At 42.2% G+C, this 82479-nt stretch carries 54 protein-coding genes, 2 tRNA genes and 1 pseudogene (1 of these 57 cut by a window edge); 26 read left to right on the plus strand and 31 right to left on the minus strand.

Annotated features, from left to right (window positions below):
- From Xvie_RS12020 to ppsR, 6 genes are all read right to left on the minus strand, one after another.
- Positions 1–610 carry the 5' portion of a FecCD family ABC transporter permease gene (locus Xvie_RS12020; RefSeq protein WP_086109551.1) on the minus strand. 392 nt of this gene lie to the left of the window's left edge, so only the first 610 of its 1002 coding nucleotides appear in the window; the start codon lies at positions 608–610; the stop codon falls past the left edge of the window.
- Positions 607–1425, minus strand: a complete 819-nt coding sequence (locus Xvie_RS12025) for a heme/hemin ABC transporter substrate-binding protein (RefSeq protein ID WP_086109552.1) — start codon at positions 1423–1425, stop codon at positions 607–609. Before Xvie_RS12025 ends, Xvie_RS12020 begins: the two co-directional genes overlap by 4 nt.
- The gene (locus Xvie_RS12030) at positions 1422–2495 is read right to left on the minus strand and encodes a hemin-degrading factor (protein WP_086109553.1); all 1074 of its coding nucleotides are present in this window, start codon (positions 2493–2495) and stop codon (positions 1422–1424) included. Before Xvie_RS12030 ends, Xvie_RS12025 begins: the two co-directional genes overlap by 4 nt.
- 91 nt (positions 2496–2586) lie before the next feature.
- Positions 2587–4638, minus strand: coding sequence for a TonB-dependent hemoglobin/transferrin/lactoferrin family receptor (locus Xvie_RS12035; RefSeq protein WP_086109554.1), 2052 nt, complete (start codon positions 4636–4638; stop codon positions 2587–2589).
- A gap of 490 nt (positions 4639–5128) precedes the next feature.
- The gene (locus Xvie_RS12040; protein WP_086109555.1) at positions 5129–6175 is read right to left on the minus strand and encodes a 3-deoxy-7-phosphoheptulonate synthase; all 1047 of its coding nucleotides are present in this window, start codon (positions 6173–6175) and stop codon (positions 5129–5131) included.
- Positions 6176–6329: 154 nt separating this feature from the next.
- Positions 6330–7193 (minus strand): posphoenolpyruvate synthetase regulatory kinase/phosphorylase PpsR, encoded by an 864-nt coding sequence (gene ppsR / locus Xvie_RS12045; RefSeq protein ID WP_167376271.1) that lies wholly within the window; start codon positions 7191–7193, stop codon positions 6330–6332.
- A 313-nt stretch (positions 7194–7506) separates the two neighbouring features.
- Between ppsR and ppsA the strand changes: the two genes are divergently transcribed.
- Entirely contained in the window at positions 7507–9885 is a 2379-nt protein-coding gene (gene ppsA, locus Xvie_RS12050; protein WP_086109556.1) for a phosphoenolpyruvate synthase, read from the plus strand.
- Positions 9886–10372: 487 nt separating this feature from the next.
- On the opposite strand, the gene ydiK is transcribed toward ppsA, so the two are convergent.
- On the minus strand, positions 10373–11455 hold the full coding sequence (ydiK, locus tag Xvie_RS12055; RefSeq protein WP_086109557.1) for an AI-2E family transporter YdiK: 1083 nt from the start codon (positions 11453–11455) through the stop codon (positions 10373–10375).
- A 216-nt stretch (positions 11456–11671) separates the two neighbouring features.
- Between ydiK and ydiJ the strand changes: the two genes are divergently transcribed.
- The 3 genes from ydiJ (at position 11672) to Xvie_RS12070 (ending at position 16554) form a co-directional block, all read left to right on the plus strand.
- Positions 11672–14743 (plus strand): D-2-hydroxyglutarate dehydrogenase YdiJ, encoded by a 3072-nt coding sequence (ydiJ, locus tag Xvie_RS12060; protein WP_086109558.1) that lies wholly within the window; start codon positions 11672–11674, stop codon positions 14741–14743.
- Positions 14740–15153: a hotdog fold thioesterase gene (locus Xvie_RS12065; protein ID WP_086109559.1), complete on the plus strand. Its 414-nt coding sequence runs from the start codon at positions 14740–14742 to the stop codon at positions 15151–15153. The genes ydiJ and Xvie_RS12065 overlap by 4 nt, the downstream gene beginning before the upstream one ends.
- Positions 15154–15486: 333 nt before the next feature.
- Complete coding sequence (locus tag Xvie_RS12070) at positions 15487–16554, plus strand: L,D-transpeptidase family protein (RefSeq protein ID WP_086109560.1); 1068 nt, start codon at positions 15487–15489, stop codon at positions 16552–16554.
- A 91-nt stretch (positions 16555–16645) separates the two neighbouring features.
- Here Xvie_RS12070 and Xvie_RS12075 read toward each other — a convergent pair whose 3' ends face one another.
- The 5 genes from Xvie_RS12075 to Xvie_RS12095 all read right to left on the minus strand — a co-directional run bounded on the left by Xvie_RS12075 (position 16646) and on the right by Xvie_RS12095 (position 21239).
- Positions 16646–16882, minus strand: a complete 237-nt coding sequence (locus Xvie_RS12075; RefSeq protein ID WP_086109561.1) for a major outer membrane lipoprotein — start codon at positions 16880–16882, stop codon at positions 16646–16648.
- A gap of 695 nt (positions 16883–17577) precedes the next feature.
- Positions 17578–18987 (minus strand): pyruvate kinase PykF, encoded by a 1410-nt coding sequence (pykF, locus tag Xvie_RS12080; protein WP_086109562.1) that lies wholly within the window; start codon positions 18985–18987, stop codon positions 17578–17580.
- A 521-nt stretch (positions 18988–19508) separates the two neighbouring features.
- Positions 19509–19585, minus strand: a tRNA-Val gene (locus Xvie_RS12085).
- Positions 19586–19618: 33 nt separating this feature from the next.
- Positions 19619–19695 (minus strand) — tRNA-Val (locus Xvie_RS12090).
- Positions 19696–19865: 170 nt separating this feature from the next.
- The gene (locus Xvie_RS12095) at positions 19866–21239 is read right to left on the minus strand and encodes an MATE family efflux transporter (RefSeq protein ID WP_086109563.1); all 1374 of its coding nucleotides are present in this window, start codon (positions 21237–21239) and stop codon (positions 19866–19868) included.
- Positions 21240–21549: 310 nt separating this feature from the next.
- Between Xvie_RS12095 and Xvie_RS12100 the strand changes: the two genes are divergently transcribed.
- Positions 21550–22194 carry a riboflavin synthase subunit alpha gene (locus Xvie_RS12100; protein WP_086109564.1) on the plus strand — a complete coding sequence of 215 codons (645 nt, stop codon included), beginning with the start codon at positions 21550–21552 and terminating at the stop codon, positions 22192–22194.
- A gap of 109 nt (positions 22195–22303) precedes the next feature.
- Here the strand turns inward: Xvie_RS12100 and cfa are convergent, their stop codons facing one another.
- Entirely contained in the window at positions 22304–23455 is a 1152-nt protein-coding gene (gene cfa / locus Xvie_RS12105) for a cyclopropane fatty acyl phospholipid synthase (RefSeq protein ID WP_086109565.1), read from the minus strand.
- Between the two features lie 279 nt (positions 23456–23734).
- The gene (punC, locus tag Xvie_RS12110) at positions 23735–24952 is read right to left on the minus strand and encodes a purine nucleoside transporter PunC (RefSeq protein WP_086109603.1); all 1218 of its coding nucleotides are present in this window, start codon (positions 24950–24952) and stop codon (positions 23735–23737) included.
- Between the two features lie 123 nt (positions 24953–25075).
- On the opposite strand from punC, the gene punR reads away from it, so the two are divergent.
- Positions 25076–25984 carry a DNA-binding transcriptional activator PunR gene (gene punR / locus Xvie_RS12115; RefSeq protein WP_086109566.1) on the plus strand — a complete coding sequence of 303 codons (909 nt, stop codon included), beginning with the start codon at positions 25076–25078 and terminating at the stop codon, positions 25982–25984.
- Positions 25985–25987: 3 nt separating this feature from the next.
- On the opposite strand, the gene purR is transcribed toward punR, so the two are convergent.
- Together purR and sodB are read right to left on the minus strand one after the other, a co-directional pair.
- Positions 25988–27013: an HTH-type transcriptional repressor PurR gene (gene purR / locus Xvie_RS12120; protein WP_086109567.1), complete on the minus strand. Its 1026-nt coding sequence runs from the start codon at positions 27011–27013 to the stop codon at positions 25988–25990.
- Between the two features lie 562 nt (positions 27014–27575).
- Complete coding sequence (sodB, locus tag Xvie_RS12125; RefSeq protein WP_086109568.1) at positions 27576–28154, minus strand: superoxide dismutase [Fe]; 579 nt, start codon at positions 28152–28154, stop codon at positions 27576–27578.
- Between the two features lie 363 nt (positions 28155–28517).
- Between sodB and Xvie_RS12130 the strand changes: the two genes are divergently transcribed.
- A complete protein-coding gene (locus Xvie_RS12130) occupies positions 28518–28907 on the plus strand; it encodes a Grx4 family monothiol glutaredoxin (protein ID WP_167376272.1) in 390 nt (129 codons plus the stop codon).
- A 94-nt stretch (positions 28908–29001) separates the two neighbouring features.
- Here Xvie_RS12130 and rnt read toward each other — a convergent pair whose 3' ends face one another.
- Together rnt and gloA are read right to left on the minus strand one after the other, a co-directional pair.
- Complete coding sequence (rnt, locus tag Xvie_RS12135) at positions 29002–29652, minus strand: ribonuclease T (protein WP_086109569.1); 651 nt, start codon at positions 29650–29652, stop codon at positions 29002–29004.
- A 177-nt stretch (positions 29653–29829) separates the two neighbouring features.
- Positions 29830–30237, minus strand: a complete 408-nt coding sequence (gloA, locus tag Xvie_RS12140; protein WP_244175599.1) for a lactoylglutathione lyase — start codon at positions 30235–30237, stop codon at positions 29830–29832.
- A 243-nt stretch (positions 30238–30480) separates the two neighbouring features.
- Between gloA and Xvie_RS12145 the strand changes: the two genes are divergently transcribed.
- Both Xvie_RS12145 and slyA read left to right on the plus strand, forming a co-directional pair.
- Positions 30481–30720: a DUF1289 domain-containing protein gene (locus Xvie_RS12145; protein ID WP_086109571.1), complete on the plus strand. Its 240-nt coding sequence runs from the start codon at positions 30481–30483 to the stop codon at positions 30718–30720.
- A gap of 678 nt (positions 30721–31398) precedes the next feature.
- The gene (gene slyA, locus Xvie_RS12150) at positions 31399–31836 is read left to right on the plus strand and encodes a transcriptional regulator SlyA (protein ID WP_086109572.1); all 438 of its coding nucleotides are present in this window, start codon (positions 31399–31401) and stop codon (positions 31834–31836) included.
- Between the two features lie 82 nt (positions 31837–31918).
- On the opposite strand, the gene Xvie_RS12155 is transcribed toward slyA, so the two are convergent.
- Positions 31919–32392: an outer membrane lipoprotein gene (locus Xvie_RS12155; RefSeq protein WP_086109573.1), complete on the minus strand. Its 474-nt coding sequence runs from the start codon at positions 32390–32392 to the stop codon at positions 31919–31921.
- A 316-nt stretch (positions 32393–32708) separates the two neighbouring features.
- Here Xvie_RS12155 and anmK point away from each other — a divergent pair, with 316 nt between their 5' ends.
- The 4 genes from anmK (at position 32709) to pdxY (ending at position 37116) form a co-directional block, all read left to right on the plus strand.
- Positions 32709–33818, plus strand: coding sequence for an anhydro-N-acetylmuramic acid kinase (gene anmK / locus Xvie_RS12160; RefSeq protein WP_086109574.1), 1110 nt, complete (start codon positions 32709–32711; stop codon positions 33816–33818).
- Positions 33819–33922: 104 nt separating this feature from the next.
- Entirely contained in the window at positions 33923–34576 is a 654-nt protein-coding gene (gene pdxH, locus Xvie_RS12165) for a pyridoxamine 5'-phosphate oxidase (protein ID WP_086109575.1), read from the plus strand.
- Between the two features lie 285 nt (positions 34577–34861).
- The gene (gene tyrS, locus Xvie_RS12170) at positions 34862–36133 is read left to right on the plus strand and encodes a tyrosine--tRNA ligase (RefSeq protein ID WP_086109576.1); all 1272 of its coding nucleotides are present in this window, start codon (positions 34862–34864) and stop codon (positions 36131–36133) included.
- 104 nt (positions 36134–36237) lie between these two features.
- Entirely contained in the window at positions 36238–37116 is an 879-nt protein-coding gene (gene pdxY, locus Xvie_RS12175; RefSeq protein ID WP_086109577.1) for a pyridoxal kinase PdxY, read from the plus strand.
- Between the two features lie 139 nt (positions 37117–37255).
- Here pdxY and fabI read toward each other — a convergent pair whose 3' ends face one another.
- The 7 genes from fabI to pspF all read right to left on the minus strand — a co-directional run bounded on the left by fabI (position 37256) and on the right by pspF (position 44926).
- Positions 37256–38044, minus strand: coding sequence for an enoyl-ACP reductase FabI (gene fabI, locus Xvie_RS12180; RefSeq protein ID WP_086109578.1), 789 nt, complete (start codon positions 38042–38044; stop codon positions 37256–37258).
- Positions 38045–38250: 206 nt separating this feature from the next.
- A complete protein-coding gene (sapF, locus tag Xvie_RS12185) occupies positions 38251–39060 on the minus strand; it encodes a putrescine export ABC transporter ATP-binding protein SapF (protein ID WP_086109579.1) in 810 nt (269 codons plus the stop codon).
- Positions 39061–40053 (minus strand): putrescine export ABC transporter ATP-binding protein SapD, encoded by a 993-nt coding sequence (sapD, locus tag Xvie_RS12190; protein ID WP_086109580.1) that lies wholly within the window; start codon positions 40051–40053, stop codon positions 39061–39063.
- Positions 40053–40940, minus strand: a complete 888-nt coding sequence (gene sapC, locus Xvie_RS12195; protein ID WP_086109581.1) for a putrescine export ABC transporter permease SapC — start codon at positions 40938–40940, stop codon at positions 40053–40055. The genes sapD and sapC overlap by 1 nt, the downstream gene beginning before the upstream one ends.
- On the minus strand, positions 40927–41892 hold the full coding sequence (gene sapB / locus Xvie_RS12200; RefSeq protein ID WP_086109582.1) for a putrescine export ABC transporter permease SapB: 966 nt from the start codon (positions 41890–41892) through the stop codon (positions 40927–40929). Before sapB ends, sapC begins: the two co-directional genes overlap by 14 nt.
- On the minus strand, positions 41889–43604 hold the full coding sequence (gene sapA / locus Xvie_RS12205; protein ID WP_086109583.1) for an ABC transporter substrate-binding protein SapA: 1716 nt from the start codon (positions 43602–43604) through the stop codon (positions 41889–41891). Before sapA ends, sapB begins: the two co-directional genes overlap by 4 nt.
- Positions 43605–43876: 272 nt before the next feature.
- Positions 43877–44926, minus strand: a complete 1050-nt coding sequence (gene pspF / locus Xvie_RS12210; protein ID WP_086109584.1) for a phage shock protein operon transcriptional activator — start codon at positions 44924–44926, stop codon at positions 43877–43879.
- 214 nt (positions 44927–45140) lie between these two features.
- Here pspF and pspA point away from each other — a divergent pair, with 214 nt between their 5' ends.
- The 8 genes and pseudogenes from pspA to Xvie_RS12255 form a co-directional block, all read left to right on the plus strand.
- Positions 45141–45812 carry a phage shock protein PspA gene (gene pspA, locus Xvie_RS12215; RefSeq protein WP_086109585.1) on the plus strand — a complete coding sequence of 224 codons (672 nt, stop codon included), beginning with the start codon at positions 45141–45143 and terminating at the stop codon, positions 45810–45812.
- A 32-nt stretch (positions 45813–45844) separates the two neighbouring features.
- Positions 45845–46072 (plus strand): envelope stress response membrane protein PspB, encoded by a 228-nt coding sequence (gene pspB, locus Xvie_RS12220; RefSeq protein ID WP_086109586.1) that lies wholly within the window; start codon positions 45845–45847, stop codon positions 46070–46072.
- Positions 46072–46434 (plus strand): envelope stress response membrane protein PspC, encoded by a 363-nt coding sequence (pspC, locus tag Xvie_RS12225; protein WP_086109587.1) that lies wholly within the window; start codon positions 46072–46074, stop codon positions 46432–46434. The genes pspB and pspC overlap by 1 nt, the downstream gene beginning before the upstream one ends.
- A 113-nt stretch (positions 46435–46547) precedes the next feature.
- Positions 46548–47945, plus strand: coding sequence for a YcjX family GTP-binding protein (locus Xvie_RS12230; RefSeq protein ID WP_086109588.1), 1398 nt, complete (start codon positions 46548–46550; stop codon positions 47943–47945).
- Positions 47942–49030, plus strand: coding sequence for a YcjF family protein (locus Xvie_RS12235; RefSeq protein WP_086109589.1), 1089 nt, complete (start codon positions 47942–47944; stop codon positions 49028–49030). The genes Xvie_RS12230 and Xvie_RS12235 overlap by 4 nt, the downstream gene beginning before the upstream one ends.
- Positions 49031–49158: 128 nt before the next feature.
- Complete coding sequence (gene tyrR, locus Xvie_RS12240) at positions 49159–50760, plus strand: transcriptional regulator TyrR (RefSeq protein WP_086109590.1); 1602 nt, start codon at positions 49159–49161, stop codon at positions 50758–50760.
- A 513-nt stretch (positions 50761–51273) separates the two neighbouring features.
- Positions 51274–52875 (plus strand): hypothetical protein, encoded by a 1602-nt coding sequence (locus tag Xvie_RS23205; protein WP_244175601.1) that lies wholly within the window; start codon positions 51274–51276, stop codon positions 52873–52875.
- 107 nt (positions 52876–52982) lie between these two features.
- Positions 52983–53102, plus strand: a pseudogene (locus Xvie_RS12255) (IS1-like element transposase); the annotation flags it as partial.
- 243 nt (positions 53103–53345) lie between these two features.
- Here the strand turns inward: Xvie_RS12255 and tpx are convergent.
- Positions 53346–53849, minus strand: coding sequence for a thiol peroxidase (gene tpx / locus Xvie_RS12260; protein WP_086109591.1), 504 nt, complete (start codon positions 53847–53849; stop codon positions 53346–53348).
- Positions 53850–54016: 167 nt separating this feature from the next.
- Between tpx and Xvie_RS12265 the strand changes: the two genes are divergently transcribed.
- On the plus strand, positions 54017–55645 hold the full coding sequence (locus tag Xvie_RS12265) for a peptide ABC transporter substrate-binding protein (RefSeq protein ID WP_086109592.1): 1629 nt from the start codon (positions 54017–54019) through the stop codon (positions 55643–55645).
- A gap of 36 nt (positions 55646–55681) precedes the next feature.
- Entirely contained in the window at positions 55682–56665 is a 984-nt protein-coding gene (zntB, locus tag Xvie_RS12270; RefSeq protein ID WP_086109593.1) for a zinc transporter ZntB, read from the plus strand.
- A gap of 485 nt (positions 56666–57150) precedes the next feature.
- Here the strand turns inward: zntB and ttcA are convergent, their stop codons facing one another.
- The 3 genes from ttcA to Xvie_RS12285 all read right to left on the minus strand — a co-directional run bounded on the left by ttcA (position 57151) and on the right by Xvie_RS12285 (position 79181).
- The gene (ttcA, locus tag Xvie_RS12275) at positions 57151–58044 is read right to left on the minus strand and encodes a tRNA 2-thiocytidine(32) synthetase TtcA (RefSeq protein WP_086109594.1); all 894 of its coding nucleotides are present in this window, start codon (positions 58042–58044) and stop codon (positions 57151–57153) included.
- A gap of 134 nt (positions 58045–58178) precedes the next feature.
- The gene (locus Xvie_RS12280; RefSeq protein ID WP_086109595.1) at positions 58179–66857 is read right to left on the minus strand and encodes a non-ribosomal peptide synthetase; all 8679 of its coding nucleotides are present in this window, start codon (positions 66855–66857) and stop codon (positions 58179–58181) included.
- Positions 66858–66860: 3 nt separating this feature from the next.
- Entirely contained in the window at positions 66861–79181 is a 12321-nt protein-coding gene (locus tag Xvie_RS12285; protein WP_167376273.1) for a non-ribosomal peptide synthetase, read from the minus strand.
- 1030 nt (positions 79182–80211) lie between these two features.
- Here Xvie_RS12285 and Xvie_RS12290 point away from each other — a divergent pair.
- The 3 genes from Xvie_RS12290 (at position 80212) to Xvie_RS12300 (ending at position 82131) form a co-directional block, all read left to right on the plus strand.
- Positions 80212–80544, plus strand: a complete 333-nt coding sequence (locus Xvie_RS12290; RefSeq protein WP_086109607.1) for a DMT family transporter — start codon at positions 80212–80214, stop codon at positions 80542–80544.
- A gap of 279 nt (positions 80545–80823) precedes the next feature.
- Positions 80824–81114: a putative hemolysin gene (locus tag Xvie_RS12295; protein WP_086109597.1), complete on the plus strand. Its 291-nt coding sequence runs from the start codon at positions 80824–80826 to the stop codon at positions 81112–81114.
- Positions 81115–81483: 369 nt separating this feature from the next.
- Positions 81484–82131 carry a tyrosine-type DNA invertase gene (locus Xvie_RS12300; RefSeq protein WP_086109598.1) on the plus strand — a complete coding sequence of 216 codons (648 nt, stop codon included), beginning with the start codon at positions 81484–81486 and terminating at the stop codon, positions 82129–82131.
- Between the two features lie 163 nt (positions 82132–82294).
- Here Xvie_RS12300 and Xvie_RS22290 read toward each other — a convergent pair.
- A partial coding sequence (locus tag Xvie_RS22290; protein ID WP_208612569.1) for a hypothetical protein occupies positions 82295–82479 on the minus strand: 185 nt, incomplete at its 5' end.

Here is an 82479-nt window from a genome sequence, read left to right on the forward strand (position 1 = left end):
CAGGGACAATGATTGAGGCGGCAATAGTCAAAGTTGGCCATTCTATTTGACTGAGTGAACCCATCATCCAAATCGAAAACTGGCGTAACTGTTGGTCGTTACTGATATAACTCAATACGCCAATAAATGACATACATAGCGCATTGATAGCGATACCGGCAAGCAGTAGCTTTGACAGATTGCCGTGATTATATTTGTTAAGGATGAATATCAGGGATGATACCAATAAACTGCCGACAAAAGCTGCAATAATATGTCCGTATAACGCAATGCTGACAGGTAGGGTGAAAGGCAGAACAATAACCATTGCGACGGTAAGCGCAGCGCCACTGCTGATCCCTAATAATCCGGGATCAGCCAGAGGATTGCGGAATAATCCTTGCATCACGGCACCAGAGATAGCCAGTGCGCCTCCAACAAGGATCGCCAGTAAAATACGTGGTAACCGAATATTCAACCAAATCTGCCACTGTGGGTCATCCAAAGAGGATTCCCACAGTGTTTTAAAGGAAAGTGGCAATGCCCCCATATTTGCTGAGCCAATTGCTAGAAAAAACAACAAGAAACCTAGCATTATCAAACCGAAGCTGGGGGATTGAGAACGACTCATTGCACTTTCTCCGCCGCATCACGGACTTGTTTCATAACAGCAGGTGTTTGCAGACTAAATCCAAGTAAACCCATTTCATCAACAACAACGACCTGTTTTTTCTTTCCTGCTGGCGTGAAGCTCAATCCAGGAAGTTTCCAGACTTTATCCATGCCACCCAAAGTTTTTAGTCCTTCGGTGCTGACCAGTAGTAAGTCCGGTTTGCTGGCAATAACACCTTCTTGGGATAAAGGACGGTAACCTTTGAAGCCCTGCATTGCATTTTTTGCACCAATGGAACGGATAATTTGATCTGCTGCTGTTTGCTGTCCAGCTGCCATTGGCATGATGCCTCCGTGGCTCATGACAAAAACAACTTTAGTAGGAATATCTGACGTGGTGATTTCAGTCAGTTGTTGCCGATATTGGGCAATCAATGCTTCGCCACGTTTTTCCTGATTGACCGCCTTGGCGACGGTCATAATTTTTTCAGGAACGGCTTCTAACGAGGTTTCGCTGGTCACTTTAACGACTTTTACACCGGAATCTTCGACTTGCTTGAGAGCCAGAGAAGGTTGAGCCGATTCACTTGCGATCACCAGTGATGGGCGCATGGATAAAATCCCCTCTGAATTCAGAACCCTCATATACCCGATATCGGGGAGAGAGAGTAATGCTTTGGGATTTTGGCTGGTACTGTCCCTTGCGACAACATGCTGTCCTTCGCCAAGTGCAAAAACAATTTCAGACACATCACCACCAATTGTAACAATCCGTTCGGCAGAGAACACATTGAAAGAGATGGCAAGCATAAATGTTAGAAGCCATTTTTTCATGCTATACAAGTTTCCTGTTCTGGTTGTAGTTTAGGCAAGGCGGCAATTTGTTCACGCCATTGAGTTTGTTCAGGGGTGCCTTCAGTACGTTGGCCGAACAATTGTGCAATTTGATTGCCATTGGCGTCAAACAACTCAAGGCTGGTAACGAAGCCACAGTCTGTTGGTTTGCAGGTTACCCAGCTTTCTGCGATGGCACTTTCAATCAGGTGCAGAGTGAAATTGTGGTTGAAAATGTTGAGCCATTTCTGGGCAGAGTTTTCTTCCTGATAAGGCATAAGGCGTTCCAATTTACCCGTGAAAATCTGAACACAGCCATGGTTTCCGACAAAAACCATAATTTCGTTTTGATCTTTATGAGCAGTCTCAACAAGTTGGGTCAGTGCCGAATTATCCACGCGATAAGCTAAATCATCTTTAACTGCATTGAAGATTTGCTGACGGTTAAGATTGTGGCGTTTCATCATGATGAAGAACTGGTGAACATCAGTCATTGCACGCCACTCTTCATCTAGCTGCGCTTTCAATTGTTCGGTAACTTCTGCATGCTCAGGCATTTCTTCCAGCTGAATTTCCAGCGTTGGGTTTTCACTGGTCTGATATTTTTCGATCAGGGCATCCCATGCAGCCATGTCGGTATTGCTGGTGGTATAAACTTTATGTAACGCATCGCCTTGGCGATCAAAGAATTGAATGCTGTGACGCATACCATTCTTGGCTGGTTCAACCAAAGAAAAAATGCTGTTCCAGTGATCGAAGAACAAGCGCAAATCAAGCTCGCGTGGATTGAGGATCAAACCTACATGCGGGCTGAATTTAGTATTTTCGTAGCGTCCAACATGTTCATGGACGGCGAAGTCATTGCGGGTAATCGCCTTGGTTTCACCAACTATTGCCAGCTCCTGAAGCAGGGTAGGAGCATTAATGCTCAAACGTTTTGCATCAATACCGACACGGCTATGCAATAACTCTCCTTCGCTGACGTTAAGGTAAGCAGCCAGGTCGCGTGCGTATTTAGCTTTGTTTTCTGCTTTGGCTTGTTGGTAACGTTCATAAAGTGACTGATTCACTGTTGCTAACTCCTTAAAAAACGGCATTTAAAAATAACTTTATCTTAAAAATAACGTTGTCTTAGAACCAAAATAATGGTCTGTTTGTTATTTACCACTGGTAACTGACGAACAATTTAGCATTACGGCCACTCTGTGGCGCTCCTTGCGATGAATAATAGGCTTTATCAAAAGCGTTACCCAGTACAACGGAGGTAGTTAACCCTTTTAATGTTCCATCACCATGGTAGCTGACGTAGAAATCATTGACGCTATAACCCGCGTATTGAGTGATCTTTTGACCACGTTCGTTTCTGTCACCATTTACCCCTCTGAGTTTGGTATGTTGAGTAAATTTGCCAATCCATCCGATAGAAAAACCTGTCGCGGACAATGGAATGTCCAAAGTACTGGTTAGGGTGTCAGGGCTGAGGGCTTCTATAGATGCTCCAGTTTCTTTGTTTTTGCCAGTTGTATGGTTGTAAGCGAGATCCCAGGAGAACCAATCTGAGTCATACGTCATGGAAACATCCCAACCCCAAATTTTGGCTTTTGGAATATTGAAAGATGTCGTAAATCTCATATCAGGCGTTACAGTAGAAGATATGTAGTCTTTCGCTTTAGTATCAAAATAGCTGGCTTTAAATTTCAGATCATCATTGCTGGCAAACAGTTCATCAAAACGTAGTCCGAAACCATATTCCTGGGTTTCATTGCTTTCAGGGCGCAAGTTTGGATTTGGTTTCCAATAGTTTGTAAGTCCGGGACCTCCACTTTTTGAAGGCATATAAAAATGTTTCGAATCGTTATACATTTCTCCCATGGTCGGAGAGCGGAATGCCTGTGAATAGGAGGCAAATAGCATTGACCAATCTGTAGGGGTAATACTAATAGCACCTTTTGATGACCATTTATCGGCACTGATATCGTCATATTTGTTATTTGATGCTTTGTAATTGTCGTAACGTGTACCCGCTATAAACGAGACAGGCAAATCACGCAGAGTCATTTCGTCTTGTACCCAACCAGATGCAAAACGGATATCTGCGTTAGGAAATCCTTCTATAACACTGCTACTTGGCTTTTGTTTTTGTTTATAGACTTCACCACCATAGGTGAATTGATGTGCCGCAAAGGCAGAGGTTCCCAGATGAGAGCGGTTTTCAAGTTTTACACCATAAGTTTCCTGTTTACGGCCTTCAAAACCTTTGTCTTTACTTTTGTTATTAATATTTATATCAGAATAATAGATATCCGCTCTGGCGTTTAACCAGCTGTATTTTTCAGGGTTTAATTGATAAGACAATTGAGCATCACGCTGTGCTGTGGTGCGATCTATCCGTTGATTTCCAATGCTATTTGGAGATTGGGGGTTTTTAGGCTCATGTGCTTCATTACGGTAATAACGCAAATTGCCGCTAAGCTTTTGGCTGTCATTGATCTGCCAGGAGCCTTTTGCCAAAAGATTACCAATGGTTTCGTCATTCTGGTCTTTTACGCCATTTCCATAACGGAGATTACCCACATCACGGGTACCAAATGCAACTAAGCCATCAAACTGCTCTGTTTTACCAAATGCAGTTCCTCCAAAGCCCAAACTATGGTCACCGCTTCCTGCACGGCTAAAGACGCGAAATCCGCTATTTTTACCTTCTTCCAATAAATCAGCAGCATCTACTGTTTGATAAGCAATAACACCACCCAGAGCTCCACTGCCATATAATAACGCTGATGGACCACGAACAACTTCAACCTGCTTGATCAGCGCAGGATCGAGGAATATGCCATTGATGTGTCCTGTATCGGTACCTTGTCGAATGCCATCAACGAGAGTTAAAACACCTTTTTGGGAATATCCTCGCATACTGATGTCTTGTCCATTGGCACGATCAGTGCCAGCGATATTGATGCCTGGGATGTTACGCAGTAAATCATTCGCATTGCCTGCAACTTGATTGCTGGCTGAATTTCCTTCAATAACTGTAACCATCATGGGGGCTTCAAAGTTGTTACGCTGGTTGCCAGTGGCATAGACAGTTAAAGTATCCTTGGATGATTTGTTTTTCTCGGCATGTACTGTTGCTGCATTCGCAGAAGATAAACTTGCGAAGATGACGACACTCAATGTAGACAGTTTCAGGCTTGGTGGTTTAATTAGAGTCATGCAGGTCAATCTCCATGCTGAAATAGTGTGTTTTTATGAATACAAATCACTGAACACAATTAACTGAAAACCTAGCTGATATTTAGTAGGTGAGCTTGTTAGATTTCTTTTTGCCTCAGAATAAATTTGCTGGATTTGGCCGGATGTAACCGAAAAATTTGCTGTGATAGCAAATTTCTATAGCATACGGTTTTCCCAAGAGCTGTTGACCATCGATGCAATTGATCTTTACAGAATCATTGGATAGATCAGGAAGAATCTGCTGCTGCAGGAGACTAGTGTAGCAACGTTGATGATGTGCTAATTTTTCCATAACCAATCTTGAACAATAATTATTCTAATATTGAGAATAATTATCGTTTCAATGGTGGTTAACTTCAAGCTCTTTTTTTTATACCTGAATTTGAGTAGTAATTTTTTGATTTTAAATGATTTGTTTTTATAGATGACTGGCTCCGTCGCGTAGTAGGAGCCAGAATAACGAGAGGATTCAGGAACGATTTCTCATGGCTTCATCAAGGATACTGATAAACTTCTCTGTATCCTGCCAGCTAAGGCATGGATCAGTAATAGATTGCCCGTATGTCAAAGGTTCTCCCTTAATGACTTTTTGTGCCCCCTCGACTAAAAAGCTTTCGGCCATAACACCAGCAATAGCTGTTGAGCCAGATTGAATTTGCTCACCAATATTTCTGGCTATATCCAGCTGACGACGATGAATTTTCTGGCAATTAGCGTGGCTGCAATCCACAATCAAACGTTCAGGTAAGTGCAATTCACGTAGTTTATGGCAGGTCGTTGCAATATCTTCGGCACTGTAATTTGGTTTTTTCCCACCACGCATAATAATGTGCCCATAAGGGTTTCCGTTGGTTTGATAAATAGTCATCTGACCGTTTTTATCAGGGGACAAAAACATATGCTTAGCTCGTGCTGCGCGTATTGCATCAATGGCGATAAGCGTATTGCCATCCGTTCCATTTTTAAAACCAACTGGGCATGACAAGGCAGAAGCCATTTCTCGGTGAATTTGGCTCTCTGTCGTTCTGGCACCGATAGCTCCCCAACTAATTAAATCGGCAATGTATTGACCAGTGACCATATCCAGAAATTCTGTCGCAGTCGGGACGCCTAATTCATTAATATCAATTAATAGCTTGCGGGCAAGGGAGAGCCCTTTATTGACTTGACAAGAACCGTCCAATATAGGATCTGAAATCAAGCCTTTCCAGCCAACGACTGTTCTCGGTTTTTCGAAATAAGCTCGCATCACAATTTCTAGATTATGCTGATATTGTTCGCGCAGAGTGCGTAAACGGGAGGCATAATCAAGAGCTGCATCAACATCATGAATGGAACAGGGGCCAATAATGACCAATAAACGTTGATCATCTCCTGTCAGAATGGATTCAATACGCTTTCGTGACAATGTCACATTTTGCAAGGTTTTGTCTGATATAGGATATAGCTCTGCAAGCGTTTTAGGTGTTATCAGGCTATCAATACGGTGGGTTCTTAATTCATCTGTTTTGTACATATACTTTCTCGAATTCTACTTCATATTGAGACAGTGTCTGGAATAACCGGGGAATCACAATAACTCAACTTCCAACAAATTCAACAGACAATCATGATATTTGCACGAGAAAGTGCCGTGAATAAATATTGTCAAACATGCTTGTATTTTGAAATCAGAACATACGACGCTTCAGTCCCATACTGTCAATAATTTTGGTGGAAATTTCTTCGACAGAATAATTGGTGGTATTCAGGTAATTAATTTTATTTTTCCGGAATAAAGCTTCAACTTCAGCAATTTCGATCCGACATTGTCGTAATGAAGCATAACGGCTATTTTCACGTCGTTCTTCCCGAATAGCAGCGAGTCTTTCTGGACTAATCGTCAGGCCAAATAATTTATGTTGAAAAGGCTTTAAGGCTGCGGGTAATTGCAAATTATCCATATCATCTGCAGTAAAAGGATAGTTTGCTGCCTGAATACCGAATTGCATTGCAAGGTAGAGGCTGGTTGGTGTTTTTCCACAACGGGATACGCCGAGAATAATCACTTGAGCCTGCTCAAGGTTACGCAATGAAATACCATCATCATGAGCGAGGGCGTAATCAATGGCAGCAATGCGCGCATCATATTGCCCCAGGTTTTTTTTAGATAAGCCGTGAGTCCGATGCAATTCAGGCTTTGGTTCCAAGCCGATTTCTTTTTGTAATGGAGCAACCAATGTTTGAACAATATCCTGACAGAAGCCATCGCTACAGGTGATAATATTTTTGACTTCATTTGAAATGATGGAGTAAAAAACTAAAGGCCTGACTTGGGTCTGTTGATATATCATGTTTATTTGATCTCTGACTTCCTCGGCTCTGGCTTTGTTTGTCACGAAGGGTAAGGTATAGGAAGTAATCTCAATGGGAAATTGAGACAACACTGCGTGGCCTAATACTTCTGCTGTGATTGCTGTTCCATCCGAAATAAAAAATACGCTGCGTTCCAGTATTTTGTTATCAGATGCTTGGGAGGTATGAATTTTTATCATTATCATCGCTCTTCTTTTATTGTTATACCCTTCGTATTTCAAATAGCTGCTTTGTTGGCTGAATAGTTCTTATGTGAATAGTTTTTATTAAAAATAGTTCCTTATGGAAATAGTTTTTATTGATAATAGTTATTATCAGGCGGTATCTATACGCTCCATTTTTCAGATTATACCCGCAAAAAAATAATATTGTTGGGTTGATCGATTCACCTTTCTATATCTGACAAGACAATGTGCTAGGCTATTTTCTGCTGTAAAGAGCAGCTTTAATTTTCCGATTTGTACTTCCGAATGTAAAAAAGGATAGTTTCTAATGTCCAATAGCAGCCTCATCCCAAGCAATGTGCTCTGGTATAACCAATTAGGCATGAATGACGTTAATCGGGTCGGTGGTAAAAACGCCTCTCTTGGCGAGATGATTACTAATCTGGCTGAACTTGGCGTGTCTGTTCCCAATGGTTTTGCTACAACTGCACAGGCATTTAATGATTTTCTGGAACAAAGTGGTGTTAATCAGCGCATTTATCAATTGTTGGATGAAACCAGTGTTGATGATGTCAATCAATTGGCTAAAGCTGGCGCGCAGATTCGCCAGTGGGTGATTGATACGCCATTTACCGCTCAACTTGAAAAAGATATTCGTGATGCCTATCTGCAATTGTCTGAAGGTGAGCCTGACGCTTCTTTCGCTGTACGCTCTTCCGCAACAGCAGAAGATATGCCGGATGCTTCTTTTGCTGGACAGCAAGAAACTTTCTTGAATGTGCAAGGCATTGATGCGGTTATGGTTGCTATCAAGCATGTCTTTGCATCACTTTTTAATGATCGTGCTATTTCTTATCGTGTCCATCAGGGTTATGACCACCGGGGCGTTGCGCTTTCTGCTGGGGTACAGCGCATGGTGCGTTCTGATTTGGCCTCATCTGGGGTGATGTTCACGATTGATACAGAATCAGGCTTTGATCAAGTTGTATTCATTACATCAGCTTATGGTTTGGGGGAGATGGTCGTGCAGGGAGCGGTGAACCCTGATGAGTTTTATGTCCATAAACCTACACTGAGCAATAACCGTCCTGCAATAGTGCGCCGCAATATCGGTTCTAAAAAAATACGCATGGTTTATGCAGATAGTAAAGAGCATGGGAAGCAGGTGCGTACGGAAGATGTATCAAAAGAATTGCGTAATCGTTTCTCTTTGGTTGACAGTGAAGTGGAAGAACTGGCCAGACAGGCCTTATTGATTGAGAAACATTATGGTCGCCCGATGGATATCGAGTGGGCGAAAGATGGACACAATGGAAAGCTATATATTGTGCAGGCTCGTCCTGAAACTGTCCGTTCAAATCAGCAGGTAATGGAACGCTACCAACTTAATGAGCAGGGCAGTGTTTTGGTGGAGGGTCGCGCGATTGGACACCGTATTGGTGTTGGAGCAGTCAAAGTTATCCATAATCTTAGTGAAATGGATCGCATTCAAGCGGGTGATGTGTTGGTAACTGACATGACTGATCCAGATTGGGAACCGATCATGAAAAAAGCAGCGGCCATTGTCACCAATCGTGGTGGGCGTACTTGCCATGCAGCCATTATTGCTCGTGAATTGGGTATCCCTGCTGTTGTTGGTTGTGGTGATGCTACTGAGCGCCTAAAAGAAGGTCAGCAAGTAACAGTTTCGTGCTCGGAAGGTGATACTGGTTATGTTTATCAGAATAAATTGGATTTCAGTATTCAGAGTTCTGAAATTGATAAACTGCCAGAACTGGATGTGAAGATCATGATGAATGTGGGTAATCCTGATCGCGCATTTGACTTTGCTTGCTTGCCAAATGAAGGGGTTGGCTTGGCGCGATTGGAGTTTATCATTAACCGAATGATCGGCGTGCATCCTCGTGCTCTACTCGAATTCTCCGAACAATCTCTTGAGTTGCAAGAACAAATTAAATTGCTGATGGTTGGTTATGATGATCCTGTGGAGTTTTATGTAGGGAGATTGACCGAAGGGATTGCAACACTAGCAGCAGCATTCTGGCCTAAACGAGTGATCGTCCGTTTATCAGATTTCAAATCCAATGAATATGCGAATTTAGTGGGTGGAGATATGTATGAGCCGCATGAAGAAAACCCGATGTTGGGTTTCCGTGGTGCAGGGCGATATGTCTCTGACAGCTTCCGTCAATGTTTTGCTTTGGAGTGTGAGGCAGTTAAGCGAGTACGCAATGTGATGGGACTGACTAACGTTGAAGTGATGATTCCATTTGTACGTACAGTGGCTCAGGCTGAAGCTGTAATATCAGAGCTGGCATCTCAAGGCTTGAAGCGCGGTGAAGATGGCTTGAAAGTCATCATGATGTGTGAAATTCCGTCGAATGCGTTATTGGCAGATCAATTCCTTGAACATTTTGATGGTTTCTCAATTGGCTCAAATGATATGACGCAATTGGCCTTGGGGTTAGATCGCGATTCTGGAGTGGTATCCGAATTGTTCGACGAGCGTAATGATGCAGTGAAACAATTACTTTCTATGGCAATTCAAGCTGCTAAACGTCAGGGAAAATATGTCGGCATTTGTGGACAAGGCCCTTCGGATCACGAAGACTTTGCAGAATGGTTGATGAAAGAAGGAATTGATAGTTTATCGTTGAATCCTGATACAGTCGTTAAAACGTGGGTTTCTTTGGCTGAAAATAAATAATCGAATTAATTCAGGACTGAATTAAAAGGCCTGTTAGAAAACTTGCAGGCTTTTATATTCTATGTAATATGATATTTTTTAGTATGGATGATTAATTACAGAGAAAATAAAATACATAAAAAAAAGCCTATCATGGGCTGACAGGCAAAGACTACACACAGCAATATATATTACTTCATTGTACCCAGGCTATGGCGTTATAGCCTGGGTTGGCAATACTCTGGGAAACGTTTGTTTCGATAAAATGGATATTAATTTAATAAGTGAGTTTATTCATTAGGAATCCTCTTAATAAATAAAAATTAGAAAAGAAAATTTAGAAAATAACTTCTTTGCAACAATTTTTCCGATGGGTGGTTGTTTTTTTGAAAAATGAATTTGTATTTATGATGGAATTCGCGTGGTATATTCACAGGAATTATAATTGCGCGAAAATATCATTTCCGCGCCGTTATTTAATTATTTTTTGTGCTTTTTCCCGGAATGTTTATTCTGAATCTGCCATCTTGATTTCGGGCTTAGGAACTTCATTCATCCATGCTAATAGTAAGCTGTAAGAAACAGCTAGTACAACAGGTCCAATAAATAACCCAATAACACCCAGTGAAAGTATTCCGCCGATCACACCGGTAAGAATTAATACCATAGGTAAATCAGCGCCAAGACGAATTAAGAAGGGGCGCAGAACACCATCCATTGTGGTTAATATCAAGCTCCAGATAACTAAAATGGTTCCTAAGGTTGTTTCTCCTGTCCAATAAAGCCATGCGATAGATGGAATGAGAATAAGTAAAGGACCAAGCTGGGCAACACAGCATACAAACATCAGTACTGTTAATATCATTGAATAAGGAATGCCGGCAATGATCAGCCCAATTCCGCCTGCGATTGCTTGAACCAACGCTGTTACAACTACACCAAGGGCTACGGCCCGGATGGATTGAGCGGCCAGCAACACTACGGCATCACCTCGTTTATCTGCCAGTCGAATGGCAAAATGGCGAATGCTCAGCATAACCTGCTCACCTTTCCAATAAAGCAATACACTGAATATTACCATGAGTGCCAGATGGAAAAGGAAGCGCCCTGCGTTGGCTGCTTGGGTAAAAAACCATGTTGCTGTTTTACCGATATAAGGGGGAATTTTGTTGAGAAGCATGTCACTGCCATCAGCAATCAAATCCTGCCATTTTAGATATAAATCGTCACCAATGACGGGTATCCTATTAAGCCATTCCAGTTGTGGAAGTTGGAAAGAGGAAGGGGATTTTGCCCATGCAATCAATGGCGCACTGTTTTCTACTAAGCTATTAATAAGTAATGCAATCGGGATGACAAATAATAAGATCAGTAGTAACGTCATGATAGAAACAGCAATCCAGCGTTTTCCCCATAATCGTTGCTGTAATTTCTCCAATAATGGCCAAGTTGCGATAACTACCATTCCTGCCCAAATAAACCCCAAAATAAAGGGGCTTAAGACCCAAAAGCTGGTGGTGATGAGCAATAAAATGAAAAATAGTGCAAATAACAGCTTGGGTAGATCTTGATATGATTGAGATTTTTCCATGAAATTATTTCTCGTGGTAATTGAAAATGCTATTGGTAGTTACAATGGTAATTAAATATAACGCTATTTCACTGATTGCTCAAAATTGATAAATATTGTGATATGTTTGAAAGCTTGTTTGCTCAGAAGCCAGAAAATTATCTGAGTTACGCTATCCAAGATAGTATTATAGATAAAGCAATGTGGATACTTATTAGAATAAGGGGCAATTAGCCAATGATCCCACGTATATCACAAGCCCCCGATGTCAGTGAACTGACACAGGACTATTTGACTGCACTAAAAAAAGCTGGCTTTACTGGGGATACAACCAGTCGCTATGCAGATAGACTCACTATGGCGACAGATAACAGTATTTATCAACTGTTGCCACAAGCCGTTGTATTTCCCCGCTCCAGTGCCGATGTTGTACTGTTGGCAAGGGTGGCAGGAGAGGAGTGTTTTAAGACTCTGACATTTACCCCACGCGGTGGGGGTACGGGTACGAATGGGCAATCACTTAACAATGGTATTGTGGTGGATATGTCCCGCTATATGAATCGTATTCTGGAAATTAACCCAGAACGAGGATGGGTAAGAGTAGAAGCCGGTGTTATCAAAGATCAGCTTAATCAATATCTAAAACCTTTCGGTTATTTTTTTTCTCCGGAACTTTCAACCAGTAATCGCGCCACATTGGGCGGTATGATCAATACAGATGCTTCCGGTCAGGGATCACTGGTTTATGGTAAAACCTCGGATCATGTACTTGGTGTACGTGCTGTTTTATTAGGGGGGGAAATGTTGGATACCCGTCCTATGGGCACAGCACTGGCGGAATCGATTGCTCAAGAAGAGAGTGTTATTGGTCGTGTTTATAAAACAGTATTGGAACGTTGTCGTGAACAGCGGGCATTGATCATTGAGAAATTTCCTAAACTCAATAGATTTCTGACAGGATACGATTTGCGCCATGTATTCAGCGACGATATGCAATCTTTTGATCTCACTCGGATTTTGACGGGCTCTGAAGGTACTCTGGCTTTCATTACGGAGGCGACACTGGATATCACGCCGTTACCTAAAGTCAGACGATTAGTGAATATCAAATATGACTCCTTTGATTCTGCCCTGCGTAACGCTCCTTTTATGGTGGAGGCCAAAGCACTCTCAGTCGAAACGGTAGACTCTAAGGTACTAAATTTAGCGCGTGAAGATATCATCTGGCATTCAGTGAAAGAATTGATTGCTGATGTACCTGATAAGGATATGCAAGGGCTGAATATTGTCGAGTTCAGTGGCAATGATGAACAAGAAATTAATCAGCAGCTGCAAGGGCTTTGCTTGCGTCTTGATGAATTGATGGATCAAAATCAGGCAGGCATTATTGGCTATCAGACGTGCAATGACTTGATAGATATTGAGCGCATTTATGCCATGCGGAAAAAGTCCGTCGGATTATTGGGCAATAGTAAAGGTGCAGCTAAACCAATTCCATTTGTCGAAGATACTTGTGTTCCTCCTCAGTATCTTGCTGATTATATCGTTGAATTTCGCCAGCTCTTAGATAGCCACAAACTGAATTACGGTATGTTTGGGCATGTAGATGCAGGTGTTTTGCATGTGCGCCCTGCATTGGATATGTGTGATCCTCAACAAGAAATCTTGATGAAACAGATTTCTGATGAAATTGTTCATTTAACAGGCAAGTATGGTGGTTTGTTATGGGGAGAACATGGAAAAGGTTTTCGAGCAGAATATAGTCCTGCCTTTTTTGGCGAGGTTTTGTATGACGAATTGCGTCGGATAAAAGCGGCATTTGATCCATTTAATCGATTAAATCCGGGGAAAATTTGTCCTCCAATTGGAGTCGATGCTCCAATGATGAAAGTTGATGCCGCTAAACGTGGAACTTATGATCGTACTATTCCTGTCAATGTAAGAACGGCATTCCGTGGAGCGATGGAATGTAATGGTAATGGATTATGCTTTAATTTTGATGCTAGAAGCCCAATGTGCCCATCAATGAAAATCAGTCAGCATCGGATACACTCTCCCAAAGGGAGGGCGACTTTGGTTAGAGAATGGTTACGGCTTTTGACAGAGCAGGGGATTGAACCTAAGTTATTAGAACAGGGGTTGGATCAGGCGCGTCCCAGTTTGCGTGGATTGATTGAAAAGACTCGCAATAGCTGGCAGGCGTGGCGAGGTGAATATGATTTTTCACATGAAGTCAAAGAGGCAATGTCAGGTTGCTTAGCCTGTAAAGCGTGTTCAACACAATGTCCCATCAAGATTGATGTGCCTTCATTCCGTTCACGATTTTTAGATTTGTATCACAGTCGTTATCTGCGTCCATTGCGTGATCATATTGTTGCCAGTGTTGAATACAGTACGCCATTAATGGCGAAAGCGCCGCGAGTATTTAATTTTTTCCTGCAACAACCATGGGTACAAAAAATAAGCCGGCATACCATTGGTATGGCTGATCTACCGTTACTCTCCTACCCGACATTGCAACAGCAACTTGCTGGACATTATGCAGCAAGGACAACGCTGGAACAGTTGGAAGATTTATCTCCCTTTCAGCGTGATCAACATGTGCTTATTGTCCAAGATCCTTTCACAAGTTACTACGATGCAAAAGTAATCACTAATTTGGTGCAATTGACAGAAAAATTGGGGTATAAACCTGTCTTACTACCATTTTCACCCAATGGAAAAGCACAGCATGTCAAAGGGTTCCTGAATCGCTTTGCTAAAACTGCGAGGAAAACCGCTGATTTTCTTAATCGGATTGCGCGTCTGAATATTCCCATGATAGGTGTCGATCCTGCCCTGATACTGTGCTACCGGGATGAATACAACGATATTCTCGGCGAACAGAGGGGAAATTTTAAAGTTCAATTGGTGCATGAATGGCTGACTGACATCCTACCGGAAAAAATGTCACAAGAGAAAAGCGATATTTCAATGTCCGGGCAGGACTGGTATTTACTGGGGCACTGTACAGAAGTGACGGCATTACCTAATAGTGGTAAACAATGGAGTGATATCTTTCGCCATTTTGGTCATCAATTGAATAATATCAGCGTCGGATGTTGTGGTATGGCAGGCACATATGGTCATGAAAAGAAAAATCTGGAGAGATCCATTGGCATTTACAAACTTTCATGGGCCCCAGCACTGAAAAATCTATCTTTAGAACATTGCTTAAGTACAGGATACTCATGCCGCAGTCAGGTCAAACGTATAGAAGGAAAGGGACTAAAACATCCATTACAAGCCTTATTGGAGATAATGCCGTGATTTGGAAACGTAATATAGATGTGAATACACTTAATCAATTTAATGATGAGAGCATAGTAAGACATATAGGGATCGAATTTACTCAAATTGGCGATGATTTTGTTGAAGGAACAATGCCAGTTGATAAACGAACTAAACAGCCATTCGGACTCCTGCATGGCGGAGCATCAGTGGTATTGGCTGAAACACTCGGTTCGTTTGCAGGTTATCTCTGTTCGGAAGGTGAACAAAAAGTAGTGGGTGTGGAAATTAATGCGAATCACCTTAAATCTGTTCGTGAAGGTATGGTTAAAGGGGTTTGCAAACCCATCCACCTTGGTCGTTCACACCAGGTTTGGCAGATTGATATCTATAACGATCATAAACAACTATGTTGCACTTCCCGTCTGACAACGGCAGTTCTACCTTAGCGTTATCATATTTTTCTATTATGGTTTTGTTCCTGCCAGTATTAGGCTGGCGGGAATAATAGGGCAATATTTCAGACACAAAAAAGCAGAAGCGGATCATCATACGGTTAAATGCCATCAAAACACTTTGGGGTTATAAATTTATTGCTGAATGACATTTTGAAGCCTATTAAGTAGAAAACGTCAGAAAGTTTAGAAGATGTTGGAAATAGGTAGTTAAAATTGAATCTCATTAGGATTCCTCTTTGATTGCTGTAAATAAGATAGAACTGCCTTACAAAATAGGCTATTAATTAATCACAAACATTCAAGTATTATTTTCAGGAAGCACGTATGAAGCGACTTGTGACTTTTATCAACATGTTTTTGATTGGCATGTTGTCGTTAAGTGGATTGACTAATATCGCCCATGCCCTCGAGTATCCACTGCCTCCTGCTAATAGCCGTCTGATTGGCGAAAATTCCACTTATATTGTACCTGATGATGGTCTTTCGTTGGAATCCATTGCAGCTAAATACCAAATAGGTTTATTGGCGATGTTGGAAGCTAACCCTGGCATTGATCCCTATTTACCTACATCTGGTACCAAGTTAATTATTCCATCACAGATGCTGCTTCCGGATACTCCTCGCCAAGGAATTATTATTAATCTGGCTGAACTCAGGCTTTATTATTTTCCTAAGAACGAAAATTATGTCATTGTGTACCCTATTGGAATAGGTCAGCTTGGGCGTGATACGCCAATCATGACAACGTCAGTTAGTCAGTTGATCAAGAATCCAACATGGACACCAACTGCTAATATTCGCAAGGACTATGCCAGTAGGGGAATTCTTTTGCCTACTGTGGTACCAGCAGGCTTGGATAACCCAATGGGAGATTTTGCTTTACGTTTGTCCGCTGGGCGCGGTGAATATCTTATTCATGGTACTAATGCCAATTTCGGTATTGGTATGCGTGTGAGTTCAGGATGTATTCGTTTGCGACCTGATGATATTGAGTATTTGTTTCGAACTGTCCCACGAGGGACGCGAGTCCAGGTCATTAATGAACCTGTGAAATATGCAATAGAGCCAGATGGTAAGCGCTACGTGGAAGTTCATCAGCCACTTTCCAATAAAGAGTCTGATGATCCACAAATGATGCCGATTCCACGCTCTGAAGGCATAATGAAATTTATTGATAATCGTGGAACAGATGAGGTCCTTGTCGATCAAGCCATTATTCGCCGATCGGGAATGCCGGTGCAGGTGAATACAGGACTGACTGCAAATAGCCAAGAGAAAAAGAAGCTTTCAAGGCCAAACAAAGGCACAGAAGAAACGGTTGTCTCTGAAATTAGACCAGTTAAGATACAGTCGTTACACCAACCAGGGCCGATCTACCAACCTGAATCCTAAAAATCCTAAAAAATTGTGGAGATTATAGAGGAAGGTTGAAATAGAAATGGCGTACCATAGTAGTACGCCATTTTTTCTATCTACCACAAGATTATTTCTTGTATGAGCGAACTTGGTTATTAAGACGCTGATTTGCTCGAGCGGCTTCATCTTTGGCTGATTGTGCTTCAGAACGAATAGAACTGATGTCACTACTCAACCGGTCAACTTTAGAACCGAGAGTGTGAACCTGTGAGGCGAGTTGTTCAACTTTAGTTGCGTTTGAGCAACCCGCTAACAGAGTAGAAGCCAGAATTACTGCACCAAATACAACTTTAGTACGATTCATCACATTACCCTCTAGATTAAGTTAATCTCCAAATAGCCATCTAAGTATTACACAAACTATTTTAGAAAGAGAATAAATTTTTGCTATAAAAAATTCTATCGTCTTTTATCTTAAAATAAGCTAATAAATTTTGGATAACAAAATAAAACGGTGTTCTAATGGTTGATTTAACCAGAGCTGTCCCAATTGTTGCATGATATGTATTCCATTTTTACTTTTCCATAATAAACAATAGCACAGTTTATCTATTTAATTTTTTTAATGGTAAAAGGATGGTTGAATCAATATTGTTAAATTAACATGAATTATTGTTATATAAAGAATCTCTTGTTATAAATACAAATGAGCGAAAATAGTAAAGTATTCCTATATTGAGATTGAGTAATATCATAAAGAACCATAGAACAAGTTATTCCTAGTTATTGGGTTGTCATTCTAAAAATGATGGTTTCATTTTATAGAGATAAATATGTTGAATGTAACTATGCACAACTGATTTCAAGATGTAGTGTATCTAACAAAAACAGCTAGTTGAAGGAAAGGATTTAAGTCGAAAAGTTCACAATAACACGGATGATGGCAGATTATAGGATTATAAGGAGCCCACATTTGTGTAATACAAAATGTGGGCTTTTTTTATGATTACCAGTACCGTCAAAAATTCTGACGGTGTTGCTGCTTATAATTTTGGGGTCTTAAAGCACATGGACAGAGGAAGTATTTGTAGTGCCACTTGGTACCAATGCGCCGGATACCATAACAACAATATCCCCTTCGTGTGCCATACCACTTGCCAATGCAGCTTCTTTACCAATACGGTAAAAATCATCGGTAGAAGCGATTTCTTTGACAACCTGAGTGGAGACACCTTTGACCAAAAGCAATTGACGTGCGGTGATTTCATTAGTTGTCAAAGCAAGGATTGGAGCGTTGGGGAAATACTTGCGGATAGATCTTGCAGATTTACCACCATAAGTTGCCACGACGAGCAGTGGAGCTTCCAGTTTTTCTGCAATTTCAACAGCACCACGGCAGACCGCTTCAGTAACGCGTAGTTTCTGAGCCTTAGTATTTTCAATTCGGCTGCCCATGACGCGATCTGTACGTTCACAGATTGTTGCCATGATGGAAACGGCTTCGACAGGATATTTCCCTTTAGCACTTTCACCAGAAAGCATCACTGCATCTGTACCGTCTAAAATAGCGTTGGCAACGTCACCGGCTTCGGCGCGGGTAGGACGTGGGTTTTTGATCATTGAATCCAGCATTTGAGTTGCAGTGATAACAACTTTACGAGCTGTATTACATTTTTCGATCATCATTTTTTGCGCGAAGATAACTTCTTCTACTGGGATTTCAACACCCAGATCACCACGGGCAACCATGATACCGTCAGATGCCTCGAGAATTTCATCAAAGTTACTCAGGCCTTCCTGATTTTCGATTTTGGAGATGATTTGGATATGTTCACCGCCATGAGCTTTCAGGTGCTCACGGATTTCCAGTACATCGGAGCGTTTACGGATGAACGAAGCCGCGATGAAATCTACACCTTGCTCACAACCGAAGATTAAATCTTGTTTATCTTTTTCTGCCAGTGCTGGTAAGTTGATAGAAACATTTGGCAAGTTAACACCTTTGTTTTCACCCAAGTCACCATTGTTCAAGACTTCACAGATGACTTCAGTCGCGGTGATTTCTTTAACGATCATGGCAATCAAACCATCATCAACCAATACGGTATTGCCTGGTTTCAGATCTTTAGACAATCCGGCATAAGTTACAGCAACGCGATTTTGATTACCGATAACGGACTTATCAGTTGTAAAGGTGAAAGACTGGCCTGCAGTGAGGGAGACATCATTGCCATTCTCCAGTTTCATAGTACGGATTTCAGGGCCTTTAGTATCCAGTAAGATGGCTGCTTTTTTACCAGTTTTCGCCACGACTGCGCGAATATTTTTAATGCGCTGACCATGCTCTTCGTAGTCACCGTGAGAAAAATTCAGGCGCATCACATTCATGCCCGCATTAAGCAACTCGGTCAATTTCTCTTCGGATTCTGTTTTTGGTCCGATAGTACAAACAATTTTGGTTTTTTTCATGACAATCTATCTACTGGTTTTAATGGGTTAAAAGAGTGAATCGCCAACTACTGGAATTTATGTTGACATCATCTGATGTTATAAATTGCGCAACATAATAGAATATGGATGGCAATAGAAAATGGATAGCAGAAAGCATTAAATGGTTTTTCAGCGTGAAGTCAGGCATGCGTAGACATGTAGATTTAGTTTGACTAATCATCTGTAATTTTTTCTGGATTCGGTAAATTAAATTGCTGAAACCATTCAACTTATGACATAAGCGTATTATAGAGACTAATTTCTGTGAAATGAATCAAAAAATGGTTCTTGAAAAGATTTACATACAGGGAGGGCGAAATAATCTGGCTTCATGTTAAAGAAATCAACGAGTTGTTGCGCAAACGGGGTGCAATTGAATTTTTAGCATGCAGATAGACAGGGCGACAATTAGTTTACAAATGCAGAGTTTATTCGAATGGAACAGGATAAGAAACTTAGGGAGAAAATATAATATCAATGTAGGGGTAATGGATTATATTTGGTGCGTCCGAGTGGACTCGAACCACCGACCCCCACCATGTCAAGGTGGTGCTCTAACCAACTGAGCTACGGACGCACATAAAATAATTTTCTCTATTAACCATAAATTTGGTGCGTCCGAGTGGACTCGAACCACCGACCCCCACCATGTCAAGGTGGTGCTCTAACCAACTGAGCTACGGACGCAATCTAAATTTCTGTGGCTAACAACGAGGACGAATATTAACGGGCACTGAGCTTTCTGGCAAGGGGAAAAATGCAAATTCTTATTCAATTGCTCGCAATTACATCTTTCAGTGTGAATTTACAGCTTTTTCCCCTTGTGTTGATAACTTAATGTACTGAAATATACTAAATTAACGAGTTGAACGTTTCAGAACATAATGAGCGGGTTGTTTGTGTGTCCATAGAATACGGTAACCCATCATGAATGCCGAAGCAGTTAAACCGATAATGAATCCAATCCAGAAACCTTGTGGCCCCATTGGTTCAGTTACATAATCAGTCAATGCCAGAATATAGCCACTGGGCAGCCCTAAGAGCCAATAAGCAATAAAAGTAATAAAGAAAATAGAGCGCGTATCTTTGTATCCACGCAATACCCCCGCTCCAATGACCTGAACCGCATCAGAAAGCTGGTAAATAGCGGCAAATAACATCAAGTGAGAAGCGAGAGAAACAACGTCGATGTCATCGTTGTACATGAATGCAATGCGTTCGCGAAACAATATTGTGAAGGTCGCAGTTATACAGGCAATAATTAAGCCAACAATAAGGCTAGTATAAGCGGATATTTTGGCACCTTCAGTTGATTGTTGACCCAAGTTATAGCCGACACGAATGGTTGCAGCGATTCCGAATGACAGCGGGAACATAAACATCATGGAGCTGAAATTGAGTGATATCTGGTGTCCTGCAACGGAGTTTACACCAAGTGGAGAAACCAATAATGAGACAACAGCAAACAGCGTAACCTCAAAGAACATTGCCAAGGCAATTGGTAAGCCAAGCAGTGCAATACGTTTTTGCATATGCCATTTAGGGCCTGAAAAATTATTGAATGTTTGAATATCCTTTTGGGAAGGAGAGTGTTTCACATATACAAAAAGCAATAGGAACATAACCCAGTAAACCGTTGCGGTTGCGACACCACAGCCTACACCACCCAATTCAGGCGCACCAAATTTACCGTAAATGAAAATATAGTTAACGGGAATATTGACCAGTAACCCGGCAATGCCGATTATCATTGCTGGTTTGGTTTTTGATAATCCTTCGCACTGACCGCGCAAGACTTGATAGAACAAATAACCTGGCGCCCCCCACATAATGGCGTGGATAAAGTTTGTGGCTTTTTTTGCCAATTCAGGATTAACGTTATGCTGTGCTTCTATAATAAATTGGCTGTTATACAATACCGCGATGACTAATATAGAGAGGAAGGTTGCAAGCCAGAACCCTTGTTGGATTTGACCAGCAATATTTTTTCTCTGACCAGATCCGTTCATATGTGCCACGATGGGTGTCAAGGCGAGCAATAAGCCTTGACCAAACAGAATTGTTGGCAACCAGATTGATGTACCAACGGCAACAGCCGACATATCAATAGCACTGGCTTTACCAGCCATGACTGTATCGACGAAACCCATCGCAGTTTGTGAAAACTGCGCAATAATGACGGGGATCCCTAGAGCGAGCAAACTACGCGCTTCATTTAAATATTTCTGCACGTACTACACCTTTTTTTGATTAAAAATTAACGAGAAAAACAAGGAATATTCTTGCGAGCAAACGATGTTAATGGAAAATGTATCGCTTATAAGCTTCTATATAATATAGAACTCGTTTTATTAATCCAATCACTGCACGATATTTATACTCAATAAATTAGGCAATAAGATTGAAACAACACTAAACTTAGCCGGAATAGTGCCTTAAGCAGAATGATGTTTAAACGGAGTGGCACTTAAAGGGAATAGTGTTTAAAAGCGATGAGTGGGTTAAACTAATCCACTAGATGAAATTATTAAAGAGGTTCCCATGTTTACAGGTATCGTTCAGGGAAAAGCACCGATAGTTGCCATTGATGAAAAAATGCATTTTCGGACTCATGTTGTTAAATTTCCGGCTGAATTATTACCCGGGATTGAAACAGGAGCTTCTGTTTCCCACAATGGTTGTTGTCTGACTGTTACTAAGATTAATGGTGATTTCATCAGCTTCGATTTAATGAAAGAAACATTGCGTCTGACCAATCTCGGCGAACTTAGAATAGGTGATTTAGTTAATCTGGAAAGAGCGGCTAAGTTTGGTGATGAAATTGGTGGGCATTTGATGTCCGGTCATATTATTACAACAGCAGAAATTGCCAAGATCTTCACTTCGGAAAATAACCATGAGATATGGTTTCGAATTCAAAACAAACCATTGATGAAATATATCCTGCACAAAGGGTTTGTTGGTATTGATGGGATTAGCCTGACAATTGGGGACGTAGTAAATAATCGCTTCTGTGTTCATTTGATTCCAGAAACATTGGAACGTACAACTCTAGGCAAAAAACGTTTGGGAGAAAAGGTTAATATTGAGATTGACCCACAAACTCAAGCGATTGTAGATACTGTCGAACGGGTTTTGGCTCAGAAAGAGCAAGAAAAATTATTGTTGCAGACCGAAGGACAGTAAAAAGTATTTTTCAGGTTGTTACATCGGTTTTCTGGTAACGTTATTCAATAGGATCCGGAAGCTACAGAAATGTCATTTCTGTTAGCTTCCGGAACTCCATTTAAGAAAATTATCTAGGTACTCTCAATCCCTTTTCAATGCCTTGTGGACTGAATACTATCTGCCATAACTGAATATCTCTTGAACGGAATGCACCAGCACAAGCATTCAGGTAATAGCTGAACATCCGTTTGAAACGTGGGCTGTAATTATGCTCTATTTCGTGCCAACTGGCAGTAAATCGCTCATACCATGCCATAAGTGTCCGGTCATAATCTGCACCAAAATTGTGCCAATCTTCCATGACAAACTTGCCACTAGTTGCTTTGGCAATTTTGGAGATCGATGGTAAGCAGCCATTGGGAAAGATATATTTACTGATCCAAGCATCAGCGCCTGATTTATCAACATTAGAACCGATGGTATGGAGAAGGAACAGGCCATCAGGAGTTAGGTTCTTTTTCACTATATTGAAATAATTATCATAATTCTTAGGGCCAACGTGCTCAAACATACCAACGGACACAACGCGATCAAACTGAAAGTTGAGGTTTCGGTAATCTTCGAGGATAATTTTTACATTTAGATCTTTGCAGCGTTCCTGCGAGTATTTTTGTTGTTCGGCCGAAATTGTTACTCCGGTGACAGATACACCGTAGTTTTTTGCTGCATAGGCTGCTAAACCTCCCCACCCACAGCCGATATCCAATAAAGTCATACCCGGAGATAATTGAAGCTTTTCGCAAATCAGGCGGAGCTTATGGGATTGTGCTTCTTCCAATGTATTGGCATCTTTCCAATAACCGCAAGAATATTGCATATGAGGATCAAGCATCCGAGTAAAAAGGTCATTGCCTAAATTATAATGTTCTTTACCTACAATCCAAGCACGTTTGGGAGATTGTAAATTAAATAAACGAGAAATAATTATCTTGAATATATCTTTAGTGTTTTTAGGAATACGATGTTCCAAACCTACCCGTAATATTTTATGAAAGAAAATATCAAGGCGATCACATTCCCACCAGCCGTCCATATAACTCTCACCTAGACCCAAGGAACCTTCTTTCAATACGCGTTTATAGAAGTCTGGATTTTTAATGCGTATGTCGGAAGGGCGTTTGCCATTGATCTCAATATCAGTTTCCTGAAGCAATTCATGGGCGATCCTATGCCAAGAATCCGTTATTGTTTTTTTATTTTCAATAAAAGATGAACTCATATACTCTCCAACATTTGTGTGATGGAATCTTGAGGCATCACTTTGTAGCTAATTTTTATTATGTTAAAATTTCGAATATTTTTTTGAAAATAATATGGAAATTAAACTGAAGGCACATATTGCCTGTTCATCCTGAAATTAAATAGAGCTTCAGTGCCCTGAAAAACCTCAAATTCCGAGTTTTTAGAATAATGAATCTGTATGAGTATATGAGTGAAATGGCATTTAAACAATCATCTAAAGGTCACATAATGATGTAACCTTTAGATAATAATGTTCTTAATTATTATTTTTTTTAGAAATTGTTGAGTTTGTGTTTAGTGGTTTTTTAGCAGATTTTTTTTGCAACCAATAACCTACAGCCATTGGAACAGAAGTAAACGCCATTACTGTTGTAGTCGATAAAAGAGGATGCTTCATAAATATAGAGACAATCATACTCGCGACAAAACAAAGGCCTAATTGCAGAGCATTTTGTAATGCAGCCGCCTTACCACTGTTCTTAGGATAAACAGATAGGGCATTTGCCACGGCAATTGGATAGGATGCACCATTCATTGCAGCCATCACACAAAAAGGGATAAGAATGGTTATAAATGAAGCTTCATTCGATATTGATATTAGGTAAATAATAGTCATGCTTACAGCGTAGCCCACCAACAAAAATGGAAATACTGTTTCGCTTTTTACTTTTTCCAATAAGATACGACAACCATATCCACCGATCATAAATGCCAGAGTTTGGGGAATATAACTTAGACCAATGTCAGTAGAGTCATAACCCATATTTTTTAAAATTGTTGGTGAACCAGTTAACCAAGCAAAAAAACCAGCACTGCAAGATGCATAGATTAATACATTTCCGCTGAAAACTGGGGAAGCGAGTAGCGTAAAGAAGGACACCTCTTTTGTATCGGAACTGATTTCAGCGTTAGTACGTTTATTGGTCAGGAAAAATGTAGGTATTAACAGTAATAGTGTCACTATCATTAAAACAAGAAAAATGATTCTCCAACCACCATGTGCCAATAACCATGAACCCAACAAAGGAGCAAGGGCAGGGGAAAGAGCAACCAGAGGCATGATCATGGCAAAAACGCGTTTGGTACGTTCTGCGTCATATCTATCGATAACTAAAGCTTGCCAGGTAACTGCTGCAGAACAAACTCCAACTGCTTGCATAAACCTCAATATAAGCAATTGCATAGGATCAGTTATCCAGAGCATACCTAAACAGCTAATGGAAAACAGGGATAGTCCGATAATAAGAATAGGTTTCCTGCCTAAACGGTCAGACAATTGTCCCCATAAAAGTTGGGCAAAAGCAAACCCGGCAAGAAAAATACTAAGACTCGCACTGATGGCATTTGTTGATGTGCCTAATTCTTTTTCCATTGTGTCAAAAGCAGGCAAATACATATCAATGGCTAAATAGCCGAGCATACTCAGGCCTGCAAGATAAAACATGAATGAAATGGAGTTTTTATTTGTTGTCATTGTGTTAATAACTTGATGTAGTAGTTGATAAAGAAATATTCGGCTTATTTTATATGGCATAATTTTTACTTGTGAAACGGTAATATTTGCACCATGTTGTGAAAAAAATTGAAAGGAAGATATATGTGGTCTGAATACTCTTTGGAAGTCGTTGATGCCGTTGCCAGAACAGGAAGTTTCAGCGCGGCTGCATCAGAGCTTCACCGTGTGCCTTCTGCTGTCAGTTATACGGTAAAACAGCTTGAAGAATGGTTGGCGGTGCCTTTATTTGAACGCCGTCACCGTGATGTCGATTTAACTGAAGCAGGGGCTATTTTTGTCAAAGAAGCCCGTTCTGTTATCAAAAAAATGAATCACACTCGGCATCAATGCCAGCAAATTGCGAATGGTTGGCGGGGGCAATTTAGTATTGCAGTTGATCAGGTAGTAAAACCAGAGCGAACTCTTCAGTTAATTTTGGATTTTTATCGCCATTTTCCAGATATTGAATTATTTATCTATCCGGAAGTTTTCAATGGAGTATGGGATGCTTTGATCGATGAACGAGTGGATGTTGCTATTGGGGCAACACGCGTTTCCCCTGTTGGAGAGCGATATAGTTTCAGGGATATGGGATTCATGCCATGGTTATGTGTAGTCAGCCCTAGACATGAACTGGCCGCGATATCAGGAAAATTGAATGATAGCCAAATGCGGTCTTATCCCAGTTTATGTCTTGAAGATACCTCACGTAGTCTGCCTAAGCGTGATACATGGACTTTGGATAACCAACGGAGATTGATTGTCCCTGATTGGAATGCTGGATTAAGCTGTTTGATGGATGGGTTGTGTGTAGGAATGGTTCCCAAGCACCGTGCACTACCGCTGATCCGTAAAGGAAAGCTGACAACACTCGAACTGGAACAACCATTGCCTGATAGCCCATGCTGTTTGACATGGTTGCAAAAAAGCCATTCACCGGCATTAAGTTGGTTGCTTGATTATCTAGGGGATAGCGAAACGCTTAATGCTGAATGGCTGCAAGAAAATTAACCGTCAGCGGCGATAATCGATAAAAGGTCCATCTGCAACAGAGCGCCGCTCAACGAGGCGTGGATGGACTTCGATAGTTTGTGCATCTTCACGTTTATTGACGATTCTGTCCAGCAACATTGAAAATGCCATTTGCCCTAAACGTTCTTTGGGTTGATGGATTGTTGTCAATGCTGGTGTGAAATAGCGAGCATTGCGGATATTGTCATAACCGATGATCGAAATGTCTTGTGGAACGCGTAATCCCAACTCATCAGCTGCACAAATCGCTCCCATTGCCATGACGTCTCCACCGCAAAAAACAGCTGTTGGGCGATGTTTCTGATTAAGGATTTTACACATGGCTTGATAACCGGACTCAGGTTCAAAATCGCCTTGAACAATCCACTCATCCCGAATGGTGACATTGGCTTCTTTCAGTGCCTTGAGAAAACCTTGATGGCGCCCTCCGCCAGTGTTCCTTGCCAATGGCCCAGGAATGGATGCAATATCACGATGACCGCGCTCAATGAGATAACGGCCAGCCAAATAACCCCCATGAAAGGCGTTATCAATAATTGCGTCGGTAAAATCTCCTCTGGATTCTCCCCAATCCATAACTACCATAGGAATATTACGATAATCTTCCAGCATACCCAAAAGCTGTTCAGGGTATTCTGAACACATGACCAGCAAACCATCTACGCGTTTTTGCGCCAACATCGCAAGATAAGCTTTTTGTTTATCAAGGTTGTTATGAGAATTACATAAAATCAGTGTATAACCTTTGCTGTAGCAGCTATTTTCAACAGATTCTATGATTTCAGCAAAATAAGGTGCTTCACTTGACGTTGCCAGTAATCCAATAGATTTTGTATGGTTAACTTTCAAACTACGGGCAACAGCACTGGGGGAGTAATTCAGCTCCTTAATAGCAGTCCAAACTGCGGCTTTTGTATCTTCGGCGACGAAACGGGTTTTATTGATAACATGGGATACGGTTGTGGTTGAAACGCCAGCGCGTTTAGCCACATCTTTGATCGTTGCCATGATAAAAAGGACTCCTGACCTTATGGTCTAACTTTACATACCCTTTATCTTTCAAATTATTTGGTTGACCGTACTTACTTGTACTTCACCGTAGCTTGAAATCTAGTGGGTATAGATATTTGTTAATCGTTTGCCAACATATTTATATAGAGTGGTGATTGGCAATAATTTAGCGATAAACCTCGGATTTTGTCTGATCTAGCTCAAAAGTGAAAGTAATAATCAATGCTATAAAGAGTATGGATTAAATATTGCAGTATATTTTTTGAATAATACGGCAAATGACCACTTATAATTTATGGTATTGGGGTGTCTTAATTTTCACATTGAGGATGTTTTATGGATACAGATCTGAAGTTGGGATTATTGGCTGCCAGTAGTGCATTGATCATGATTGTTTTTCTGGGAAGCCTCTGCTTGATCTGATCAAAATCTAAAAAAATTTGTAGCACCATTTGTTTTGAAGGCAGGCTTTAAGGGCGGGTTCTCCAGCATTCGGAATTCAGCGAATATAAAGAAAACCTGCCCTAATTATTTCAAACTGGCGTGAGAACGAATCTTATCAAGCCAAATTTTCTTCAACAAATTTCCAGTTAACCAGAGCCCAGAAGTGCTCCAGATATTGAGGGCGTGCATTACGGTAATCAATGTAATATGCATGTTCCCAAACATCAACGGTCAGAACTGGTTTATCTTCACCAGTCAGTGGAGTTGCTGCATTAGAAGTGTTAGAGATAGCCAGAGTTCCGTCAGCTTTTTTGACCAACCAAGTCCAACCAGAACCAAAGTTTTTCAGGGCTGCGTCAGTGAACTGCTGTTTGAACTCAGCAAAAGAACCGAAAGCATTGTTGATCGCATCTACTACTTTTCCGGTTGGTTCGCCACCACCATTTGGTGACAGGCTATGCCAGTAGAAAGTATGGTTCCAAACTTGTGCTGCGTTATTGAAGATACCGCCTTCAGATGTTTTGATGATTTCTTCCAATGATTTTCCGGCGAATTCGGTATCTTTAATCAGATTATTCAGGTTTACAACATAAGCGTTGTGATGTTTGCCGTGATGATATTCTAGAGTTTCTGCAGAAATGTATGGTTCCAAGGCATCTTTGGCATAAGGTAATGCTGGTAATTCAAAAGACATTGCATGCTCCTTTTTAATATCGGGTTTTTGGCTCTGCAAGCCATGATTTATAAGGCCTAATCATGGGCAGGGCAAGTTTAAGCTTATTATTGTATTTGCTATTTGATAATTATCTTAACAACTTTTCTGCTAAATAACAGGGGAAAAGATACTACTAGGCTGCGAATTGACGCAGAACTGAACTGTAACATGGATTGAGTGCAGCCAGTTTGAATGAAAATATTTAATGATCACTTGTTGCAAATCGTGGCAAAAATTTGCCACATAAAGTTCACGGTGGAAAAATCAGAGTGGAAAGTGGTATTCTGAATAAATCTTTATCTGATACTGATAAATAGCGCTTGCAGTTTTAAGGAAGCAAAAATGACTAATATTAATACGAATACTAACACAATTACTGATACAACAGCTGATGAGGTCATCGCAAAAATCGAACGCCAAATCAGAGAAAACCCAATTCTATTGTATATGAAAGGTTCCCCGAAATTGCCAAGCTGCGGTTTCTCTGCACAGGCTGTTCAGGTTTTGTCAGCTTGTGGTGAACGCTTTGCTTATGTGGATATTTTGCAAAATCCAGATATCCGCGCTCAATTGCCTAAATATGCAAATTGGCCAACCTTTCCTCAGCTTTGGATTGATGGTGAACTAGTAGGAGGTTGTGACATTCTTGTTGAGATGTATCAGCGCGGAGAATTACAAGCGCTGATTAAAGAGGCTGCCGACAAGTATCGTGAGCAGGAAGAAGGTCAGTAATTCCTTGGAGTGATGAATACTTTCTGTAGCCCCATGCTTATAAAAAGCATGGGGCTAATTATAGGTATGGATTAATAGATATGGGACTTGTTTTTTAGGATTCGGAGTCAATAGGTGGTAGTGGCCAACCACCTAGCCGTTTCCAGCGATTAACGAGTTCGCAGAAAAGCAGGGCAGTTCGATCAGTATCATAAAGGGCGCTATGAGCTTGAGTGCTGTCAAACGGAATTTCTGCTGTGATGCAGGCTTTGGCTAGAATTGTCTGACCAAGAACCAATCCACTGAGTGCTGCAGTATCAAAAGTAGCGAACGGATGGAATGGATTACGTTTCAAACCAGAGCGTTCAGCTGCGGCCGTGACAAAATTGTGATCAAAATTGGCATTATGAGCGACTATAATCGCGCGGTTACAGTTAGTGTCTTTCATGCCTTTACGTATCATTTTGAAAATAGCATGCAAAGCAGCGTATTCACTGACAGCTCCTCGTAAGGGGTTTGTGGGATCAATACCAGTAAAAGCGAGGGCGGCAGGATCAAGATTAGCTCCTTCAAAAGGCTCGATATGGAAATGCAGTGTATCAGCAGGTGTTAGCCAACCTTCAGTATCCATTTTTAAAGTAATTGCCGCAATTTCAAGTAAAGCGTCTGTACGCGCATTAAAACCAGCGGTTTCGACATCAATGACAACGGGGTAGTAGCCACGAAAGCGTCCACTTAGTATATTTTGATCGTTTTGATTAGACATCTGATTTTCAGTTCTTAGCTTCAGGGTTCTGTTTTTGACTCTAGAATAGTGGATATTATGACAAAATTTGGTGTGTCTTGCAGAAGTAATACTTATCAGAATAATAAAGGGCAATAAAATATGCCCTTTATTATGTGTGAATAATTTCTAGCTATAATTTGATAGCTATTAATAGCGTCAGTTGCCTAATGCACTGCTGGCACTTGTGTTTTCAATGAGTTCAATCTTATAGCCATCAGGATCTTCGACGAAAGCAATGATAGTTGTTCCACCTTTAACTGGCCCTGCTTCACGAACCACGTTACCTCCAGCAAGCTTGATACGTTCACAAGTTGCTGCAACATCATCAACGCCTAAGGCAATATGTCCAAATGCGGTTCCCATTTCGTAGTTTTCAACATTCCAATTGTAGGTTAGCTCAATAACTGCGCCTTGGTTTTCATCAGTATAACCAACAAATGCGAGAGAGTACTTATACTCTGGGTTTTCACTAGTGCGAAGTAAACGCATACCCATTACCTGAGTATAGAAATCAATCGAGCGCTGCATATTGCCAACACGGATCATAGTATGGAGTAAACGCATGATTACCTCTTGATCTTTATTAGTTTTATTGCGAAATATAGCTTTTATTACAAAATTTTGCTCACATATCTGTATATGTCTGGTTCACTATAACGCGTCTGGATAAAATAATTCAAATCGTCTTATTTATTTAATTTCAAAATGTTACTATTTTGTATTGAAATGTAATGGTTGAGGTTTATACTGGCTAACGAATAGTTTCATAATGGAAATAACTGGTAAGCCTGAGTGCAGGAGGATGAGATGGCTGAACAATTAGAATTCTTTGCTATTCCAAATCCTTGTCGAGGAGTTTGTGAGTCTGACTCTCGTGGTTTTTGCTTAGGATGTTACCGTAGTAGGGAAGAGCGTTTTTTGTGGGTAAATTTATCTGATAGTGAAAAAAGAAAAATATTGCGGTTATGTCATCATAGATATCTGAGAGAATTAAAAAATAAGGGAAGTGATGGAAATATTATCCCGAAACAACCTGATTTATTTTAATTTTATTCTGAGTTGGCTAAAAAATATTACTTATATGAATTCTGGTTTAGAATAATCGTAAAAATAAGAAATATTACCAGTAATAAATGATGTATTATTTATATTACATCTCTTTTATTTGACATAAGTCATTTAAAAATATTACTTCTATTGTCTAACTGAGGTGTTTCAGTAAAAATTTCTTATCAAAGAATTATTTATTGAGCAATAAAAGAACTAATTTTTTATCTTATTGTTTTTTATGTTATTTATTATAACATTGTCAATATCTGTAAGAGAAAAATGATATTAATGTAAAAATATATAGATTAGTATTTGGATGACGGTTATTCTTATAGAACTTTAACCGAGTGGAAATGTATATATTTTGAGGGTTTGTATTTTTTTTGTTGATATTTAAAATTAAAATAGTTTAGTTGGAAGATTATTTTATACAGTTTATATCGTTGGTGGATTAATGCGCGATTTTATTCGGTGCGCCGTACAACTTCGCTCTTTAGGGCGACGAAGATGTCAACTTTGAGTAACAAGCCAACGCGACACTAATTAGGTTATTAGCGAAATTTCTGACTCAGCTAATGTAAGCATGATATAGAGTGCGTATCCATTATTCATATGAATAAACTGATTGGATAATTCATTGATGTTATATGAGTCTCTAATTATAAGGAGGGGTAATTGGAATTGACATTGGGATCTGATTTGGCACGTTTAGTTCGTGTTTGGCGCGCTTTAATTGATCATCGTTTGAAACCACTGAAATTAACTCAGACACATTGGGTTACTCTATACAATATTAATCAGCTGCCACCAGAGCAATCACAGATACAGCTCGCAAAAGCTATTGGTATTGAACAACCATCTCTGGTGAGAACGCTTGATCAATTAGAAGAAAAAAAACTGATTACACGGCACACATGTGCTAATGATCGGCGTGCAAAAAGAATCAAATTAACCGGAGAATCGGAAACTTTTATTAGAGAAGTGGATAGTGTTATTGATTCGACAAGAAAAGAAATCTTGGAGGGAATTACTCATGATGAGTTAATTCTGCTTGCTTCTGTAATAAAAAAAATTGAAAAAAATATTAGCCAATTACATAAACAGGTAATATAAAAATTAATCTATAATAAAAATCGCGGTTCAGAACCAGTTACTGGTAAACCGCGATTTTTTAGCTTTGTGTTATTTGAATATTTCAGAATGGTGACACTGTCAGAGAATTTCCGCTGTTTGCGATCTGGACGCGTTGTCCTTTGCTGAATACAGTACGGTCTAACTTTTGTACTACAATAATATTCCTTCCATCGTCCATACGAATACTTAATTCAATACCTTTTGTTTGGTCTAACGCACCTTGGATTCCTTGGCCAGCCAAACCACCCGCAATAGCACCCGCAGCTGTGGTAAGCTTTTGGCCAGAACCACCACCAACCGTATTACCTAAAAGTCCTCCTAAAACAGCACCACCAATGAAACCTAACATATTAGGATCACCGGCTTGTTTGCCTTTAATAGTGACGGGGCGTATTGATCGAATGATACCGTAGGTGACAGTCTGAGCTTGTTTGGCTTGACTAATAGAATAAGTATCACTAGAAAATGCGCTCATGTCTGCACAACCAGACAAAGTGGTTACTACAACTGCACTAACCAGGAAATGTTTTAACATAGTTACTCCTAATTTTAATGCCCGATAGGGAAACTTGATAATAAACCTATAATCAAGCGTTCGGCTGCTATTGCTAGCAGCAGAACTGATAGCTTTGCCAGCCAATAATGATACATATCCGCGCATATAATAAATACTTATGATGAACTCGCAAAGGAATAATTCCTGACCAAAAGCTTAGCATGTTTTGTGAAGAGCTCTCCAAAACTTAGATTTTATCGCTAATAATGCTCATTAAACATATATAGTCCAAATAAATGTGTTTTATAGTTCATGTAAGATTAAATGTAATCCATTATTTAATAGAGGGATATTTATGAATTCAGGACGTTATATTGGTGTGATGTCTGGTACTAGCATGGATGGGGTTGATGTTATTCTGGCGGAGATTAGTGATAAGGTTGTGACTCAGCGAGTAAGCTATAATCATCCTTTCCCGCAAGAACTTAAGCAAAAATTGCTTTCTATTTGTCAAGGGCAGCAGACGACACTATCAATGGTCGGAAGGTTTGACTATGAACTTGGAACTTTATTTGCACAAGCTGTTCAAGGATTGTTGAATAAAGCAGGGCTGGCTGCAAATGACGTTACAGCAATTGGGTGTCATGGGCAGACCGTATGGCATGAGCCGGACGGTGAAAAACCTTTTACTATGCAAATTGGTGACAACAACCGTGTAGCAGCATTGACTAATATTACAACGGTCGGTGATTTCAGACGGCGTGATATGGCTTATGGTGGCCAGGGGGCACCTTTGGTGCCAGCATTTCATATGGCTGTATTGGGTCATCCTACAGAAAGGCGTATTATTTTGAATATTGGCGGAATAGCAAATATTTCAGCACTTCTGCCTAACTCTGCCGTTAAAGGATATGATACTGGCCCGGGCAATATGCTGATGGATGCCTGGACATGGCAGCATAAGCAGTTACCTTATGATAAAGATGGACAGTGGGCCAGTGAAGGTATTGTCAATGAATCTTTGCTTCAAAAAATGCTTTCTGATCCATATTTTGTGCGTATCGCACCAAAGAGTACAGGGCGTGAATACTTTAATATGGCATGGTTGGAAAAACAACTGGCTGATTTTCCTGAAGTTGTACCAGTGGATGTTCAAGCAACATTGGCTGAATTAACGGCCGTGAGCATTGTTCAGCAAATGATGCTAAGTGGTGAGTGTGATCGCCTTCTGGTATGTGGTGGTGGGGCCCGTAATCCACTTGTGATGAATCGGTTATCGACATTATTACCGGATACTGAAGTTACTACGACAGATAAATATGGTTTGAGTGGTGATGATATGGAAGCTCTGGCATTTGCTTGGTTGGCATTCCGAACAATGTCTGGGTTATCTGGTAATTTACCGTCAGTAACAGGTGCAGATAGAGAAACGATTTTAGGGGCAATTTATCCAGTTGTCAGATAATTGATTGGATAATGTTCAGTTAACAATTGACCATTATTAGAAGACAGTTAGCTAACAGATAACAATGATATGCTAATACTCATTTAGAAATCGAGAGATTAGAAATGTCAGAAAATAATGAAACAGCTATCGCTGAACTGCGTCGCGAATATATACGTGGTGGATTAAGGCGAAAAGATCTTACTGAAGAACCGATTGAACTTTTTGAACGTTGGTTAAAACAGGCTTGTGAAGCTAAACTCAGTGATCCAACGGCAATGTGTGTTGCTACAGTAGATGAGAACGGACAACCTCACCAGCGCATCGTTCTGTTAAAACATTTTGACGCACGCAACCTGATATTTTATACCAATCTTGGTAGTCGTAAGGCAAAACATCTGGTCCAAAATAACCGGATCAGCCTCCATTTCCCTTGGTATCAATTGGAACGACAAGTTAGTTTTCTTGGCAAAGCTGAGCGTTTGTCTCCAATTGAAGTAGTGAAATATTTTCATAGTCGTCCGAGAGATAGTCAAATAGCAGCCTGGGCTTCCCAGCAATCCTCAAAAATTTCTGCCAGAGGCATTTTGGAGGGGAAGTTTTTGGAGTTGAAACAAAAGTTCCAGAATGGAGAGGTTCCTCTTCCCAGTTTTTGGGGGGGATTCAAAGTTGAATTTGATTCAGTCGAATTCTGGCAGGGTGGTGCACATCGCATTCATGATCGTTTTCTGTATCAACGTGAAGATGATAAATGGCATATCGATCGATTGGCTCCTTAATAACAGAACGATATAAACGCTCGATACACAAGGTCATAAATTAAGTAATATGCTCAATAACTTGCAAAGTACAGCTAATAAAGCAGTGACTTGCAAAGAGCGGAGTATAATTACCGTTTTTAATACTGGCACTTATATTACTGGCGTTTTATGCTATAGCACGTGATTTATAACGAGATGCTTATATACCCAATAGATTTCAGGTTGCAGCGTAATCAATAAAGTAGCAGCCTGAAAAGAAAGGGGGAATATATAGGTAAAGTATACAAACCGATGGAGTCATTAATGTCTAGCAATAACCTGATTAAACAACTGCAAGAGCGGGGCCTTGTTGCCCAGGTAACGGATGAAGAGGCGTTAGCTGAGAGACTGGCGCAAGGTCCGCTCTCTCTCTATTGTGGCTTCGATCCTACCGCTGACAGCTTGCATTTGGGCCATCTGGTTCCCTTGCTGTGTTTAAAACGATTCCAACTTGCTGGGCATAAACCAATTGCGTTGGTCGGTGGGGCGACAGGTTTGATTGGCGATCCAAGCTTTAAAGCAACCGAACGCAAATTAAACACAGAAGAGACAGTCAAAGAGTGGGTTGAGAAAATTCGCAAGCAGGTTTCTCCATTCCTTAGTTTTGATGGTGAAAATGGTGCAGAATTAGCCAATAACTACGAGTGGTTTGGCAAAATGGATGTGCTGACTTTCCTGCGTGACATCGGTAAGCACTTTTCCGTCAACCAGATGATTAACAAAGAAGCAGTAAAACAACGTCTTAACCGTGATGATGTTGGTATTTCATACACTGAGTTTTCTTATAATCTATTGCAGTCATATGATTTTGCAAACCTGAATGGAAAATATGGCGTTGAATTACAGATTGGTGGTTCAGACCAATGGGGCAACATTACTTCAGGTATCGATTTGACTCGTCGCTTACATCAAAAACAAGTGTTTGGCATGACAGTACCACTGATCACCAAATCAGATGGAACGAAATTTGGTAAGACAGAAGGTGGTGCAGTTTGGTTGGATCCGAAGAAAACCAGCCCATACAAATTTTATCAGTTCTGGATTAATACAGCAGATGCAGATGTTTACCGTTTCTTGAAATTTTTTACTTTCATGGATATCGAGGAAATTAATTCTCTGGAAGAAGAAGATAAAAATAGCGGTAAAGCTCCACGTGCTCAATATATACTGGCAGAACAAGTTACTGGTATGGTGCATGGCAAAGAAGGCCTTGCAGCGGCGAAGCGTATCACTGAAAGTTTGTTCTCTGGTGCGATTTCTGATTTGACCGAAGATGATTTTGCTCAATTGGCGCAAGATGGAATGCCGGCCATTGAACTTGAAAAAGATGCCGATCTGCAACAAGCTCTGGTCACCGCCGAATTTGTTCCTTCCCGTGGACAGGCTCGCACCATGATCAGTTCTAATGCGGTTTCCATCAACGGTGAAAAACAATCAGAGCCTATGTATGTCTTTGCAGAGAGTGATCGTTTGTTTGGGCGTTATAGTTTATTACGCCGAGGTAAAAAGCATTATTGCCTTATCAATTGGAAATAATTAATACTATCACTAAGGGCAACAATAATGTTGCCCTTAGTGTATCTGGCATTTTTATAGATAATATCTATTCATAAATCAAAAATAATAAACTAGGCCTTATCATGAACAATGTTCTTTCAATTCAGTCTCATGTTGTCTTTGGTCATGCAGGAAACAGCGCGGCTGTTTTTCCGATGCATCGTATGGGAGTGAACGTATGGGCATTAAATACGGTTCAATTTTCAAACCACACCCAATACCCTCAATGGCGTGGTTGTGTGATGCCACCTGAACATTTGACTGAAATTGTGCAGGGAATTGGTGAAATTAATAAATTAGCATCCTGTAATGCCGTCCTGAGTGGTTATATTGGTTCTCCGGAACAGGGAAGTTATATCCTTGATATCGTGAAGCAGGTTAAAGAAGCCAACCCAGATGCATGGTATTTCTGTGATCCCGTAATGGGACATCCGGAAAAAGGATGTATAGTTGCCCCGGGAGTTGCTGAATTCTTTTGTGAAAAAGCATTACCAATTAGTGATATTATTGCACCTAATTTATTGGAACTTGAAACATTAACCATGCGGAAAATTGAAAGTGTAGAACAAGCTATATCCGCAGCTCGTGAGTTATGTGAAAAAGGTCCTAAAATTGTATTGGTTAAGCATTTAAGCCGTGCAGGCTATCAGAAAGATTGCTTTGAAATGCTTCTGGTGATTAAAGAACATAGCTGGCATGTTAGCCGTCCATTAATTGATACGGGAGCACGTCAGCCGGTTGGTGTTGGTGACTTAACGAGTGGTTTGTTCCTCGTCAATCTATTGAAAAACCCGTCCTTGATAAATGAAGCATTGCAAGCTGCGTTAGAACATGTTGCTGCTGCAGTTTACGAAGTGATGTTGGAAACTCGAAAGAGTGAAGAATATGAATTACAAATTGTTGCTGCGCAAAATAAAATGGTCACTCCAGAACATCAGTTTCATGCAGTAAGAATAGACTGACATTGAAAATCATTAGTAAAATTATGCTTCCGGTAGTCTTGAGCAGTATGTCCGTGCTGCTACCTAATTGAGAATAAAAAAAGATGGTCTCAACTATCACTGTATGGATGAGACCATCTTCAAATATATCAACGAGCTATTATTTTAACTCTAACTCATTCATAGCAGCGATGCTGAAACCACCGTCAACATGCAGGATCTCACCAGTAACACCTCCAGCCAGATCTGAGCACAAGAAGGCAGCAGCATTACCAACATCTTCTGTTGTTACAGTACGGCGAATAGGTGTGACTGCTTCACAATGTGCCAGCATTTTACGGAAATCTTTGATACCTGAAGCCGCCAGAGTGCGGATTGGGCCAGCAGAGATACCATTAACACGGATACCTTCAACACCCATTGCATTTGCCATATAACGCACATTTGCTTCCAGAGAGGCCTTTGCCAGACCCATTACGTTATAGTTAGGAATTGCACGTTCTGCGCCCAAATAGCTCAAGGTGAGCAGGGCAGAACCAGGATTCAGCATCTCACGGCAGGCTTTTGCCATTGCGACGAAACTGTATGCACTGATGTCATGTGCAATTTTAAAACCTTCACGGGTAACAGCGTTAACATAGTCACCATCAAGTTGGTCAGCTGGAGCATAACCGATAGAGTGAACAAAACCATCGAATTTAGGCCAGACTTTACCCAGTTCAACAAACAGTGCGTCGATACTTTCATCTTCAGCCACGTCGCATGGCAGAACGATATTTGAATTCAGTGATGCGGCGAATTCTTCGACACGAGGTTTCAATTTGTCATTTTGGTAGGTAAAAGCCAGCTCTGCTCCCTGATCGTGCATTGCCTTGGCAATTCCATAAGCGATAGACAGTTTGCTGGCGACGCCAGTAATGAGAATGCGCTTGCCGGTCATGAAACCCATAGCAGTATCCTTATTGTTCTTTATGATCAAAATTGTTCTTTGTGATCAAACACCAAGAGTCATGGGGAAACAAAAATAATAAATATCCGACCATGACTGCGGTATTTATTGTGAATAAACGGAGATGATTCTACCACGCCGGAGAGAAATGTGGTGAGTTTCCCATTCTGTTCCGATCAGTGATTAAAATACATCCAATAAAAATATTAGGTGATATCCTGTCGCCATGCTTCAGCAGACAGGGCTTCACCAAAATGACTGGCTATCAATTTACGTGTAATAACATGCAGTGGAGAAGCCAAAACCTCCGCTGTATTGCCACGCTCGACAACTTCTCCTTGATGCATCACCAGTACTTGATCACTGATATGTTTCATCATGCCGAGATGTTGAGTGACGTAGATATATGAAATATCGTGTTTTTCTTGTAATTCTAGCATCAAGTTGACTATTTGGGAGCGCATGGACATATCGAGTGAAGCCAATGCTTCGTCTGCCACAATAATTTGTGGTTGTAATATTAGAGCACGCGCCAAAGCTACACGTTGTTTCTGTCCTGAAGCGAGCATATGTGGATAATAATTGGCATGATCAGGTAGTAAACCAACTTGACGCAATGTTTGGTTGATACGCTTTTCCCGTTCGGAGGAAGATAACTCTGTATTTAAAATTAACGGTATATCCAGAATATGACCAATACGTTGACGAGGATTCAGTGATGTGCTGGTATCCTGAAAAATCATGCGAATACGTTGGCTGCGATAGCTGTAATCTCCGTAAGAAAGCTTATGACCGTCAATCAAAATTTCACCTGAAGTCGGCTCAATAACCCCGGATAGCATTCTCGCTAATGTGGATTTACCGGAACCATTTGCACCAATGATGGCCAATGTTTTTTTCGGTTGCAGGGTAAAACTCACCGGTTTTACGGCATCAAGCTGGTGACGACGAAATAGCCCAGTTCGATAGCGAAATGTTTTAGTCAGGTTTTTAACTTCCAATAATGTCTCAACCACTTACGATTCCTCAATATTCAAAGGGAAATGGCAGGCAAATGTATGGTTTTTGATCACCCGTAACCGTGGAGTTTCAATACAGGTTTTTTGTGCATAAGGGCAACGAGGCCCTAAGCGGCAACCTATCGGCAGATGTTCCAGTGATGGAATAACTCCGGGTAGCGTATTTAACCGACTTTTATGTGGTAATGGGCTGCCAAAATCAGGAATTGAACGGATCAGAGCTTGAGTATAGGGATGATAAGGTTTCACCAGCAACTCATCCGGAGTAGCATTTTCCACGGTCTGACCGCAATACAGCACATTGATACGTTTAACCAGTTTACTCATCATTTGCAGGTCATGACTGATTAATAGGATAGTCATGTTGTTGTTCTGATTTAAGCTCGAAAGCAAACGGAATATTTGTGCTTGTGTCGTGGATTCCATTGCATTGGTTGGTTCATCGGCAATCAATAACTTTGGCTGGTTAGCAAGCGCAATAGCGATCATTACTTTTTGACATTCACCTTCGGTTAATTCGTAGGGATAACTGAGCATAATGTCATGGTGATCTTTAATACCAACGCGATGTAACAACTCAATCGCACGGCGTTTTCGCCAATTGAATCTCTGCCACCAACGGCCTTTATACGTCCATCCTGGAATAGATTGAATAATCTGTTTACCAACACTTTCTGATGGATCGAGACACGATTGTGGCTCCTGAAAAATCATTGAAATATTGTGGCCAATCACTTTACGGCGTTGTCGTGGGGTCAGACGCAATAAATCAATATCGTTAAGACGGAAACGATCTGCGGTAACTTTTAGGTTGTCTTTTGTGACACCACAAATCGCTTTGGCAATTAAACTCTTACCTGATCCTGACTCACCAGCCAAACCCAGTATTTCACCTTCTGTTAGTGAGATACTCATTCGGTCAACGGCTTTGACGGGGCCTTCTGCTGTCATGAATTCAATGGTGAGGTTTCGAATATCGAGTAATGGCATTATTCGACTCCTGCGTTAATAGCACGATGGAGGCCATTACCCAGTAAGTTAACCAGCAGAACACTGATCATAATTGCTGCTCCGGGAAACATAACAGTCCATGGTGCATTAGAAAGTAGTTCCAATGAGTTTTTCAGCATGGCTCCCCATTCGGGAGATGGTCTTTGTGCACCAAGATCGAGAAATCCCAATGCGGAAATTTCAAGAATAGCGATGGAGAGAGCACGAGTTAACTCACTGACTATCACTGCAGTAATATTGGGAAAAATGGCATAACGTAAAATATGGTGGTTTGAAGCACCGTCTAAGCGTGCTGCAATAATGTACTCTTTATCCAGTTCGTTATGCACAGCTGTATAAACAGTACGTACTATTCTTGGCAATAATGCCAGTGAAACTGCAATCATGGCGTGGTGTAGGCTGGCTCCAGCAAAAGCAACGACAATGATAGCCAATAGCAATGAAGGAATAGCGAGTAGAGTATCAAAAATATGATTCAGAGCTGCTGATTTCAATCCATGAGTCATGCCGGCAAGGCTGCCGATGATTAATCCTATAATGGCTACCACGGTAGTGACAACCAACGCTCCCCCAAATGTGGAAGACGTGCCAATCAATAGACTGCTGAAAATATCACGGCCGAGATCGTCAGTCCCAAGAAAAAAGGAGACATTACCTGAATGTGACCATGAAGGTGGCATAAGCTGGTGACTCAATTGTAAATGAAATGAATGTGGAGCGAGATGTTCTCCCAACAAACTCAGTATAATTAAGATTAATACCCCATAAAAACCAGTCATAGCTAATACATCAGCATAGAAAAATCGCCAGATGACTTTCAGTGGCGATGGCATTTGCTTTTCTCGGTAAAAATTATCTAAGGGCATACCATTCCTTATGCTTCAGGGGATTAGCTATCGCCCCAATAATATCTGTTAGCATATTAACTGAAATAATCAGTGTTCCTATCACCATGATACCTGCTGAGATCGCGGAATAATCTTGCTGTTGGATAGCGTTGATAAGCCAAGGTCCTAAACCTGGCCAGTTAAAGACACGCTCAGTCACCATAGCTAATGTGAGCATAGTTGAGAATTGTAATCCTAATTTAGGAATGATGGGAGGCAAGGCATTATGTAATAGGTGACGCCGAATGATAGTTAGTCGAGATAAACCACGGGTTGCTGCTGATTTGATGTAATTTGCACCTGAGATTTCTTCAACACTGTTACGCATCAAACGGATAACTTCTGTTGTAGGGACAACGGCCAGAGTGATAACGGGCAGTATCATATGCATAATGACGTTAATAATCATCTCATTGCGATAAGGTGCCTTTGACAGCCAGGCATCAATCAGTGCGGAACCAGTAACAGGTTCTATTTGATAGAGTAAAAGAAATCGCCCTGAAACAGGTAACCAATTTAAGCCAAGTGAAAAAAGCAGGATTAACAGCAAAGCCAGCCAGAAAACTGGGATGGAAAAACCACATAGGGTAAGTGTGCTGATAATAATGTCTGCTTTTTTATTACGCCAGACACCAGCAATAATCCCAAGGGGAATACCAATTAACAACGCCATGGAAAAAGAGAGAATACAAAGCTCCATAGTGGCGGGAAGAACAGCATATAGTTGTTCAATAACCTGTTGCCCATTAATTTTGGAAATACCAAAATCCCATTTCAACAGGTGATAGGCATAGTCTACATAAGCATCTAACAGTGGTGTTTCACTCAAGTAACCACTAGGTGTGAAATACATCAGGCTGAAACTGATAAAAGAAAGAAAAAATAATGTCACAATCAGAAGTAACAAACGACGTAGGATATAAATAATCATTTGCTTCCCTTTTTATTTTCATCAGGAACTGCAGCTTCCTGTGCACGGTAAACCTTGTCAAAGGCATCAACGCCAAACGGACTGAATACCAATCCTTTAATATTATTGCGAAAGCTCTGCAAATGCATTGAATAAGCCAGTGGCAGCAAGGGTAATTGTTGCGCGATGATTTTTTGTGCAAAGAAATAATTTTCTTTGCGTGAGACAATTTCTTGATTTAACAAGGCTTGACGAAGAGCATCATCAAAAGCTGAATTACACCAGTGGCTCAGGTTTGTTTTAGATGCAATTGCGGCACAACTCAGTAATCGACGGAAAAAACTATCGGGATCATTGCTATCGGCAGACCAGCCTGCCAGTACCATATCATAGTTCTTATTCTTCTGAAGGTTTTCCTGAAATCTACCTTCGACAGGATGAATAGATATCTTAATACCAACTTGTGCTAAATCTGCCTGAATTAGCTCTGCCATTTTCAGAGGACGTGGGTTATAAGCTTGTGAAGTTGTTGGAACCCATAACGTTAATTTCAATTCTCTTAATCCCAGTTCACTTAACATTTTGCGGGATTTTTCAGAATCGTATTCGGTAATTTTGATACTCTGATCATACGCCCATGATATACGAGGTAAAATAGAGGTTGCCGTTTCTGCCTTTTTATTGTAGATGGATTGCATCAGACGTTGGTTATTGATGGCATAAGCGATAGCTTGACGAACTTTCAAATTATTTAACGGTGGTTTGCTGGTATTAAACGCGAGATAAGCGACATTCATGCCAGGCTGTGATGTCTGACTCAGATTCGAATCATTATTTACAATATTCAGCTGGTTATTATCAGGATAAGCCAGTACATCGCACTCACCTGTGAGCAGTTTTGAGATCCTGCCAGTACCGCCAGTACCAGTATCTATAACAACCTGTTCCATGCGTGGTTTACCTTTCCAGTATTTATCATGGCGAACGAGGCGGATAAATTGTCCCATCCTATAATCTTTCATCATGAAGGGGCCTGTTCCAACAGGTTTCCAGTCTAATTGTTTCTGTTGATGCATTTGTTGCAACTTTTGAGCATATTCCTGAGATAGTATAGGTGCATGGTGTGTTGCTAAATACCAGAGAAAAGATGCATTAGTAGCATTAAGATGGAACTCAACAGTATATTCGTCGATTTTTCGAATATCCTTCACTGAATTGCCAAATTGCAAACTATCAAAATAGGGATAGTGGCTACTATTAACATAATGATAATCATATGTTGTATCGAAGAGCCTGCGAAAACTGAAAATGACATCATCCGCATTCATAGCACGGGTTGGTGTAAACCAATTGGTTGATTGGAAGGCAACGTTGTGACGCAGATAAAAACGATAGGTTGTCCCATTGTCCAGAACTTCCCAGTCAGTAGCCAACTCAGGAACCAAATTATGGCTAAGAGGATCAACTCCCAGCAGGCGGTTATAAATCTGCGCAGCAAGAGTATCCACGGTCAGGCCACCGATAGCCATTTGTGGATTAAATGTATTCAAATCACCATTAACGCAATAAATAAATCCATTCTGTTGTAAAGCTGTCGGAATATGAGACAGACTTTCTGATGTGTTGTTTGGCTTCGATGGAATGGATTCCGCGATAGTTTCTGGAATAGCATTCTTAGCCGCCAGCGTAGGGGCGGAAATCAATAATATGATCCAGTAAATCAAATAGCGCATATAAAACGTCAGTCATATAGAAGAATTTAGGCATTGTAACTTAATTAATGCTTTTTGCTCAAAAACAACGAACAGATCACGATAATGAGAAGTATTATCAATAAAGTGCTTTACAAGCATAAGTGATAAGTATTATCATTCTCATCGTGTTCTCGGGAAGACATTCTTGTAGTATCAAGTATGTAATCTCAGAAAAGGCACGACATTGCTCACATTGCTTCCAGTATTTTTATTAGCCGGCTCGGGTGCCGGCTATTTTTTTATCTATCTATCTATCTATCTATTGAATTGATTACTTTGCTCGGCTGATTTTTTGTCTGATCGTTCTCATGAATATTGATATGATGTTTTTTGATCAATCCGCGTAACTGGTGATAAGTCAAGTTAAGTTTGTCAGCGGCTTTTTTCTGATTGAACTGACTTTTTGCCAAAGCCTGCATGATTAAACTCTTTTCGCTATCGTTTTGCCATTGTTTTAAATCAAGAGGCAATTCAGGAAGGAAATAATTGGTAATTCCGTTATCAGTGGATGATGGGACAGATTGTTGTGAAGGTGAAAAGGGGTTGATAATGACAGTATTTAATTCATTTTCATTATTACCATGCCGATAAATGGAACGTTCTATAACGTTCTTTAATTCGCGGACATTACCGGGCCAGTGATAGGAAAGTAACTGTTGCTTGGCTTCAGTAGTAAACCCAGGGAACAATGGCAGATCTAACTCACGGCACATCTGAATCGCAAAATTTTGTGCCAGTAACATGATATCTGGTTGCCGTTGACGCAGTGGTGGAATATGAACGACATCAAAAGCGAGCCTATCGAGCAAATCAGCCCTGAATTTTCCACGGGCAGCCATAGAAGGTAAATCTTCGTTGGTTGCACAAATCAAACGTACATCGACTTGTAATGACTGAGTACCACCAACGCGCTCTAAGTGACCGTATTCAATGACACGCAGTAATTTTTCCTGTACTTGCATGGGAGCAGTGGCTAGTTCATCAAGGAACAACGTTCCGCCATCGGCTCGTTCAAAGCGCCCTTGATGTTTTGAACGGGCACCAGTGAACGCCCCGGCTTCATGACCAAAGAGTTCTGAATCAAGCAAATTTTCATTGAGTGCTGCACAATTCAGAGAAATAAAAGGGTCTTGCCAACGTGGGGAAAGATAATGTAAACGACGGGCAATTAACTCTTTGCCTGTCCCTCGTTCCCCCAGAACCAAAACAGGCTTGTTTAATTTTGCCAGTGCAGAGACTTGTTCCAAAATTTCAATAAAACAGTTTGCTTCACCTAATAAATTATCAATAAATTGAGACATGGTATTTTTCACCAAAAGTTGGTCAATTTGACTACATTAGCTTATTGCAATAAAAAAGCAAAAAATATTATTTGAATTATTTCAATTGGATAAGTAAAACCAAAAATTGGCATGTATCTTGTATTTAGTTAAATGTCTTACCGTGTATCTTGTATCCGTTTTAACAATACACAGGCATAACATACATACATTCTAATGAAAGAGGTTTATGACTATGGGTATTTTCTCTCGTTTTGCTGATATCGTTAACGCTAACATCTCCTCTCTGTTGGATAAAGCCGAAGATCCACAGAAAATGATCCGCTTGATGATTCAGGAAATGGAAGACACGCTGGTGGAAATACGCTCTACTTCAGCCCGTACATTGGCAGAGAAAAAACAGCTTTCGCGCCGTATCAGCATAGGTGAAAGCCAAATTGATGGCTGGCAAGAAAAAGCTGAATTGGCACTGAGCAAGGGTAAAGAAGATTTAGCGCGTGCGGCGTTGATCGAAAAACAAAAAGTCAGTAGCTTAGTTGGAGCGTTAGCACATGAGTTGTCTATCCTGGATGAAACTCTGGAACGCATTAAAGCTGAAGTGACTGAGCTGGAAAACAAATTGACAGAAGCGCGTGCAAGACAACAATCATTAACTCTGCGCCATCAGGCCGCGGCATCTTCGCGCGAAGTACGTCGTCAGTTGGATAGTGGAAAAATCGATGAGGCAATGGCACGTTTTGAACAGTTTGAGCGCAGGATAGACCACATGGAAGCAGAGGCAGAAGCTGTTGGTCTGGGTAAACAGAAATCGCTCGAACAGCAATTTGCTGAATTGAAGGCAGATGATGAAATCAGTGCACAACTTGCGGCCTTGAAAGCTAAAATGAGTATCAAAGATTCACAATGATGACATATGTCATATGTAACTAAGGAAAGATAATGGGCTATATATTTCTTGGGATCCCACTGATCATTTTTGTGCTTTTTGTCTTACCCATCTGGTTATGGCTGCATTACAGCAACCAGAATGGCAATCGAGGTCAGTTAGGGAACAGTGAAATTCAGCGTTTAGAACAATTGGCAGAAAATGCCAGGCGTATGCAAGAAAGGATTAAAACGTTAGAAGAGATCCTTGATGCAGAGCATCCAAATTGGAGACAGTCATAATGTCAAATACATACCGCCGAAAACTTTACCGACTGCCAGAACAGGGAATGGTTAAAGGAGTTTGTGCTGGGCTGGCAGAATATTTTGACGTACCCGTTTCGCTGATCCGCACCATCACGGTATTATCGCTGTTTTTTGGGTTATTCGGTATAACGGTATTGGCTTATATTATCTTGACCTTTGTAATGGATCCCGCACCTGCGGGATATTCTGCTGAGGAAAAAAGCAAGGGGCCATCAGCACAGAAAATGTTGGATGAAATAGACTACCAATTAAAAGCAAGCGAAGCACGTTTGCGTCAAATGGAACGTTATATTACTTCTGAAACTTACAATGTGCGCAGCCGTTTCCGTCAGCTTTGAGTGAGAATAACCAGACCATGAACAATCCTTAGGCCATTAAATTTTGCAGAATAATTATGCCGATGTCACAGGCCAGATGAAGCAGATTCACGATATTTCCATTTAGGAGAAACATGAAACGGTTGCAAAACGAACTAACAGCGCTTGTTAATCGTGGAATGGACCGCCATTTGCGACTGGCGGTAACAGGGTTAAGTCGCAGTGGAAAAACCGCATTTATTACTTCCTTGGTGAACCAACTCCTTCATGTACACAATGGAGCGAGGTTGCCATTATTTTCTGCTGTGCGCGATGGGCGCCTGTTTGGTGTGAAGCGTGTACCACAGCGGGATTTTGGCGTGCCTCGCTTTGCCTATGATGAAAATATCGCCGCATTATATGACACTCTCCCTTACTGGCCGATACCAACACGTGGAGTGAGTGAAATTCGCCTGGCTTTGCGTTATCGCTCTGAAGATTCCCTATTTCGTTACCTCAAAGAAACCTCCACTCTTTATTTAGAAATTGTCGATTATCCGGGCGAGTGGTTATTGGATTTGCCTATGCTGGAACAAAATTATCTGGCATGGTCACGGTATATGCATGGATTGCTGAAAGGGGAAAGAGCAAATTGGGCTGAACCGTGGTTAACATTATGCAATCAGTGTGATCCACTGGCTCCTGCTGATGAGAATTTACTTGCCAGAATTGCTCAGGCCTATACGGACTATTTACATCAGTGTAAACAACAGGGTTTGCACTTTATCCAACCTGGGCGTTTTATCTTGCCGGGAGATTTGGCAGGCGCTCCAGCACTGCAATTTTTCCCGTGGCCGGATATCGATAAAATCGGGGAGTCGCAATTAGCAAAAGCGGGCAAACATACTAACATAGGTATGCTGCGTGAGCGTTTTGCTTATTACTGTAATCATATTGTTAAGGGGTTCTATAAAGAGCATTTTCTCCGTTTTGATCGACAAATTGTTCTGGTGGATTGTTTGCAACCACTGAATAGTGGCCCACAGGCATTCAACGACATGCGGCTCGCATTAACACAACTTATGCAGAGTTTCCATTATGGTAAGCGAACATTATTTCGTCGTTTATTCTCTCCCTGCATTGATAAATTAATGTTTGCTGCCAGTAAAGCTGATCATATTACGGCAGATCAGCATGCCAATTTTGTTTCTCTTTTACAGCAATTGGTACAGGAAGCGTGGCAAAATGCGGCGTTTGAAGGGATCAGCATGGATTGTGTAGGGCTTGCATCTGTTCAGGCAACAGAGAGCGGCATTGTTATTCATGAGGGTGATAAAATCCCTGCTATCAAGGGTAATCGTTTGTCAGACGATAAATTACTGACATTTTTTCCGGGAGAAGTGCCACAACGCTTACCAAATAACGAATTCTGGCAAAAACAAGGGTTTAATTTCGAATCATTCCGGCCAAGACAAGTCAATGCTGATACACCGTTACCCCATATTCGCATGGATAGCGCGATGGAGTTTTTATTGGGAGACAAACTAACATGACCGAACCTTTGAAACCGAGAATTGATTTTGGTGATTTTGTACAAACATCATCAGAGCCACCATTGAAATCCAAAAAAGAATTTATTGGGCAGGAAAAAGAATTTTATCCGATTATGCCAGAGCTGGAAGCAGAAGAGCAGGAAGGCGAATTTGAAGGTGCAGTGAATGCTGCACTGAAACCGAAACACAGTTTTTGGCGAAAAATTTTTTCCAGTGCTGTATTTGTGTTGGGAATGAGTGTCGTTGCACAATGTATACAGTGGATATATCAAGCATGGCAACAACATGATTGGATTGCTCTGGGAATTACTGTTGCTGGCAGTATGATTGTTTTTGCGGGAATAGGCAGCGTGGTGAGGGAATGGCGGCATCTTTACCATTTACGGCAGCGTATAGAAGAACGAAATGTTGCAAAAACGCTATTACAAAGCCATGGCATTGGCAAAGGGCGCCGATTTTGTGAAAAATTGGCAGAACAGGCGAGAATAGGGCAACAACATCCGGCATTACAGCGTTGGCAGGCTGCTGTGCATGAAACTCATAATGATCGTGAAATTGTCATGCTATACAGCAAGTTGGTTCAACCTGTCTTGGATGCTCAGGCTAAGAAAGAGATTAGCCGCTCTGCGGCGGAGTCAGCATTGATGATCGCTGTCAGTCCATTGGCAATTGTGGATATGGCCTTTATTGCCTGGAGAAATATTCGACTTATTAATCGAATTGCCGCGCTTTATGGAATCAAATTGGGTTATTTCAGCCGTATTCGCTTGTTTCGGTTAGTATTGCTGAATATTGCCTTTGCAGGAGCTTCAGAATTAGTAAGAGAAGTGGGTATGGACTGGTTGTCACAGGACATTGCAGCCCGTCTTTCTGTTCGTGCTGCACAGGGGATCGGTGCAGGGTTGCTTACGGCCCGTTTGGGTATCAAGGCCATGGAACTGTGCCGCCCTTTGCCGTGGATTGATGGAGATAAGCCGAAGTTAGGGGATTTTCGTCACCAGTTGCTTATTCAGCTTAAAAGTACGTTACCAATGAAAAACAAAAGTACAGCCAAAAACACGGATAACAGCAAAGTAACCAACTAATGATTACTGTCATACCAGTTTGACATCTTACTTTCTTGTAAACTTTTGCTGACAAGGGCTTCATCTATTGAGTAGTAACGGGTAACATTTCAGGTGGTTAAGAACATCGTGTAAATAAGGTCAAAAAAATGCGATTGGAAGTTACTTGTCAGGATCGAATCGGGCTAACCCGCGAATTACTTGATTTACTGGTTTTACGAAATATTGACCTGAAAGGAATTGAAATTTCTCCTGCACGTCGTATTTACCTTAATTTTACTCAAATTGATTTCAATATTTTCCGAGTATTAATGGCAGAAATTCGCCGTATCAATGGTGTTATTGATGTCAGGACAGTTGCCTTCATGCCGTCAGAGAAAGAGCACAGAGCGATGTGGACTTTATTGGAATCAGTGCCTGAGCCTATCTTTTCTATTGACATGAAAGGCAATATTAAACTGGCTAACTCTGCTGCTTTGACATTGTTTGGTTTCAGTAAAGAAAAAATCAGCCCCAAAAATATTGGTCATTTGATTAGCAATTACAATTTCCTTCACTGGCTTGAAAGTGAGGATCATCAGCAACACTCAACACAACTATCCATCAAAGGGCAAGATTATGGGATGGATATTATTCCTATGCAGTTAACGGATGAAAATCAGATTGTTAGATGTGTAGGAGCCGTGATTATGTTGCGTTCTGGCGAACATCGTTCATCGGTGCATATTGAATCCCCGTTGAAAAAATTAACCATAAATGATAATGCCTTTGAACGAATTATTGCTGCTGGCCCTAAAATGGTTCATGTTGTAGAGCAGGCTCGTAAAATGGCGATGCTTGATGCTCCCTTGTTGCTTATTGGTGAAACAGGAACCGGAAAAGATGAATTTGCTAAAGCTTGTCATTTGCGGAGCGCAAGGGGAAAACAGCCTTTTCTTGGGCTGAATTGTGCATCTATGCCAGATAATGTTGTAGAAAGTGAATTATTTGGTTATGCGGCAGGAGCCTATCCTAATGCATTGGAAGGCAAAAAGGGCTTCTTTGAGCAGGCTAATGGCGGTACGGTTTTATTAGATGAAATCGGTGAGATGTCACCACAAATGCAGATTAAATTACTTCGTTTCTTAAATGATGGAACATTTCGCCGTGTAGGTGAAGAGAATGAAGTTAAAGTGAACGTTAGGATTATTTGTGCCACTCAGAAAAACTTAGTTGAATTGGTACAAAAAGGGGAGTTTCGTGAAGATCTCTATTATCGGCTGAATGTTTTAACCATTACATTACCTCCTTTGCGGGAACGTCAGGCGGATATCATGCCACTGACAGATTATTTTGTAACGCGTTTTGCGGCAGAACAAGGCTTAGATAAACCTAAATTTTCTTCTGACTTAGAGCAATTTCTTTGTGGTTATCATTGGCCCGGAAATGTCAGACAACTTCGAAATGCTATCTATCATGCACTGACTCAACTTGAGAGTAACAAACTAGGCCCGCAGGATATTCAGTTACCTGAACTAGTAGCAGAGGCAGAGGTGGCATTTAATGAAGATATTCTGGTGGGGTCTTTGGATGAAATCAGCAAGCGTTTTGAACGTTCTGTACTGACACGTCTTTATCGTCATTATCCCAGCACGCGTAAACTGGCAAAACGGCTTGGCGTTTCTCATACGGCAATAGCCAATAAATTACGTGAATATGGTTTAAGTGGTAAAAAACACCTTGTTGAACATGAGCACGAAGGCGGTGAATAGGCGGCAAGCTCATCACAGTCCTTGTGAGGAAATATAGCTTTTGTCTTAATTAAGCATATAACATTGGTTGTTGCATGATACAAATTTTTGCTCACAGCCAATGTATATGATTCAGTCAATCCAAAATTTCAATAAAAATACACTCTCACGATAATTGCCATACCAATTAATATCAATAAAGTCGTATTTGAGCTTAATACCAAAACGGTTATTTCAATAATTATCAATTAACCATGCTTGTATTAATAAATCATATTTGCGTATCCGCTGATTTGATCAATGTTGACATACGTAGATTCAAGGATTTTGCTAAGGGTAGTTATAAGTATCGAGCAATGCGATATTTTCAAATACACACAGAACATAGTTTGTAATTATCTATCTTGAGCATTCACTTGAAACTCTGGGTACTGTACGTGTAATTTACCTTTGAAATATGACTCAAGGTTCAACACTCCGATCCCAACTCTCAGGATTGGGTATTCACCATCCAATACAAATACAGGTTCAATTATGAATCCATTCGATCATACAGTCCCCATGAGAAAGGAAGAATTGCACCATGTCCCAGCAGCAAAAAGTACCCTGAATCGTTTTGCCAATGCTCAAATTCCGCAACATCCGCGGATGGCACCAAACAATTTCGGAAGTCCGCATCAGGATAGCTGGTGTTCCGAGTCCGTTTCGCTCAGCGGCCCTGTTGAAGACAATCTTTTGCTTATCGAGCAGTACAATCCTTTCGGGTACACGCCGAATATGGTTTGTAATAGCAAGAATCAAATGATAGGCGTCTCGCTGGATTACACTTCATCCATGTTCTGGCTGGTTGTGTTCGACGAGAACTGTAACATCATTTCGGCAACATCTGTGGGTAAGTATTCTGGTAGTACCTTTGGTGGTGGTTACTTCTATATGGATAACAACGACAACACAATCGTTGTGCAGGGTAACCAAATTGCCAGTTATCCGACTGCGGATGTACAAATAAAAGAGAATGAGATTTATTCACTCACACCAAACTGGCAGAGTGCCGATATAGTTGAGTTAGTCACTGGCTCGGCGCAGGGGAATTCTCTTTACTCGTCACTTCCTGTTTGGGATGAGGAGCGCCCGCATCTCTACTGGTGTTTGATAGCAGGTGAGTTCGATTATCAAAACTACCCGGATAGCACATTAAGCTCTTCGGCACAAATGGCAGTTGTGGAAATAGATCCGAGTACTGGGAACACGACACTGATCAATTCCCTTGAACTGGAAAAACAGTGGAATAACAATACGTTCGCTGTTGATGAAAAGGGGGCTTATATTGTCACGAATGGTATCGACAATAAGGGCTTATGTACGGAAGGGTATCTCTGGGCGTTTAGTCTGGAGGAAAATGAAGTTGTCACTCGTTGGAGAACATCTTATAAGAATGCGGGATACATGAAACCAGGCCAGAAAAATATCGGCTCGGGAACTACCCCGACGCTCACTAAAATGGAGAACGGCACTGAGCTGGTGGCAATTACCGATAATGCCGATCCTCGTCTTAACGTATTGGTCTGTAATCGTGAAAACGGAAATATTATTTCTGAGACACCTTGTTTTCTGAAGGGAAGAAGTGCTTGTGAAGCATCTCTGATCGGTGTCGGTGATACTTTTGTGGTCGAAAATAATTTCGGTCACTATCCGACATGGCCGTTCTCACAGCTGGTTCCGAATGGCCCCGGTATGGAGATGATCCACATCAATCCTGTGAATTCTGAACAACCGGATGAAAAGAGATGGTCTTTACCGGACGTTCATTTTTACGCGATGAACATGCTTTGTCGTGGAAGCGGTATCATCTTCGCGCATACTTGTAGCTGGTCCGATGATATCTCGGCGTCAAGAGGTGGTATGTATTACATTAGTGCTATCGACTCCTTCGACGGTCGGGTGATCTGGCAGATTCCTCTTGGTAGAGGGGTGAACTATTGCCACGAATATGGAGGTATTTATTTCAACAGGAATGGTGATCTTTACATTGGCACCAATCAGTATCTGATTGCTATCAAGAATTTTCAGAACCGTTCTAAACAAGTTAAGGAAAAGGCGGCTGAAACTGAAAAAGAAATTGGTGCAGGCAACTGAGATGTAAGTTTTTAACCGTAGGTGCTAGCCAGATTAACAGTTTTTAGTCGAACTTCGCTCGGGTTTTACAGCCCGAAGGCTGTCAGTTTGTTTTCGGGCTGTATGACTGCCACGATACCTTTCAACTTAACTATCGTTACAATGGTCATGAACTTGACACGAAAGGGAAAATCATTGATATGGCAATGAATGGCTCTGGTGTAAGAGACACTGGCCGTGTTTTAGGTAGGTAAAAGAAAACAGGTAATACACCATTACAACGTTTTGGAGTCATGACCGAATTTTTAATGTAGGGCAGAATAACTATTATTGGTAGTCCTTAGAGGTGATCGTGGGTGATTTTATATATGAATATGAAATAAGCTGGCGACGATAAAATCACAATTAATAACTTCATCGCCGCCAGAAAATAAACTGTTAAAAACAATATGTTGCTGCGTTAAAAAACAATATTATTGAAAATGAAACAATTATTTCAATGCGGATAATGCACTGTCATAGTCAGGTTCATTGGTGATTTCATCGACCAGCTGGCTATAAATAACTTGGTTATTTTCATCCAGAACAACGACAGCGCGTGCAGTCAGTCCACCTAATGGGCCTTCATTTATTGCAACGCCGTAATCTTCCTGAAAGTTCCCACCACGAAGTGTTGAAAGAGTTACAACATTAGATAAACCTTCAGAACCACAGAAACGAGACTGAGCAAAAGGTAAGTCTGCTGAAATGCACAGTACGACAGTATTGTCCAATTCGCTGGCGAGTTGATTAAATGTACGGACAGATGTGGCACAAACACCGGTATCAATGCTTGGGAAAATATTAAGTACTTTGCGTTTACCTGCGTAGTGGCTCAATGCTACATCAGCGAGATCTTTAGCAACTAGCGTGAATTCTTTTGCTGCTTGACCTGCTTGTGGAAAATTGCCGTGAACGGTGATATCACTACCTTGAAACTTGACTGTTTGTGTCATGGTTTAATCCCTCTATAAAATAAACTGCGCCGTCAGTGTAAAGGAATAGTGCGATCTTGCCCACAAAAATAGATTCAATATTCATGAAATACTCTCCCACCCTTTAATTAACAATGTCTTATAATTTATTTTTAGGGCGATTATTCGACTCATAAGGCAAAGAAATCATGCATAATTTTACGTTGCTTCCCTCTGTATTGTTGATGACAGGACTATATTTTTCTTTATCTGTTCCTGCTGCTCAAGTTCCTGTTGGTATTCAGCTTGATCCCGAGCAGGAATTGGTTCGCCAGCTAAAAGATGAGCCAGCCTCACTGGATCCAATAAAGTCTTTCGGTTTGACAGAGGCACAAGTATTACGTGATCTGTTTGAAGGTTTGGTCAATCAAGACGCCCACGGTCAGGCTATTCCCGGTGTTGCCATTGATTGGAAGACGAAAGATAACAAGATATGGATATTCAAATTGCGTCAGGATGCTCGTTGGTCTAATGGTGGCAGCGTCACGGCATCTGATTTTGTTTATAGCTGGAAGAGACTGGTCAATCCTGAAAATGCTTCTTCTTTTTCTTGGTTTGCTGCTTTATCAGGTATTGAGAATGCTCAGGAAATTATTGATGGAAAGCTGCCACCAGAGAAATTGGGTATTGAGGCCATCGATCGTTACACTTTGAAAGTTACCCTGAACCGTCCTGTACCTTATTTCCCTAGCATGACAACCAACTTTAGTCTTTATCCGGTTAACAAACAAGACATTGAAAAATATGGTAAAGATTGGACTCGGGTAGGACATCTGATAGGCAATGGGGCATTCATGCTAACCGGACGTGTCGTAAATGAAAAAATTGTCCTGACACCCAATCCTTATTACTGGGATAACAAAAATACGATACTGAAAAAAGTCACTTTTATACCCATTAATCAGGAATCTCATGCAACCAAGCGTTATTTGGCGGGGGATCTGGATATTACGGAATCTTTTCCTAAAAACATGTACCAGAAATTGCTGAAGGATCTTCCTGGACAAGTCTTTACGCCGGATCAATTGGGAACATACTACTATGTTTTTAATACCCAACGAGCACCAATGAATGATGTGCGGGTCAGACAAGCGCTTTCAATGGCGATAGACAGGAACCTGATTGCGAAAAAAGTTGTTGGAACGGGAGAAAAACCCGCATGGCATTTTACTCCGGATGTTACGGCAGGATTCACGCCAGAAAAAAGCAGACTGGAAACATTGACTCAACAAGAGTTGGATGTTCAGGCAAGAAAATTACTGAAAGCGGCTGGGTATGGGGCTGAAAATCCATTAAAGATCTCATTGCTTTATAACAATTTAGAAAACAACCAGCGAATAGCGATTGCAATTAGTTCTGAATGGAAGAAAAAACTGGGAGTGGAAGTGAAACTGGTTAATCAAGAATGGAAAACCTACGTGGATAATCGTAATACAGGTAACTTCGATGTGGTGAGAGCCTCTTGGACCGGCGATTATAATGAGCCATCAAGTTTCCTGTCTCTGTTGACATCCACTCACAGTGGCAATATTGCGAAGTTCCATAACCCTGACTACGACGCACTAATCAAAGCTGCCAGCTATAAGACTGACGATGTAGCCAGAAACCATGATTACAATCAGGCAGAAAAAATGATTGCTGAACAAGCACCAATCGCCCCGATTTATCAATATACCAATGGTCGGTTGATCAAACCGTGGCTAAAGGGATACCCGATCACCAATCCCGAAGATGTCGCTTATAGTCACACCATGTACATTCTTAAGAAGCACAATTAAGCGTCAAAACTAAGTACAAATAAATAAGGAGCAGATGTGGAAACGATCTATGGCTCGGTATTTAAAGGTGCAAATGCAATCTACGCCTGTCAGTTAAATGGTAAGGGGGGGATCACGGCATTTGGGGAGGATTCACTCGTAACCGCAGAACAGCCAGTTTGGCAACATCTTGATTATAAAAATCCGGATAGTCACCAATGGCTTATGAATACAGCCTTACTGTCGTCTCCGGTAAAAGAGGGACTGGTGAGTGAAAGTATTCGTCCGAAAGTGCTGCGCACAGGTGAAGGAACCTTGATTACCCTGAGATCGGTGAACCGCAATGATAATGCGCGCCCTGATCACCTAGTTTCGTTCCGCATCTATATTAACGACAAAATTATTATCTCCAGCCGACATCGGAAAATTCATTCCATCGATCAAGTTCAGGAAGACTTGCATAACGGTGTTGGTGCGAAAAGTACCGGAAATTGGCTGATTGAAATAGCCGGAGCCATTACAGATGAAGTGAATGATTTCATTGAAGAGCTACATGACAACCTGATTGAGCTTGAAGATAATATTTTGGAGCAGAAAGTGCCTGGTCGCGGAGAACTGGTATTGCTGCGTAAACAGTTAATTGTTCTGCGTCGCTATATGGCTCCCCAGCGGGATGTTTTTATTCGTTTGGCCAGTGAGCGATTGCCTTGGATGAGCGACGAAGAGCGTCGTTTGATGCAGGAAGTTTCTGATAGATTGGGGAGGGGAATGGATGATCTTGATGGTTGCATTGCCCGAACCGCAATCCTTGCAGATGAAATCACTTCCATGATGGCGGATGCCATGAACCGCCGTATTTACATGATGTCTCTGTTGACGATGATATTCTTGCCAACAACTTTTTTGACGGGATTATTCGGTGTCAACCTAGGGGGGATACCGGGTAATAAATATCAGTTTGGATTCGGCTTATTTACTCTTTTGTTGTCACTACTGATGGTGATTTTCGCTTGGTGGTTAAGGCGAAGTAAATGGCTGTAGAAGAAAATGGTTATAGAAGTAAATAGTTATAGAAAGAAAAAGCAATTGAGCAAATAATCGTCATGTGCATCCAGAGAAAGCCAATAGTGCCATCAGATTTGAGATATATCAATAATTGACTCCCATAATTGAGGCACTATAGGCCCCGCAGGTGAATACAACGTTGAGCGATAAACGTTGTGCTCCATAATTGTAGTTTTTCTCACATTGAGTTTTAACAGAATAATTGCTCATTAATTATGCCGATGCTTGTTTTAGTATCGGCTATTTTTTTCTGTTGTTACTGAGTGCATTCCCCGTACGCTTACTGTACAAATAACCGGATAGACTGGATATCGGCTGAAACTGGGATTTTATGTGCGTTATTTCGATTTGACAGGATGGTTTTCTATTCTTAATGGTGAACAGAAATAAATAATGGCGAGCAGAAATAAATCTCAAGCAGCCTGTTAATAAAGACTGCTTCTGGTTTGACTTAATGTAATTTAAACGTTCGTGATATCGATAAACATAGCTTCATTAATGTTAGTTGATGATACGACTGCTTCATTAAAAGCATACTCTTCTCTTTCCCCATCACGAGACAATGGCAAGCTGACAAAGTCGAAAAGCGTTTTATCTGCTAATTGGCTTGGGCTAACGTTTTGAATAGATTTGAAAATACTCTCAACCCTGCCTGGTGTTTTCTTATCCCAATCTACCAACATCGATTTTATTGCCTGTCGCTGTAGGTTTTCTTGAGAACCACATAAATTGCAAGGAATGATTGGGAATTGTTTGTGTTCCGCATACTGGATAAGGTCTGCTTCCCGACAGTATGCCAGCGGCCTTATGACAACATTACGCCCATCGTCAGAGCGTAATTTTGGCGGCATGGCTTTCATCCGTGCGCCATGGAACATATTCAGGAACAGAGTTTCAACGATATCATCAAGATGATGTCCGAGTGCAATTTTTGTTGCGCCGATTTTTTCTGCGAAAGAGTAGAGCGTTCCGCGACGTAGCCTTGAACACAATCCACAGGTAGTTTTGCCTTCAGGAACTTTTTCTTTAACAACCGAATAAGTGTCTTTATCTACAATGTAGTATGGAATATTCAGGCTTTCAAAGTACTCGGGTAAAATGTGTTCAGGAAAACCGGGTTGCTTCTGATCAAGATTCACTGCAACTACACTGAAGTTTATTGGTGCCGCCTTTTGCAGATTCAACAGGATATCTAACATCGCAAATGAATCTTTGCCACCACTGATACATGCCATTACAACATCATTATCTTCAATCATATTGTAATCAATAATGGCATTACCAACGTTTCTCCTCAGGCGCTTTTGGAGTTTGTTGAATTCAAGTGTCTCTTTTCTCGTATCTTTTTGATTCATTGCGACTTCTCACATTGTCGATTGTATCGACTATAGATTTCCTACATGGATTCTTTGCAGGGGAATGGATTATACGGATTTTTCTTTTTTGAGCAATACGAGGCCAACAATGCTGGCCTCGTTCCTTAATCAAGTTAATTTATATTTATTGATATATTATCCCTAATTGACAAAGTATTAATTATTTTTGTACTGATCATAGAAACGGATTCAATAATATTTTCGTGATAACAATCATTAATCAATGTAATCACTAATGGATTGATTGCCCATTGTGAAATATTATTATCCGGTATTCTAGCTATCAATTGACCCATCGCTAATCCAATTCCTTCTTGATGATATGGGCTTTCCCGACCAGCTTTAAATAAGGTGATGTTTGTATGTATTAATTTTCCGCTGAAATTACAGCCTGCTATTCCAGATTCAAACGGTATTGCGTCTAATACTTTATTGATATAAGTATCGCTTGCTCCCATCTCCTGTAATTTTTTGATGACCTTATTATATTCACTTGGTATATCGAGTTTATTTCTAAGCTCTTTTAATTCATCATTATTAATAATGGTATCTAATAAGAACAACTGAATCTCTTTCGCGCCAAGTTGCTCCAATTGAAATGCAATCTCCATAGCGAGCTGTCCTCCTAATGACCACCCTAAAATACGAATAGGTTTATCAATGGAAGTTTCAGTTAAGATCAACTTCATGTATATCTGTGCTATTTGTTGTAATGAATCAATTTGATTATCCATACAAAGATTATAATTATCGATACCGATGCAGTTATACATATCAGATAAAGCATTTGCCAGAGGCTCATAGACCTCACTACCGCAATTGGCTGCATGAATCATAAACAGTTTATTAGTTGCAGTTGATTCTGGTGTTAAGAAATTAAGTAAGCTGGATTTAACGCTACCTGATTCCAGCCATTGGGATAATAAAGAAATGCATTTATGGCTAAATAAAATATTTAAAGGAACATCAACGTCTATTTCATTACGTATTACTGTGGTCAGTTTAATTGCCATCAGGGAATTACCACCAATACGGAAGAAGTTATCTTCAATGCCAATCCGTTCCAGCCCTAATATCTCTTGCCAGATGGCACACAATCGGGTTTCCAACTCATTGCGGGGAGCGATATAACGATCCCGGTTTCCCCATACCGGCTCAGGCAGGGCACGGCGATCCAGTTTGCCGTTCAGGGTTAAAGGTACGGACTCAATGCGGGTAAAACTGGCAGGCAACATATATTCCGGCAAGCGGGCGGAGAGGTGCTCAATCAGGATTTCATCGGACAGAGCGTCATCCGTCACCAGATATGCGACCAATACTTTATTTCCTTTATGCTCGTGGTCAATTACCACCGCTTGCTTTACCTGTGGGTGGGAAGTGAGGGCACTTTCAATTTCCCCCAATTCAATGCGGTAACCGCGTATTTTGACCTGAAAGTCGTTGCGTCCCAGATATTCCAGCTCCCCGTTCGGTTGCCAACGCACTAAGTCGCCGGTTTTATACAGGCGGGTGTAACCTTTGGCTTTGTCTTCGGCTGTCGCAAATGGATTCGCTACAAAACGCTCGGCGGTGAGTTCAGGGCGGTTCAAATAGCCCCGCGCCAGTCCGGCACCGCCGATATACAGCTCTCCCGGTGTTCCGGTAGGCGACAGGTTGCCGTAACTATCAAGAACATAGAGACGAGCGTTATTAATTGCCTTGCCAATGCTCGTTACAATATCACCATGCTGATACAGTTTCTCCGTCGCACAAACAGTAACTTCAGTCGGGCCGTAAGAATTCAGGACACCGCTGTGGCGGCTGAAATATTCAAGGAAATCTGAGGAGGGGGATTCTCCCGCCGTCACCAATAATTGCAGAGAGAGTAATTCAGTGCCAATTAATAATTTCAGCAGGGCGGGGGGTAATGCGGCTATTTCAATACCTTCGCGTTGAATGAGTGCGGCAACCGCAGGCGCATTGCGCTCTGTTTCGCTGCAAATGTAAATGGTCAGGCCATGCAATAAGCTGGAAAATAGTTCGAAAACCGACCCATCAAAGACATAAGCAGCAAACATTAAGGCTTTTTTTCTCTTGGTAGCATTAAAAATTTTTGCTTGTGCAGCCACCATGTGCATAACATTTTTATGCTCAATCATAACGCCTTTGGGCTGGCCGGTAGTGCCTGAGGTATAGATGATATACGCTAAATCGGTTGGTTTATTTATCCGTATCGGATTTTCTACGGGCTGGTCTGCGGTAATGGCTTGGTCATCCGCTGTTATCCGTGTCGGTTGATCAACGAATGTTCGGGTGTATTCTGCCAATACCGTCAGGTACCGTTGTTGGGTCACCACACAAGGAGCCGCAGTATCAGCCAGAATAAACTGTACTCGCTCCGGTGGATATTCTGGCGAAATGGGCACATAAGCCCCGCCAGCTTTCAATACTGCCAGAATACTGATCACCATTTCCAGACTGCGGTCAAGGTAAAGGGCTATCGGAGTGTCGGCTTGCATGGGAGCATTATTATGCCGCCAACAATGTTCACGGATGACCCTCGCCAGTTGATTAGCTCGTTGATTGAGCTGGCGATAGGTCAGCATTTCCCCCTCAAATACCAGCGCTACACTGTCCGGTGTCTTTTCTACCTGTGCTTCAAACAGTTGTTGCAGGGTTTTGTCCTGCGGGTAGGGGGTATCGGTCTGATTCCAAGTGTGCAGCAGGGTATGGCGCTCGTCTTCACTGAGGAACATGATTGATGCATGTGGCTGGTACGGGTCACAGGCCACGGCGTGCAGGATGCGTTCAAGCTGACAAAGCAAGCGCTGTACCTGTTTATCTGTCAGCCAGTCTTCACCATAACCTAACTTTATTATTAGACGGTTATCCTGTTCATAGGCCAGCAGTGATATCGGATAATCCACTTTTTCAATGATTTGGCGGAATGTCAGGGCGTGTTCTATGCTTTCGCCGTTTTCATTCACTGCGGGAACAGGGTAATTTTCAAAGACCAGTAAGCTGTGGAATAATCGCTCCCCGTCGGATTGTAAACTGGCAAGTGAGATGGCACTGTGGCTGTTGAGTGCGGCGATATCTTGCTGTATGTCTTGTAAGACGTTGATAATGCTGTTTGTCTTGTGCCACTGCACCATCAACGGCAGGGTATTGATATACAGGCCGACACTGGAATCAATGCCTTCCACTGGTACATCACGCCCGGATACAGTAGTGCCGACAATAGTCTGTTCATCCCCAGTATAACTGTGCAGTAGTTTATGCCAGGCAAATTGCAGCATTACATTCAGGGTCACGCCTTGCGTCCGGCATGTGTTCTTAAGCTGCTCATAAGCACTCCCCTGTATGGTGAGCATTTGTTCGGCTGGTTTTTCAATGGTTTTTATCTGTGTCAGGTCAATATGATGACTTAACAGGGCAGACAAATCGTTGGCACCTTGGCATGAAGTTTTGTGGAATTGCGCTTTGCGTTCTGCCCAATAATCCTCAGATTCCGCTTTATGATCCAAATGATATTGCTGGGTTGCCAGATAGGCTTTATCTACCATTATCTGGGGGATTCGCCCCTGTGTGAGCTCGTCGTAATATTCATGTACGGCTTGCAATAAAATCGGGTTACTCCAGCCGTCAGTAATACTGTGGTGTTGCGTGATCAGCACGGTTACCAGTTGTTCATTCTGCCTGATTAGAGTGAAACGGATTAATCCGGGCTGGCTTAAGTCAAAGGGCAGGATACGGTCAGTTTGTTGGATCGCTTCGATTGCCTGCTCTTTCTCTTCTGGCAATAATTGGCTGATATCTTTTATGGTGAAATTTTCCGAACCAAGGCTTGCGCCCTCAGTCACAATCTGTAAAACCTCCTCTTCCCAATTAAATGCTGTTCTGAGGATGGGGAAACGCAGTGAAGCCAGTGACCAGGCTTGCTGATAGGCAGCAAGGTCGAATCGGGTGTGATAATCCAACAGCAATTGCACGCGATAGGCATCATCCTGTGGTTGAGCCAGATGATGATAAACAAAACCCTGTTGCAAACTGGTGGCGGGATACAGCGTTTCAATCGGATACATTTGTTGAATACGGCGTAAAAATTTGCTTGAGAGCCTTACCGTACCATAATCACTGGAGGTTTTTATTCCACCCAGTTGAGCCTGTTTCTGACCTGCCGTGATGACAGATTTGAGTGCCTGCTCAAAGGCTGTGATAAATACCTGAGTCTGAGCCTGTGTTAAACACGAGCTGATATTAAATTGCAGCCTGCTTGCTTGAATCAAGCCATTAATACTCAGCAATAAATGACTACAGTTATCATCTGCTACTACAGTTCCACAATCGTCACTGGTCAGTGCCCAGTCTTGTCCGGCCTCTCCACTCAACTGGCCGAGGTAGTTGAAGCCGATCGTTGGCAAATTCCCGGCCAAATACCCTGCCTGACGTAATGAACCATAACCAATCCCTTTATTTGGTACAGCACGGAGCATCTCTTTGGTGTGAATAATCGTCTCAACAATATCATCTTGCATTGCCAGACGAACAGGATAGAGGGTCGTAAACCAGCCAACAGTTTCTGATATATCCAATGTGTTGTCGATGGTTTCCCGACCATGACCTTCAAGCAAGATGTGGTTAACAGGCCGAGAGAAAACGGCCTGTAATGCCAGAGTGAGGGCACTGAGCAGTAAATCGTTGATCTCGGTGTGGTAACCGGCATTGGCTTCATGCAGCAGAATATCAGTCAATTCAGCGGAAATGTTCAGTATGTGCTGACTGGTTTTACCTGAAACAAAGTGATCATGGTTTCCTGTCATCACTTGTTGCCAGTAGGGAATTTCGTGTTGATGCTGTTGTGCATAGTGATGGAGGGCATTGATCCATTGCCGGTAGCTACTGGTTTTCACAGGCAATGTTTCGCCCTGCAATAATCTACGCATATCTTCAGCAATAATCTGCCAGGACACGACGTCAATAATCAGATGGTGAAACGAGAAGAATAACCGGGCGCTACCATCGGTGTATCCGGTCAGATGAGCGGCTTGCCATAAAGGCCCATTATTGTAATCAAAGCCACTTTGCCATTGGGTCAGCTGTTGATGTTGTTCTGCCTCATTCAATTTGCTGATATCACAATGCAGTAATGCCGTCAGCCAAGACGGTATTCTTTCGGAATAACATTGATGATAACCCTGTTCTGTGGTGACAAAATAAGCACGTAACATATCATGTCGCTCAGTCAGTACAGTCAAAGCTTGTTTAATAGCGGCATAACTAATGTTGCCCGGCAGTCGGATCATAAATGCCTGATTCCAATGGCACGGACTCGACAAATTCCAATTAAAGAAATCCTGTTGGATAGGCAATAGACCAAATTCCCCGCGCAATAATCCCTGCTCTGCAATTACGGTTACCGTGGATGAGCTTTGTGTCAGTAGCTGTGCCAAGCGTGTGACTGTCGGTGCTTCAAAAATCAATTTAACTTGTAGAGAAAAGCCCGCTTGCCGCAGTCTGGAAACTAACTTGATGCTGATAATGGAATCACCACCGATACGGAAGAAATTATCTTCAATGCCAACCTGCTCCAACCCCAACACCTCCTGCCAAATGGCACACAGTTGGGTTTCCAACTCATTGCGGGGAGCGATATAATTATCCCGGTTTCCCCATACCGGCTCAGGCAGAGCGCGGCGATCCAGTTTACCGTTCAGGGTTAAAGGGACGGACTTAATACGGGTAAAGCTGGCAGGCAACATATATTCCGGCAAGCGGGCGGAGAGATGTTCAATCAGGATTTCATCGGACAGTTCTTCGTCTGTGACCAGATACGCAACCAATACTTTATTTCCTTTATGTTCGTGGTCAATCACCACCGCTTGTTTTACCTGCGGGTGGGAAGTGAGGGCACTTTCAATTTCCCCCAATTCAATGCGGTAACCGCGGATTTTGACCTGAAAGTCGTTGCGCCCCAGATATTCCAGCTCCCCGTTTGGTTGCCAACGCACTAAATCGCCGGTTTTGTACAGGCGGGTGTAGCCTTTGGCCTTGTCTTCTGCCGTGGCAAATGGATTCGCTACAAAACGTTCGGCGGTCAGTTCTGGCTGGTTTAAATAACCCCGTGCCAGTCCGGCGCCGCCGATATACAGCTCTCCCGGTACTCCAATAGGCGACAGGTTGCCGTGACTGTCAAGAACGTAGAGACGGATGTTATTAATGGCCCGGCCAATATTGGTTGCAATATCCCCGCGCTGATATCGCTTTCCGGTCGCACAAACGGTAACTTCCGTCGGGCCGTAAGCATTCAGGACATCAGTGTGTTGGCTGAAATATTCAAGAAAATCCAGGGAAGGCGATTCCCCCGCTGTCACCAATAATTGCAGAGAGGGTAATTCAGTGCCAATTAATAATTTCAGCAGGGCGGGAGGTAAAGTGGCTATTTCAATGCCTTCTCGCTGAATGAGTGCGGCAACCGCAGGGGCATTGCGTCCAGTTTCACTGCAAATATAAACCGTCAGCCCATGCAGTAAACTGAGGAATAATTCGGAGACAGAAGCATCAAAGACATAAGCGGCAAACATCAAGGCTTTTTTTCTCTTTGCCACACCAAACAATTCTGCCTGTGCCGTAACCAGATGAGCCGCATTGTTATGCGCAATCATGACACCTTTGGGCTGGCCGGTAGTGCCTGAGGTATAGATGATATAGGCCAAATCGGCCGGTTTATTTATGGGGGCCGGATTCTCTGCGGGCTGGCCTGCGGTGATGGACAGGTCATCCGCCGCGATCAGTGTTGGCTGTTCAGAGAATGTTTGGGTGTATGTTGCCAGTGCCGTAAAGTGCTGTTGCTGAGTCACCACACAAGGCGCAGCAGTATCAGCCAGAATAAACTGCACCCGCTCCGGTGGATATTCCGGTGAAATGGGCACATAAGCCCCGCCGGCTTTCAGCACCGCCAACATACTGACTACCATGTCCAGACTGCGGTCAAGGTAGAGGGCTATCGGGGTGTCGGCTGGCATGGGGGCATTATGCTGCTGATAGCGCTCGCGGATCACACCTGCTAGTTGGTTTGCCCGTTGGTTTAACTGGCGGTAGGACAGCGTTTCTCCCTCAAATACCAGCGCCACGTGATCCGGTGTCTTTTCCACCTGTGTTTCAAACAGTTGTTGCAGGGTCTTGTCCTGCGGGTAGGGGGCATCGGTCTGGTTCCACGTGTGCAGCAGGGTCTGGCGCTCTTCTTCACTGAGAAACATGATTGACGAATGCGGTTGGTGTGGGTCACAGGCCACGGCATGCAGGATGCGTTCAAGCTGACAAAGTAAACGCTGTACCTGTTTATCTGTCAGCCAGTCTTCACCGTAACTCAGTTTTATTATTAAACGACTATCCTGTTCATGGGCCATCAGTGACACCGGATAATCTACTTTTTCTACGGTCTGGCGGAATGTCAAGGTGTGTTCTATGCCTTCCCCATTTTCATTCTCCACGGGGTCAGGATAGTTTTCAAAAACAAATAGGCTATGGAATAAGCGTTCCCCGTCGGATTGTAAATTGGCGAGTGAGACGGCACTGTGGCTGTTGAGTGCGGCGATACCCTTCTGTATGTCCTGTAAAACCGCAGCAACACTGTCAGCCTGAGTCCATTGCACCGCCAACGGCAGGGTATTGATATACAGGCCGGCACTGAACTCAATACCTTCCACTGGTACATCGCGCCCGGATACGGTAGTGCCGACAATGGTCTGTTCATCTCCGGTGTAGCTGTGCAGTAATTTATGCCAGGCAAATTGCAGTACCACATTCAGGGTAACGCCTTGTTCACGACACATTTTCTTAAGCTGCTGATAAACGCTTCCCTGTACCGTGATAACTTGTCCCGCTGGTTTCTCAACCGCTCTTATCTGTGTTAAATCGACGTTATGACTTAACAGGGCCGAAAGATTATTCGTTCTGTGGATTTGTGCTTTGCATTCCGCCCAGTAAGCCTCGGATTCTGCTTTGTGATCCAGATGATATTGTTGGGTTGCCAGATAGGCTTTATCTACCATTATTTTGGGAATTCGTCCCTGCGTGAGTTCGTTGTAATACTTATGCACACTTTGCAATAAAATCGGGTTACTCCAGCCATCGGTAATGCAGTGGTGTTGCGTGATCAGCACGGTTACCAGATGTTCATTCTGTTTAATTAAAGTGAAACGAATTAATCCGGGCTGACTTAAATCAAAAGGCAGGGTACGGTCATGTTGTTGGATCGTTTCAATCGCTCGATCCTTCTCTTCTGGTGGTAACTGACTGATATCCTTAATGGTGAAATTTGATGAACCAATACTTACGTCCGTGGTTACAACCTGCAATATTTCTCCTTCCCAATGAAATGCTATTCTGAGAGTGGGGAAACGTAGTGAAGTCAGTGACCATGCCTGTTGATAGGCGGCAAGATCGACATTAGTGTGATAATCCAATAGCAACTGCAAGCGATAGGCATCATCTTGCGGTTGAGCCAGATGATGATAAACAAAGCCCTGTTGCAAGCTGGTGGCAGGAAAGATCGCTTCAATTTTGTTTTCGGGGGATATGCTGGAATCATTAGAACCCGAATAACCATCACTAAAGATAAAACTTTCAAAATCCTCTTCGGAGAAGATATTTCTTTCATTTAAGAAATCTAATATGTTTTCTCTTTTCTTTTTAACTTTATCAATAAGTTGAACAGGGGGAGTTTCCCCTGTAAACGCCAGTTTTAACTTATTTTCACGAACCCATACTGATACACGGTTTTCCTGAAGTTCTTTAAATAGCATCAACATTTTTTACACGTCCAAAATAGTTTTCTTTTCTGAGTGGAGGTTTTCTGAGCGGAGGTGTGAATTTTCATTATTCACATGACCAAAACGATGAATAAGCTGATTTAATTGCTCCATTGAAACGTCTTTTATTCCGTAATCACTGGGGGTTTTTATTCCTCCCGATTGGGCCTGTTTTTGACTGGCAGTGATGACGTTACAAAGTGCTTGTTCAAATGCCGTGATAAACGTCTCTGTTTGGCTCTGTGGCAAGCAAGAGTCCACGCTAAATTGCAGTTTTCCCGACTGAATTGCGCCATTGATACCCAACAGTAAATGGTTGCTATTCTCGCTGGCTATCACCGTTCCGCAATCGTCGCTGGTCAGTGACCAGTCTTGATGGCTGGCTCTCCCTAATTGGCCAAGATAGTTGAAACTGATGGTCGGCAAATCGCCGGTCAGGTATCCCGCCTGATGTAATGCACTGTAACCAATGCCTTTATTCGGCACGGTGCGAAGCATCTCTTTGATGTGAATGATGGTTTCTGCAATATCAGCCTGCATTGTCAGACGAATGGGGTACAGTGTCGTAAACCAGCCAACGGTCTCGGAGAGATCCAGCGTGTTATCAATGAGTTCACGCCCATGCCCTTCCAGAATGATATGGTTTACTGCTTGGGAGAAAGTCGCCTGTAGTGCCAGAGTGAGGGCACTCAACAGTAAGTCGTTAATTTCAGTGTGGTAACCCGCATTGGCTTCATGCAGCAGAATGTCGGTCATCTCAGCAGAAATGACCATTAAATGCTGAGTGCTTTCTTCATTCAGCACCGGATTGACGTTGCTACCTGCCATTATCCGTTGCCAGTAGGGCACTTCATTTTGATGCTGTTGCGCATAGTGATGGACAGCATTCACCCATTGCCGATAACTACTGGTCTTCGCTGGTAATGTCATGCCCTGTAATAACAAACGCATATCTTCAGCAATGATTCGCCAGGACACGGCGTCAATGATCAGATGGTGGAAGGCGAAGAATAACCGGGCACTGCCATCAGCATATCCGGTCAGGTGACCAGCTTGCCATAATGGCCCGTTACTGTAATCAAAGCCATTTTGCCATTGGGTCAGTTGCTGGTGCTGCTCAGCTTCATCCAATTCGCTGATATCACAGTGTTGCAACGAAGGATGTGAAGATGGCATTTCCCCGGACATTCTCTCGAATATTTTCTCAAAATAGTACTGACGATAGCCGTTTTCGGTATATATAAAACGAGTACGTAACATATCGTGCCGTTCAGTCAGCATTATCAGAGCCTGTTCAATTTGTGCGGATTTGATATCTCCGGGAAGCTGAACCATAAAGGCCTGATTCCAATGGTACGGGTTTGGCAAATTGAGGTTAAAGAATCTCTGCTGGATAGGCAGTAAACCAAATTCCCCGCTTAATAATCCCTGTTCTGCAAGCACTTTTACTGTGGGGGGGGCTTGTGTCAGCAGTTGGGTTAATTGAGCAACCGTTGGTGCCTCAAAAATAGATTTAACTTGAAGAGAAAAACCTGCCAGCCGTAGTTTGGAAACCAGCCGGATGCTGATAATGGAATCGCCCCCGATGCGGAAAAAGTTATCTTCAATGCCAACGCATTCCAGATCCAACAATTCCTGCCAAATGGCACACAGCTGGATTTCCAGCGCATTGCGGGGAGCGACATAATTGCCCCGATTTACCCATACCGGTTCTGGCAGGGCGCTGCGATCCAGCTTACCATTCAGGGTCAGCGGTACGGATTCAATACGGGTAAAGCTGGCAGGTAACATATACTCCGGCAGACAGGCAGAGAGATGTTCAACCAGAGTTTTATCAGACAGTTCTTCGTCTGTGACCAGATACGCAACCAACACTTTATTCCCGTGGTGCTCGTGGTCAATCACCACCGCTTGTTTTATCAGCGGATATGAGGTCAGGGCGTTTTCGATTTCCCCCAATTCAATGCGGTAACCGCGGATTTTGACCTGAAAGTCGTTGCGCCCCAGATATTCCAGCTCCCCGTTTGGTTGCCAGCGCACTAAATCGCCGGTTTTGTACAGGCGGGTGTAGCCTTTGGCCTTATCTTCTGTTGTCGCAAAGGGATTCGCTACAAAACGTTCGGCGGTCAGTTCAGGCTGGTTTAAATAACCCCGCGCCAGTCCGGCGCCGCCGATATACAACTCTCCCGGTGCCCCGATAGGCGACAGGTTACCGTGACCGTCAAGAACGTAGAGACGGGCGTTATTAATCGCCCGGCCAATATTGGTTGCAATATCCCCGCGCTGATACCGTTTTCCGGTCGCACAAACGGTAACTTCCGTCGGGCCGTAAGCATTCAGGACATCAGTGTGTTGGCTGAAATATTCAAGAAAATCCAGGGAAGGCGATTCCCCCGCGGTCACCAATAATTGCAGGGAGGGTAATTCAGTGCCAATTAATAATTTCAGCAGGGCGGGGGGTAAAGTGGCTATTTCAATGCCTTCTCGCTGAATGAGTGCGGCAACCGCAGGGGCATTGCGTTCGGTTTCACTGCAAATATAAACCGTCAGCCCATGCAGTAAACTGAGGAATAATTCGGAGACAGAAGCATCAAAGACATAAGCGGCAAACATCAAGGCTTTTTTTCTCTTTGCCACACCAAACAATTCTGCCTGTGCCGTAACCAGATGAGCCGCATTGTTATGCGCAATCATGACGCCTTTGGGCTGGCCAGTAGTGCCTGAGGTATAGATGATATAGGCCAAATCGGCCGGTTTATTTATGGGGGCCGGATTCTCTGCGGGCAGGCCTGCGGTGATGGACAGATCATCCGCCGCGATTAGTGCTGGCTGTTCAGTGAGTGTTCGGGTGTATGTTGCCAGTGCCGTGAAGTGTTGTTGCTGAGTTACCACACAAGGCGCGGCCGTATCAGCCAGAATAAACTGCACCCGCTCCGGTGGATATTCCGGTGAAATGGGCACATAAGCGCCGCCGGCTTTCAGCACCGCCAACATACTGATCACCATGTCCAGACTGCGGTCGAGGTAAAGGGCTATCGGGGTGTCAGCTGGCATGGGGGCATTATGCTGCTGCTGATAGCGCTCACGGATCACACCCGCCAGCTGGTTTGCCCGTTGGTTTAATTGGCGGTAGGACAGCGTTTCTCCCTCAAATACCAGCGCCACATGATCCGGTGTCCTTTCCACCTGTGCTTCAAACAGTTGTTGCAGGGTCTTGTCCTGCGGGTAGGGGGCATCGGTCTGGTTCCACGTGTGCAGCAGAGTCTGGCGCTCTTGTGTGGATAGAATATCAAGCTCGGACAGAGATTGTGTCTGGTCTGCCACAAATGCGATCAGCACCCGTTGATAGATACCCGCTAACCGCATAATGGTTGCTTCATCGAACAGGCTGGTTGCGTAATTCAGACAACCAGCAATGCTGGCTTGTCCATCAGAAAGAAGCAAGCTCAGGTCAAATTTGGCGGGACTGTGCAGGAACTCGTCCAGTGCGACCGGAGTAAACGGTAGGCGATCCCTGTCTGGCAGATTCTCACCAAAACTTTGCAAGCTGAACATTACCTGAAAAATCGGATGACGGGAGGCATCACGTTCAATTTCCAATGCTTCAACCAGTTGTTCAAACGGCATGTCCTGATGGGCTTTGGCTTCGGCTATCAACTTATGGATTTGTTTAATCAGGGTTGCCACGTTGGTCGTCTGATCAAGCTGTGCCCGCAAGACCAGTGAGTTGACAAACATACCGATCAGGGATTGAGTTTGGGCATGGTGGCGGTTATCGGTAGGAGTACCCAGTACGATATCGTTTTGTCCGGACAATTTTGCCAGCGTGACATAAAAGCCACTGAGCAGCACAGTATACAGGGTAGTTTCCTGAGTTTGTGCCAGCGCTCTTAACTGTTCAGATAGCATTACGTCCAGCGTAAAATTAAAATCCCGTCCCTGATAGCTCACTTGTACGGGTCTGGGATGGTCTGTCGGCAAATCCAGTGCTTCATAGTTGGCTAAAGCCTGCCGCCAGTAAGCAAGCTGGTGTTCGCGCACCTCACCTTGTAAATACTCCCGTTGCCATGCAGCATAGTCGCCATAAGTGATATCCAGAGGAGGCAGTTGGCTGTCACGGCCTTCTAATAAGGAATGATAAATTTCTGTCAGTTCGCCCAGAAAAATATCAATGGACCAGCCATCAATGGCGATATGGTGCCACAACATTAATAAGTAGTGCTTATCGGCAACCTGATAGTGACATAGGCGCAGACTCGGTTCGGTGGTCAGATTGAATGGAGTGGTTATATCAACACTCACCGTATCCAGAAACGTATCGGTATCTTCGTAAGCCAGTACCCTTGATTCGATAACCAGATCCCTGTTCAACATGCGTTGGTGGATCTGTCCTGCATCATTATTTGGGTACACCATTTTCATCACAGAATGGCGTTCAACCAGTCGGTTAATGGCAGTTTCTAACAATGGCAGACAAGCGTCGTTATTCAGTTGAACCAGATAAGGGATATGGTAGGCATAGGTGCCTTGTTCAAACTGCTCGATAAACAACATCCGCTCTTGGGCAAATGATAAAGGATAACTATCTAGCCCGAAGTGAGGGATAACCATATAGGCTTGCTGTCCAATGTGAGCCACCAAACCAGCGATGGTTTTTAGTTCAAACAATTGTGTCAGTGATACCTCTATTGTCAGTATTCGACGAATGGCTGCTGTCAATTTAATCGCCATCAGGGAATTACCACCGATACGGAAGAAGTTATCTTCAATGCCCACCTTCTCCAGCCCCAAGACCTCCTGCCAAATGGCACACAGTTGGGTTTCCAACTCATTGCGGGGAGCGATATAACTATCCCGGTTTCCCCATACCGGTTCCGGCAGGGCGCGGCGATCCAGTTTACCGTTCAGGGTTAAAGGGACGGACTTAATACGGGTAAAGCTGGCAGGCAACATATATTCCGGCAAGCGGGCGGAGAGATGTTCAATCAGGATTTCATCGGACAGTTCTTCGTCTGTGACCAGATACGCAACCAATACTTTATTTCCGTGGCGCTCGTGGTCAATCACCACCGCTTGTTTTACCTGCGGGTGGGAAGTGAGGGCACTTTCAATTTCCCCCAATTCAATGCGGTAACCGCGGATTTTGACCTGAAAGTCGTTGCGGCCCAGATATTCCAGCTCCCCGTTTGGTTGCCAGCGCACTAAGTCGCCGGTTTTGTACAGGCGGGTGTAGCCTTTGGCCTTGTCTTCTGCCGTGGCAAATGGATTCGCTACAAAACGCTCGGCAGTCAGTTCAGGCTGGTTCAAATAGCCCCGCGCCAGCCCGGCGCCGCCGATATACAACTCTCCCGGTGTCCCGATAGGCGACAGGTTGCCGTGACCGTCAAGAACGTAGAGACGGGCGTTATTAATCGCCCGGCCAATATTGGTTGCAATATCCCTGCGCTGATACCGCTTCCCGGTCGCACAAACGGTAACTTCCGTCGGGCCGTAAGCATTCAGGACATCAGTGTGTTGGCTGAAATATTCAAGAAAATCCAGGGAAGGCGATTCTCCCGCTGTTACCAATAATTGCAGGGAGGGTAATTCAGTGCCAATTAATAATTTCAGCAGGGCGGGGGGTAAAGTGGCTATTTCAATGCCTTCTCGCTGAATGAGTGCGGCAACCGCAGGGGCATTGCGTTCGGTTTCACTGCAAATATAAACCGTCAGCCCATGCAGTAAACTGAGGAATAATTCGGAGACAGAAGCATCAAAGACATAAGCGGCAAACATCAAGGCTTTTTTTCTCTTTGCCACACCAAACAATTCTGCCTGTGCCGTAACCAGATGAGCCGCATTGTTATGCGCAATCATGACGCCTTTGGGCTGGCCGGTAGTGCCTGAGGTATAGATGATATAGGCCAAATCGGCCGGTTTATTTATGAGGGCCGGATTCTCTGCGGGCTGGCCTGCGGTGATGGACAGGTCATCCGCCGCGATCAGTGCTGGCTGTTCAGAGAATGTTTGGGTGTATGTTGCCAGTGCCGTGAAGTGCTGTTGCTGAGTCACCACACACGGCGCGGCAGTATCAGCCAGAATAAACTGCACCCGCTCCGGTGGATATTCTGGTGAAATGGGCACATAAGCCCCGCCGGCTTTCAGCACCGCCAACATACTGACTACCATATCCAGACTGCGGTTGAGGTAAAGGGCTATCGGGGTGTCGGCTGGCATGGGGGCATTATGCTGCTGATAGCGCTCGCGGATCACACCCGCCAGCTGGTTTGCCCGTTGGTTTAACTGGCGATAGGACAGCGTTTCTCCCTTAAATACCAGCGCCACGTGATCCGGTGTCCTTTCTACCTGTGCTTCAAACAGTTGTTGCAGGGTCTTGTCCTGCGGGTAGGGAGCATCGGTCTGGTTCCACGTGTGCAGCAGAGTCCGGCGCTCTTCATCACTGAGAAACATGATTGACGCATGTGGCTGGTGTGGGTCACAAGCCACAGCGTGTAAAATATGTTCAAGCTGGCAAAGCAAGCGCTGTGCCTGTTTATCCGTCAGCCAGTCTTCACCATAGCTCAATTTTATTATTAAACGGTTATCCTGCTCATAGGCCATCAGTGATACCGGATAATCCACTTTTTCAATGGCTTTGCGGAATATCAGGGTATTTTCGATATCTTCCCTGTTTTCACTCACCACAGGGACAGGGTAGTTTTCAAAGACCAACAGGCTATGGAATAATCGTTCCCCGTCGGATTGCAGGCTGGCAAGTGAAACGGCACTGTGGCTGTTGAGTGCGGCGATATCTTGTTGTATGTCTTGTAAGACGTTAATAATGCTGTTTGTCTTATTCCATTGCACCATCAACGGCAGGGTATTGATATACAGGCCGACACTGGAGTCAATGCCTTCCACTGGTACATCGCGCCCGGATACGGTAGTGCCGACAATGGTCTGTTCATCTCCGGTGTAACTGTGCAGTAATTTATGCCAGGCAAATTGCAGTACTACATTCAGCGTCACACCTTGCATTCGGCACGTGTTTTTAAGCTGCTCATAAGCATTTCCCTGTACAGTAATAACCTGTTCGGCTGGCGTTTCAACGGTTTTTATCTGCATCAGGTCAATATGATGACTTAACAGGGCAGACAGATTATTGGTTCCTTGGAATCGTATTTTGCGCTCTGTCCAATATGTTTCTGATTCAACTTTATGATCCAGATGATATTGTTGGGTTGCCAGATACGCTTGTTCCACCACAATCTGGGGTACTCGCTCCTTTACCAATTCGTTGTAATACTCATGCACGGCTTGCAGTAAAATCGGGCCACTCCAGCCATCGGCAATACAGTGATGTTGGGTGATTAGCACGGTTACCAGCCGTTCATGTTGCCTGATGAAAGTCAAGCGGGTTAAATTGGGCTGACTTAAATCAAAAGGCAGGGCACGGTCATGTTGTTGGATTGCGTCAATTGCCTCATCTCGTACTTCTTCTGGTAATTGGCTGATATCTTTGATCTTAAAGTTCTCTGGCCCAATACTGGCTCCCGCAGTCACAATCTGCAAAATTTCCCCTTCCCAATCAAATGCCGTTCTGAGGATAGGGAAACGCAGTGAAGCCAGTGACCAGGCTTGTTGATAGGCGGCAAGATCGAGTTGGGTGTGATAATCCAATAGCAGTTGTACGCGATAGGCATCATCCTGTGGCTGAGCCAGATGATGATAAATAAATCCCTGCTGCAAACTGGTAGCAGGGTACAGGGTTTCCACCTGATAGCTTTGCTGCAAACGGTTTAAGCGTTCAATTGAAATTGTTTTAAACGCATAATCACTGGGCGTTTTCACCCCGCCCAACAGTGCCTGTTTCTGGCAGGCAGCGATGACATCATTAAGTGCCTGCTCAAAGGCCATGATAAACGTTTGTATCTGGGATGATGGTAAACCGGACAGAACACTGAATTGCAGCCTTCCCGCCTGAACGGAACCATTGATATCCAGCAGTAAATGACTGAGATTCTCGCTGGCTACCAGCAAACCACAGTCATCGTAGGTCAGTGTCCAGTCCTGATGACTGGTTTGTCCGGCCTCACCGCTCAATTGACCGAGATAGTTAAAGCTGATGAGCGGCAAATCTCCAGTCAGGTATCCGGCCTGATGTAAGGCGCCGTAGCCAATGCCTCTATTGGGCACAGTACGGAGCATTTCTTTGGTATGAATAATGGTATCCGCAATATCGGCCTGCATTGCCAGACGAACAGGATACACGGTTGTAAACCAGCCTACGGTTTCGGAAACGTCCAGCGTGCTGTCGATGGTTTCCCGCCCATGTCCCTCAAGAATAATCGGGTTTACTGGTCGGGAGAAAGTTGCCTGCAACGCCAGAGTAAGGGCGCTGAGCAGTAAGTCATTAATTTCAGTGTAATAACCTAAGTTGGCTTCACGCAGTAGTGTATCGGTCAGTTCAGCTGAGAAGCTTATCTGATATGGGGTAATTTCTCCCATCACCGGATAATTCTCTTTCCCTGTCACTACTTCCTGCCAGTAGGGCACCTCGTCTTGATGCTGTATTGCATAGCGGTGGACAGCAGCAACCCATTGCCGATAACTGCTGGTTTTTGCAGGCAGAGCTGTTTCCTGTAGTGATGAACATATAAGTGGTGGATATATAAGTGGTGGACACATATGCAGTAACAGGCGCATATCTTCAGCAATAATCCGCCAGGACACGACGTCAATAATCAGGTGGTGAAATGCGAAGAATAACCGGGCGCTGCCGTCGGTGTATCCGGTCAGATGAACGGCTTGCCATAAAGGCCCTGTGCAATAATCAAAGCCACTCTGCCATTGGGTCAGTTGCTGGTGTTGCTCAGCCTCATCCAATTCACTGATATCACAATGCAGTAATGTGGGCAGCCAAGTCGGTATTTCTGTGGGATAACACTGACGATAACCCTGTTCTGTGGTGATAAAACGGGCACGTAACATATCATGCCGTTCAACCAGCATTATCAGAGCCTGCGCAATGTCTGCGTGTTTGATATTACCGGGAATCTGGAGCATAAACGCCTGATTCCAATGGTGCGGACACGGCAGATTCTGGTTGAAAAAATCCTGTTGGATAGGCAATAAACCAAATTCCCCGTTCAGTAATCCTTGCTCTGCAACCACGGTTACCGGAGATGATGTTTGGGTCAGCAATTGCGCCAAACGTGCTACCGTTGGTGCCTCAAAAATCGATTTGACTTGAAGGGAGAAGCCTGCCTGCCGCAGTTTGGAGACTAACCGGATACCGATAATCGAATCGCCACCGATACGGAAGAAGTTATCCTCAATGCCGATCCGTTCTAATCCCAGAACATCTTGCCAGAGCGTACACAATTGGCTTTCCAGCTCAGTACGCGGTGCCATATAACGATCCCGATCTTCCCATACAGGGGTTGGCAAAGCATGGCGGTCGAGCTTGCCGTTGATGGTCAGAGGAATGGCATCAATACGGGTAAAGCTGGCGGGTATCATATATTCCGGCAGGCGGGTTGAAAGATATTCCATCAGAGCGTTATTGGTCAGTGTGTCATCGGTGATCAGATAGGCGGCCAGTGCCTTATGTCCCATACGCTCCCGATCAATCACCACCGCCTGTTTTACCTGCGGATGTGAGGACAAGGCGGTTTCAATTTCGCCCAGCTCAATGCGGTAACCGCGGATTTTGACCTGAAAATCATTGCGTCCCAGATACTCAAGGTTCCCATCCGGCAGCCAGCGCACCCGGTCGCCGGTTTTGTACAGGCGGGTGTAGCCTTTGGCCTTGTCTTCGTCTGTGGCAAATGGGTTTTCCACAAAACGCTCGGCAGTCAGTTCAGGACGGTTCCAATATCCCCGTGCCAGACTGGCACCGCCGATATACAACTCTCCGGGGGCACCTATAGGCGACAGTTTTCCTTCATTATTAAGGATATACATACGAGTGTTATGATGTGGTTTGCCAATGGGAACATTGCCACTAAATTCATCAGCTACATCAAAGTGGGTAATATCATTTGTCGTTTCGGTGGGGCCATAGAGGTTAATTAAAGTACTTGAACTGCTATTGATGGCTCTGAACGCGTTGACATGGGACATTGTCAACGTCTCCCCGCCGCACAGAACATAACGGATAGTACTGGGTAACTGCTGTCCTGAATCCCGTACTATTTGGCAAAAGGCACCTAACATGGACGGAACAAACTGCACCACCGTCACACCGGTTTTCTCTATCAGTTGATACAAATCTTCAGGCTGTTTATGGATATCCGGTGAGGCCATCACAATACTGGCACCGAACCAGTTAGCTGCAATCAGCTCCCAGACTGAGGCATCAAAGGTATAAGGAATTTGTTGCAGGACTTTATCCGATGTGCTCAATGGATATTCGGACTGCATCCAGCATAGGTGATTGATAACATTTCGATGGGTTAATTCAACACCTTTCGGCTGTCCGGTCGTGCCTGAGGTGTAGATAATATATGCCAAGTCAGTACTTTTGTTCACTGGCACCAGATTTTCCACTGATTGATTTTGGGTTATTGTGCAGTCATCTGCGGCTATCAGTGTTGGCTGAATTGGTAAAGAGTGCGTACATTTATCCAGAGTCATCAAATTTCGTTGCTGAGTCAGCACGCACGGGCTTCCGGTATCTTGCAGAATAAATTGAACCCGTTCTGGTGGATATTCCGGGGAAATCGGCACATAGGCACCGCCGGCTTTCAGTACCGCCAAAATACTGACCACCATCTCCAGACTGCGGTCGAGGTAAAGGGCGATTGGCGTGTCTGCTTGCATTGGTGCATTAAGCTGTTGCTGACAGCGTTCGCGTATCACAACGGCTAGTTGGTTTGCCTGTTCATTGAGCTGACGGTAGGTCAGGGTTTCTTCTTCAAACACCAGCGCCACATTATCAGGGGTAATTGCTGCCTGAGTTTCAAACTGCTGTTGTAAAATTTGATCCTGCGGGTAGGAGGCGTCTGTTCGGTTCCGGCTGTGCAACAGAGTATGGCGTTCCTGTTCTAATAAAATAGGTAATTCACTGACTAATAAAGAAGGTGAGTCAAGCAGAGCAGTAAATAAGCTCTGCAATCTTTCAAGTATGTTTTTTACATCCTGCTTACTAAAATATTCCTGCAAGTAATCTATCGTTATAATTAGCTTCTGTTCATACCCATAATCTTTCAGGCGAAAAAGGACAGGATCAATATCAAATATTCCTTCTATAAAATAATGCTGTGCTTGGTTGATTTCAGATGCTGACTCTGAAAGCCTTTCATAAAATATAAATATATTGGGTAAAGCAATTCCATGGTTACTGGCCATTCTGATCAGGTGAGAATGAGGAAATTTACCATGGTGATAACTTTCTTTTAGCGCTAACTCCATTAGCTTAATTTGTTCAATCACATTGACTGAGTTAGAAACATGGCAATGTACAGGATAGATATTTGCCTGCATTCCCACGACATATTTCTCTAATTTTGTTTTTCTTCCATGAGTAATGGTATTAAACGTTAATTCTTGTTGTCCTGTTAGCTCTGACATCATAATCGTGACCAGACTCGAAAAGACAGCAAGAATATTCGTTTTGTTTTTTTCACAAAAAGTACGCAAAGCTGCTTTCATTGAAAAAGGCAAAGCCCACGTATCGCTACCAGAGCCATTATTTTGATAATAAGGTGTTAATTGATGTATATCGTTTTTTGTTAAAAAAGAATGCCAGTATTTTTTATCTTTTTCGTAATCAGAAGAATTCAGATATTCTTTTGCTTTCTCTACTGTATCTAAATATTGTGGAATTTCTGACAACCAGGTGGTTGATGCTCCATTTTTCAGGCAGGTATATAATTTATGTATATATTCATGTAATCGGAATATACCGACTCCATCAATGATAATATGATGGAATTTAGTGAAAAAATAATACTTTTCACTAGTAATACGAATCAATGAAGCTTGATATAAGATCTCATTGGGGAAATTTATAGGCTGATCTATTTGTTGCTGCATCCACAGTTTTGCTTTTTTTTCAGGTTCAGGATGAATTGCGAAATCATGGAATATGACTGACTCAGGATCACTCTGAGTTTGAATATATTGGATTGTTTCATTATCCGAATTAACAGATATATGCAACCTTAGTATATCAACATGTTGATATAGTAATACCCACACTTGTTGTAAGATGGCTATATCTACCTCACCTTCCATCAAGGTATACCAGCCTAGGTTGTGTTGTGGAATATTTCCGTGGAGAACTTGCTCGTTAAATACATCTTCTTGAGCGGGGTGAAGGTCATATAAGTTCGAATTCAACGAACCTTCAGATTTTCTCATAATAAATTATATGAATGCATTCCGTTTACAAATTATTTGTAATTTATGATACAAATGAGTAGATTTCAGTCTTTGCCTAACCTTAATTTATTTATGTTTCAGTATTAACATGACTCAATAAGTCATATCTTATTTCTTATAACTCTAAATATTAAATCATTATTTCTACTTAACAGGTATTGGCATTATCTATCATGATATCATTACAGCTAATCTCGCAACCTTTCAGCATTCTTCCTTATACAAAATAGTTAATGTTAATTCGGCCAATGGTTAATATTTTATTTTTAATATGTTGAAGTCTACATCCTTGTCACCTGCCTTATTTTATTCAATTTATCTTCACCTTAAATAGTCGTCATTGTTTATTACTCATTTTCTCATGGTTACAGCTACACAGTCATGGTTTTATAATTATATCTCTTTGAACTGTAATAGTGATTAGCATTTGGATTGAAGTCTATATTATTTTTTATTTAATATGGTCGTGTTTTTTATTGCTCATGGATGTTAATCAGTATAGCCAAGCTCCTTTGTGGTTGTCTGCTAATATTTCAGCTACTATCGTGGGGGTTTTATTAAAATAAATGGTTTTACATTATTTTTATATTGAAAAAAATAATCCCCATGAGTCATTTTACCAATGAGTTATTCATGGTTTTCAATGTTTTTTATTAGTTGTAAAAACTATTTACATTAAATTTATTTGAAATGGTAATATTGATTTTTATTAGAGAGAGTGATGTTGAGGTATGTGGATAAATTAAATTATTTTTAAAGGCAGGGCTTTGTCATAACATTAATATTTTTGAAAGGTAATGGGTATATAGAAAAATATAAATTCAATAAAATAAAAATATAATATGTTGTTTTATGGCGATGTCATTTTTTTGTTCATCATGATAAAAAACACTTCATTTCGTTAAAGCATTGTATTTCCAGTTATGGTAAATTAATCCGTTTTTTAGGAGATATGGTCTATTTTATAAAATTTGGCTTGGTGAGCAATATGAATGTATGGGGTTATTTGTTTATCGCGATTTTGTCTGAAGTGGTTGCGACAACGATGTTAAAGACTGCGGATGGCTTCACTCGTTTAGTGCCTTCTATTGTTGTTGTGATCGGGTATTGTCTGTCTTTCTGGGCGCTATCACAAGTAGTGAAAGTGATGCCACTGGGGATTGCTTACGCTGTTTGGTCTTGTCTTGGGATTGTTCTGGTTTCCATTGCTGGTATATTTTTATATCAACAAAAATTGGATTTACCCGCAATCATCGGTATTCTTCTGATTATTTCCGGTGTTTTAGTGATAAATTTACTTTCTAAAAGTGCAGGGCACTGATTTAGACATTATTGGCGAATGCGTCATTAATGACCAGGTGTAGTCAGGAAAACAAAATGAATATATTGATTTTAACGATCTAATTATTATTTTGTTTTCCATAATCAGCAATGTTAATAGAAAATCATGTGGCAGTGTAAAAGTATCAGGGTAAATTCTTAAATATTTTTCTGTTAAGTTAACATCTTTTTAATAAAATTAGTTACCGTTTTTGTTCAAAAGACTATAGTGTAATTTATGATCAAAATAGGTTGGTGCAATAACAAAACTGGAGAAAATATGCTGTTAAAGCGAGGTATTATTCTTGGCAATCTGTTACTGGCGGGAGCGATATTGGCAGGTTGCAGCGGACATCAGGCAGGTACTCCATCAAATCGTTATAAACATTACCAATACTCTGATTTAGGCATTAACTTGAGTAAAGATGCCAGTGAAAGTTGTTCTGATGCGGGAGGAATTCCGGCATTAACCAAACAATTGAGTGGGCATCACATTCCCGTTTGCCAATTGGCGAATGGTCGCCGCTGTAATGAACAGGCTTTGTTGGAAGGGGGATGTACATCCATCTAGCTTTTCAGTCTTTCTGACTTTATCTGTGACAGAAATATTCTATTGCTCATCAAGATATTTCTGTCAATTTCTATTTATGTCAATTTTCACTTCAGGTTTTTCCTCATATTGAAGGTATTTTTCCCTATGGTAAAAATAAAAACGTTTTCTGAAATATAAAAAATATTTATTTTTTTACTTATCAACTGAAACGATACAGTAATGATGGTTATCAGGAAAAATAGAAAATAATATTTTTCTTTCAGGTCACCTTTCCAGAAAAAACATCAAATTATTTTGTTGATAACATTGCAGTCTACAAATAATGAGCAAGAATAATTCAGGTATCCTCAATGACTTCTGTTCTACTTATTATCTGGAGATAAAACCATGTTAAAACGTAAATATCTGACCCAGACTGAGATTGAATTATTACTTAATGAATTAAATAAACATGCTCATGCTACCCGTAATATCTGCATGATGTTTATGGGATTTATTCATGGATTTCGCGTATCCGAATTATTGGGTTTACGAATTTCTGATGTTGACTTAGGCGGAAAAAGTTTACGGGTTCAACGATTGAAAAATGGTTTTTCCACCATCCATCCAATGGTATCCCGTGAAACTCAATTAATACGCCAGTGGCTGGCTGAACGTCCGAAATATTTACCGAAGAAGAGGGAATTGTTGGGTGGGCAACAAATCGGCAATGAGCAACCTGACTGGTTATTTCTGTCCCGGAATGGCCAGCGTATGTCACGTCAGCAGGTCTATAAAATCATCCAACAGACCAGTTTAAAGGCAAAATTATCGATTTGCGCGAATCCGCACATGTTAAGGCATGCCTGTGGCTATGCACTGGCTGATAATGGCGTGGATACACGCTTGATTCAGGACTATTTAGGGCACCGAAATATTCGCCACACAGTGCGCTATACGGCGAGTAATGCAGGGAGGTTTGAAACAATATGGGATGGCAAAGGAAAACGAAAACAGTTGACATTTAGTACCAAACTGTCAACTGAGGATTTTTAGCCTGAAAATTACAATATTGAAGTTAAATAAACCCGCTTAAACAAACATTTTAGATGATTAATCTTTCGTATTTGAGTGGTATATAAAATTGAAAAAATGCACAAGAAGGGAGGGAAAATATTATGAACTGCGGAAGAGGAATAAATTTAAAAAAGGTAATTTATTAATAATTTAATATCAGCATGTTACGCAAGTTTTTGCTGATAATAGAAAAATAGACTAACTTTAAAATGGGTTCAATTAATGTAGTTGACAGTTTGGTACTAAATGTCAACTCACGATGTAGAACAAATATGGGGATAGCAACACCGCTCTGGGATGGGTCAATGGCATCGGCGTTTAATGACG

It is taken from the genome of Xenorhabdus vietnamensis (genome assembly GCF_002127535.1).
Taxonomy (GTDB): domain Bacteria; phylum Pseudomonadota; class Gammaproteobacteria; order Enterobacterales; family Enterobacteriaceae; genus Xenorhabdus; species Xenorhabdus vietnamensis.

What these genes read in the sequence shown, in the direction of transcription:
- Xvie_RS12025 (WP_086109552.1), bottom strand. Translation starts at nt 1,425, where the DNA reads ATGAAAAAATGGCTTCTAACATTTATGCTTGCCATCTCTTTCAATGTG.
- Xvie_RS12035 (WP_086109554.1), bottom strand. Translation starts at nt 4,638, where the DNA reads ATGACTCTAATTAAACCACCAAGCCTGAAACTGTCTACATTGAGTGTC.
- Xvie_RS12040 (WP_086109555.1), bottom strand. Translation starts at nt 6,175, where the DNA reads ATGTACAAAACAGATGAATTAAGAACCCACCGTATTGATAGCCTGATA.
- ppsR (WP_167376271.1), bottom strand. Translation starts at nt 7,193, where the DNA reads ATGATAAAAATTCATACCTCCCAAGCATCTGATAACAAAATACTGGAA.
- ppsA (WP_086109556.1), top strand. Translation starts at nt 7,507, where the DNA reads ATGTCCAATAGCAGCCTCATCCCAAGCAATGTGCTCTGGTATAACCAA.
- ydiK (WP_086109557.1), bottom strand. Translation starts at nt 11,455, where the DNA reads ATGGAAAAATCTCAATCATATCAAGATCTACCCAAGCTGTTATTTGCA.
- ydiJ (WP_086109558.1), top strand. Translation starts at nt 11,672, where the DNA reads ATGATCCCACGTATATCACAAGCCCCCGATGTCAGTGAACTGACACAG.
- Xvie_RS12070 (WP_086109560.1), top strand. Translation starts at nt 15,487, where the DNA reads ATGAAGCGACTTGTGACTTTTATCAACATGTTTTTGATTGGCATGTTG.
- Xvie_RS12075 (WP_086109561.1), bottom strand. Translation starts at nt 16,882, where the DNA reads ATGAATCGTACTAAAGTTGTATTTGGTGCAGTAATTCTGGCTTCTACT.
- pykF (WP_086109562.1), bottom strand. Translation starts at nt 18,987, where the DNA reads ATGAAAAAAACCAAAATTGTTTGTACTATCGGACCAAAAACAGAATCC.
- Xvie_RS12100 (WP_086109564.1), top strand. Translation starts at nt 21,550, where the DNA reads ATGTTTACAGGTATCGTTCAGGGAAAAGCACCGATAGTTGCCATTGAT.
- cfa (WP_086109565.1), bottom strand. Translation starts at nt 23,455, where the DNA reads ATGAGTTCATCTTTTATTGAAAATAAAAAAACAATAACGGATTCTTGG.
- punC (WP_086109603.1), bottom strand. Translation starts at nt 24,952, where the DNA reads ATGACAACAAATAAAAACTCCATTTCATTCATGTTTTATCTTGCAGGC.
- punR (WP_086109566.1), top strand. Translation starts at nt 25,076, where the DNA reads ATGTGGTCTGAATACTCTTTGGAAGTCGTTGATGCCGTTGCCAGAACA.
- purR (WP_086109567.1), bottom strand. Translation starts at nt 27,013, where the DNA reads ATGGCAACGATCAAAGATGTGGCTAAACGCGCTGGCGTTTCAACCACA.
- sodB (WP_086109568.1), bottom strand. Translation starts at nt 28,154, where the DNA reads ATGTCTTTTGAATTACCAGCATTACCTTATGCCAAAGATGCCTTGGAA.
- Xvie_RS12130 (WP_167376272.1), top strand. Translation starts at nt 28,518, where the DNA reads ATGACTAATATTAATACGAATACTAACACAATTACTGATACAACAGCT.
- rnt (WP_086109569.1), bottom strand. Translation starts at nt 29,652, where the DNA reads ATGTCTAATCAAAACGATCAAAATATACTAAGTGGACGCTTTCGTGGC.
- gloA (WP_244175599.1), bottom strand. Translation starts at nt 30,237, where the DNA reads ATGCGTTTACTCCATACTATGATCCGTGTTGGCAATATGCAGCGCTCG.
- Xvie_RS12145 (WP_086109571.1), top strand. Translation starts at nt 30,481, where the DNA reads ATGGCTGAACAATTAGAATTCTTTGCTATTCCAAATCCTTGTCGAGGA.
- Xvie_RS12155 (WP_086109573.1), bottom strand. Translation starts at nt 32,392, where the DNA reads ATGTTAAAACATTTCCTGGTTAGTGCAGTTGTAGTAACCACTTTGTCT.
- anmK (WP_086109574.1), top strand. Translation starts at nt 32,709, where the DNA reads ATGAATTCAGGACGTTATATTGGTGTGATGTCTGGTACTAGCATGGAT.
- pdxH (WP_086109575.1), top strand. Translation starts at nt 33,923, where the DNA reads ATGTCAGAAAATAATGAAACAGCTATCGCTGAACTGCGTCGCGAATAT.
- tyrS (WP_086109576.1), top strand. Translation starts at nt 34,862, where the DNA reads ATGTCTAGCAATAACCTGATTAAACAACTGCAAGAGCGGGGCCTTGTT.
- pdxY (WP_086109577.1), top strand. Translation starts at nt 36,238, where the DNA reads ATGAACAATGTTCTTTCAATTCAGTCTCATGTTGTCTTTGGTCATGCA.
- fabI (WP_086109578.1), bottom strand. Translation starts at nt 38,044, where the DNA reads ATGGGTTTCATGACCGGCAAGCGCATTCTCATTACTGGCGTCGCCAGC.
- sapD (WP_086109580.1), bottom strand. Translation starts at nt 40,053, where the DNA reads ATGCCATTACTCGATATTCGAAACCTCACCATTGAATTCATGACAGCA.
- sapC (WP_086109581.1), bottom strand. Translation starts at nt 40,940, where the DNA reads ATGCCCTTAGATAATTTTTACCGAGAAAAGCAAATGCCATCGCCACTG.
- sapB (WP_086109582.1), bottom strand. Translation starts at nt 41,892, where the DNA reads ATGATTATTTATATCCTACGTCGTTTGTTACTTCTGATTGTGACATTA.
- sapA (WP_086109583.1), bottom strand. Translation starts at nt 43,604, where the DNA reads ATGCGCTATTTGATTTACTGGATCATATTATTGATTTCCGCCCCTACG.
- pspF (WP_086109584.1), bottom strand. Translation starts at nt 44,926, where the DNA reads ATGTCTCAATTTATTGATAATTTATTAGGTGAAGCAAACTGTTTTATT.
- pspA (WP_086109585.1), top strand. Translation starts at nt 45,141, where the DNA reads ATGGGTATTTTCTCTCGTTTTGCTGATATCGTTAACGCTAACATCTCC.
- pspB (WP_086109586.1), top strand. Translation starts at nt 45,845, where the DNA reads ATGGGCTATATATTTCTTGGGATCCCACTGATCATTTTTGTGCTTTTT.
- pspC (WP_086109587.1), top strand. Translation starts at nt 46,072, where the DNA reads ATGTCAAATACATACCGCCGAAAACTTTACCGACTGCCAGAACAGGGA.
- Xvie_RS12230 (WP_086109588.1), top strand. Translation starts at nt 46,548, where the DNA reads ATGAAACGGTTGCAAAACGAACTAACAGCGCTTGTTAATCGTGGAATG.
- Xvie_RS12235 (WP_086109589.1), top strand. Translation starts at nt 47,942, where the DNA reads ATGACCGAACCTTTGAAACCGAGAATTGATTTTGGTGATTTTGTACAA.
- tyrR (WP_086109590.1), top strand. Translation starts at nt 49,159, where the DNA reads ATGCGATTGGAAGTTACTTGTCAGGATCGAATCGGGCTAACCCGCGAA.
- Xvie_RS23205 (WP_244175601.1), top strand. Translation starts at nt 51,274, where the DNA reads ATGAATCCATTCGATCATACAGTCCCCATGAGAAAGGAAGAATTGCAC.
- tpx (WP_086109591.1), bottom strand. Translation starts at nt 53,849, where the DNA reads ATGACACAAACAGTCAAGTTTCAAGGTAGTGATATCACCGTTCACGGC.
- Xvie_RS12265 (WP_086109592.1), top strand. Translation starts at nt 54,017, where the DNA reads ATGCATAATTTTACGTTGCTTCCCTCTGTATTGTTGATGACAGGACTA.
- ttcA (WP_086109594.1), bottom strand. Translation starts at nt 58,044, where the DNA reads ATGAATCAAAAAGATACGAGAAAAGAGACACTTGAATTCAACAAACTC.
- Xvie_RS12280 (WP_086109595.1), bottom strand. Translation starts at nt 66,857, where the DNA reads ATGTTGATGCTATTTAAAGAACTTCAGGAAAACCGTGTATCAGTATGG.
- Xvie_RS12290 (WP_086109607.1), top strand. Translation starts at nt 80,212, where the DNA reads ATGAATGTATGGGGTTATTTGTTTATCGCGATTTTGTCTGAAGTGGTT.
- Xvie_RS12295 (WP_086109597.1), top strand. Translation starts at nt 80,824, where the DNA reads ATGCTGTTAAAGCGAGGTATTATTCTTGGCAATCTGTTACTGGCGGGA.
- Xvie_RS12300 (WP_086109598.1), top strand. Translation starts at nt 81,484, where the DNA reads ATGTTAAAACGTAAATATCTGACCCAGACTGAGATTGAATTATTACTT.